This window comes from Aeromonas sp. R7-5 (assembly GCF_040908015.1).
Taxonomy (GTDB): domain Bacteria; phylum Pseudomonadota; class Gammaproteobacteria; order Enterobacterales; family Aeromonadaceae; genus Aeromonas; species Aeromonas caviae.
This window is the reverse complement of sequence record NZ_JBFOCZ010000028.1, coordinates 55670-169910: the sequence shown is the minus strand read 5'-3', so window position 1 is coordinate 169910 and position 114241 is coordinate 55670. Positions and strand designations below refer to the sequence as shown.

Sequence of the window (114241 nt, the reverse complement as noted above, 5' to 3'; positions counted from 1 at the left end):
CTGCCCGCAGGCTGATGGGCTCGGGCGGCAAGTGTACACTGATTTGCTTGGATTCCAGCGCGAGCCGGTACTCTTCGGACAAGTCTGACAACAAGGGCGCCAGGGGCACCTCGGACAGGGTGAACACCTCCTGCTGGCTGAGGCGATTGAAGTCGAGCAGCCGCTCGATCAGGGTCTGCAGACGGCGGCTGTTCTCCTCCAGCATCTGGCAGATCTCCTGCTGATCCCCGTTGAGGGGCCCCACCAGCTGCTCCGAGAGCAGATCAGCCCCCTCCCGCAGCACGGCAAGGGGGGTTTTCAGCTCGTGGGATACGTGGCGCAGGAACTGGTATTTCTGCTGTTCCAGCTCCTTGAGCTTGTCGTGCAGCCAGCTGATCCGCTCCCCCAGCAGCACCAGTTCGGCCGGGCCATCCACCGGGCGCTGATCCGGCTCGACGCCAGCGCCCAGACTCAGGATCCGCGACTCAATCTGACGTACCGGGTGGATGATGAGGTAGGTAAAGAGCAACACCAGCAGCAGGCTGAGCCCGGCCACGAAGCCGCTGACCCACCAGATCTGCTGTTTCAGCTCCACGATAGCGCCCCGCATGCGGGTCACGTGATCATCCACCTGGCTGCGGGTGACCACCTCCAGTTGCTGGTTCAGTTCGTTGAAATCGGTGAAACGGGGGCTGGTCGCCTCCTGCCTGGCCTTGCGCAGATCCTGCAGGCCGTCGAGCCAGACCAGCGCCGCCTCGAGATCTCCGTAGACCTCGGCATCCGGAATGGAGTCCTGATGGGTCGCGAGCAGTTCCCGGTAGCGCACCAGCTGCTGCCGATAACTGGCCAGGATGCGGTCATCACCCAGGACCGCATAGCGGCGCAGGGTGCGCTCGAGATCGATGGCCTGGGTGGAGAGCAGCGTCGCCCGGCGAGTGTCCCGCACCGCACGTTCCATCTCGTCGCTGGTGAGCTGGCCCAGGTGGGAGAGAGCCTGACTGTCGTGCCAGATCATGCCCCCCAGGGGCATCAGCACCAGCACGAAGCCCATCAGTACTACCTGGAGCAGGGAGCGGGGCCGAACCTTGGTCATCTTCTGCGGTCTCGATTCGTCATGGGGGAGCCAGCATATCCGCACTGCCCCAAAAAGCAAAACCGGCCATAAAGCCGGTTTGATTGCTCACCGAGGCCGGATTCACGCCAGGCCGACGGACGCCACACAGATGACAATGATCATGGCAAGGGCCCCTGACGCGGCCAACAGTGCCCATTTCATTTCTACGCTCATGCAAACCTCCTTTCTGCCAATCAGCGTTGGATCACAACAGATAACGACATGTTAATTCATAGTGAATCCCATAACCGTGAGCTGCGTATATATTTCAGACGAGCCCAACCCAAGGAATGGAAAGCATGTTTTACCTCTGTAGCATTGGATCCAATCTCGACCCCGCCCTGCACGTCAGTCAGGCCGTCGCCGAATTGCTGGCCCGCTTTGGTCGCCTTCACCTGAGTTCCGTCATCCAGACCAAGCCCGTGGGCATGCATTCGCGCCACGACTTCCTCAACTGCCTGTTCGTCGTCCAGAGCGACCTCTCCCCCGTCCAGCTCAAGGCCGAGTTTGTCACCATGGAGCTGGCTCATGGCCGGGATCGCAGCAACCCCCTGTGCAAGGTGGCGGACAGGCCACTGGACATCGACATACTGGTCTGCGGCGAACGGGATGACTTCGCCGAGGCCGGGGTGGATGCCTACCTGGGGGATCTGCTGGCGGAGATGTACCAGGGCGGCAGTGTGGACTCCGGCAAGGTGAGCCTTGGCCTGCCGGGCAGCAAGGTGTTTGCGAAGCAGCGCATCGGCCAGGCCCCCATCCATCTCTGCCAGCAAGACGAGGCCCTGCTTCCCGGCAACGGCCACCCCGGCCCCCCTTCCCGGCACGCCGCCATCCGGCACCCTTGAGCCGTTCACACACATGAGGCGCCCAAAGGCGCCTCATGCCATGGCGGTCCGCCTTGCCCTAGATGACGGCGAGGGCGCGCCCCCCGTCCACCCGGATGCTGGCCCCGGTCATGTAGTCGTTCTTCATCAGCATCTGTACCGCCTGCCAGATGGGCTCCAGACCCCCTTCCCGCGCCAGCGGCGTCTTCGCCAGCACCTGCTGGCGCCAGTCATCCCCGTGCTCGTCGAGAAACAGGATGGGGCCCGGCTCTATGGTGTTGACCCGCACGGCGGGTGCCAGTTCGCGGGCAAAGCTCATGGCCAGGGAATGGGCTCCCGCCTTGGTGGCCACATAGGCGGCAAACTGGGGCGCCGGGGCATGGATGTAGATATCGGTGATGTGGATGATGCCCCCGTTGGGCTGGCGGGCAAGGGCGGGGGCCAGCGCCCGGTTGAGCTGGAAGGGAGCCGCCATGTGTACCCGGTAGAACTGATCAAACTGGGCCAGCTGCACCGCAGGATCCGCCGCCTGGGGCTCGAAGGCGGAGGCATTGTGGATGATCAGGGCAAGATCCTCATGGGCCGCCAGCGCCGTCACCACCCTGCCTACCTCCTCTTCCCGGGTGAAGTCCGCCTGTACCAGCTCGACGCCCACGTCTCGCAGACGATCCAGCTCGGGCCGTTCGCTGCGATAGCTGCCCGTCACCTGCCAGCCAGCGGCCACCAGCTGCTCGCACAGATAGAATCCCAGGCGACGGCCACAGCCCGTTACCAATGCACGCATACCCTCTCCTTGTGGTTGTCGCCCTCCCCGATCCATGCAGGATCGCACGGAGGGCCCATTCATCGGCCATGACCTATCGATGTCCGAGGCAAAACCCATTGGCCCCCTGTCACGGCCACCGGGCATAGTGGCCCCATCGACCCCCATGGAGCCACCATCATGCTACAAATTCGCGATCATATGCAGCCATTGACCCACTCACTGCACCCCGGCCTCGGTCTGGCCGAGGCGCTGGACAGACTCCATCGGGCAAACCTGGGGGGCCTGCCGGTACTGGATGACCATCAGCACCTCGTCGGATTTCTCTCCGAGCAGGATTGCATTCCCGCCCTGCTCACGGGCAGCTATCACTGCGACACCCGTACTCTGGTCGAAGATCTGATGAGCCGGACCCCGCTGTTCGTCTCTCCTGATGACAACATCGTGGATCTCGCCCGCCAGATGGCCGGGGCCAGACCCAAGGTCTATCCAGTGATGGAGGGAGGCAAGGTGACGGGCATCATCAGCCGTCGTCAGGTGATGCAGGCCCTCAACACCCAGATGAAACAGTGTCAGGCAACCTGAGGCAGGCCACCTCGCACACGTTTCATGCCGACCACCCTCCCGCCCACAGCCGGCGAGTGGCTGGTCCATCCCGCCCGACTCTGCCACGGGGCGGCCTGTCGAGGCAGCCCGCCCTCCTCCCACCTGCACCGTTCGTTTGTCCCCTCCCCATTTCAGGGTTTGCCATCCGTGGTCGTCTCTAGTTAGATAGGTGCCGGTCACAGTCCCTGCCGGATGCGACCCCGTCCCGAGTGCTCAGGAGATGTAACGTGCGACGCTTGCTCGTATTCTGCTTGCTGCTGCCCTGCTGGCTGTCAGCCAGGGAGCTGGTCATTGGTGGCATCCTGGAGCCCCCTCTCAAGTGGCTGGATGCACAGGGACACCCTCGCGGGTTGGATGTGGATCTCGTCACCGCCATCTTCGGCACGCTCCATACCCCCATCAGGATTGAGCTCATCGATTCGGGAGCCAGGCTCACCCGCAATGCCGAAAGCGGCTTCTATGACCTGCTGCTGACCCACTCCTACAAACCGGAGCGGGAAGCCTATCTGCTCTACCCCAAACAGGCCCATATGCTCCATAGCTGGCACTTCTTCATACGCAAGGAGTCCGCAGGCCGGATCCATTATGACCATCTGACGGATCTCAAACCCTGGCGTATCGGTGTCACCCGGGATTTCTCCTATACCTCCGAGCTCGCGGCGGCCATGACAGACCCGAGCTATCACTTCCAGGAGATCCCCATCAACCAGCTGCAACTGCGCAAACTCATCGCCGGTCGCATCGACGTGGTACCCATGTCCCTGGTCACCGCCTTCACCCAGATAAGAGAGGAGGGACTGGAAGGCAAGCTCGACTACCTGCCAAAACCCCTCAAGACCAGCCCCTACTTCAATGTCTGGACCCGTTCCCGGGCCGATGCCGACACCCCGGCCCTGATGGCCGCCTATGATGCCGAACTGCTGCACATGAAGCGGGACGGCCGGCTCAAGGCCCTCTACGACAAATACGGCATCCCCTATATCGAACCCTGATCCACCGTTCAGGGTGTCATCTCCCGCAGGGTCGAATTCTGCTGCGCGAACAGGGGCTATCACGGGAGAGGGATCTCTACGCCCCCCTCAGACCACCCGACTCAAGGCTTCACATCCCGCAGGATCGGGTTTTGCAGCGAAATCAGCGTCTCGGTGGACTGGATCTCGTCGATGGTCTGGATCTTGTGGATCAGTACCGTCTGCAACTCGTCGATGGAGCGGGTCATCACCTTCATGAAGATGCTGTAGTGGCCGGTGGTGTAGTAGGCCTCCACCACCTCGTCCAGCGCCTGCAGTTTGGCCAGGGCCGACGGGTAATCCTTGGCGCTCTTGAGGTTGATCCCGATGAAGCAGCAGACGTCGTAGCCCAGCTTCTTGGGGTTCACCTGCACCCGCGTTCCCTCGATGATGCCCGCCTGCTTCATCTTCTCAACCCGCACGTGGATGGTGCCCGGGCTCACCAGCAGTTGTTTGGCCAGCTCGGCGTAAGGCAGGCGCGCATTCTCCATCAGGGCGGTGAGGATGGCCTGATCGAGATTATCGATCCGATAATTTTCTGACACTTTTTTGCTCTCCTTTTAATGATTCATCATTAATTGATGGCTTATTTTGAAGAAAAAAACACACAAAGCCTATTTCAATTATCGAATATTGAATTTAGTTGGCATTCTGTTGAAGAATCACCGCATTCAACGGATTCACGACAGGTAATTCAGCATGAAACAGCACTACATCCGCAGCCAACAGCAGATCAGCTTCGTCAAAGAGATGTTCTCCCGCCAACTCGCACTGCAACTCGGCCTGATGGAGGTACAAGCCCCCATTCTGAGCCGGGTCGGTGACGGCACCCAGGACAACCTCTCCGGCTGCGAGCATGCAGTGCAGGTCAAGGTGAAAACCCTGCCGGAGCACAGCTATGAAGTGGTCCACTCCCTGGCCAAGTGGAAGCGCCAGACTCTGGGTCGCTTCGGTTTCGGCCCGGGTGAAGGCATCTACACCCACATGAAGGCACTGCGTCCGGACGAGGAACGTCTCAGCCCCATTCACTCCGTCTACGTCGACCAGTGGGACTGGGAGAAGGTGATGCCGGGCGAGCGCCGGGATCTGGCCTATCTGCAGGAGACGGTGCGCGGCATCTGGGCCGCCATCAAGGCCACCGAGCGCGCGGTCTGTGCCGAGCACGACCTGACCCCCTTCCTGCCGGCGGATATTCAGTTCCTGCACAGTGAAGAGCTGCTGACCCGCTACCCGGACCTCGATGCCAAGGGACGCGAGCGCGCCATCGCCAAAGAGCTGGGGGCGGTCTTCCTCATCGGCATCGGTGGCGCCCTCTCCCACGGCGAACGCCACGACGTCCGTGCCCCGGACTACGACGACTGGAGCAGCGAGAGTGAGCTGGGGCTGGCGGGTCTGAACGGTGACATCCTGGTGTGGAACCCGGTGCTGGAAGACAGCTTCGAGATCTCCTCCATGGGGATCCGGGTGGACGCAGAGGCCCTGCGCCGCCAGCTCGCCATTACTGGCGATGAGGATCGCCTGCAGTACGACTGGCACCAGGATCTGCTGGCAGCACGCATGCCGCAAACCATCGGCGGCGGCATCGGCCAATCCCGTCTGGCCATGCTGCTGCTGCAAAAAGAGCACATCGGTCAGGTCCAGGTCGGCGTCTGGCCATCTGAAATGAAGGCTGCCATCCCAGGCATGCTGTAACGAATTGATTTGATTGCATCTGTCCTCCTATCGCGGCAACACGGCGCGGGACAGACGCGATAGCGAAGCTGGTCAGCCGGGGTGGAGAGCGTATCCCGACTGACTGTAAGGCGGGCATGGTCGCTGACTGTGCCTGCCTACCCTGGGGCTTGCCCCTGCGATCCGCTCAACCCACGTCAGATCGCATCGAATACATTCCTCCCGGCAATCTTCGGATTGCCGTTTTTTTTACGCCGAAAAACTGTGCTCAAAACCCGCCACGATCTGGTGCTGGCGCGGCAGTCCCGCCTTTCTGCTGCCGGTGCAGTGGCAGGCAAACAACCGCTCCACCGCCTCTTCCTGCAGATAGGCTCCGAGCGTCACCGCCCGCTCTGGGCCGGAAAACTTCAGGTGCAGGCCGCCGATGACGGCGTGGATCCGCTCGTCGCCACACACCTCCTTGGCCCACTCGATGATGTTCTCGGCCCCGGCGTGACCGCAGCCGATAAAGACGATGAGCCCCTGCTCGCTCTTGTAGGCCAGCGCCGAGTCGTCGCTGATGAGGTCTTTCTCCACCCGCCCGCCCCGCACTATGTAGCCGAGCAGCGAAGGCGCAGCCCGGTCGCGCCGCACAATGCTGCCGAGGAACACCAGACGATCCGAGAGCCACACCGGCTCGGACGAGCAGTGGGGAAGCAAGCCTCTGGCCGACAGCGACTCCCGAGCCAGCGCCCCCGACAGGCGATAGAGGTTGCGCCGCCAGAAGGGCAGCGACAGGAAGTATCCCCGCTCGCAGAACACGTCTGGACAGGCTATGAGCGGGATGGGTCTTGGATAGGCGGGCAGCGAGCCGACCCCGCCCACATGGTCGTAATGACCGTGAGAGAGCACCACATGGGTGAGAGAGGCGAGATCGATCCCCATCACGGCGGCGTTGTGGCACAGCGCCCGGCCACGGCCGCTGTCGAACAGCACCCTGAGGCCGTCACACTCCAGCAGCAGCGCCAACCCTCGCTCGGGCAGACAGCCAGGCAGATGAACGTCGTCATCCACCAGCACGGAAAACTTCAGCATCTCAATCCCTCAGAAAACAAAACGCAGGCACGAGGCCTGCGTTTTTCATCGACAATCCCATTACTGGGTCATGGTGAGGCCGTTGCTGTCGGCCCCCAGCCGCAGTGTCTTGCCCGGGATGACCCGACCGCTGAGCAGGGCCTGGGCCAGCGGGTTCTCCACCTTCTGCTGGATCGCCCGCTTGAGGGGACGCGCCCCGTAGACGGGATCGAACCCGGCATGAACCAGCTTGGTCAGCAGCTCCTCGCTCACCTCCACCTCGAAGCCCTGGGACTCCAGACGGCTCATCAGGCTCTTGAGCTGGATGCGGGCGATGGACTTGATGTGCTCCTCACCGAGGGGGTGGAACACCACGGTCTCGTCGATCCGGTTGATGAATTCCGGCCGGAAACTGCGGGTAAGCACCTCCATCAGCATGGCCTTCATCTCGTCGTAATCCTTCTCGGAGTGGTGCTCCTGGATGAGATCAGACCCGAGGTTGGAGGTCATGATCACTACGGTGTTGCGGAAGTCCACGGTACGCCCCTGACCGTCGGTCAGGCGGCCATCGTCCAGCACCTGCAGCAGGATGTTGAAGACATCGGGATGCGCCTTCTCCACCTCGTCCAGCAGGATCACCGAGTAGGGGCGACGGCGCACCGCCTCGGTGAGATACCCCCCTTCCTCGTAACCCACGTATCCCGGAGGCGCCCCCACCAGACGGGCCACGCTGTGTTTCTCCATGAACTCGGACATGTCGATCCGCACCATGGCGTCCTGGGTATCGAACAGGAACTCCGCCAGCGCCTTGCACAGCTCGGTCTTGCCCACCCCGGTGGGGCCGAGGAAGAGGAAGGAGCCGATGGGGCGGTTCGGGTCGGACAGCCCGGCACGAGAGCGGCGAATGGCGTTGGAGACGGCGTCCACCGCCTCTTCCTGGCCGATCACCCGACTGTGCAGCTGATCCTCCATCCGCAGCAACTTCTCCCGTTCCCCTTCCAGCATGCGGGCCACCGGAATGCCGGTCCAGCGGGCCAGGACGTCGGCGATCTCCACGTCGGTGACCCGGTTGCGCAGCAGGCTGGTCTCCTGCATCTCGGCCTGGGTGGCGAGATCCAGCTGTTTCTCCAGTTCAGGGATGCGGCCGTACTGCAGCTCGGACATGCGGCCCAAGTCCCCTGCGCGGCGCGCCACCTCGAGATCCTGACGGGCCTGCTCCAGCGCCGCCTTGATGTGCTGAGTCCCGGCGAGGGCAGCCTTCTCGGCCTTCCACACCTCTTCCAGCTCGTTGTATTCCCGCTCTTTTTCCGTCAGCTCCTGATTGAGCAGATCGAGGCGCTTGCGGCTGGCGTCATCGTCCTCCTTCATCAGCGCCTGCTGCTCCAGCTTGAGCTGGATGATGCGCCGCTCGAGCCGGTCCAGGGATTCCGGCTTGGAGTCGATCTGGAGCCGGATGCTGGCCGCCGCCTCGTCGATAAGGTCGATGGCCTTGTCAGGCAGCTGGCGATCCGCGATGTAGCGGTGGGAGAGCTGGGCCGCCGCGACGATGGCGGGGTCGGTGATCTGCACATGGTGGTGCAGCTCGTAGCGCTCCTTCAGGCCACGCAGGATGGCGATGGTGTCCTCCACCGAGGGCTCCTCCACCAGCACCTTCTGGAAACGGCGCTCCAGCGCGGCATCCTTCTCCACGTACTGCCTGTACTCATCGAGGGTGGTGGCCCCGACGCAGTGCAATTCGCCGCGGGCCAGGGCGGGCTTGAGCATGTTGCCCGCATCCATGGCACCCTCGCCCTTGCCGGCACCGACCATGGTGTGCAGCTCGTCCACGAAGAGGATGACGCTGCCCTCCTCCTTGGCCAGATCGTTCAGTACCGCCTTGAGCCGCTCCTCGAACTCGCCGCGATACTTGGCTCCGGCCACCAGGGCCCCCATGTCCAGGGAGAGCACCCGCTTGTTCTTGAGCCCTTCCGGCACTTCGCCATTGATGATGCGCTGGGCCAACCCCTCGACGATGGCGGTCTTGCCGACGCCAGGGGCACCGATCAGCACCGGGTTGTTCTTGGTGCGGCGTTGCAGCACCTGGATGGTGCGGCGAATTTCGTCATCCCGGCCGATCACCGGGTCGAGCTTGCCGAGTTCGGCCCGCTCGGTGAGATCGATGGTGTACTTCTCCAGTGCCTGGCGATTCTCCTCGGCGTTGGCATCCTCCACCTTCTTGCCGCCACGGACCTTGTCGATGGCTGCCTCGAGTTTTTCCTTGGTCAGCCCCTGGGCACGCAGCAGCTCGCCCAGCGTCCCCTTCTCGTCCAGGGCCGCCAGCACGAACAGCTCGGACGAGATGAACTGATCCTTGCGCTGCTGGGCCAGCTTGTCGCAGACGTTGAGCAGGCGGCCGAGGCCGTTGGAGAGCTGTACATCCCCTTCCACCCCGCTGACGCGGGGCAGGCGATCCAGCTCCTCGCCGAGGCGCGAGCGCAGGGTATTGATGTCGAGCCCGGTCAAGGTGAGCAGCGGACGAATGGATCCGCCGTCCTGATTGAGCAAGGCGCTCATCAGATGGACGGGTTCGATGAATTGGTGGTCACGACCCAGTGCAAGAGACTGGGCATCGGAAATGGCAATCTGGAATTTGCTGGTCAGGCGATCGAGGCGCATTGCACTCCCCCTTCAAGACAGACGCCGCATGCGCGGCAACAACATCGCTTTCTGACAAGGAAGATGTGGTCTTGAAGGGCAATTTCAAGGGGTGGCTGTTTATTTTTTCCTCAATAGCGGTGACCGAGGGAAAACGACCTCGCAATGGCAGCCTGCACCCTGAGCCTGCTCGGCAGCAAGACATAGCCACCGGAGGGCCATCACCAGGGAGTGAAGAGGCGCTTGCGGCCACTCGCGAGCGCCTCGTCGACTATTTTTCCAGCCATACAAGGGAGGCCATGCGACCCGTCTGCCCGTCGCGGCGATAGGAGTAGAAGCGCTCGCTGTCGCTGAAAGTGCAGTATTCGCCGCCATAGATGGCGGTGACGCCGGCGCGGGCGAGGCGCAGTCGGGCCAGCTGGTAGATATCCGCCAACCATTTCCCTTCGTTAAGGGATGGCACGAATGCAGTCGCCGCTTCAGCCTGCTCCGCCATGAAGGCCTCGCGCACTTCGCCACCCACTTCGAACGCAGCGGGACCGATGGCCGGGCCCAGCCAGGCCAGGATCTCGCCAGGCGCGCAGCCCATGGCGGCGATGCTTGCCTCCAATACGCCCCCCTGCAGTCCGCGCCAACCGGCATGGGCCGCCGCCACTACGGTGCCTGCCCGATCGCAGAACAGCACCGGCAGGCAGTCGGCGGTCATCACGATGCAGGCCTGCCCCGCCTCATGAGCACAGGCGGCATCGGCATCCGGTGCGCGCTCATAACGGTCGCTCACCGGATGGACGGCGATACCATGTACCTGGTTGAGCCAGTTGAGAGTGCCGGGGATCCCCGCCACCTGCTGCAGCCGGGCGCGGTTGGCCTCGACCCTGGCCGGTTCATCGCCCACATGGGCCCCGAGGTTCAGGCCGGCAAAGACCCCTTCGCTGATACCGCCGTCACGGGTGGTCGAGAGAGCCCTGACATTGCCCGGTGCGGGCCAGTCGGGTGCGATCCAGTTCATCTGTGGCTCCTTTCGTTCATATGAAAACGGGGCCCCTTGGCTGCAACCAGTCAAGGGGCCCCGCATCAGATCATGGAGGGCAGGTTACGGCAGGAATCGTCGCAAGGCCGCCCTCGGGATCAGTTCCAGACCAGATCGTCCGGATTGGCCAGGGTATCCGCCCGCAGCACTTCCATCAGCGCCACCATATCCTGCGGCGTGGGGGAGTGCCACTCCATCACTTCACCCGTGATGGGGTGCGCCAGCTTCAGCATGGTGGCGTGCAGCGCCTGACGGTGGAAACCGCGCAGGGCCTCCGTCAGTTCGGGGGTGGCGTTGCGCAGCAGACGCAGACGACCGCCGTAGGCGGGATCCCCCACCAGCGGATGCTTGATGTGGGCCATGTGGACACGGATCTGGTGCGTACGACCGGTCTCCAGCCGCAACCGCAGACGGGTGTGCCCACGGAACTTCTCGTGCACCCGGTAGTGGGTGACGGACTCGCGCCCGTTGGGCACCACGGCCATGTGGGTACGCTGGGTCGGGTGACGACCGATGGGGGCATCGACGGTGCCGCCGGCGGTCATGTGACCGATGGCAATCGCCTCGTACTCACGGGTGATCTGGCGTGCCTGCAGGGCTTCCACCAGGTGGGTCTGGGCGGGAATGGTCTTGGCCACCACCATCAACCCCGTGGTGTCTTTGTCCAGACGGTGCACGATACCGGCGCGGGGGACCTCGGCGATGCCGGGGTAGCGGTGCAGCAGGGCGTTGAGCACGGTGCCGTCCGGCGTACCGGCGCCCGGGTGAACCACCAGGCCGGCCGGCTTGTCGATCACCAGGATGTGTTCATCTTCATAAACGATGTTCAGCTCGATGTTCTGGGCATCCCAGCGGGTGTCGTCTGCCAGTTCCACATTCACATGTACCTGCTGCCCGGCCACCACTTTCTCGCGCGGGGTATTGGCAACCTGACCGTCCAGGGTCACTCTGCCCTGTAAAATCCACTCCTTGATGCGGGTCCGGGAGTAGTCGGGAAACAATTCGGCCAGGGCCTGGTCGAGTCGTTGCCCGAATTGGTGATCCTGAAATTCGCCTGTCAGTTCAATATGCTGGCTCATGTATGGTCTCTTGAGCGGGGGTATCAATTCGAAATAATCCGGGTATTCTAGCTTTTCTTTTAGCCAAGCATAACGGATACTTTGCCAATTTCGTGGAAATGGACCGGATGTTGTTGATGGGAAAGAAGTCTCACCTGCTGATGTCGCTCGCCTTGGTCGCTACTCTGATCACTGGCTGTTCCAGCACCAAACCCAAGGTTCCCGACGAACCGCCGGAAGTTCTGTACCAGAAAGCCCGCATCAAACTGGATACCGGCAACTACCTCAATGCCATCGAACTGCTGGAAGCGCTGGACTCTCGTTACCCGTTCGGTGCCTACTCCAACCAGGTTCAGCTCGATCTGATCTATGCCTACTACAAGCAGGATGATACCGCCCAGGCGATCGCCAACATCGACCGTTTTATCCGCCTGAACCCGGCGCACAAGAACATCGATTACGTCTTCTATATGCGCGGCCTGACCAACATGGCGGCGGATTACAACTTCTTCCAGGATTTCCTCGGCATCAATCGGGATGACAAGGACCCCTCCTACGCCCGTCAGGCCTTCCAGGACTTCAAGACCCTGCTGCAGAACTACCCCAACAGCAGCTATGCAGCCGATGCCCGTGCCCGCATGATCGGCCTGAAGAACCGTCTTGCCCGCTATGACCTGGGGGTAGCCGAGTACTACGTCAAGCGTGACGCCCTGATCGCCGCCGCCAACCGCGCCAAGCTGATCGTCGAGACCTATCCCGACACGGTGGAAACCGAGAAGGCACTGGAAATCATGGTCAACGCCTATGACACCCTGAAGATGCCGACCCTGGCCCAGCATGCCCGCGAAGTGTTGGCCAAGAACTACCCGGACAACCGTCTCGGTCGCGGCTGAGTCGCGAACGGACAATGAAAAACCGGAGCCACTGGCTCCGGTTTTTTTATGGCCGACGGCGGCACTCCGGGGTCACTGGTGCTTACCCTGCTGCTTGGCCCGCATGATGTTGATGATCTCGATGTCGGTATCCAGCATCCCCTCCCTGGAGAGGCGACCCAGGTTGGCGATGGTCTGGTCCACATCGTCCGAGACGATCCCCTCGCTCTGGGGCACGCGCAGGTTGTTGATGGCCATCAGCGAGGATTTCACCGCCGCCGAGGTGGAGGTGGAGACCTTCATGGAGCAGGCGCTGCCGGCGCCGTCGCAGATGATGCCGGAAACATCCCCAATCATGTTGTTGATGCAGTGGCTGATCTGCTCGAACTGGCCCCCCAGCAGCCAGGTGATGGCGGCCCCCGATCCCATGGCGGCGGTACTGGCGGCACACAGGGCGGAGAGCTTGTTCTGGTAGGCCTTGATGTAGATGGCCACCAGGTGGCTCATCACCAGGGCACGGGCCAGCTGCTCGTCATCGGCCTTGAGGAAGCGGGCGGCGGCGACCACCGGCATGGTGGCGGCAATGCCCTGGTTGCCGGAACCGGAGTTGGACATGGCGGGCAGCATGGCGCCATCCATCCGCGCATCGGAGGCGGCAGACGACAGGCGCATGGCCAGGGTCATCAGATCGTCGGAAAGCAGCTTGCGTTCCACCTGGTCGGTGAGGATCTTGCCGATACGCAGGCCATAGCCCTGCAGCCCTTCGTCCGCCAGCGCCTGGTTCATGGTGGCCGCCTCGCGGATGAAGTCGATCTCGGCCAGCGGCACCTCCAGGGCGAAGGCCACGATCTCCTTCAGGGTCATGGCGGGCTTGTCGGCCTTGGCTGGCTGGATCTGCACTCCGGGGGCGCTGTCCTGCACCATCAACACCTCGCCATCCTTCTCCATCAGCACGATGCGGGTGTGGTCGGTACAGATCACCACCCGGGCGCTGTGCCCCTCCACTTCGGCCAGCACCTCGGCGTAGAGCACGTCGGGCACATCCTTCACATCCACCTCTATGGTGGGCAGCAGCCCCTTGGCCGCCTCGACCTGATCCGGCGTGAGGCTCTTGAGCACCTCCAGCCCGGCATCCGGGTTGCCACCGGTGATGCCGACGGCGGCGGCCACCGGCAGGCCGATCATGCCGGTGCCGGGCACGCCGACCCCCATGCCGTTCTTGAACAGATTGCCGCTGACCCAGACGCGGGTGCGAGTCGGTACCTGCCCCAGCAGCTTGCGGCAGTTGGCCGCCGCCAGGGCGACCGACATGGGCTCGGTGCAGCCGAGGGCTGGCACCACTTCACGCTTGAGCAGGGTAATAAAGTCGGTCCATTGTGCGTTCATTGCGATGTGTCTCATGTTCATGACGCCCGCGTGCGGGCTCGTCATTGTTGTTCGGCCAGTTCCGCCTTGTGATTGCGGATATGCAGGTAAACGGTATGGCGGGAGATGCCGAGCAGCTCGGCCACCAGTTGGGCGGCATCCTTGATCTCGAAGATGCCCATGTCGTAGAGCCGGTGCACGATCGCCTTGTTGCGCACGCTGCTGCCCAGCCCGGGATCCCTGTCCACCTTGGCGATCACCTGCGCCACCAGATCATCCACCGAGCTGGCGAAGGTCTCGGTGCCGTGGGCAGGGGGCACTGCGGGCGGAGCAAAGGTGTCGAGCAGGCTGCCAAGGGGCGTGTCCAGGCTGAAATTCACGCACAGCATGCCGATGGGTTTGCCCTCGCGGTTGCTGATGGTGATGGACGAGGACTTCATCAGGGAGCCCTCCCGGGTGCGGGAGAAATAACTGCTCCACTGGCTGCCGGCGGCACTGTGCAACTTGTCGAGCGCGAAGTCGGTGACCGGCGCTCCCTCCTGGCGGCCGGTGATGTGGCCGTTGGCAATCTTGATAACGGAGGCGTGCAGGCTGTCAAAGGCGTGCAGCACCACCTCGCAGCCCGGGCCAAACAGGGCGGACAGCGCCGCCACCGCAGGCTCGAAGCTGGCGATCAGATGGCGCTCTTCATCGGTCAGTGTGCTGGCGTCGCGCAAGGGAGCTACCTCGGTCATGGGGTCATCCGGTCAACGTTGGGTAAGGATATTCGAAGCGGACTCAAATAAAATTGAGCAAATCCGCTTTTTGCGCGGGCATTATGCCCGACTGGTGAGACAACACCACAAAATGTGAGCAAAATCACGACTGAAATGACAAAAAGGCCCCATGAGAGGCCTTCAAGGTGGTTTTTTGGTGCTTTTGCTCAACTTTAATTGAGCCAGGGCTCGTCAGTCAGTCCGGACAGGCAGGCACCACCGTCTGTCTGTTCCCTGCCACGGTCATCCACTCTGGTCATAAAAAAAGGGGGCCGAAGCCCCCTTTTTGTCTCATCCGGTCAACGCTTACAGCGCCTTCAGGATGGCCTCGACGCTGGCCTTGGCATCGCCAAACAGCATCTGGGTGTTCTCCTTGAAGAACAGCGGGTTCTGGACACCGGCGTAGCCAGTGTTCATGGAGCGCTTGAAGCCGATGACGTTCTGCGCCTTCCACACTTCCAGCACCGGCATGCCGGCGATGGGGCTGCCCGGATCTTCCATGGCGGCCGGGTTGACGGTGTCGTTGGCACCGATCACCAGCACCACGTCGGTGTCGGCGAAGTCATCGTTGATCTCGTCCATTTCCAGCACGATGTCATAGGGGACTTTCGCTTCCGCCAGCAGCACGTTCATGTGACCAGGCAGACGACCGGCCACCGGGTGGATGCCGAAGCGCACCTTGACGCCGCGATCACGCAGCTTCTGGGTGATCTCGGCCACCGGGTACTGGGCCTGCGCCACCGCCATGCCGTAGCCCGGGGTGATGATGACGGAGCTGGCGTTCTTCAGCATGTCGGCCACGTCTTCGGCGTTGGTCTCGCGGTATTCGCCCAGCTCCTGCTCGGCGGTGGAGGCCACGCCGTCGGAGCCAAAGCCTCCTGCGATCACGGAGATGAAGGAGCGGTTCATCGCCTTGCACATGATGTAGGAGAGGATGGCACCGGAGGAACCCACCAGGGCACCGGTGACGATCAGCAGGTCATTGGAGAGCATGAAGCCCGCCGCCGCTGCCGCCCAACCGGAGTAGGAGTTCAGCATGGAGACCACCACCGGCATGTCCGCACCACCGATGGAGGCGACCAGGTGCCAGCCGAAGGCGAAGGCGATCAGGGTCATCACCAGCAGGGCGAAGGTGGAGCCACCGGCGTTGACGAAGTGGATCATCAGCGCGATGGAGACCACCACGGCCAGCAGGTTCAGCTTGTGGCGGTGCGGCAGCATCAGCGGCTTGGAAGAGATGAGGCCACGCAGCTTGCCGAACGCCACCACGGAACCGGTGAAGGTCACGGCACCGATGAAGACGCCCAGGAACACTTCCACCAGGTGGATGTTCAGCATGGCGCCGGAGAGGTGCTCGACCTGGGCGACGCTTGCCGCCTGCTCGAAAGCCGCCCGGGCGGCTGCCAGGGTCGCATCCAGGTTGGAACCGACGGAGACCACCACTTCAGCGGGGGCGGAGGGGTGCAGATCGATGAAGCTGTTGAAGCCCACCAGCACCGCTGCCATGCCCACGAAGCTGTGCAGCACGGCCACCAGCTCGGGCATCTCGGTCATCTCGACCTTGAGGGCCAGACGCACGCCGATGGCGCCACCGATGGCCATGGCCAGGATGATCCAGTGGACGCCACTGGTTTCCGGGTTGAAGACGGTGGCGAGCAGGGCGATGGCCATCCCCGCGATACCGAACAGGTTGCCATGCTTGGCCGTTTCTTGCTTCGACAGTCCCGCGAGACTGAGGATGAAGAGCACGGCGGCAACGATATAGGATGCTGTTACCAGTCCTTGAGACACGTTAAACCCCCTTAATCCTTACGGAACATCTTCAGCATGCGCTGAGTGACGGTGAAGCCACCGAAGATGTTGATACTGGCAATCAGCACGGCGACAAAGGCCAGCACGGTGACCAGGGTCGACCCTTGTCCAATCTGCAACAGCGCACCGACCACGATGATGCCGGAGATGGCATTGGTGACCGACATCAGCGGCGTGTGCAGGGCGTGAGAGACGTTCCACACCACGTAGTAACCGACCACGCAGGCCAGGATGAAGACGGTGAAGTGGGAGAGGAAGGCGGCAGGCGCCACGGCGGCCACCCAACCGAAGGCGGCGATGCCGAGGGCACCGAACACGAACTTCTTGTTGGAGGGCTTGGCCTCTTCCTTCTTGGCGGCCGGTTTGGCGGCAGCGGGTTTCTGCGGGGCGGCAGAGACGGAGATGGCGGGGGGCGGGAAGGTCACTTCACCGGCCTGGACCACCGTCATGTTGCGCTGTACCACGTCTTCGAAGTCGATGGCGACGTTGCCGTCCTTTTCCTTGCACATCAGCTTCATCAGGTTCACCAGGTTGGTGCCGTAGAGCTGGGAGGATTGGGCAGGCAGGCGGCCCGGCAGATCGGTGTAACCAATCACCTTGACGCCGTTGTCGGTGACATGCAGTTCACCCGGTACCGTGTATTCGCAGTTGCCGCCGGCCTGGGCCGCCATGTCCACGATGACGGAGCCCGGCTTCATGCTGTCCACCATTTCCTTGGTGATGAGCTTGGGTGCCGGCTTGCCCGGGATCAGGGCGGTAGTGATGATGATGTCCACTTCCTTGGCCTGCTGGGCGAACAGCTCCATCTCGGCCTTGATGAACTCTTCGCTCATCACCTTGGCGTAGCCGTCGCTGGAAGCGCCATCTTCGCCGCCGAAGTCCAGCTTGAGGAATTCCCCACCCATGGACTCGATCTGCTCGGCCACTTCCAGACGGGTATCGAAGGCACGCACGATGGCACCGAGGGAACCGGCGGTCCCGATGGCGGCCAGACCGGCCACACCGGCACCGATGACCAGCACCTTGGCGGGCGGTACTTTACCGGCGGCGGTGATCTGGCCGGTGAAGAAGCGACCGAACTGGTGCGCGGCTTCCACGACGGCGCGATAGCCACCGATGTTGGCCATGGAAGAGAGGGCGTCGAGGGACTGGGCACGGGAGATCCGCGGCACCATGTCCATCGCCATCACATTGATGTTGCGCTCGGAAAGCTTCTTGACCAGCTCGGGGTTCTGGGCGGGCCAGATGAAGCTCACCAGGGTGGCACCATCCTTAATTTGTGCGATTTCGGCCTCGGTCGGCGCGTTGACCTTGAAGACAAGGTCGGCTTGCCAGACGTTCGGTACCACGCTGGCACCGGCAGCCTCGAAGGCGGCATCATCGAAGCTGGCTCGCAGGCCGGCACCGGCCTCGATGGCAACCTCGAAGCCGAGCTTTTTCAGCTGCTCGACAGTGGCCGGGGTCGCTGCGACCCGGGTCTCACCGGCGAGACTCTCTCTCGGTATTCCAATCTGCATGACTATTCCCTGATGGTTAATAAACAATCATCGCCAAGTCTCTCATGTCTGAGGGGACAAGGCATGATCAAAGTGCAGGTCACGGGCCCTTTGTTATGAAAATCAGCAGGCTTCACCTCGACCTCCTGTCACGGTCAGGCCCCCGCTTTTCAGGCGCGAGGGTGATTAGTATCAAATTTTGGAGTTTTATTACAACCACGGCCCCGGGCGGGCGGGTACAGAATTCAGCCCATCCCGGACCATGATTAAAAAAAACAAACCAAATTAGGGGCTTATACCAGCAAAAAGCGCTAAAAAAAGTGATCCAACCAGTCAAAAAAAATGTTTAACCCGGCCTCTACCTTAGCGTTTTTTGTTCTTACGAAATCTGCCGTTGGCTCATCTGATGAGATGAAAAGGGAAAAAGTAACCATTTTGCAACGATCAGGGGGCCGCGTCCCCGCCTGCTGGCGGGTTCGGGCCCCCCTGGTGCAACCGGGCCTTGGGCCCGGTTCAGGCGCGCTCTGCTTACCAGGCCGCCTCATAAATATGCCGGCTCTGGGCCAGGTCGATGTCGCCGTGCTCACCCAGGGCGGTCATGCCGTGCTCTTCGAGCTTGGCCAGCAGGGCGTCGATCCGGGCGTCGGCCACGTAATCCCGCAGCCGGGTCTTGATCCCCATCCGCTCGAAGAAATCGCGGGTGGCGGCGATGGCACCGTCGATACGCGCCTCGTCACTGCCGCTGCGCAGATCCCAGACCCGCTCGGCGTATTGCAGCAGCTTGGCGCGCTTCTGCTCGCGCTTGGCCTGCAGCAGGGCGGGCAGCACCACCGCCAGGGTCTGGGCGTGGTCCAGACCGTGCAGGGCGGTGATCTCGTGGCCCAGCATGTGGGTGGCCCAGTCTTGGGGCACGCCGGCTCCGATCAGGCCGTTCAGCGCCAGGGTGGCACTCCACATGATGTTGGCACGCACGTCGTAGTTTTCCGGCTCCACCAGCGCCTTGGGCCCCTCTTCCGCCAGGGTCAGCAGCAGCCCTTCTGCGAAGCGATCCTGCACCTTGGCATCCACCGGGTAGGTGAGGTACTGCTCCAGGGTGTGGATGAAGGCATCCACCACCCCATTGGCCACCTGACGGGCGGGCAGGGTGTAGGTGAGCACGGGGTCGAGCACGGCGAAGCGCGGCATCACGAAGGGCGAGAAGAAGTGCTGCTTGTCCCCTGTGCTCTTGCGGGTGATGACGGCGCCCATGTTCATCTCGGAACCGGTGGCCGGCAGGGTCAGCACGCTGCCCAGAGGAATGGCGGAGGCCACCTCGCCCCCGACGGTCTCGAGGATGTGCCAGGGATCCCTGGCCGGATCGTAGTGAGCGGCCGCGGCGATGAACTTGGAGCCGTCCAGCACGGAGCCGCCACCCACCGCGAGCAGGAAGTCGACCTTCTCGGCGCGGGCCAGTTCGACGGCACCCATCAGGGTCTCGTAGGTGGGGTTGGGCTCGATGCCGCCAAATTCAAAGAGGGTCAGGCCGGCCAGCTCGCTGCGGATCTGGTCCAGCAGGCCGCTGCGCACCACGCTGCCACCGCCGTAGGTGACGAGGATGCGGGCGTCGCTGGGGATCTGGCCGCGCAGCTGGGCCACCTGGCCCTTGCCGAACAGCACCTTGGTGGGGGTGTGCAGGATGAAGTTGTTCATGGGATCTCCCGGGGTGGTCGTAGTCGGTAAGGTATGGGTTGCATTTTTCTCTTATAACCACCTACCATCAAGGGAGCTTTCTGCCGATTTCTTGCCTATTTCTACTGAGTCTGGATAAATGAGTACAAATCAGCCCATCGCGGCGACCCACCAGTCCGCCCTCGCCAGCCGACTCGCCGCCCTGGCACCCCACCCGGGGATCACCGCCGCCCCCGTGCCCGGCGTGCACCTCATCTACACCACGGAGCATCATGACCGCATCCCGGTGCTCTACCGCCCGCGCATGATCATCATCCTGCAGGGGCACAAGGTGGGCTATCTCTCGGACTTCACCTTCCGCTACGACCCCGAGCACTACCTGATGATGACCCTGCCGCTGCCCTGCGAGTGCGAGTGCTTCGCCTCCCCCGAATCCCCTCTGGTGGGGCTCTCGGTGGAGATCGACGTGGCGGCGCTGCAGGCCCTGCTGCTGGAGATGGGGGACGCGGCCCCCGCCCCGGCGGAGCCGGGTCGCGGCGTGGTCTCCGTGCCCCTCTCCGAGACCATGCTCTGCGCGGTGGAGCGCCTCATCGACGTGATGGACAAGCCGCTCCACGCCCGGGTGCTGGGGCCCCAGATCGTGCGCGAGATCCTGTTCCACGCCCTGCACGAAGGGGGAGCCCCCGCCCTGCTGGCCATGGCCAGTCGTCACAGCCAGGTGAGCCAGATAGCCCGGGTGCTGCGTATCATGGAGCAGCGCTTTACCGAGAACCTGACGGTGGAGGAGCTGGCCCGGGAGGCGAACATGAGCATCTCGGCCTTCCACCACCACTTCAAGGCGGCCACCGCCACCTCGCCCCTGCAGTACATCAAGACCCTGCGCCTGCACCGGGCGCGGCTGATGATGCTGCACGACGGCCTCAAGGCCGGGGTGGCGGCGGACAAGGTAGGCTACGAGAGCGGCTCCCAGTTCAGCCGCGAATACAAACGCTTCTTTGGCAACACCCCGAGCGAACACGCGGCACGCTTCCGCTCGGGACAACTGCGTATCGTGGAGGGATGACATGCGCACACTGATCCTGCTCGTTCTGACCCTGCTGGCCACCGCCTGCACCGGCATTCCACCGGGACACCAGGTGGTCAAGCCCTTCCAGCTCGACCGCTACCTGGGCACCTGGTACGAGGTGGCCCGCCTCGATCACGGTTTCGAGCGCGGCCTGAACCGGGTCACCGCCACCTACAGCCTGCGGGATGACGGCGGTGTCAGGGTGATCAACCGGGGGCAGGACGAACAGGGGGAATGGCGCGAGGCCGAGGGGCGCGCCTACTTCGTGGGCGACAGCGACGAGGGGCGCCTCAAGGTGAGCTTCTTCGGCCCCTTCTACGGCAGCTACAACGTGCTGGCGACGGACTATGACCTCTCCCTGGTGAGCAGTTACAACCTCCAGTACCTCTGGATCCTCTCCCGCACGCCCCATCCCCCCAAAGAGAAGGTAGAGGCCCTGGTCGAGCGGGCCCGGGGGCTCGGCTTTGCCACCGACCGGCTGATCTGGGTCAGCCAGGATCCGGCGGGGAACGCCCCATGAGGATCTTCCAGGCCACCCCCGGGGACATTCCCCAGGTCACCCCCCTGTTCGTGGAATACCGGGCGTTCTACCGGCTGCCTGCCCGGCCCGAGGCCGCCGAAGCCTTCCTGCTGGAGCGCTGCACCGCCGGGGAGTCGGTGCTCTTCGTGGCCCAGAGCGAGGCGGGAGAGGTGCTGGGATTTGCCCACCTCTATCCCCTGTTCTGCTCCCTCGCCCTGAAGCCCATCTGGCTGCTGTACGATCTGTTCGTGGCGCCGGCGGCCCGCCAGCAGGGGGTGGCCCAGGCGCTGCTGGCGCGGGCCGATCGCCACGGCCAGGAGACGGGCGCCGCCTTCCTGATGCTGAGCACCGCCACCGACAACCGGCAGGCTCAGGCCCTCTACGAAGGACACGGCTACCAGCGGGACAACGAGTTCTACAGCTACATCAAGCCTCTCTGAGCCTATGCCTGCGCCCGTTGCAGGGCCAGGACCCGGCATTATTCAGCGGGTGCATGGCGAAATAATATCCATACACAGAATGAATAAAGGCGACCCCGGGGTCGCCTTTGTCACATCCGGGTCCCAGCCTAGAGCCGGAAGCGCCCGATCTCCTGCTCCAGCCGCTCGGTGAGAGACTTGAGCTGGGCCGCCTGGGCGGCCTCTTCGCCAGCCTGGGCCGCCAGCGCCTGGGAGACGTGGCGGATATTCTCGGTGTTGCGGCTGATCTCGCCGGTCACCGAGGTCTGCTCCTCGGCCGCCGCCGCGATCTGGGTCGCCATGTCGCTGATGGCGCCGATGGCCTCGTTGATCCTGCCCAGGCTGAGATTCGCCGCTTCGGCGTCCTCCACGCTGGTGCCCGCCAGCTGGCGGCTGGTCTCCATGCCACCCACCGCCTTGCGCGTGGTCTGCTGCAACGCCTCGATCATCTGCTGGATCTCGGCGGTGGAGTCGTGGGTGCGGCGCGACAGCACCCGCACCTCGTCCGCCACCACGGCAAAGCCGCGCCCCTGCTCCCCGGCCCGGGCCGCCTCGATGGCGGCGTTCAGGGCCAGCAGATTGGTCTGCTCGGCGATGCCGCTGATGGTGGCCAGAATGCCGCTGATCTGCTGGGCGTGGCCATCCAGCTCGTGGATGGTCTGGCTGGCGTCGGAGACCTCCCCCGCCAGCCCCGTGATGCTGCGCTGGCTCTGGCCGACCTGGGACTGGCCGGCCACCGCGAGGCGCACCGCATCGCCGGCGGTGTTGGCAGCAAACTCGGCGTTGCCGGCGATCTCCTGGGTTGCGGAGGCCATCTCGGTCACCGCGGTCGCCACCATGACGATCTCGTCCTGCTGCTGGCTCACCCGCTGGCTGCGGGCCTCGGCCCCCGCCGCCTGGGTGCGGGACTGGGCCGCCAGCTCGACGGTGGCGTCCCGCAACCGGCTGACGATGCCGTGCAGCCTGGCCACGAACTGGTTGAAGTTCTGGGCCAGCTGCCCCACCTCATCCTGGCTGCGGGTGGCGATCTGCACCGTGAGATCCCCCTCCCCGTGGGCAATGTCGGCGAGCGCCCTGGAGACCCGCCCCAGATCCGCGAACAGGTAGTTGAACATGGCGATGAGCAGGGCACCGAACACCAGCAGCAGCACCAGGGTCAGCCCCACCAGTTGCCACAGCAGGGAGGCGAGCGGCGCCTCAAGCACCTCCTTGTACATCACCATGGCGAGCAGCCAGTCGGTGCCGGGCACTCCCTGCACCGAGAGCAGCACCTCGCGCCCGTTCAGGTTGGCGCCGTGCAGCTCGCCGTCGCGGCTCCACGCATCCAGCGCCGCCCCGGTGAGGCCGGGATCCAGCTCCGCCACCTGCTTGAGCGCCAGCTCCTTGTTCGGGTGGCCGACGATGAGGCCGGTGCGGTCGAGCAGCATGGCGTAGCCCTCTCCCTGCACCTTCATGGCCAGCACCTCGTCGATGAGGGCGTCGAGGGAGAGATCCGCCCCGGCCACCCCGATCACCCGGCCCTGGTGGCTCACCGGCTCGGCCAGGGTCACCACCATCTGCTGCATGGTCACGCTGACATAGGGCGGCGTGACGATGAGCTTGCCCGCCTTGTCGGCGTTCTGGTACCAGGGGCGGGCCCTGGGGTCATAGTTGGCGGTGTTGAGGGCGGGATCGTGGCGGGTCATCTCCCCCTGCGCCGAACCAAAATAGGTGAGGCCGAAACCGCCGGAGGTGCGGGTCTGCAACAGGTGGGGCACCAGGGCCGTGTCGGGGTCGCGCGCAATGACAGCGGCCAGGGCGTCGACCGCGTGCTTGCGATCCTCAAGCCAGTTGCCGATGGCCACCGAGTGGGCGTGGCCGTAGTTGACCGCCTCGCTCTGGATGGCGTCAAGGGTGCGGGATTTGAGGGTGTGGAAGGCGACAATACCGAGCAGGGCTGCCATCAGCAGCACTACCCCCAGGCTGGCCGCGAGCAGCTTGCCGCGCAACGAGAGAGTCATGACAACGAATCCTTGTGGTAGCAGGGGCCGAAAATACCCCCATCTTGGTAGGTGATATCGGCGCAGCCGAGGTGGGACTTTAGTGAATCACCTCAATTTTCTTATTTTTGGCAACAGGAGCTGCTGTGAGTCACGAAAATCACGAGATCCTCGCCTATTTTCTCCCCCTTCAGGCTCCCCCCGCCGCCCACTGGTGATGGTGACTGGGAGCGGACGACTGTCCGGCCAGCTCGGTCAGCAACAAGTCCAGCAGCGCGGGGGGACGCTCCCTGTGCCAGGCCAGTGCCGTGGTCACCACCTGCACCTCCCCCGCCAACGGTCGAATGACCACGTTGGCGGGTGCGCTCTTGTACAGTGTCTCCGGCACCAGGGCCACCCCTTGTCCACAACCGACGAAGGCCACCTGGGAGGCCACGGTGCGCGCCTCGTGCAGCACTCTGGGAGCAAATCCCGCCTCATGGCAGCAGGCCATCAGGGTATCGAAGTAGGTCGGGTTGAGGGCACGGGGGAACAGCACGAAGGGCTCCTCCGCCAGGGCTGCAAGGGGCACAGACGCTTCCCCTGCCAGCGCGTGGGTGGCTGGCAGGGCCACTGCCAGCCGATCCTGCTTGAGGGGGTGCACCCGGATACTTCCTTCATCCCGTCCGGCCAACCTCACCAGGGCCAGGTCCAGCTCACCGCTTTCCAGCGTAGGAATGGCGTCGGCACTGTCTATCTCCCGCACCGAGACGGTGATCCCTGGGTGGCTCACCTTGAGGCGCTCGATCACCCTGGGCAACTCGTCGAGCATGGCGGAGGTGATGGCCCCTATGGTCAGCAGCCCCACCTGACCCGATGCCGCCTCCCGCACCGCCGCCCCAGAGGAGATGTTCTGCGCCGCCGAGCGACTCATCGAGCAGCGCTACGTGGACACCCTGACCATGGAGGAGCGGAGGAGCACTCCGTGGCGTAACAGATTGCGGATATCAAGTAAAGCGGGGCGAGCATCAAAATGGTTGCCTGTGTCTTGCATATCAGTGGGAAGGAGCCTCAGTGCTTCTTGGTCATGCCTATCTGCGACATAGCATTTTACCATGTTGATTTTATTGAACTCTTTTAAATGCTCTGCATTTTTTCTCATGACCCAGCCCAGTGACAGAGCCGCCTTGCTCATGTTATTCTCAACTACTTATTTTGTTTTTTTCGGTGAAATATCATGAACGAGACAGTATTGAGCCCCAAAGATTTTCACAATGCATTTTTGGATACCGCATTTCGTGACAAAAATGTGGCAACCTATTATGTAAATCGTTCTCCTGATGCAGCCCACGATATCGTTGCCGAAATAAAACAAGCTATAGATTGGGAAGACTCACCGGGCTGTTATTTATTTTCCGGTCTCAGGGGTGCAGGTAAAACCACCGAGCTAAAAAAACTTATGCTCGAACTCGAACAAGAAAATATTCCGGTATTTTATTGTGATGCGGGTGATTACCTCGATTTAAATGAGCCAGAGATCACCCAAACCGAACTGGTTTTTACCGCCTTGGCCGGGCTATCCCATGGGATTGAAATAAAATTTGGCAAAAACTTCCTCACAGAAAGCATCTGGGAACGCACCAAGCGCGCCCTGACCAGTGATGTCGAGCTTAAGCCAACCTTGAAGATGGCCAATATCGAAGCTGCCTTTTCACTGCGGGATAATCCGTCCTTCAAAAAAGAGCTAATCCAGTTTGCTCGCGCCTCCAGTCAGTTTTTTATAGATGCCAATGCCTTTGCCAAGGAAGTCGCCGACCAGGTGAAAGTCGAGACGGGACAGAATAAATTGGTACTTATCGTTGACTCTCTGGAGCGTTTGTCAGCCCCATCTGGTCGCGAACAGGTTCTTTATGACTCACTGAAGGATCTCTTCTTTAACTTCCCTGATCGTTTATCGTTCCCTGATATTACCGTCATCTACACCACACCTCCCTATCTGCATGCCGTGTTGCCTAATATTGATCAATTCTATTCTGGTACCTACTCACTATCTAACTTCAAGGTGATGAACAAGCCGGAGCAAGGTCATATGCCAGAAAAAAACCAGCCCGGCATAGATAAGATACTGGAAGTGGTGAATAAGCGACGTCCTGACTGGGAGCGCTATATCACATTAGAAATCATGAGCGAACTGGCCTGGCTATCCGGTGGCAACCTCAGGCGTATGTTTTCTCTCATCAGGCTCTGTATCAGAAAAGCGGAGCTGATAAAGTCAGGTTATCCACTCGCGGATATGCAGAGCGAACCCATCACTCAGGCCATAGTGGAGGAAACCAAACATCTGCATTGGCTAAATGCCGAAGACCGGAAATGGCTTGAGCACTGTAAGAGAGAGAGTGGTAATTTGGCACAGCATATGACCGCACTGGAAAAAGATCTGCCGCCCATTATTCGCCTGTTCGATCATTCATTGGTATTGAACTATCAAAATGGCAGTATCTGGTATCAGGTTCCCCCGATCATTTACCAACATGTCTGATCATTATCTCGAACGGCTTTGGGCCGAAATTAAGCTGCTGCTGGATTGGCATCAGGACTTCTCCCTCTTCTTTGTACTGGTAGAAGACAGTCGTGCCGCTATCACCCTGCGCGAGCACGTCAACGACCTGATGCGATCCCACTGCAAGCCGCTAAGATGGCTTCGCTCAACGGATGCAAGAGAGGCCGAAACCACCCTGATCGCCGAGCTGTTTGACGAGACGCGCACTCAAGGCGCCCCGGTGTGGCTTGAGTTATCAGCCGTGGATACCGTTGCCGATGCCTCACCAGAATCAAGCCAAACAGAGCAACCCTGGGATCGCGCGCGAAAGACCATCCTCTCCATTCTCAATAAACGCCGCTCAGAACTGGAAAAGCGTCTCAATAGCCCCTTGTTTATCCAGTTGCCCCTCTCTTTTGCTCAGCACATCGTGACCATGGCGCCGGACCTATGGAGCATCCGCCAGCAACTGATCGAATTACCCCGGACGCTCGCTCAACCAGATATTTCTCACGAGCCCCCTATCCCACCGCTCCCGGAGGATCGGACCAGCCTCGATCAACAGGTGAGCAGTCGGCGAGAGGCGCTCAGGCGCGCCGAAAACGCATGTCAGAAAAAACCGTCTGCAAAAAATATGCGACACCTTGCCGTAGCCCAATCTCAGCTGGCGAAAATGCTGTGTCGCATTCATCTATTTGAGGAGGCGTTCGAGCTTGAACAGAAAGCGAACGCGACGTTTCGCACTCTTGTAAGCAAATGGGGACAGCAGCCCCAGATGCTCAGAGATCTTTCAGTCTCCCTTAATAACCTCGCTGATATCGCTCGGGCTCAGGGACGGCTTGAGGCCGCCCAGACCGCCTGTGAAGAGAGCCTGACCCTTCGCCGCAGCCTGCGAGCCAGCCATGGCGATAGCCCACAAATGCTGCGAGATCTATCCATCTCACTCGAACGACTTGGTGATGTTGCCTGCGCCCAGGGGCGGCTTGAAGCCGCGCAGGCAGCCTTTGAGGAGAGCCTGACCCTTCGCCACAACCTGCGGGCCAGCCTCGGCGATAGCCCGCAGGTGCTACGGGATCTCTCCGTGGGGTTAAATAAGCTGGGAGATATCGCTCTCCAACAAGGCCGACTTGAAACCGCCCAAGCCGCCGTTGAGGAGAGCCTGGCCCTTCGCAACAACCTGCGAGCCAGCCTCGGCGATAGCCCGCAGGTGCTGCGGGATCTCTCCATTGCGTTAAGTAAGCTAGGCGATATTGCCCACGACCAAGGGCGACTTGAAGTAGCGCAGACAGCCTTCGAAGAGAGCTTGACCCTTTGCCGCAGCCTGCGAGCCAGCCTAGGCGATAGCCCGCAGGTGCTGCGTGATCTCTTCGTCGCGTTAAACAGGCTAGGTGATATTGCCCACGCCCAGGGGCGGCTTGAAGCCGCCCAGGCCGCCTTTGAAGAGAGCCTGACCCTTTGCCGCAGTCTGCGAGCCAGCCTCGGCGATAGCCCGCAGATGCTGCGGGATCTCTCCGTCTCACTCGAACGACTTGGTGATGTTGCCCACGCCCAGGGGCGGCTTGAAGCCGCCCAGGCTCCCTTTGAGGAGAGCCTGACCCTTTGCCGCAGCCTGCGAGCCAGCCTCGGCGACAGTCCGCAAGTATTGCGGGATCTATCCATTGTGTTAAACAAGCTGGGAAATATCGCCAATGACCAAGGGCGATTGGAGGCCTCGCAGGCCGCCTTCGAGGAGAGTGAGGCCCTTGGTCAGCCGCACTAGCACCCCGCCATGGCACGATGCATCAACAGGATGTGCTTGAGTCGCCACGCTCAAGCACTCCTTAACAAACACCTAAGCAGGTGGCTACGACGAGGGGAATATTCAGAATTTCATCAGATGATAGAAATGCGAAAGGCCAGCTCAATGAGCTGGCCTTTCTGAAAAATGGCAGGGGCGGCAGGACTCGAACCCGCAACCATCGGTTTTGGAGACCGCTGTTCTACCAATTGGAACTACGCCCCTGCAACAAACGAGGCGTAGTATACAAAGCGGAGGTCAAAGGTAAAGGCTTTTTTTCTCACTTTCGATGCGATCGAACAAATGACGAGCAGATCCCCGCAATTCCAACAAGGAGCGGGGGTAAGCTGCTGTATTTGCAGCCCCGACGGGGTAGGAATGGGACACAAATGGGGGTAGGGTGAAACCAGGCTCAGGGAGGCTGCCCATGCTCAATTACCGACTGCTGCAACAGCTTGCGCCCCTCAACTTCCGGGATGAGCGCAAGACGGAGACCCTGGCCGACTATCTGGACAGAGTCTCTCCCCTGGTGCCCTCCATTCCCTCCAATGTGCTCGCCCAGTGGATTTACCGTCATTGGCGCGGTTTTGAATCCAACTGGAGCTTTATCGATCTCTCCAGCCACCAGTTCGAGTGCGAGCACTGGCCCACCGCGCAGATTATCGAGCAGATAGACTCCCGCCACATGGAGGTGATCGATCGCTGGGGCGAGATGCTGCGCAGCAACCGCTACGTGCGCCGCTCCTGGCTCGGCGATGACATGCTGCGCCGGGGCACCTGGTCCGAGCCTGTCATCGTCCTCGCCACCGCCCCGGGAACCTGCTACCCGGACGGTCATCCCCTGCCCCATCCCTACTGCCTGCTGGAGGGGCACCACAGGCTCGGCTACCTGCGCAGCATGGCCGCCGATGGCGCCCCCTTGCAGGCGCAGCACGCACTCTGGATTTGTCGACCCGTTCGCGACACTTAAACGTTTTTCTAGGCAAATCCTGCCTATGAAATAAATTTTTGACAATTCAAAAACCAGCCCTATAATCGGTGCGGTTTTGAAAAAGGTCGGGACAGGACAATGCCGTTTTTGATGAAAAAAGCAGCCTTGCAGACGGGTGGAGCGCACCAGAGCGGCCCCGTTGTTTCCGGTTCCCGTCCCACAGATCCCCCGTTTTTTTTGAAAAGAGCCCCTGTTTCAGGGGCTTTTTTTTGTGCCGGAAAAACCTTCATTGATGCCAAAGGGAATGCAGACGATGACCAATCCACTCTATAACAAACACGTCATCTCCATCTCGGATCTGACCCGGTCCGACATGGAACTGGTGGTCGCCACCGCACAGCGGTTGAAGGCCGAACCCGACAGCCGCCTGCTGAAAGACAAGCTGGTCGCCAGTTGCTTCTTCGAAGCCTCCACCCGCACCCGTCTCTCCTTCGAGACCGCGGTCCAGCGCCTGGGCGGCAACATCATCGGCTTCGCCGACGGCGGCAACACCAGCGCCAAGAAGGGCGAGACTCTGGCCGACTCCATCAAGATCATCAGCTCCTACACCGATGCGGTGGTGATGCGCCACCCCAAGGAAGGGGCAGCCCGTCTGGCCTCCGAGTTCTCCCGGGTGCCGGTCATCAACGGCGGTGACGGCTCCAACCAGCATCCCACCCAGACCCTGCTCGACCTCTTCTCCATCCACGAGACCCAAGGCAAGCTGGACGGCCTCAACGTCGCCTTCGTCGGTGACCTGAAGTACGGCCGCACCGTCCACTCCCTGGCCCAGGCCCTGAGCCTGTTCAACTGCCGCTTCTTCTTCATCTCCCCTGAGGCGCTGGCCATGCCGGACTACCTCTGCGAGGAGCTGGAAGAGAAGGGCATCCGCTTCAGCGTGCACGAGACCATGGAAGAGGTGATGCCGGAGCTCGACATCCTCTACATGACCCGCGTCCAGAAGGAGCGCTTCGACGAGACCGAGTACAAGCACATGGCCGCCAAGTTCGTGCTGGAGCTGGCGACCCTGGAAGGGGCCAAGCCCACCATGAAGATCCTCCATCCCCTGCCCCGGGTTGACGAGATCGAGGTCGCCGTCGACAAGACCCCCCACGCCTACTACTTCCAGCAGGCGGAGAACGGGGTCTATGCCCGCCAGGCACTGCTGGCACTGGTACTGAACGAAACCGTCTAAGGGAAAGGGGAACATCATGTCCGAGAAGAACCAACTGCAAGTCGAAGCCATCCGCCACGGCTCCGTCATCGACCACGTCCCCGCCGGCCAGGGCATCAAGATCCTCAAGCTGTTCCAGCTGATCGAGACCCAGGAGCGGATCACCGTCGGCTTCAACCTCAAATCCGGCGCCCTCGGCAAGAAGGATCTCATCAAGATCGAGAACACCCGTCTGACCGAGCAGCAGGCCAACCAGCTCGCCCTGTTCGCCCCCAAGGCGACCGTCAACATCATCGAAGACTTCGTGGTGGTGAAGAAGCACCAACTGGCGCTGCCGGAGTTCATCGAAGGGGTCTTCCACTGCCCCAACTCCAACTGCATCTCCCACAACGAACCGGTGGAGAGCTACTTCCGGGTGCGCGAGGTGAAAGGGGCGGTGCGGATGAAGTGCAAATACTGCGAGAAGTCCTTCACCCAGGACATCGTCAGCGAACGCTACTGATTTCCTGCCGACAAAAGATATCCATGTGGGCCCCATTGGGCCCATTTTTGAACCCTGTCACATCACTTATTCCCCCTTTGGTTATAATTTGCCATCCCGTAATGGATATACCTCGCTCATCCCCTGCTTGAGTGCTCCTCATTAGTGTTTTTCGCTATGAAAAGCCGGAACGACAGACTGGGCGAGACCGCCATCGCTCATCGCCAAAGGAAGCCGCCATGGTCAACACCCTCAGCCGCCCAGCAGAACCAGAGTCCGACCTGGCCCAGCTCGACGCCTGCCGCCAGATCATCGGCCAGCACTGTTACAGCACCCAGGAGGAGATCCGCCGCGAGCTCTCCGCCCGCGGTTTTGCGGACATCAGCCAGTCCACCATCTCCCGCCTGCTGCGCCGTCTCGGGGTCGCCAAGGCCCAGAACGCCAACGGCAAGAAGGTCTACACCCTGGTGGACGAGCAGCTGGAGCCCGCCGGCAGCACCCGCTCCATCCATGACATGGTGCGCGCCGTGGTCCACAACCAGCAGATGGTGCTGGTGCATACCACCCCGGGGGCCGCTACCGTGGTGGCTCGCCTGCTGGATCGCAACGCCAATCCCGAGATCCTGGGGGCCGTGGCCGGCAACGACGTGGTACTGATCGCCCCGCGCCACATCAGCCGAACCCGCCAGGCTCACGCCGCCGTGGTGCGCACCCTGGAAAACGCCCGCTGACCCCTGCTGGATGCCAGAAGGCGACCCTGGGGTCGCCTTTTTGTTGCCCGCGCGGCAAGGAGTCAGGCCACGGGAGAGGCCGGGCGCCCCGCCTTGCCTGCCATAAAAAACGGGAGCCCCAGGCTCCCGTTGTTATCCCTATCTCTGTCGGCATTCATGCCAGCACAGCGCCCAGGCTCAGGCAGAGCACGATCAGCACGGTCAGCATGCCGAGCAGCGGGGCCACCCACTTCAGCCAGCGCACATAGGGCACCTTGGCAATGGCCAGCCCCCCCATGACCACGGCGGAGGTCGGGGTCACCAGGTTCACTAGGCCGGAGGCGGACTGGTAGGCGGTGACCACCAGCTCGCGGCCCACGTTGGCGAAGTCGGCAAGCGGCGCCATGATCGGCATGGTCAGCACCGCCAGACCGGAGGAAGAGGGCACCAGGAAGGAGAGCACCACTTCCAGCACGAACATCACGTTGATGAAGACGATGGTGGAGAGGCCGGTCACTATCCCCTCTGCGCTGTGCAAAATGGTGTGGGTGATCATGCCGTTGTCCATCACTACCACGATACCGCGGGCGATACCGATGATGAGGGCCACGCCGAGCAGGTCACGAGCGCCGTCGATGAAGTTGGAGGTCAGCTCCTCCTCGCTCATGCGGGAGATGACACCGACGATGATGGCGGCAGCCAGGAACACGCCGGAGATCTGCGCCATCCACCAGCCCAGCACGGCCACCCCGTAGATCATCACGGCAAAGGCGGCGACGAAGATACCCAGCACGATCTTGCGGGTGGTGGTGAACTCCAGCATCTGGTCGCTCTTGTTGCCGAGGAAGTGGGCACGGTTCTCTTCCCACTTGTCGGCCACCAGGGACTTGCTGGGATCGCTTCGCACCATCTTGGCGTAACGCATCACATAGGCCACGCAGATCAGCCAGCCGGCCACCAGCATGGCGACCCGCAACCAGATGCCGTCGGTGAAGGAGATGCCGGCCGCGTTGGCGGCGATCACGGTGGCGAACGGGTTGATGGTGGAGCCCAGGGTACCGATACCGGCCCCCAGCAGCACGGTCGCGGCAGCGACCACGGGGTCGAAGCGGGCGGCCATCATCACCGGCACCAGCAGGGTGTAGAACGGCAGAGACTCTTCCGCCATGCCGTAGATGGTGCCCCCTGCGGCGAACAGCGCCATCAGGATCGGGATCATCCACTCTTCACGGCCACGCAGGCGATCGGTGACGCGCTCGATACCAGCATCGATGGCACCTGTCTTGGTCACGATGCCAAGGAAGCCACCGATGATCAGGATGAAGAGGGAGACGTCGATGGCGCCAGCCTCATAGGTGTCGTGGTTGTAGAGACCGTCGATGGGTGCCAGCAGCACGTCGACAATCCCCTGGGGATTGGCATCCACCAGTTTGTAGGTACCGGCCACCGGCACTTCCTTGCCGAGGGCCTCGTTCATGGTCATCTCGTATTTGCCGGCCGGCACTATCCAGCTCAGGGCGGCCACCAGGGCGATCAGCACAAACAGTATCGTGTAGGCTGACGGGAACTTGAATTTGGTCATGGTCCAGCTTCCTTCTGTGGGTGTGGTATCCATGCAGGCTGCGGGTCGTAGGGTTGGAGGTATTATGCCGCTGTCACATGGTTGAAAAGCCGGGGGTCACCCCCCGGCACCACTGACGACGTCAGTCGCCCAGCGTAGCCACCATCACTGCCTTGATGGTGTGCATCCGGTTTTCCGCCTCGTCGAACACGATGCTGTGCTCGGATTCGAACACGTCCTCGGTCACTTCCAGGCCCTTCATGCCATATTTGTCGGCCACTTCCTTGCCCATGGTGGTCTCGTCGTTGTGGAACGCCGGCAGGCAGTGCATGAACTTCACATCCGGGTTCTTGGTGGCGTTGATGACGTCCATGTTGACCTGATACGGGGTCATCAGTTTCACCCGTTGATCCCAGGCTTCCTTCGCTTCACCCATGGAGACCCAGACATCGGTGTAGAGGAAGTCGGCACCCAGCACACCCTCTTTCACGTCTTCGGTCAGGTGGATGCGCGCACCGGTCTCTTCGGCGATGAGGCGGCAGGTGGCAACCAGCTCCTCTTCCGGCCAGAAGGCTTTCGGCGCCACCAAGCGGATGTCCATGCCCATCTTGGCGGCACCCACCATCAGGGAGTTGCCCATGTTGTTGCGGGCGTCACCCAGGTAGGCGAACTTGATCTGATCCAGACGTTTGCCCTTGCCGTGCTCCAGCATGGTCATGAAGTCCGCTAGGATCTGGGTCGGGTGGAATTCGTTGGTCAGGCCGTTCCAGACCGGCACACCGGCGTGGGCCCCCAGCTCTTCGACGATCTCCTGGCCGTAGCCGCGGTATTCGATGCCGTCATACATGCGGCCCAGCACCCGGGCGGTGTCCTTCATGGACTCCTTGTGACCGATTTGGGAACCGCTCGGGCCGAGGTAGGAGACCTGGGCGCCCTGGTCGAAGGCCGCCACTTCGAACGCACAGCGGGTGCGGGTGGAGGTCTTCTCGAAGATCAGGGCAATGTTCTTGCCGACCAGATGCTTGCGCTCATAGCCACCGTATTTGGCTTTCTTCAGGTCGATGGCCAGATCGATCATGTATTGGATTTCGCGAGGGGTGAAGTCCAGCAGTTTCAGGAAGTTACGGTTACGCAGATTAAAAGCCATGATGAGTTCTCTCTATATTTGTTCAGACCAATTTGGCAGTGTCATTGACTACGCAGTTGTTCAGACCAGAGCCTTGGCTCAGGCATTGACGGTATTGGTGGCGACGATGTTGGTGCCGGCTTCCCCCTTGAGGATGGCGAGGCCATCTTCCAGGGAGCCGATGCCGACCATGCCGCCGGTCGCCTTGACGAATTCACAGGAGGCTTCGACCTTGGGCCCCATGGAGCCGGCATCGAACTTGACGCCAGCCAGCTCGTCCGGGCTGGTGACCCGCAGCGGACGCTGGGTCGGCTTGCCCCAATCCAGATAGACGGCATCGGCGTCGGTCAGGATCAGCAGCGCGTCGGCCTTGATCTGCTTGGCCAGGTAGGCGGCAGACATGTCCTTGTCGATCACGGCCTCGATGCCGGTCAGGCTCTGGCCATCCCAGGTCACCGGGATGCCACCACCACCGGTACAGATGATGAGGTGACCCTGGGCAATCAGGGTTTCGATGGCGTCGCCTTCGACGATGCGTTGGGGCAGCGGGGACGGCACCACGCGGCGGAAAAACTTGCCGTCTGCCTTGACCACCCAGTGCTTCTCGGCAGCCAGGGTGCGGGCTTCCGCCTCTTCGTAGACGGGGCCGATGAACTTGGTCGGGTTGGCAAACGCCGGATCCTTGGGATCGACCTGCACCTGGGTCAGCAGCGCGGTGACGTTGCGGCTCGGCATCAGGTTCTTCAACTCCTGGATCAGCATGTAGCCGATCATGCCCTGGGACTCGGCACCCAGCACATCCAGGGGATAGGGGGAGACCTTGGTGTAGGCGCTGTTCTGCAAGGCCAGCAGGCCGACTTGCGGGCCGTTGCCGTGCACCAGCACCACGTTGTAATCCTCGGCGATGCGGGCGATGGTCTTGGCGGCGGTGGCGATGTTCTTGCGCTGGATGTCGGCTTCCAGAGGTTCACCGCGGCGGAGCAGGGCATTGCCCCCCAGGGCGACGACGACAGTTGGTTTTTTCATGGGTGTTACTCTCGAATTCGGGTGTGTGTGGCGCCAGCCTCTGCCGGCGCCACGCCGTCTTGTTAGATGCCGTCACGTTCCATCGGGCAGCTCATGCAGCGGGCGCCGCCGCGGCCACGTCCCAGCTCTTCACCCGGGATGGGCAGCACAGTGATGCCGGCCTTGTCGTACTTCTCGTTGGTGTAGGTGTTGCGCTCGTAACCCACCACCACGCCGGGGCGCACGGTCAGCACGTTGTTGGCGTCGTTCCACTGCTCCCGCTCGGCCTCGAAGCTGTCGCCGCCGGTGGTGATGAGCCTGAGCTGATCCACCCCCAGCGCCTTCTCGATGGCGGTCACGAAGTAACCCTCTTCCTTGATGTTCATCCCGGTGGCACCGCCCGGGGTCAGGCTCCAGCAGTTCACATCCTTGCGGATGACTTCCGGATAGACGGAGAAGGTGTCGACATCCATGTGGGTCATGACGGTGTCGAGGTGCATGCAGCTGCGGTGTTTCGGCAGCTCCATGGCGATGACCTGTTTCGCCTGACCGTGCTTGAACAGGCTGCGGGCCAGGTGCTCCACCCCTTGTGGCGTGGTGCGCTCGGACATGCCGATGAGCACGGCGCCACGGCCGATGACCAGGACGTCGCCCCCTTCGATGGTGGAGTTGTCGTAGTCGCGCTCCTCGTCACCGAAGTACTTGATGAACTCCTGACCGGCAAACTGCGGGTGCCAGCGGTAGATGGCCTTCACGTGGTTGGTCTCGCGACGACGGGCGGCCTTGGCCATGGGGTTGATGGAGACGCCGCCATAGACCCAGCAGGAGGTGTCGCGGGTGAAGAGGTGGTTGGGCAGCGGTTCGATGATGAAATCGGTCGGGGCATGCATGCCGACCACCATGTTGACGCCGCTGTAGGGCATCTCGGAGTAGGTGAGGCCGCCGGAGAGGATGCGGGCCAGCTCGCGGTGAGGCATGTCCGCCAGGAAGCAGCGCACGTCGTTGGCCAGGGCAGTGCCGAGGCGATAGTCGGAGACCTGGTGTTGCAGCAGCCAGGCTTTGGCTTCCGGCACGTCCAGGGTTTCCGCCAGCAGATTGGTCAGGAGGAAGACTTCGACATTCTGATCGCGCAGTACCTGAGCGAATTTGTCGTGCTCCTGACCGGCACGTTCCACGGACAGGACGTCGTCAAACAGCAGATCCTGGCAGTTGGAAGGGGTCAGACGCTTCAGACTGAGGTTGGGGCGGTGCAACATGACACGGCGCAACTGGCCAACTTCAGAACCTACATAAAATTTGCTCATGATGATATTCCGTCTAGCAGTGGTCCCTGCGAGTGATTGAATAGATTCCTTCTATTCAGGCTCGTGGCTAAGGCGGGATATTCTTTATGTAGGGTACTCGGCTTGTGTTCTATCCTGCCCTTGCCTTTCGACGCAGAGATTAGGTCTGGCAACTCCACCAAACTTGGACATTGATCACATTCACCCTAGACTGCATAAATTCAGAAGTTAATTTATGATGGAGTTTACATATCTGACATTTCCCTCACCCTCCATCCGGCATAAATACGCAATAAAGCCCCAATATATTCCACAAAGAACGCAATTCCATTCACCCATGATATCCAAAAATGGATAGCCACCAATAAAAAACATCAAATAAATCAATACATTAAAATCAAAACGCTCATTTTTTGAATAAACTTCACCCACCTTTGAATTTATCCTCGCTTGTCATCCCGTTTGCTCTCACATAAATAATCACCTGCTCCTTTATCGCTGAATAATCCATCTCTTGTCCCAGATCATGGCGGCCTGCCCGGGCCAGATGGCGAGCCTCATTGCCAAGTCGTGTGCACTATCTCTTTTATATGGATATGCATTTTGCACGCATCCTGATGGCGGCTTTTTCACCGACCGGAGTGCAACCGGGATTCAAAGTTTTTTCATTAGTTGAATTTTTTCAGTCACCTTGCGCCGATTTCGGGTTCGCCTTAACTCAAAAAGTGATGCTTGTCACATTCGTTCCCGTCACCAAGGAGATAACCATGAAGATCCCGTCGCTGTTTCTGTTCGTCGCCCTGGTCCTGCCCATGACACCGGCCTTGGTGCATGCCCAGGGAGCCCCCGCCATGCCGCTGGTGGTCTGTCACGTTGACCAGGCACCCCAGATGCTGGTCCCCGCCTACCTATGCCAATGGCACGGTGGCAGCCTGCATCCCTGACCCTCTCGCCCAAGGGGAGGCGATCTCCTCTTGGGTCATCCCCGCTTTCCCTCCTTTATCTCCTGAATGGGATCCGGACCACGCCACCTGCATCATGCCCGTTGCCCTCCTCCACCCTCATCTGCGATCGACACTGACCGGCCTCCCCGGATTCTGAACCGCAGTTAAACGCCTTGTGAGATATTCGCCATCGACTGCGTAAGCAAAGCACCAATAAAATTCTCGCCATAGTCGGAAGATGCGCGTGAAAAAACAGCACGATAGATCATTAAGGCCATGATTTTAAAAAAGATAACTTCATTATCCTTTCTCGGGAAACCAGTTTGAAAAAAACGTTTTTCAGCATGTCATTGTCGCCCTGCGCGAAATCCTTATAGTTACTCCTGCACGGACGCAATGAAGTCGGTCAGGAAGACTGGCTGCCAGGGTTGGGCAAATGGACTCACCACAGGATGTGGTAAAGGACACCTCCCAGGACGGAGAAAGTGCGACGGGAACGGATGACTCGTCAGGCCATGATGGCTAAAGGACACCCCAAAGGATTGGGAAGGGGAAACCTAAAGGAAGAGGTATAGTCAGGGATTGCAGGGAGCAACTTCGTTCAAGGATATGAGCGATAAGACTATCGGGGGCGACGCAAGTCGCCCCCATCTTTTTTGGGTATTTTTCACGTCTGCCCGCTGATGGGTCACCCCGGCCACGGTACTGCTGGCCAGGGTACCCGGGACTCGCCCAGCCGGCGCTATTCCAGCCGGAAGTGCCCCACTATCTCCCGCAGCCTGTCATAGGTGCGCTGCATGGCGTTCGAGCTGTCCACGGTGCGCTCGCCATTCCCCTTGAGCTGGGTGATCACCTCGGCGATGGCACTCATGTTGCGATTGATCTCCTCGGCAACGGCACTCTGCTCCTCCGCGGCCGTGGCGATATGGCTGATGAGATCGTTGATCTCCACCACTTCTCCCGCCATCAGATCCAGTGACGCATTCACCTTGCTGGTGTTTTCCGCCGCATCCTGGCAGCTCTGCCGGGTGTTGCCCATGGCGGCCACCACGGTCTGGGTGCCCCGTTGCAGCCGGGTCAGCATGGTCTGGATCTCGGCAGTGCTTTTCTGGGTGCGTCCCGCCAGAGAGCGCACTTCATCCGCCACCACCGCAAACCCCCGCCCCTGCTCCCCGGCCCGGGCCGCCTCGATGGCGGCGTTGAGGGCCAGCAGGTTGGTCTGCTCTGCGATGCCACCGATGACCCCGAGAATCGAGCCTATCTGCTGCACATCCTGCTGCATGGCTTCGATGGAGTGTGCCGTGGCCTCCACCTCCGTCACCAGCGCAGTGACGCTGGCCATGGCCTGATCCACCACCTGACGCGACTGGTTGGCCAGTTGCTGGCTCTGGCCAGTCAGCTGGGCAGTATTGGCCGCGCTCTCCGATACCGAGACGGCAGTACGGCTCATCTCGTTGATGGCGGTGACCACCTGTTCGGTCTCCCGCACATGCTCCGCCAGCAGGCCCTGGGCTGACCCCGTCTGCCTCGCCAATGCCGATATCCCTTCATTGAGCTGGCCACTCGCTTGTCTCACCTCCCCCATCATGCCCTGCAACTGCTCGATGAAACGGTTGATGCCCGCCGAGATCTGGCCGAGATCATCCTTGCTGGTCACCGTGAGCCGGCGGGTCAGATCCCCATTGCCCTGGGAGAGCTCCTGCACCAGGTCGCGCAAGGAGAGGATGGGTCTATAGGCCAGGTTGAGGGCCACCATGGAGAGGGCCAGTACCAGCGCCGCCACTCCGAGCAGGGCCAGGGTGATCTTGCCGTTGAGCGCCTGGGTCATGGCCCGGATATAGTCGAGATCCACATAACCGGTCAGGGTCCACTCGCTGCCGCGAATATCCAGCTTGTTGGGGCGGCTCTCGCTCTCTCCCTGGGGCTTGCTGCTGTAGAGCACCTGTCCCTGACTGTCGGTGAGGGAGAAGTAACGCCCTTCCCCGCTTACCTTGGTCAGCAGCGTCTTGAACTCGCTCATGTCGAGGTAGTAGAGGTAGGCGGAGTCGGCACCGCGCGGCACTAGGATGGAGATGACGGGTTTGCCGTCGAGCTGCTCCAGCGGGCTGACGGTGATCTGGTTGTTGGCGGCGGGGATCAGCTTGCGCAGGGCGTCAACCCTGGCCTTGTCGTCGATGACCCCGTTCGCGTCGAATGCCATGTCGCCAATGAGCTTGACAATGTTGTGAAAGCCGGTCTCCTGCAGCGCCTTCTTGACGCTGGTCACCCCGAGGTTGAGGTTGGCGGCCAGCAGCACCTTCTGGTTGATGTCACCCGCCAGCTTCTCCCTGACCAGGGTGATCTGCTCGTTGATGTTCTGGGTGGCCTGGGTGCGGATGTAGCCGCTGATGAAATGGTTGACGCTGAACCAGGCGGTACCGATGGTGACCAGAATGGCGAGCAGCAACAGCACGTTGATTTTGACTTTGAATGCCATGGTATGGGTCCCTCCAAAGAGAAAGGGCCGGGATGACCCGGCCCTCCCTGCCAATGCTTACTTCTTCTTGGCGTACTTCATGGAGTCCAGGGCTACCGCCAGGATGATGATGCCGCCCTTGATGATGAACTGCCAGTAAGGGCTGACACCGATGTAGGTCAAACCATAGTTGATCAGCGTGAAGATAAGTACGCCGGTGATCACACCCGCGACAGTTCCCACACCGCCGGCAAACGAAACCCCCCCCACCACGCAGGCCGCGATGGCATCCAGCTCGTACATGAAGCCGAGGTTGTTGGTGGCACTGCCGATCCGCCCCGCTTCCAGCATGCCGCCGAAGGCGTAGAAGACACCGGCCAGGGCATAGATGACCACCAGGTTGACGGCGACGTTGACGCCGGACACCTTGGCCGCTTCCGGGTTGCCGCCGATGGCGAAGATGTTCTTGCCAAAGCGGGTCTTGTTCCACAGCACCCAGACGAAGATGCTGGCGATGGCCGCATAGAAGGTCAGGTACGAGAGCTTGAACCCGCCAATCCGGATGAAGCCCTGCGCAAAGTTGGAAAAGCGAGGATCAAACCCGGCTACCGGAGAAGCCCCCACGGAGTCGAAATAGAGGGAGTTGATGCCGTAGACGATGATCATGGTGCCCAGGGTGGTGATGAAGGGCGTCACGTTCAGGTAGGCGACGATCAGGCCGTTGACCAGACCAATCAGGGCGCCCACCACGCACACCAGCAGGATCACCGCCGGAATGGGTACCTCCCCCAGGGTGGGGAAGACCTTGTTGACGTTGGTCAGGGCCTGCAGCATGGTGGCCGCGATCAGCGCCGCCAGACCGACCTGACGACCGGCCGACAGGTCAGTACCCTGGGTGATGATGATGCCCGCCACCCCGAGGGCGATGATGACCCGCACCGAGGACTGGGTCAGGATGTTGCTGAGGTTGGTGAGGCTGAGGAAGGAGGGCTCCTTGATCACGATGATCATGAGCAACACCAGCAACACCACATAGATGCCGTTCTCTTTGAGCGCCTGCATCAGATTGAAATTTTTAGCCGACTCCATAATGTCTTCCTGTCTTTATAGGTACAGAGATGCCAGGCGCAGGATCTCGCTCTGGTCAGTTTCTTTGGTGTTGACGATCCCCGCGACCCGGCCATTGCTCATGACCATGATGCGGTCCGTGATGCCGAGCAGTTCCGGCATTTCGGAGGAGATGATGACGATGCCCTTGTCCTTCTTCGCCAGCTCCAGGATGAGCTGGTAGATCTCGAACTTGGCGCCGACGTCGATACCCCGGGTCGGTTCATCCAGCATCAGGATCTCGGGCTGGGTCAGCAGCCAGCGACCGATGATCACCTTCTGCTGGTTGCCACCGGAGAGCGAGCCGATCTGGGTCTGCTGGGTCGGTGTCTTGACGCGCATGGAGTCGATGACCCACTGGGTATCGCTCTTCATCTTGTTGTCGCTGAGCAGCCCCATGGATCCCTTGTAGTTGTCCATGTTGGCGATCAGGGAGTTGAATGCGATGTCGAGGCGTGAATAGATCCCGGTGGAGCGGCGCTCCTCGGTCACCAGGGCGAAGCCGTTCTGGATCGCCTCGTGGGCGTTGTGGTTCGCCACCTCTTTGCCGTGCAGCTTGATGGTCCCTTCGCTGCGATCACGGATGCCGAACAGGGTCTCCACGATGTCGGTGCGCTTGGCCCCCACCAGACCGGCGATGCCGAGGATCTCCCCCTTGTGCAGGTTGAAGGTCACGTCCTTGATGGAAGGCTGGTTCTTGGCCGTCAGGTGCTCGACCTCGAGGATCACCTCTTTGGGCTGGTTGGTTTTTTCCGGGAAGCGCTGGGTGAGCTCGCGGCCGACCATCATGCCGATGATCTGATCCATGGTCATGCCCTTGAGGGGCTGGGTCGCCACCCACTGGCCATCCCGCAATATGGTGATCTCGTCACAGAGCTGGAAGATCTCTTCCATCTTGTGGGAGATGTAGACGATGCCGCACCCCTTCTCCTTGAGCTTGTTGATGATCTTGAAGAGGTGGTTGACCTCTTTCTCGGTCAGGGAGGAGGTGGGTTCGTCCATGATGACGATCTTGGCGTCATAGGAGAATGCCTTGGCAATCTCGATCATCTGCATCTGGGAAACCGACAGGGTGCCGACCTTGACCCTGGGGTCGATGTCGATGTCCAGCTCCTCGAAGATATGCTTGGTGTCCTGATACATCTTGCCGTGGTCGACAAACAGTCCCTTGGTGGGATAGCGGCCGAGCCACATGTTGTCCATCACGGTGCGTTGCAGTACCAGGTTCAGCTCCTGGTGCACCATGGAAACGCCATTCTCCAGCGCCTCTTTGGACGAGGTGAAGTTGATCTCCTGTCCCTTGAAGAAGATCTTGCCCTGATCCTTCTCGTAGATGCCGAACAGGCACTTGAGCAGCGTGGACTTCCCTGCACCATTCTCGCCCATCAACGCATGCACAGAATGAGGACGGACCCGTAAATTGACATTATCGAGTGCCTTGACGCCAGGAAAGCTCTTACTGACGTCAATCATCTCCAACAGCCATTCTGATTGTTGCCGTGTTGTCATATCAGCCATCACATCTGGTTGAAAAGAGGGCAAGGGGATCTCCCTTGCCCTGAGGGGAGGAATTACTCGAATTGGGACAGGTTGTCTTTGTCTACGCCCACGTAGGCAACGCGGACGACCTTGTTGTCGATCTTCCAGTTGGTGCCTTCACCAGCCGGCTTGCCTTCGGCCAGGTTCTTGGTCAGCTCGAAGGTGGCCTTGGCCTGGTTGGCCGCATCGTTCAGCACGGTACCAGCCATGGCACCGCTCTTGACCATGGCCAGGGCTTCCGGCAGGGCGTCAACACCGAACACCGGGATGGCGGTCTTGCCCTGGGCCTTCAGGGATTCCACGGCGCCCATCGCCATGCCGTCGTTGTTCGCGATGACCACTTCGATCTTGTTGGCGTTCGGACCGGAGATCCAGGCGTCCATCTTGTCCTTGGCCATGGCGGTATCCCACATACCGGTATCCATGTGCAGTTGCTCGGTCTTGATGCCGCCATCGTTCAGGGTCTTGACGACGTAGGTGGTGCGTGCTTCCGCATCCGGGTGGCCAGGCTCACCCTTGAGCAGCACGAACTGGATGACGCCATCCTTGTTCAGATCCCACTCGGGGTGCGCTTTCCAGTGCTTGGCGATCAGCTGGCCCTGGATGATGCCGGACTCCTTGGAGTCGGTGCCAACGTAGTAGGCCTTGTCATAGCTGGCCAGGTCGGCCGCGCTCGGTTCCTTGTTGTAGAAGACCACGGGGATCTCGTCCGCACGGGCTTTCTCAATCACGACAGGGGCCGCCGCCGGGTCAACCAGGTTGATGGCCAGGGCCTTCACGCCCTTGGCCAGCAGTACATCGATCTGGTCGTTCTGCTTGGACTGGTCGTTCTGGGAGTCGTTCATCAGCAGTTCCACACCCGGGGTGGCCGCCGCTTCTTTCTCGATGGCCTTGCGCACCACGGCCATGAAGTTGTCGTCGTACTTGTAGACGGTGACCCCGATACGGGTATCGGCCTGGGCTTGGGCTCCCGCCATCAGTCCCATCAGCAAGGTGGCAACTGTCGTGAGTTTTTTCATTGTTATGCTCCGATCTCTATCTGTTTTTTGTAGGGAATGCTGTACACCGTTTGAGCTGGCGCCAGCCTAATGTAATCAGTTTGTTGTGAGGCGGTCTGTGATCCTGGCAACAAAATGAAAACGTTTACACTCTGTTACATAGCCGTAATATTGTTAAAAATTAAATAGTTACGTGAGAAACTGCCTTTGGGTCTCGCCATCTCCCGACGGCGGGTCCGGCTAGCTCAGACGGCAGTGCCACTGATAACGCCCCGGCAACAGCCAGAACTCGGGCCGCACGCTCTGGCTCCAGGAGTCGTCGCCTCCCACCCCCATGTGGAAGCCATCGAGGCAAAGGTGTGTGCCCCCCAGGGCCACCAGATCGGTCTGGTGACGGGCTTCTGCCAGCTGCTGCTGACTGTAGCGGCTGACGCTGAAGTGGAAGCGCCCCTCCACCGCCAGATCCCCCAGTTGCAGTGCGCGGGTATCGCAGCGCAGTCCGTTGTCGGTGGGGAAGACATAAGGGGTGTGCAACGCCTCGATGGGCAATTGCCAGCGACCGAGATCAGCGGCGAGCCGGCGATCCGGGTAATTCTCGTGGGGGCCAAGCCCCAGCCAGCTCACCGGGGCACCTTCGGCCGGTTCATCGGTCAGCCAGAGCCGGGCACCGATGCGCGGCAAGGAGGGCATGTCGGCGGCCACCTCCACCTCGATGGCGAGGTGCATGGCGCCCTCCCCGTCCATCCTGTGATGCCAGCGGGTCAGGATCTTCGGCTCGTCACCCACGAAGTAGGCGTGGTGCGCCGTGATGAGACCCTGCTCCGGACTCGCCTCCAGGCCGAGACAGCGGTGCTGCAGATCATTGAGTCCGGCCTCCTGCCAGCGGGCAATCCAGGCGTTGGGATCGGCGTGATCCGCCTCGCTGGTGCCGATATCGTTGTCGAGCGGCGCCCGATAGAAGTGATCGGCGATGGCGTCGCGCAGCCGCTCGCGGCCCTGCTTCTGCCAGCTGACGATGCGACCACTGGCCTTGTCGAGCTGCCACAGGGACTCTGCGGCGCCAAGCACCCAGTGATCGCGCTGCTCGGTCAGGCTGACCGCCGGGCAGGCCGACGGCAGCGCCAGGGGCGCGGGCAACAGGCATTGCTGGCGAGCCACCTCGTGACCCGCTCCGGCCCAGGCCGTGGCGGTGGGCTGCACGATGGCGAGATCCAGCCAGGCGATCGCCCCCGGCGCAAAGGCCGGCAGTTGCTCCAGCAGGGTCAGCGTCACGCTCCCCCGGGGGGCCAGCTCGAGCGGGCATTCACCCTGGCTCACCACCACACCGTCTTCACACAGACGCCACAGCAGGCGTTCGTTGTCCGTCTCCCGGAACAGGTATTCGCTGCGGATCTCCACCGTCAGCGGCTGGCGACCCTGCAGGGTCAGAACAAAGGGCTGCTGGGCACGCCGGGCTTCAAACAGGGATGGATGGGGGGTGCGATCGGGGAACAGCAGGCCGTTGCAGCAGAACTGGCGATCGTTCGGAGTGTCGCCGAAATCGCCACCATAGGCCCAGAAATGACGGCCATCGTCGGTCTGCTTGTCCAGCCCCTGATCGACCCAATCCCAGACAAACCCACCCTGCAGCCGCGGATGATCGCGAAATGCCTGCCAGTAATGGGCATAGCCCCCCAGGCTGTTGCCCATGGCGTGGGCGTATTCGCACAGGATCAGCGGCCGGGTCTCTTCCGGCAGGCCGATCCACTTGGCCAGCGCCCACTTGGGCACCGCCGGGAAGGGTTGATCCTGGTGGGTACGGGCATACATGGGGCAGATGATGTCGGTGGCCGGGGTGTCGGCCCCGCCCCCTTCGTACTGCACCGGGCGGCTGGGGTCCGCCCCCTTCACCCAGCGATACATGGCGTCGTGGGCCGGGCCATAACCGGATTCGTTCCCCAGGGACCAGATGATGATGCAGGGGTGGTTGAAGTCCCGGGCCACCATGCGGGTAACCCGCTCCAGGAAGGCGTTGCTCCAGGCGGGATCCCGCGCCAGCCGCCCCATGGGGGTCATGCCGTGGGTCTCCAGGTTCGCCTCGTCCACCACATAGAGGCCGAGCCGGTCGCACAGGCGATAGAGCTCGGGGTGATTGGGATAGTGGGAGCAGCGCACCGCGTTGAAGTTGTGCCGCTTCATCAGCAGCAGATCCTGCTCCATGTCGGCCGGGGTCACCACGTGACCCGTGGCGGGATGGTGTTCATGGCGATTGGCACCACGAATCAGCAGGGGCTGACCGTTGACCCGCAGCAGGCCGCCACGGATTTCCACCGCCCGAAAGCCCACGTCATGGGCCTCGCTCTCGAGAGCGCTTCCCTGCTCGTCCAGCAGGGTCAGGGTCAGGCGATAGAGGTGCGGGGTCTCGGCGCTCCACTTGTGTGGCGCCGTTACCGTCAGCCACAGCTCGGCGCGATCGTCATACACCCCTTTCTCGTCGATGGCCTGGGTGCCGATCCGCTGGTGCAGGGTCGCGACCCGCTCGTCGCCATCATAGAGGTTGGCCTCCACCGACAGACCGGCCCCGTTGGCCGCCTGCAATTCAACCTTGAGGCGGGCATCCCGGTAGCAGGCGTCGAGCTCGGGCGTCACCCGGATATCCATCAGATGACGGACCGGTTTGTGCAGCAGGCTGACGGAGCGGAAGATGCCGCTCATGCGCCACATGTCCTGATCTTCCAGATAGGAGCCGTCAGACCAGCGCAGCACCAGGACGGCAAGGCGGTTGACCCCGGCCTGAAGGAAGGGGGTCAGATCGAATTCCGCCGGCAGCCGGCTGTCCTGGGAGTAGCCGACCCAGCGGCCGTTGCAGAAGAGGTGAAACGCGCTGTCCACCCCGTCGAAGATGATCCGGGTCTGCCCCTCGGCCAGCCAGTCCGCAGCAACCGTGAACTCGCGGGAGTAGCAACCGGTGGGATTCTCGGCAGGCACCCGGGGCGGGTCGCAGGGAAAGGGGTATTTGATGTTGGTGTAGATGGGCACATCCGTGACGGGCCGCGCCCCCGGATAGGCCGCAGCCAGTTGCCAGTTGCCCGGCACCTTGATGGGGCAGGCATCCGGCAGATCCTCCACCAGCCACTGCTCCGGCACCCGCTCCGGGGCCTCGAACCAGGAGAACTGCCACTCGCCGTCCAGCAGCAGGCGGGAAGGTGACAACCCCCCCATCCTGGCTTCCCCTTCACTGCGCCAACTGGACAAGGGGGTATGGGCTGGCAACCGGTTCACGGCGGTGATCCCCTGGGTCTGCCAATCCTGACGGGCCACTATCTCCCTGAGCATGCTTCACTTCTCCCTGCATTCACGCTGAAAACCACTGCAGTGTAGGAGAGTTTTGCCCGGTGATCGGCGATCCCGCTCACACAGATGTAAACGATTACACTCATTTTGTTAAGTAAAACGGAGTAAAAATCGGATAAATCCGGGTAAATGACCCCACGGGGGAAAAAGCGGACCTTCGGAAGGGCAAAAGATGCCCGGGAGTGTGAAACCGGGAGGCAATGGCCGAGCCAGCGGAGCAAGCCATGGCAAAGACCCGACATCGCGCCCCCCTCGCCTCATCAGGTGCTGGAGCGCCTCAACCCGGTTCCGGGCACGCAGCCCGGCCTCTCGAAGGAGCGCGCAGAGGCCACGATCGCCCCTGCCCGGCGCAGAGAAAAGCCATGACGGGCGTCTGGCAGGATCTGGCCGGAAGTGAGGCTCGGCAGGCCGGGGGAGAGGGGCTCGTGACAGACGAGCGGGAAGAGCTGCCGAGTTCGGCAGGCAGGGAGCGTGAGGGGACCGTTGTCACTCCTCAGACAGTCCTTTATGGTCTGCGCTCGCCATGCTCTGAGCTACCTATCGTCTGAGCTATGGGGCGCTTTATGGGCTGCAGTCCGGGTTCGCCAGGCGCAGCGCTTGCGCCGACGGGGGCGCAAGCGCTGCGATCAGGACCTGACGGGAGCGACCGAATGGCGGTTGATCAGGGTGGGGGTATAGATGCGGCTCTGCACCGATTCGCTCTCCCCTGCGGCGAGTTGCAGCGCCAGCTTGGCCGCCTGGGCCGCCATCAGCTCGATGGGATAGCGCATGGTGGAGAGCTTGGGTCTCAGGTATCTGGCGTAGATGATGTCATCGAAGCCCACCACAGACACCTCTTCCGGCACCTTGAGGCCATTGTCCGCCAGCACGGAGATGGCCCCTGCCGCCATGGCGTCGTTGTAGGCCACCACCGCCGTGATGGGCAACCCCTTGGCCAGCAGGTTGAGCATGGCGCGCTCGCCCCCCTCTTCATTGGGCATGCCGCTCTCCACCAGCTCGGGATCGGCGAAGACCTCCGCCTCCGCCAGGGCATCCTGATAGCCCTGGTGGCGCAACAGCGCATCCTCGATGGCGTGATCCGAGCTCAGGAAGGCGATATGGCGGTGGCCGAGATCCAGCAGATGACGGGTGGCTGTCGCCGCACCCTGGCGGTTGTTGAGAGCGATGCAGCGCCCCCTCAGACTCGGAATGTCGCGGTTGATCAGCACCATGCCGGGGGCGCGCAGGGCGTAGTCGACCAGCTCCTCGTCGCCGAGCGCCTTGCTGTGCACCACCAGTGCCTCGCAGCGTTTGCCGATGAGCAGCTCGATGGCCTCCCGCTCCTGCTGGGCGCGGTGAAAACCATTACCCATCAACAGGTGCAAGCCCTGCTCCACTGCCACCGCAGCGACCCCTTTGACCAGGGCGCCGAAGAAAGGATCCGCCACGTCGCCCACCACCACTCCCATGGTGTCACAGGTCTGGCTGACCAGGGCCCGCGCGTTGGCGTTGGGGGTATAGCCCAGCTCGGCCATGGCCTTCAGCACCACCTCGCGGGAGGCGGCACTGGCCTTGGGTGAGTTGTTCATCACCCGTGAAACCGTTGCCACTGACACATTGGCCAAACGGGCGACATCCTTGATGGTGCTCATGCTGTTTTCACTTATTTCACGCTGCAACTGGCCGCATTATACCGTTCAATGTCACTGATAACAGGGGGAAAAATCAGAACTTGCCACATTGGTCGATGAAAACAAGTGTAATCGTTTACACATATTTGTTAAGCAGCTCACAGTTTGCCCGTCAGCCCCTCGGCTAGACTCCTGCTCAGGCTTTCCTGATGCGAGGAGTTGAGGGTGGAACAACGGATGAAAGTACTGGTCACCGGCGGTTGCGGCTACATCGGCAGCCACACCTGTCTGGCCTTGCAGGCCGCAGGCATGGAGCCCGTGGTGGTAGACAACCTCTGCAACAGCAAGGCGGGCGTCCTGACCCGTGTCGCCGCCATCAGCGGGCGCCAGCCCCGCTTCTACGAAGGGGACATCCGTGACCCGGCCCTGCTGGATCGCATCTTCAGCGAGCAGCACATCGACGCCGTGATCCACTTCGCCGCCCTCAAGGCGGTCGGCGAGTCGACCCGCATCCCGCTGGACTACTACGAGAACAACCTGAGCGGCACCCTGGTATTGCTGCAGGCGATGAAACGGGCCGGGGTACGCAATCTGGTGTTCAGCTCGTCGGCCACCGTCTACGGCGATCCCGCCAGCACCCCGATCCGGGAGGATTTCCCCCGCAGCGCCACCAACCCCTATGGCCGATCCAAGCTGATCATCGAGGAGATCCTCGAGGATCTGCAGCGGGCCGAGCCCCACTGGAGCATGACCCTGCTGCGCTATTTCAACCCCGTCGGCGCCCACGAGTCCGGCACTCTGGGGGAGGATCCCCAGGGCATCCCCAACAATCTGATGCCGTTTTTGACCCAGGTCGCCATCGGCCGGCGCGACTGCCTCTCGGTCTTTGGTAACGATTACCCAACCATCGACGGCACCGGGGTGCGCGACTACATCCATGTGATGGATCTCGCCGAAGGGCACGTCAAGGCTCTGGAACACTGCGCCGGACGGGGCGGTGTCCACGCCTACAACCTGGGCACGGGCCAGGGCCAGAGCGTGTTGCAGATGGTCGCGGCGTTCGAGGCCGCCTGCGGTCGGCCCCTTCCCTACCGGATCGAGCCACGGCGCCCCGGCGACATCGCCGAGTGCTGGGCCGATCCCGCCAAGGCCGCTCGGGAACTGGACTGGCACGCCAGCCGGGATCTCGCCGCCATGTGCGCCGACAGCTGGCGCTGGCAGTCCGCCAACCCCAATGGTTACGAGGCGTAGGCCCTGGCCTGCGCCTTCGGATGTATTCAACTCACAGACTGGAGTGATGATGTTCAACCCCGTTGATCACCCCCACCGCCGCTTCAACCCGCTCACCGGCCAGTACGTGCTGGTCTCCCCTCACAGGGCCAAGCGCCCCTGGCAAGGCCAGGTCGAGAAGGTGAGCCTGGCGCCGAGCCAGGCCCATGATCCCGACTGCTTCCTCTGTGCGGGCAACACCCGGGTGACCGGCGATATCAACCCCGACTATCAGGACACCTTCGTCTTTACCAACGACTTCGCCGCCCTGATGCAGGACACCCCGGCCGCCGACGCGGCGCCGGATCCCCTGCTGAAGCTGGAAGCCGCCCGGGGCACCAGCCGGGTCATCTGCTTCTCGCCGGATCACGGCAAGACCCTGCCCGAGCTGCCCCTGCCCGCCATCGAAGGGGTGATCACCACCTGGATGGACCAGGTGGCCGAGCTCTCTGACCAGTGGGAATGGGTGCAAGTCTTTGAAAACAAGGGCGCCGTCATGGGCTGCTCCAACCCGCACCCTCATGGCCAGCTCTGGGGCAGCGACTTCCTGCCCAACGAGATTGCCCGAGAAGAGGCGCACCAGCGCGCCTGGCTGGCCGAACACGGCCGCCCCCTGCTGCTGGACTATGTGGAACGGGAGCTGGCGGATCGCTCCCGCATCGTGGTGGAGACGGCCCACTGGCTGGCGGTGGTGCCCTTCTGGGCGGCCTGGCCGTTCGAGACCCTGCTGCTGCCCAAGGCCCATGTCCCCTCCATGCTGGATCTCACCCGGGAACAGCAACAGGACCTGGCCATCGCGCTCAAGGAGCTCACCAGCCGCTACGACAACCTGTTCCAGTGCAGCTTCCCCTACTCCATGGGCTGGCACTTCGCCCCGCCCCGTTCCGACTGCCCCGAGGCGTGGCAACTGCACGCCCACTTCTATCCGCCCCTGCTGCGCTCCGCCACGGTGCGCAAATTCATGGTGGGCTTCGAGATGCTGGCCGAAACCCAGCGCGATCTCACCCCGGAACAGGCGGCGGAACGGCTGCGCGCCCTCAGTCCCATCCACTACAACGACCAGAACCAGGCCAACGAGGAGGCCCTATGACCCCGAGCCAGCGCGTCAGCGCCGTGTTTGCCGAGCAGTTTGAGCAACAACCCGACCTGCTGGTACGGGCTCCAGGCCGCGTCAACCTCATCGGCGAGCACACCGACTACAACGACGGCTTCGTGCTGCCCTGCGCCATCGACTACGAGACCTGCGTCGCCATCGGCCTGCGCGGCGACAACCTGGTCGAAGTGATCGCCGCCGACTACGACAACCAGCGCGACCGGTTCAGTCTCGATCAACCCATCGAGCACCACCCCAGCCAGCGCTGGAGCGACTATATCCGCGGCGTGGTGAAACACCTGCAGGCACGGGGCCACGCCCTGCGCGGCCTCAATCTGGTGGTCTCCGGCAACGTGCCCCAGGGGACGGGTCTCTCCTCCTCCGCTTCCCTGGAGGTGGCCATCGGCCAGGCCTTCAAGGAGGCCCAGGGGCTGGCCATCAGCCAGGCGGAAATCGCCCTCAACGGCCAGCAGGCGGAGAACCAGTTCGTCGGCTGCAACTGCGGCATCATGGATCAGATGATCTCCGCGAGCGGCAAGCAGGATCACGCCCTGCTGCTCGATTGCCGCTCCCTGGAGACCCGGCTCATCCCCATGCCCACCGATCTGGCGGTGCTCATCGTCAACTCCAACGTGCGCCGCGGCCTGGTGGACAGCGAATACAACACCCGTCGCCAGCAGTGCGAAACCGCCGCCCGTCACTACGGGGTCAAGGCCCTGCGCGACCTGGATCTGGCGACCCTGGAAGCGGGCAAGGCCGGGCTGGACGAGACCTGCTATCGCCGTGCCCGCCACGTGGTCGGCGAGAACGCCCGCACTCTGGCGGCGGCCGATGCGCTGGCACAGGGCGATCTGGTGCGCCTCGGCGAGCTGATGGGCCAGTCCCACGCCGCCATGCGCGATGACTTCGAGATCACCGTGCCTCCCATCGACGGCCTGGTGGAGATCATCAAGGCCCGGCTCGGCAGCGAAGGCGGTGTGCGCATGACCGGTGGCGGTTTTGGTGGCTGCGTGGTCGCCCTGCTGCGCCCCGAGAAGGTGGCCGAGGTGATCGCCGTGGTGGAGGCGGAATACCCGGCCCGTTTCGGCCTCAAGGCGGACTGTTACGTCTGCCGTGCCAGCGCAGGGGCCGGCAGACTGTAACGCACGCCTGACAACGGGTGACGCCCCCTGCCCGGCACTCGCGACGCCGGCAGGGGGCGACGGGATCACGACGGGGAACCGCAAACAATGATGAGATTCGAACTGGAAAACGAGGAGGGACTGCGGCTGCGCGGTCTCGCATACGGGGCCACCCTCACCTCCCTCACCCTGCCGGTGGCGGGAGAGCGGCGGGAGGTGCTGCTGGGCTGCGCCGACGAGGCCTACCTCACCCAGCAGGTATGGCTGGGGGCCGTGGCGGGGCGCTTTGCCAACCGCATCGGCGGCGCCCGCCTTGAGCGGGAAGGCCAGTGCTGGACGCTGGACGCCAACCAGGGGGCCAACTGCCTGCACGGCGGGCGCGACGGGTTCCATCGCCGCACCTGGCAGATCAAGGAGCAGGAGGCGGACAGGGTCAAGCTGGCGCTCCTCTCCCGTGCGGGGGATCAGGGCTTTCCCGGCAATCTGAGGGTGAGCCTGGAGTATCGGCTGGAGCAGTGCGATCTGGTGGTCGACTTCTGCGCCAGCACGGACGCCCCCAGCCCGGTCAGCCTCACCAGCCACGCCTACTTCAACCTGGATGGCGGTGGCGACATCCGCCACCACACCATCAGCCTAGACGCCGACCGCTACCTGCCCACGGATGACCAGAGCCTGCCGCTGGCCATCGCCCCGGTGGAAGGCCCCTTCGATCTGCGCGCCCCCCGCCCCATCGGCCAGGCGTGGCTGGACCACCCCCAGCAGCAGTTGGCCAAGGGGTACGATCACGCATTTCTGCTCAACAACAGCGATTTTGAGCCTGTTGATGAGCCGTTTGGTGGGTCCGGCCAGCCATGGGCCGCCCGGGTGATCTCGGGGGATGGCAAGCTGACCATGGCGGTCTACACCAACCAGCCCTCCCTGCAGTTCTACAGCGGCAACTGGCTGACCGGCACACCGGATCGTCAGGGCCGACCCTATCGGGATTACGACGGCTTCTGCCTGGAGGCCCAGCAATTGCCCGACAGCCCGAACCGGCCCGCCCTCGGCGATCCCTGGTTGCTGCCGGGGCAGCGTTATCGCCACCAGACCCGTTATCGCTTTATTCCTGCCCCCTGACAGCCCTGCTCGGGCAGACGAAGGGGCCCGGGCGCGCCGCCACGTCATGGCGGCCCCGGCCCCGATGGCAACGCCGAATCAGCCGGGGTGAGGCCCGCCGCAGGGCCCGTCGCTCCTCATTGCACACCAGCCCAAGGAACCGCACCGTGATGGATGACAACTACCTCGCCGCCCCCGACCGCTACCAGCGCCAGTCCTACCGACCGGCGGGCCACCACGGCCTGCGCCTGCCCGGCATCGGTCTGGGTCTGTGGCACAACTTCGGCGCCGGGAGCGATCCCGCCACCGCGAAGGCCATGGTGCACCAGGCGTTCGATCTGGGGATCACCCACTTCGATCTCGCCAACAACTACGGGCCGCCGCCGGGATCTGCCGAACTGACCTTCGGCACGCTGCTCAAGAGGAGCCTGGCTCCCTATCGGGACGAACTCATCATCGCCAGCAAGGCGGGCTACGTGATGTGGGACGGCCCCTACGGCGATGGCGGCAGCGCCAAGTACCTCTTCGCCAGCCTGCACCAGAGCCTGCGCCGTCTGGGCCTCGACTACGTGGACATCTTCTATCACCACAGGCCGGATCCCCGCACCCCGCTCGAGGAGACCTGCCAGGCCCTGGCCCTGATGGTGCGCCAGGGCAAGGCGCTCTACATCGGCCTCTCCAACTACCCGGCCCCGCTCGCGGCCAAGGCTGCCACCCGGCTGGCGGAGCTCGGCACCCCCTGCCTGGTCAACCAGCTCAAATACTCCCTGTTCCAGCGCGATGTTGAGCCCGACACCCTGCCGGCCTGCCGGGAGCACGGCATGGGGGTGGTCGCCTTCTCGCCCCTGGCGGGGGGGCTGCTGAGCGATCGCTACCTGGCGGGCATTCCCGCGGATTCCCGTGCCGCCAGTGCCAGCCCCTTCCTCACGGCGGACCAGATCACCGAGGAGAAGCTCGCCACCGTCCGCGCCCTGCATGCACTGGCCCTGCAACGGGGTCAGTCCCTGTCGCAACTCGCACTGCAATGGGTGCTGCGCGACCCCGTGGTGAGCTGCGCCCTGATCGGCGCCAGCCATCCCCAACAGATAACGAGCGCCGTCGACGCCCTGGGGCAGCCCCCCCTGGACGATGATCTTCAACAGAAAATCCTGTCAATATTGTCCTGACAGCACAAAAAGATCATAAAACCGAGGACATCTGGCGTGACTGACCTGTCAGAACGTGACGGGGCAGTCATGGCTTCTGACAACATGCTGCAAGCCGCGCCCTGCATGGTCCGCCAGCGCCCTTTCCCGGCCGGAACAGGGCGCTGAAATCCCCAATATTCACTGGTTGCCCGCGTGATTTTCCGCCATCATTGGCCGCCCCGACCCGTTCGGGGTTGATTTTATCCAGACCCCATAACCAAGAGATCTGCACCATGACCGAATCCTACGCCCTGTTCGTTGCCTTTGTGCTGGGCATAGTGGAAGGCCTGACCGAGTTCCTCCCCGTCTCCTCCACCGGCCACATGATCATCGTCGGCCACCTCCTCGGGTTTGAAGGACCCAAGGCCGCCACCTTCGAGGTGGTGATCCAGCTCGGCTCCATCCTGGCAGTGGTCGTCATGTTCTGGCGCCGCCTGTTCGGACTCATCGGCATTCACTTCGGTCAGAAACCGGCCCCGGGCCACGCGACCCTCTCCCTGGTGCACGTCATCCTCGGCATGCTGCCCGCCGTGGTCGTCGGGCTGGCCATCCACAGCTGGATCAAGGCCAATCTGTTCGGGCCGGAAACCGTGATGTATGCCCTGGTGGCCGGTGGCATCCTGCTCATCATCGCCGAAAAGTTCCGCCCCACCGTGACTGCGGAGACCCTGGACGACATCAGCTACAAGCAGGCCTTCGGCATCGGCCTGTTCCAGTGCCTGGCACTCTGGCCCGGTTTCTCCCGCTCCGGCGCCACCATCAGCGGCGGCATGCTGATGGGCATCAGCCGCCACGCGGCAGCGGAATTCTCCTTCATCATGGCGGTACCCATGATGATCGCGGCCAGCGGCCTGGATCTCTACAAGAGCCGCGACTTCCTCTCCATGGCGGACTTCCCCATGTTTGCGGTGGGCTTCGTCACCGCCTTCGTGGTGGCCATGGTCGCCATCAAGACCTTCCTGGCGCTGATCCGTCGTCTCGACTTCATCCCGTTCGCCATCTACCGCTTCCTGCTGGCCTTCGTCGTCTACCTGGTCTTCGTGGCCTGATGGGCTTCGCCGCCAAGCAACACAAAAGGGACCCGAGGGTCCCTTTTTTCATGCCGTGATACCGCCTCAGTCGCGCGGCAGCCCGCTATCGCCGAGCAGCCGTGACCCAACTCAATAGAGGTGCTGGCTGATGCCGTTGAGCAGCCGTGACAGCCCCTTGGTGAACTGCACGGGGGCATCCTGCACCGTGTAACAGAGGCAGCCGTCCGGGGTACGGGGACTGTGGGCGTGGCTGGCGTCACGCCAGATGAAATCCCCCGCCTGATAGCGGGTGTCGCCATCCTCGATGGTGCCCGCCAGCAGCAGGGTCAGCTCATATCCCTTGTGGGTGTGCTCGGGGATCCGCCCCCCCGCCTCGATGTGGAGCAGGTTGGCCCGCGCCCCCATCTCGTCCAGGGGCAGGCTGACCTGACGGATGGCCCCGAGATGACGCCACCTGGGGGCATGATGCCGTGCCAATGCCCGCGGCAGCCGGTAACTGTGACCCGCCACCCTGAGCTCTGGCCTCGGGCTCTCGGGAAGGGCGAGCGCCGCCTCCGTCGCCACCGGCTGTTGCAGTATGCCCGCCAGCATGGCATCGAATCCGGCGGGCAGTGCCTCGTCCGGCGCGTCAGGGGCGAGATGCTGGCACGCCAGCGCCTCTTCAAATTCCTTCACCCGGGCGGCGCACTCGGGGCAGAACTCGCAATGGGCGGAGACACCGACGGCCAGCGGCAGGGGCAGCTCGTCGGCGGCGAAGGCGCGCAGCATGGGTTCAGTCGGATGGGTCTTAATCATGGCCTTGCTCCACTTGTTCCTTCAGTTTCTGTAGTGCCAGCCGCAGCCGGGACTTGATGGTGCCAAGGGGCACGCCGAGCCGGTCGGCCAGCTCCTGCTGGGAGAGCTCCTGCAGGTAGATGCCGCGCACCACCTGCTGCTGCGGCTCCGGCAGCGTGGCGACATAGTGGGCCATCTGGCGGGTCAGCACCGCGTCTTCACCGCCGCTCAGGTGCTCCTCTTCGGCCCGGAACTCCAGCAACGGCCAGATCTCCTCGGCGCAGAGCTCCTCCTTGCTGGCGCGGCGGCGGCGCAGCATGTCAAAGCTCTGGTTGCGCATCACTGTGTAGATCCAGGTGGTGGCGGCACCCTTGTCGGGGTGATAGAGCCGTGCCTTCTGCCAGACCAGCAACATGGTCTCCTGCACCAGTTCCATGGCGTTGGCTTCGCTGCCGAGGTGGCGCAGCCCGTAGCTGCGGATGCGCGGCGCGAAGTGGTGGAACAGGGTGGCGAAGGCAGCCTTGTCGGCACGCTCGGCCACCCGGACCAGCAAAGATGTGAGGTCGCCGTCTGGGTTGTCCATGGGGGGCGATGTCCTGCGTGGAGCCGATTGTGGTTGGCCAGTATATGCCATTGCGCCATCCCTCGCGTGTGGTGTTCACCCCCAATACGGTGAGCGAGGAAAAAGGATCACCGGGAAGGGGAATTCAATGGCTCGCGACCAGCAGACCGCTCAGCAGGGAGAGGGTGGGCTGGTTGTCCTTGGCCGCCACCAGCCACTGTTTTTGCTCCACCGGGATGGGCAGCACCTCCAGCCAGCGCTGGGCGACCCAGCTCGCATCCTCCCAGTCCGGCTCCGGATAGAGTGCCGCGTACTCCGGATAGTCGTTGAACACATCCTGCAACGCCTTGGCCAGGGAGTGCTGATCCGCCTGGAGCCTGCCGCTCTGCCAGGGGGGCAGGGGCTCCACCTCGCCGACCCGCAGACCGTCCTCTTCCTGCCAGAGATCCGTGATACGCACCCGCTCCACCCCGAGCACCGTGATGCCGAGCAAACCATCGGGCAGCAGATCGAAATCGATGATGCGCACCCGGGTGGCGATGGGGTACATGTTGCGCAGCGCGTCGGGCTGGCGGGGGTCCAGCATGCAGAGCGCGAACTCCCGCTCCCGGGACTCGGCGATCATGCGCTGGTATCTGGGCTCGAAGATGCGCAGCGGCATGATGCCGCCCGGCAGCAGGTGAGCGGAGAGTGGAAACAGTACCAGTGTCATGGGAATCATCCTCCAACGGCTTCCTCAAAGGATACGACCGCCACGGGAAGCGGGATCATTCAGATCGAATCGGTATAAATAACCCTGTCATAATCAGGGGGAAATAGCCTGGACAAGCCGTTTCGTTATGCAGTAGAAATGGATAACCACCACTTACCCAAATCAATATCCTGCAATGTGGTGGAAAACGCAGTGAAATATCCGCCACGCCCACGGGTGCGGGCCGTTCCTATAGTTTTCTCGGCCCGATGCGGGTAAAATTCACGCCCTTATCCAGTCAGTCACTTTTCGACGCGCAACCTCGGTGGTCAGTTATGAAAGAGCATATTCATCATCTACTTGAACAAACGGTAGCCAATCTCAAGTCCGCAGGCGTCCTGCCCGCCGACCTGGAAGCCCGGGTGCAAGTAGACCGATGCAAGGAGAAGGCTCACGGCGACCTGGCCACCAACCTGGCCATGCTGCTGGCCAAACCGTCCCGCAAGAATCCCCGCGAGCTGGCCGCTGCCATCATCGAGCACCTGCCTGCCTCCGATCTGATCGCCAAGGTCGAGATCGCCGGCCCCGGCTTCATCAACTTCTTCTTCGACCCGAGCTGGCTGGCCGGTCAGGTGGAAGCCATGGTGACCTCCGACAACGCCAACGTGAAGCTGCCGGCGCCGCAGACCGTGGTGGTGGACTACTCCGCCCCCAACGTGGCCAAGGAGATGGCGGTGCACCACATCCGCTCCACCGTGCTCGGTGACGTGGCCGCCCGCGCCCTCGAATTCCTGGGCCACAGGGTGGTGCGTGCCAACCACATCGGCGACTGGGGCACCCAGTTCGGCATGCTGATCGCCTATCTGGAGAAGATGGCCAACGAGCACGCCTCCGACATGGAGCTCAAGGACCTGGAAGCCTTCTACACCCAGGCCAAGCGTCACTACGACGAAGACGAAGCCTTCGCCGAGCGCGCCCGCAACTACGTGGTGAAACTGCAAGGTGGCGATGAGTACTGCCGCACCATGTGGAAGAAGCTGGTCGACATGACCATGGAGCAGAACCAGCGCAACTACGACCGTCTGAACATCTCCCTGTCCAACAAGGACATCATGGGCGAGTCCATGTACAACGACATGCTGCCGCAGATCGTTGCCGACCTGAAAGCCAAGGGGCTGGCAGTCGAGAGCGAAGGGGCCACCGTGGTCTTCCTGGACGAGTTCAAAAACAAGGATGGCGAGCCCATGGGCGTCATCATCCAGAAGAGCGACGGCGGTTTCCTCTACACCACCACCGACATCGCCTGCGCCAAATACCGTTACGAAAACCTGGGCGCCGACCGGGTCATGTACTTCATCGACTCCCGTCAGCACCAGCACCTGATGCAGGCCTGGACCATCACCCGCAAGGCGGGCTATGTGCCGGAATCCGTGCCCCTCGAGCACCACGCCTTCGGCATGATGCTGGGCAAGGACGGCCGTCCCTACAAGACCCGCTCCGGCGGCACCGTCAAGCTGGTCGACCTGCTGAACGAAGCGGAAGAGCGCGCCAGCGCCCTGCTGGAGAGCCGCAACAGCGACCTCTCTGCCGAAGAGAAGGCCCAGGTGGTGCACGCCATCGCCATGGGCGCGGTCAAGTATGCGGATCTCTCCAAGAACCGCACCACCGACTACATCTTCGACTGGGATCTGATGCTCTCCTTTGAAGGCAACACCGCCCCCTACCTGCAATACGCCTACACCCGTATCCAGTCCATCTTCCGCAAGGCCGGCGTCGATGCCGATACCCTGAGCGGCAAGGTGGTCCTGAGCGAAGACGCCGAAGAGACCCTGGCCCAGAAGCTGATCCAGTTCTCCGACGCGGTCAACGGCGTGGCGGACAAGGGGATGCCGCACCTGCTCTGTACCTATCTGTACGAGCTCTCCGGCAACTTCATGACCTTCTACGAAGCCTGCCCGATCAACAAGGACGGCGTGGACGAAGCGACCCGCCAGAGCCGTCTGCTGCTGTGCGCCGCCACCGCCAAGGTGCTCAAGCTGGGCCTGGGCGTGCTGGGCATCCACACCCTGGAGCGCATGTAATAGATGGCGACCCGGGATTACGTCGGCAACAGCCCGAGACGACGGGCGGGTGGCCGTAACATCAAGAAAGCGGCCCCTCGCCGCTTTCCTGTTATCCCGGCACTGCTGGCCGGGGCCCTGGTCGTCGGTTTCGGCGCCTTCCTCTACCTCATCAACGGCAAGGGCGCCGATGCCCCCACCATCGAAGAGCAGGTGAAGGCCAACAAACCCAAGGCACAGGGCAATACCCTGCCCCAGGAGAAGTGGAGCTACATCGAGCGGCTGGAGAACAAGCAGGTGGACATCATAGAGCCGCCGCCCCAGCCGGGCGTGCTGCCGCCCCCGCCCGCCGAGACCATGACCCTGCAACCGGAGGCACTGCCCAAGCCGGTCGCGACTGACATTCCCCAGCCGGGGACCCCCATCGGTCAGGTGAAGCCCTATCAGCCGCAACCGGTGCAACCGGCCAAGCCGACCACCGGCGCCCCGGTCGCCAGCGCCCGGGAGCAGGTGATCGACCAGAAGGCCGAGCGTGAGCGGATGGAACGGGAGATCCGCGCCGAACTGGAGCGGGAGCGTGCCGAGGCTGCCAGGGCCAAGGCGGCGACCCAGACTGCACAGACCGCAGCCGCCGACGGCGGTCGCTACATGATGCAGTGTGCCGCCCTGCGCTCCCAGGATTCCGCGGAATCCCTCAAGGCGCGCATCGCCTTCACCGCCGGGCTATCCTCCAGTCTGCAGGTGGTCAACGGGGCCGGTGGCGCCGTCTACAAGGTGATGGTGGGCCCCTTCAACGGCAAGGCGGCGGCCGATGCGGCCAACCGCAAGCTGCAGGGCTCGGGCATCAGCGGCTGCATCCCCAAGAAGGGGTGATCGCCGCGTCCATGCACAGGGCCGGGTGGCAACACCCGGCCCTGTTTCTTTTGGCGCCATCCCGCGCCCACCCGATCCCTCCCCCGCGATCCGTGCTCGGCACAGGCTTGAAAAGCCGTTTTGCCATCCCCATCTTTTCCTCCATGCACAGTCAGGCCGTCATTCGGCTCAAGCGAGGTAAGTAAAGTGACTACCATAGTTTCAGTTCGCCGCAACGGTCAGGTCGTCATCGGTGGCGATGGCCAGGTTTCTCTTGGCAACACCGTCATGAAGGGCAACGCCCGCAAGGTTCATCGCCTCTACAACGGCAAAGTACTGGCTGGTTTCGCCGGCGGCACCGCCGACGCCTTCACCCTGCTCGAGCGCTTCGAAGCCAAACTGCAGGCCCATCAGGGCAACCTGGAGCGCGCCGCCGTGGCGCTGGCCAAGGACTGGCGCACCGATCGCGCCCTGCGCCGCCTCGAAGCGCTGCTGGCCGTCGCCGACGAGCACAAATCCTTCATCATCACCGGCAACGGTGACGTGGTGCAGCCGGAGCACGATCTCATCGCCATCGGCAGCGGCGGCAACTTTGCCCAATCCGCCGCCATCGCCCTGCTGGAGAACACCGAGCTCGACGCCAAGAGCATTGTCGAGAAGTCCCTCAAGATTGCGGGCGACATCTGTGTGTTCACCAACGGCAACCACACCATCGAAGTGCTGGATTATTCAGCTAAATAAGTCGGCGAAATAGGGCCGCCAAATAAGGCCGCCAGCCAAACCCCATTTTCCAAGGGGTGGGCCCTGCCCGCCCCGGATACAGGAACGCCATCATGTCCGAGATGACCCCGAGAGAAATCGTCCACGAGCTGGACAGACACATCATTGGTCAGGCCGACGCCAAGCGCGCGGTCGCCGTCGCCCTGCGCAACCGCTGGCGCCGGATGCAGCTCTCCGAGGAGATGCGCCACGAGGTGACCCCGAAGAACATCCTGATGATCGGCCCGACCGGCGTCGGCAAGACCGAGATCGCCCGTCGCCTGGCCAAGCTGGCCAACGCCCCCTTCATCAAGGTGGAAGCGACCAAGTTCACCGAAGTGGGCTATGTGGGCAAGGAAGTGGACAGCATCATCCGCGATCTGACCGATGTCGCCATCAAGCTGGTGCGCGAGACCGAGATGGAGAAGATGAAATACCGCGCCGAGGAAGCCGCCGAAGAGCGCATCCTCGACGCCCTGCTGCCCAACCCGCGCAACAGCTGGGGTGAGGAAGAGAAAGCCGACAACTCCAACACCCGCCAGATTTTCCGCAAGAAACTGCGGGAAGGTCAGCTGGATGACAAGGAGATCGAGCTGGATCTGGCCGCCTCCCCCATGGGTGTCGAAATCATGACCCCGCCGGGCATGGAAGAGATGGCCAACCAGCTGCAGGGGCTGTTCCAGAACCTGGGCCAGAATCAGAAGAAGAAGCGCAAGATCAAGGTCAAAGAGGCCATGAAGGCGCTGATCGAAGAGGAAGCGGCCCGCCTGGTCAACCCGGAAGAGCTGAAGCAGAAGGCCATCGCCTCCGTCGAGAACAACGGCATCGTCTTCCTCGACGAGATCGACAAGATCTGCAAGCGCGGCGAGAGCTCGGGCCCGGACGTTTCCCGTGAAGGGGTTCAGCGCGACCTGCTGCCGCTGGTCGAGGGCTGCACCGTCAACACCAAGCACGGCATGGTCAAGACCGATCACATCCTGTTTGTCGCCTCCGGCGCCTTCCAGATCGCCAAGCCGTCTGACCTCATCCCCGAGCTGCAGGGCCGTCTGCCGATCCGGGTCGAGCTGACCGCCCTGACCACCGAAGACTTCGAGCGCATCCTGACCGAGCCGAACGCCTCCCTGACCGATCAGTACAAGGCGCTGATGGCCACCGAAGGGGTCAACATCGAGTTCACCCAGGATGGCATCCGCCGTCTGGCCGAAGCCGCCTGGCAGGTCAACGAGCGCACCGAGAACATCGGTGCCCGTCGTCTGCACACCGTGATGGAGCGGCTGATGGAAGACATCTCCTACGACGCTTCCGAGAAGTCCGGCGAGACCTTCGTCATCGACACCGACTACGTCAACGCCCACCTCGGCAAGCTGATTGAAGACGAGGATCTGAGCCGCTTCATTCTGTAACAGGTTGATCGATAACGAGGAGCTGAGCGGTTTACTATCCTGCTCAATCCCATAACAAGACGCCTCCCCTGTGGAGGCGTCTTCGTTTTCAGCGTTCTCCCGACTCGCAGCCGTCCCGGGCCACATCACCCTGCACGGCACGCTCCTCCCTTCCCGCCAGCCAGAGCGCACTCATCAGCAGCAAGGCTGTCAGGGCGAAGGTGGCCCGGGTGGCAAACGCCAGCTCGTCCGCCGTCGCGAGGGCGAGATCGGGCCGCCCCGCCAGGGCGGCGAACAGGCCCCCCAGCCCCGCCGCCCCCGTCAGCTGGCCCAGGTTGCGCGACAGGGTCAGCAGCCCGGCCACGGCGCCACGGCTCGCCCCCTCCGCCTCCCCCACCACGGCGCTGTTGTTGGCGGTCTGGAACAGGGCATAACCGGCGGTGAGCAGCAGGATGGGCAGCAGGTAGCCGAGGGGCCCGAGCGCCCTGTCCAGCAAGGCCAGCAAGACGGCGGCCACCACCATGAGTCCCAGGCCGAGGCGCACCACAAGGGTCGCCCCCACCCTGTCCACCAGCCAGCCGGCGGGCATGCCGGACAGCGCCGCCAGCAGGGGGCCCATGGAGATCATCAGCCCCACCGTCCCCATGTCGAGGGCAAAGGCACCGTGCAGGTAGAAAGGACCGATCAGCAGCGTCGCCACCATGACGCTGGCCACCAGCGCACTGGCGATGATCCCGCCTCTTCGCCTGGACGCCCCCAGCAGCGCCAGGGGCAGCAGGGGGCGACGGGCGCCCGAGTCGGCACGCACGAAGAGCACCATGGCGACGAGCGCCCCTATCCCCGGCCAGGCCCCGAGCGGGCTGCCCCGGGTCAGTGCCAGCCCGTAGCAGAGCAGCGCCGTCACCAGCAGCAACAGACTGGTGAGCGGGAGACCTCCCTCGGCAGAGCCCGCCTCATCCCGGGGCAGATCCCGCCAGGCACACCCCAGCGCCAGCAACGTCAGGGGGAGCAGCAGCAGGAAGGGAGCCTGCCAGCCAAATCCGCCGATCAACAGGCCGCCAAAGGAGGGGCCGAGCGCCGTGCCGCAGGCCGACAGGGTGCCGAGCAATCCCATGCTCCAGCCCCGTCGGGCTGGCGGCACCAGCTCTCCTGCCATGGCCAGCGAGAGCACCAGCATGCAGGCCGCACCCGCCCCTTGCAGGGTGCGAGCGGCAATGAGCCAGCCAATGGAAGGGGCCAGGGCGCACAACAGGGAAGCCAGCGCAAAGACCCCGGTCCCCCAGAGCAGCACGCGACGCCGCCCCAGACGATCGCCGAGCCGACCCGCCACCACCGTCAGACTGGTGATCCCAAGCAGGTAGGCCACCAGCACCCATTGCAGGCTGGCGAAGGGCACGCCGAAGTCCTGCCCCAGGGCAGGCAGCACCAGGTTGGCCATGCTGCCCGCCAGCATAGGTAGCAGGGTGGCGAGCCCGAGCCCCGCGAGACCAAGACGGCGCGTCACGGGAGGGGAAACAAGAAGTGGTGTGGACATGGCAGTCTCTCCGGAAAGTGATGATGCACTCAGGCTAGCGGGGGGGATGACAAGGCGGAAGACGCACGGATTGCAGCTTATAGCTGCATCAGACGCCATATGAAGAGACGGCAACTCGGGTATCATGAAGGGGTCGGCCCGTCAGGCGCCGCCTGCGAGGAGACGACCATGACCCCGGATTTCAACCTGCTGATCACCCTGGATGCCCTGCTGGAAGAGGGCAGTGTGGCGGGCGCCGCCAGACGGCTAGGCCTGAGTGCTTCCGCCATGAGCCGGGCCCTGGCAAGGCTGCGGGAGACCACAGGGGATCCGCTGCTGGTGCGGGCGGGACGCGGCCTGATACCCACACCCCGGGCGCAGATCCTGCGGGATGAGGTCGCCCGCCTGGTTCAGGAGACCCGGGCCGTGCTGCGCCCCCAGCAGGAAGTAGACCCGGCGAGCCTGGAGCGCACCTTCCGCCTGCGATCCAGCGACGGCTTCGTGGAGGCGGTAGGCCCCGCCCTGCTGGCGCGCCTCGCCGTCGAGGCCCCCGGGGTGCGGCTGCACTTTCTGGCCAAACCCGACAAGGAGAGCGGCCCCCTGCGCCGTGGCGAGCTGGACTTCGAGACCGGGGTCATCGGCGCCACCACGGCCCCCGAGCTGCGCACCCAGGCCCTGTTCCAGGACCACTTCGTCGCCGTGGTGCACCCGGACCACCCCCTCTGCGACGGCACCCTGACCGTGGCGCGCTATGCCGCCGCCCGCCACGTGCTGGTCTCCCGCCGGGGCCAGCCACACAGCCTCATCGACGAGATCCTCGCAGGCCAGGGGAAGCGGCGCACCATCACCACCCTGGTTCCCGGGTTTGCGACGGCGCTGGCCCTGGTCAGGGAGAGCAATCTGGTGGCGACGGTGCCGCACCTGCACTGCGCCAGCCTGCTCGGCGATCTGGTCACCCTGCCCCTGCCCTTCGCTCTGCCAGGGATCCGGGTCGCCCTGCTCTGGCACCCCAGTCAGGATGCCGATCCGGGCCACCGCTGGCTGCGCGCCCTGATACGGGACACCTGTGCCCGGCCCCCCTATCACACCGGGGCCACCGACACCCCCTGATCCGGGTCAGGCAGCGCCCGGCTCCATCACAGGCCCCTTGTGGCCCGAGCGCCCAGAAGCGCCTTTCACCACCCCATCACACCGACATGCCCGTGGCTTGGGCACAATCGGTGGATCCTTCCCCCTGCCGGACGGGGATCACGGCCCCTCAGAGCGGGGCGGATCACATTGCGGGCAAAAAGATCCTGTCGCCCGCTTCCGCATTTTTTATACGGTCGTATAATTGCGTACAAAATGCATACACCAGGAGCACCAGCCAGATGCACCCCACCCGTCAGAAACTGCTCGATACCGGCCTCGCCATCGCCACCGAGAAGGGGCTGCGCGGCCTCACGGTGCGCGAACTGGCGGCGGCGGCAGAGGTGAACCTCGGCTCCTTCGTCTACCACTTCGGCAACCGCGACGCCTTTATCGACGAGCTGGTCGAGCTCTGGTACGCCCCCCTCTATGCCGAGCTCAAGGCGGTGGCAGCCAAGGGCTCCTACCCCTCTGCCATCGCCATGTTCGAGGCCACCATGGAGGCGCTGATCGGGCTGGTGGCGCGCCAGCGCGGCTTTATCAACCACCTGTTTGGCGATGCGCTGGCAGGTGAAGGGGCGGCCCAGCGCTTTCTGCTCAGCCTGCCGCGCCGTCATCCCCTGCTGCTGATCGAGCAGGTACGGATGGCACAGGCGGAAGGGTCGCTGGTCGCGGGCCACCCGCTCCAGCTGATGATCTTCATCATGGGGTCGGTCGGCCTGCCGCTGGTCATCGCCGGCAGCGGTCGCCAGCTCGGCTGGCTGCCCGAACAGGCCGCCCCCTTTCTCAGCCAGATAGACAACCCCGAGGCCGCCAGACAGCGGCTGGTATGGGCCCTGCGCGGCCTGCGCCCCACCGACATCAAGGAAGGAGAAACGGCATGAAACAACCCATCGCCATCATCCCTATGGCAGCTCTGCTGCTGGCCGTTTTCGGTGGTGACCTCTGGTTGCAGAGCCATCCTCAAGGAGAAGCAGCATGAAACAACGCATTGCAATCGTGGCCCTGCTGCTAACCGTTATCGGCGGCTACCTCTGGTGGCAGGGGCGCCCGGCCGACGGCTCCATCCTCTACGGCAACGTCGATATTCGCGACGTCAATCTGGCCTTTCGGGTCGGCGGCCGCGTCGATCAGGTGCTGGTCGATGAGGGGAATAGGGTAAAAGCCGGTCAACTGCTGGCCCGCCTCGATCCAGTTCCCCTCACCCACAGCCGCGACAGCGCCCGCGCCAATCTGGCCGCGCTCACTGCCGCCAACACCTTGATCCACAAAGGCTATCGTAGCGAAGAGACCGACCGCGCCCGGGCCGCACTGGCCGCCGCCGAAGCCGCTGCACTGGAAGCCGACCAGCAGTGGCGCCGCCAGAGCGCATTGGCCGCCACCGGCGCCATCTCCCGCGGTCAGCTCGATACCGCCCGCTCCCAGCGGGATCAGACCCAGGCGCAGGTACGCTCGGCACGCGAACAGCTCGCCCAGCTCGAAACCGGCTACCGCCCGGAGGAAATCGCCCAGTCCGATGCCCAGCTGGAAGGGGCCAAAGCGGCGCTCGCCAGTGCCGAGCTGGCGCTGGCGGATGCCAGCCTGACCGCCCCCAGCGATGGCATCATCATCAGCCGCGCCGTCGAGAATGGCAGCATGGTGCAGAGCGGAGCGACCGCCTTCAACCTCTCCCTGACCGCGCCGGTCTGGGTGCGCGCCTATGTGGAGGAGCCCTGGCTCGGCCACTTCCCGAGCGGCGCCAGGGTGATCCTCACCACCGACTCGCGGCCGGATCAGCCCTATCACGGGGTGGTGGGTTTTGTCTCGCCCACCGCCGAGTTCACCCCGAAATCGGTGGAGACGCCGGATCTTCGCACCCACCTCGTCTACCGGCTGCGCATCGTGGTGCAGGATCCCGACCCGGCCCTGCGCCAGGGGATGCCGGTCACCGTCAGGCTGGCCCCATGAGCAGCGCCATCTCCCTCGAGGGGCTCACCAAATGCTTTGGCGAGCGGGTCGCCCTCAACGCCATCTCGGCCACCATTCCGGCCGGTGGCATTACCGGACTGGTGGGCCCCGACGGCGCGGGCAAGAGCACTTTGCTGCGCCTGCTGGCCGGTCTGCTGATCCCCGAAGCGGGCACCATCCGGGTGCTGGGGCTGGATCCGGTGAGCGAGGGAGACCTGCTGCGTCAGCGCCTCGGCTACATGCCCCAGCAGTTCGGCCTCTACGAGGATCTCAGCGTGCTGGAGAACCTCACCCTCTACGCTGACTTGCGCGGCGTACTGGAGCCCGAACGCACGCCCACCTTCGCGCGGCTGCTCGCCTTCACCGATCTCGCCCGCTTCACCGCAAGGCCGGCAGGCAAGCTCTCTGGCGGGATGAAGCAGAAACTCGGGCTGGCCTGCGCCCTGCTCGGCACCCCGGATGTGCTGCTGCTCGACGAACCGGGGGTCGGGGTCGATCCCATCTCTCGCCGCGCCCTCTGGCAGATGGTGCGCGAGCTGGCCAAGGGGGGGATGACGGTGCTCTGGAGTACCGCCTATCTCGATGAGGCGGAGCTGTGCGACCACGTGCTGCTGATGGCGGATGGCGAGGTGCGCACCAGCGGCACCCCGGCCGATCTGATGGGAGCCATGGCCAGCCGCTGCTGGCTGCTGGAGGCGGGGCAACTGGATGGCCGCGAGCGGCGCGCCCTGCTGCGCCGGGCACTGGCTCACCCGGCGGTGATGGATGGTGCGGTGGCGGGGGAGCGGGTTCGCTTGCTGCTGCACCCGGGCATGACGCCCCCACCGCTCCCGGAGCTGCATCTCGCCAACGGCGCCTTTCAACCGGCCCAGCCCCGGCTGGAGGATGCCTTTATCGACCTGCTCGGCGGCGGCCCCGGCGGGGAGTCGAGTCTGGCAGCCGGGATGCGGGAAGCCGAACTGCCGCAGGGGGTCTCCCCCGAGGCGGTGATCGAGGCGCGCCACCTCACCAAGCGGTTCGGCGATTTTGCCGCCACCGATGACGTCAGCTTTGCGGTGCGCCGCGGCGAGATCTTCGGCCTGCTCGGCCCCAACGGGGCGGGCAAGTCCACCACCTTCAAGATGGAGTGCGGCCTGCTGCGCCCGAGCGAGGGACAGGCGCTGGTGACCGGCATCGATCTGGCCCACAGCCCCTCGGCGGCGCGCCAGCGCCTCGGCTACATGGCGCAGAAGTTCTCCCTCTACAAGCAGCTCACCGTGGCCCAGAACCTCTCCTTCTTCGCCGGTATCTACGGCCTGTTCGGCCGCCACCAGCAGAAGCGGATCGATGCCATGGTGACTGCCTTTGCCCTCGCCCCCTGGCTCGATCAGAAGGCGGAATCCCTGCCCCTCGGCCTGCGCCAGCGCTTATCGCTGGCCTGCGCCCTGCTGCACGAGCCGCCGCTGCTGTTCCTCGACGAGCCCACCTCCGGGGTCGATCCGGTGACCCGGCGCGAGTTCTGGTCTCACATCAACGCGCTGGCCGACCACGGCGTCACCGTGCTGGTCACCACCCACTTTATGGACGAGGCGGAGTATTGCGACCGCATCGCCCTCATCTATCGCGGCAAGCTGCTGGCCCTCGGCACCCCGGACGATCTCAAGGGGCTGGCCGCCAAAGAGGCGGCGACCTCTTTGCCAACCGGTTCCTTGCCGACCTGTTCTTTGCCAACAATGGAAGAGGCCTTTATCACCCTGGTCGAGCGGGCCAGCGAGGAGGACTCATGAGCATCAACCGTCGGCGACTGCTGGCCCTCTGCCGCAAGGAGACGCTGCAAATCGTCCGCGATCCGAGCAGCATCCTCATCGCCTTCATCATGCCGGTGGTGCTGCTGGTGGTGATGGGTTACGCCATCAATCTCGATGTGGACCATCTGCGCCTCGGCATCTGGCGTACCGATAGCGGCGCCCCGGCGGTGCGGCTGGAGCAGGCCCTGCGCGGCTCTACCGCGCTGGAAATCCACAGCGGCCCGAGCAAGGAGTCCCTGCTCGCCAGTCTGGCCCGTGGCGAGATCCGCGGCCTGCTGGTGATCGATGACGGCTTCTCCCGCGCGCTGGCCGGTCAGGGCAATGGCACGCCGCAGGCACTGCTGCTGACCGACGGCTCCGAGCCCAACACCGCCAACTTCGTCACCAACTATGTGCAGGGGATCTGGCAGGGGTGGCTCGCTGGCGAGGGGGTCGCCATGCCGGTGTCGATAGAGAGCCGCGCCTGGTTCAACCCGGCTCTGGTGAGCCGCAACTTTCTGGTGCCGGGCTCCATTGCGGTGGTGATGACCATCATAGGCGCCCTGCTCACCTCGCTGGTGGTGGCGCGGGAGTGGGAGCGCGGCACCATGGAGGCGCTGCTCGCCACCCCGGTCACCAAGGGGGAGCTGCTGCTCTCCAAGCTGCTGCCCTACTATGGCCTTGGCATCATCGCCATGCTGCTCTGCCTGCTCTTCTCGGTGGCGGTGATGGGCGTGCCATGGCGCGGCTCCCTGCTGCTGCTCTTTCTGGTCACCAGCGTCTTTCTCGGTAGCGCCCTCGGGCTCGGGCTGTTCCTCTCCACCGTGATGCGCAGCCAGTTCAATGCCGCGCAGGCGGCGCTGATCGCCGCCTTTCTGCCCGCCGTGATGCTGTCGGGCTTCGTGTTCGAGATCGCCAGCATGCCGCCTTGGCTTCGGGCCATCACCCACCTCATTCCGGCCCGCTACTTCGCGAGCTCCCTGCAGACCCTCTATCAGGCGGGCAGCGTCTTCTCGATCCTGCTGGTCAACGGTTTCTGTCTGCTGCTGCTGGCCGGTTTCTGGCTCATCCTCACCGCCCGCAAGACGCGGCGCACTCTGGAGTAACCCATGCTGATCCGACTCTGGTGGCTGATCCGAAAAGAGCTGCAGGCCCTGATGGGCAATACTCAGGGGCGCTTTCTGCTCATCATGCCGGTGCTGCTGCAGACCGCCCTCTTTCCGTTCGCCGCCACTCTGGAGGTGACCGGCAACACGCTGGCCATCTACAACCAGGATGGCGGAGCCCAGAGCCGCGAGCTGCTGGAGCGCCTCACTCATATGCCCGCCTTCACCACCATCATCCCGGTGCAGGGCGAGGCGGGCATGACCGAGGCCATCACCGGGCAACAGGCACTGCTCGGGCTGATTATTCCGGGGGATTTTTCGCGCCGGCTGGCGCGGGGCGAACCGGCCAGGGTGCAGCTGATTATCGACGGCCGCCGCTCCAACGGGGGTCAGGTGGCGGCGGGCTACATCAGTCAGGTGATCGCCCGCTGGCAAAGTGAGGGCAAGGGGCAACCCGAGCTGGCGGTACGCAACCTCTACAACCCCAACGTCGAGTTCCACTGGCATATCCTGCCGGCCCTGGTGGCCATCATCACCACCACAGGTTGTCTTATCGTCACCGCCCTATCGGTCGCGCGGGAGCGGGAAGAGGGCACCTTCGATCAGCTGCTGGTCTCCCCCCTCACCGCAGGCTGGATCATGGCGGGCAAGGCGGTGCCCGGCATCATGGTGGCGGTGGGGCAAGGGTGCATAGTCGCGCTGGCCGCCCGTTTTGTCTTTCACCTTCCCTTTGCCGGCAGCCTCAGCCTGCTGATGGCGGGCATGGTCTGTTACGGGCTGGCACTGGCCGGGATCGGGCTCTTCATCTCGTCGTTCTGCTCGACCCAGCAGCAGGCCTTTCTCGGGGTCTTCTCCTTCACCGTCCCGGCGGTGATCCTCTCGGGCTACATCTCGCCGGTGGAGAACATGCCGCAGGTGTTCCAGTGGCTGGCGGCCATCGACCCCCTCACCCACTTCATCGTGCTGCTCAAGGGGGTCTTCCTCAAGGGGTTCGACTGGTCGGCCGCCTGGCCCCTGCTCTGGCCGCTGCTCGCCATCGCCGGCGTCACACTGTCGCTGGCGCTCGCCATGTTCCGCCGCCATATCGCCTGACGCGCCAACTTGTTAAGCTGATGCCGGTCTCGCCCAGCGCGAGGCTGGCCTTTTCCGCCAGAAGTTTTCACTCCCCGGCAGTGGGTAAACCGGGCTTTCCCTCCACCATCCCTCACCCCGAGCCAGCCCAGAAATCACTAACTGGTATACCTATTTTTGTATAGTGTTGAATTTTCTAGAATTACCCCTGATGAGATATATAAATAGACACTTGATTTGCATCAATCGCCCACCCCTGCCGACTGGGTAGCCTAGCCCCAGAATGATGTTTTATTACTCCAAACTTGAGGCAACTATGAGCAAAGTCAGACTGGTCGTTGTGGGCAACGGCATGGTGGGGCACCGCTTCATCGAAGAGCTGATCGAGCGGGCCGACCCGGGCCGCTACGAGATCACCGTCTTCGGTGCAGAACCCCGTCCCGCCTACGATCGCGTCCATCTCTCCTCCTACTTCTCCCACCACACCAGCGAAGATCTCTCCCTCGTCAAACCCGGTTTCTACGACAAGCACGGCATCCGGCTGCTGCTCGGCGAAGCGGTGAAAAAAATCGACAGGGCCAACCGCGAAGTGCACTCCAACAAGGGCACTGTGGTCGAGTACGACAAGCTGGTGCTGGCCACCGGCTCCTACCCCTGGGTGCCGCCCATCCAGGGCAGTCAGCACCACGAGTGCTTCGTCTACCGCACCATCGAGGATCTCAAAGCCATCCGCAGCGCCGCCAAGAGCGGCAAGAGCGGGGTGGTGATCGGGGGTGGCCTGCTTGGCCTCGAAGCCGCCGGCGCCCTCAAGGCACTGGGTCTCGAGACCCACGTGGTGGAGTTTGCTCCTGTGCTGATGGCCGAGCAGCTCGACGGTCAGGGCGGCCAGCTGCTGCGCCGCAAGATTGAATCCATGGGCGTTCAGGTACACACCAGCAAGAGCACCAGCGAGATCCTGATGCATGGCGGTGAGCAGGCGAAACACCGCCTCGCCTTTGCCGACGGCAGCCAGCTGGAAGTGGATGTGGTGGTCTTCTCCACCGGCATTCGCCCGCAAGATACCCTGGGCCGTTACGGTGATCTCGCCATCGCCGAGCGCGGCGGCATCGTCATCGACGATCACTGCCTCACCTCAGACCCCGACATCTATGCCATCGGCGAGTGCGCCGCCTGGCAGGGCCGCTTCTTCGGGCTGGTGGCACCGGGCTACAAGATGGCCCAGATCACCGTCGACCATCTGCTCGGCGGCGACAGCCGTTTTGAGGGGGCAGACATGAGCGCCAAGCTGAAACTGCTCGGCGTCTCCGTCGGTTCCATCGGCGATGCCCACGGCCGCACCCCGGGCAGCCACAGCTATGTGTTCCAGGACGACCAGGCCGGCGTCTACAAGAAGATCGTGGTGAGCGAAGACAACAGCCGCCTGCTCGGCGCCGTGCTGGTGGGTGACGTGGAAGATTACGGCAACCTGCTGCAGATGATGCTGGGCGCCCTGCCGCTGCCGAGCCACCCGGACACCCTGATCCTGCCTGCCTACGCCGGTGCCAAGCCGACCCTGGGGGTGGATGCCCTGCCGGAGAGCGCCCAGATCTGCTCCTGCTTCGACGTCTCCAAGGGCGACATCGCCAAGGCGGTGGCCGAGGGTCACACCACCCTGGCCGCCATCAAGCAGCACACCAAGGCCGGTACCGGCTGCGGCGGCTGCGTGCCGCTCATCAGTCAGGTGCTCAACGCCGAACTGGTGAAGCAGGGCATCGAGGTCAACAACCACCTCTGCGCCCACTTCCCCCACTCCCGTCAGGAGCTGTTCCATCTGGTCAAGGTGGAGGGGATCAAGAGCTTCGACGAGCTGCTGGCCAAACACGGTCAGGGCTATGGCTGCGAGGTGTGCAAACCGACCGTCGGCTCCATCCTCGCCTCCTGCTGGAACGGCTATGTGCTGAGCCCGCTCAACACCCAGCTGCAGGACACCAACGACATCTTCCTCGGCAACATGCAGAAGGACGGCAGCTACTCCGTCATCCCGCGCATGGCCGGTGGTGAGGTGACCCCGGAAGGCTTGCTGGCGGTGGCCGAAGTGGCCCGCGACTACAAGCTCTACACCAAGATCACCGGCGCCCAGCGCATCGGCCTGTTCGGTGCCCAGAAGGACGATCTGCCCGCCATCTGGCGCAAATTGCTGGCCGCGGGCTTCGAAACCGGTCAGGCCTACGCCAAGGCGCTGCGCATGGCCAAGACCTGCGTCGGCAGCACCTGGTGCCGCTTCGGCGTGCAGGACAGCGTCGGCCTCGGGGTCTTCCTCGAGAACCGCTACAAGGGCATTCGCACCCCCCACAAGATGAAGTTCGGTGTCTCCGGCTGTACCCGTGAATGTGCGGAAGCCCAGGGCAAGGACGTCGGCATCATCGCCACCGACGCGGGCTGGAACCTCTATGTGGGTGGCAACGGCGGTATGAAGCCGCGCCACGCCGATCTGCTGGCGTCTGACCTCGACCGCGAGACCCTCATCAAGCTTATCGACCGTTTCATGATGTTCTACGTCACCAGCGCCGACAAACTGCAGCGCACCTCGGTCTGGCTCGGCAACCTGGAAGGGGGTGTCGACTACCTGCGCGAAGTGATCGTCGACGACAAGCTGGGGCTGGCCGAGACACTGGAGCGCGATATCCAGACCCTCATCGACAGCTACGAGTGCGAATGGTCGCGCACCCTCAACGAAGAGCAGGCGTTGCAGCGTTTCAGCCACTTCATCAACAGCGACAAGCGCGACCCGGACGTTCAGTTCGTCAGCGAGCGCGACCAGCACCGACCGGCCACCCCGGCCGAGCGCATCCCCGTCTACCAGATCGAGATGGAAACCAAATGATGAAACTTGCCTGCCAACTCAATGACATTTTCCCAGGCACCGGGGTTTGCGCCCTGATCGAAGGTCGCCAGATCGCCCTGTTCCGCCCGAGCGCGGCGGCCGAGGTGTTCGCCATCGACAACCGGGACCCCTTCTTCGCCGCCAACGTGCTGTCGCGGGGCCTGATCTGCGAACACGACGGCGAGCTCTGGGTCGCCAGCCCGCTCAAGAAGCAGCGCTTTCGCCTGAGCGATGGCCACTGTTTCGACAACCCCGCCATGTCGGTGCAGAGCTATCCCGTTGAAGTACGCGACCAGCAGGTCTGGGTCGCCGTCTAACACCAGACCCCACCCCGGCCCTCCCCTTCACAGGGGAGGGAGCAAAAAGCTCCTCCCCCTGAGCAAGGGGGAGGCTGGGAGGGGGTTGAAGAAACAGTCAGGGTTGCCTGCGGGCGGCCCTCTTGAAGGAAACAAAGATGTATACCGAAACCATCAACAAGTGCGCCGCCAACGCGGCCCGCATCAACCGCTTCGAGCGCAGCGACAAGCTCGGCTTCTGGCTCAGCTCCGCCATGGCGGGGGCCTATGTGGGCCTCGGCATCATCCTCATCTTCACCCTCGGCAATCTGGTGGATCCGAGCATCCGTCCGCTGGTGATGGGGGCCACCTTCGGTATCGCCCTGACCCTGGTCATCATCGCCGGCTCCGAGCTGTTCACCGGCCACACCATGTTCCTCACCTTCGGGGTGAAGACCGGCAAGATTTCCATGGGGGATCTGCTGCGCATCCTGCCCCAGACCTGGGCCGGCAACCTGATTGGCTCCGTCGTGGTGGCGCTCATCTACTCCTACGGCGGCAGCCTGCTGCCGGACGCGGGCAGTCTGGCCCACAAGGTGGCGCTGGCCAAAACCCAGGCACCTGCCCTGACCCTGTTTATGAAGGGGATCCTCTGCAACTGGCTGGTCTGCCTCGCCATCTGGATGGCGCTGCGCACCGAGGGTGCCGCCAAGTTCATCGCCATCTGGTGGTGTCTGCTGGCCTTTATCGCTTCCGGCTACGAGCACTCCATCGCCAACATGACCCTGTTCGCCCTCTCCTGGTTCGGTGCCCATTCCGAGGCCTACACCCTGGGCGGCATCGGCCACAACCTGCTGTGGGTGACCCTGGGCAACACCGTCTCCGGTGCCCTCTTCATGGGCCTCGGCTACTGGTATGCCACCCCCAAGGCTGAGCGCCCGGTCGCGGTGAGCGACGCCACCACCACTGCCAGCCAGACCCAAACCGCCTGATCAGGAGGCCCCATGGACTACTTGCCCATCTTTTGCCGACTCGACAACAAACCCGTGCTGCTGGTCGGCGGCGGCGAGGTGGCGGAGCGCAAGGCGCGCCTGCTGCTGGATGCCGGTGCCCAGCTCACCGTGGTCGCACCCGATCTCGACCCCGAGCTGGCGGAACTGGCTGCCAACGGTAGCATCGAGTGGCTGGCCGGTGAATTCGCGCCGCAGCAACTGACGGGCAAGTGGCTGGTGGTGGCCGCCACCGATCGGCGCGAGGTGAACGCCCTGGTCTACCAGAGCGCCAATCAGGCGCGGATCTTTGCCAACGTGGTGGACGATCCGAAGCGCTCCAGCTTCATCATGCCGTCGATCATCGATCGCTCGCCGCTGATGGTGGCCATCTCCTCCGGCGGCAAGGCGCCGGTGCTGGCTCGCTTGCTGCGGGAAAAACTCGAAGCCCTGCTGCCGCAGCATCTGGGCGCCGTGGCGACCTTCGCCGGCAGCCTGCGGGAGCGGGTCAAGGCGCGCTTCGCCATCATGGGAGAACGGCGCCGCTTCTGGGAACGGCTGCTCGGAGCGGACCGGCTCGGGCAGGCGCTGGCACGGGGCGATCACGCTTCGGCCAATCAGCTGGCCGACAATCTGTTTGCCGACGAAAGCCAGACCGGTGGCGAGGTGGTGCTGGTCGGTGCCGGCCCTGGCGATCCGGGTCTGCTCACCCTGCACGCCCTGCGCCAGATGCAGCAGGCGGACGTGGTGGTCTATGACCGGCTGGTCTCGGACGAGGTGATGGCGCTGGTGCGCCGCGACGCCAAGCGCATCTTCGTCGGCAAGCAGGCGGGCAACCACTGCGTGCCGCAGGAGGGGATCAACCAGCTCTTGCTGGAAGAGGCCAAGAAGGGGCAGCGGGTAGTGCGGCTGAAGGGGGGCGACCCCTTTATCTTCGGCCGTGGCGGCGAGGAGCTGGAGACACTGGTCGGCACAGGCATCGGCTTTCAGGTGGTGCCGGGGATCACCGCGGCCAGCGGCTGCGCCGCCTACGCCGGCATTCCGCTCACCCACCGCGACCACGCCCAGAGCGTTCGCTTCGTTACCGCGCACGGCAAGGGGGGCGCCCGGGATCTCGACTGGCCGCTGCTGGCCAAAGATCGGCAAACGCTGGTCTTCTACATGGGGCTCTCCTCCTGCGCCACCATCCGTGAGCAGCTGCTGGCCCACGGCAAGGCAGGCGACACCCCGGTGGCGCTGATCGAGCGCGGCACCCAGCCAAGCCAGCGGGTCATTCGCGGCACTCTCGATGAGCTGCCCGCGCTGGCAGTGGGGGTCGAGAGCCCGGCCCTCATCATGGTGGGTTCGGTGGTGACCCTGGCGGACCAGCTTGCCTGGTTCGGGCAAGGATGCACCGCCGACGCGGCCCTGGCCTCGGCCTGATCGCTGCATCCATTCCAACGCCACCCTCGGGTGGCGTTTCTTTTTCTGCATTTACAGTCATAACCTCTTGTTTTGAGTCTGGTATCCTATGGGGACTGTCCGCCGGATCACCGAATTCAGGAATTCTGCTTCATGTCCCTCCCCCCCAAGAACAGCGCCAAACAGCGTGAACACGACAGAGCCCGCATCCTCACGCTGCTGCTGGCCGATGACGCCCTCACCGAGAGCCTGCTCGACCCGCAAGGGGAGCAGGACGCAGCGCTTCGGGACCAGACCAGCGAGCTGACCCGGCTGGTCAACAGCCTGCCCGCCGCCGATATCGCCGATGCGCTGGAGTCCCTGCCGCCGGACGAGCGCCACGTGCTGTGGCAGCAGGTGGATGCAGACAAGCACGGCCAGATCCTGGTGGAAGCGTCGGAGACGGTGTGGGACAGCCTCATCAGCGGCATGAGCGACAAGGAGCTGCTGCACGCCCTGAGCACCCTCGACATCGACGACCAGATCTACCTGGGCCAGCACCTGCCCCGCAACCTGATGGGGCGGCTGCTCACCTCCATGGCGCCGGTGGACAGGGACAAGGTGCGGGAGGTGATCCGCTACGGCAAGCACACGGTCGGCGCCATGATGGACTTCGAGCTCATCACGGTGCGGCCCGACGTGACCCTGGCCACCGTCCAGCGCTATCTGCGCCTACGCGGCCAGATCCCCGAGAACACCGACAAGCTGTTCGTCACCGATCGGCACAACCGGCTGCAGGGGGAGCTACCCCTCACCGCCGTGCTGCTGCACAAGCCCGAAACCCTGGTGAGCGACGCGATGGAGAAGGATCCGGTCACCTTCGATCCGGAAGACAACGACGAGGCCGCCGCCCGCACCTTCGAGCGGGACGACCTGGTCTCCGCCGCCGTGGTGGATGCCAGGGGCAAGCTGATGGGACGGCTCACCGTCGCCGAGGTGGTGGACCTGGTCTATGAGGAGAGCGACACCGACCTGCGCCGCATGGGGGGGATCAGCGAGGAAGAAGACGTGTTCGCCCCCGTCTCCAAGGCGGTCAAGACCCGCTGGGCCTGGCTAGCCATCAACCTCTGCACCGCCTTCGTGGCATCGCGGGTGATCGGTCTGTTCGAGCACACCATCTCCCAGCTGGTGGCGCTGGCCGCGCTGATGCCCATCGTCGCCGGCATCGGTGGCAACACCGGCAACCAGACCATCACCATGATAGTGCGGGCGCTGGCGCTGCAGCATATCCAGACCGGCAACGTCTCCTTCCTGCTGTGGCGCGAACTGGGGGTAGCCCTGATCAACGGCCTGGTGTGGGGCGGCATCATGGGCATCGCCACCTTCCTGCTCTATCAGGATGCGGCGCTGGGGGGCGTGATGACGCTCGCCATGATCCTCAACCTGCTGGTGGCGGCCCTGATGGGGGTCATCATCCCCATGACCATGAGCCGGCTGGGGCGCGACCCGGCGGTGGGGGCCAGCGTGATGATCACCGCCATCACCGACACCGGCGGCTTCTTCATCTTCCTGGGGCTGGCGACCCTGTTCCTGCTCTAGGGCCCGAGGCTGAGCGTCTGCGGCGCCTGCCATGACGCGGGGCCGCTTTCGCGCAAAAACGGCATTTCCCGCCACTGGGCAAGGAATAGTCGTTGAAATGCCAACCCCACTCCTTATACTGGATCCACCTGTTTCCAGCGGTGGATCTGACACAATGGAATACAACACTTCAGAACTGTGCGACATCTATCAGGACATGGTGGATGTGCTCGAACCCATGCTCTGCTCCTTCGGCGGCCGCGCCTCTTTCGGCGGCGTCATCACCACAGTCAAATGCTTCGAATCGAACGGTCTTATCCGTGAACTGGTCAAGGAGAACGGCGTTGGTCGCGTGCTGTTGATCGACGGTGGCGGCTCCATGCGGCGTGCCCTGATCGACAGCGAGATCGCCACCACGGCGGCGGAAAATGAGTGGGAAGGGATCGTCTGCTACGGTTGCGTCCGTGAGGTCGATATCCTGGAAGATCTCGACATCGGCATTCAGGCCCTGGCGGCCATTCCGGTGGGCGCCGACAGCAAGGATATCGGGGAAACCGATCTGCCTGTCAACTTCGGCGGCGTCACCTTCCTGCCGGATGACCACCTCTATGCCGATACCACAGGGGTGATCCTCTCCCCCGATGCCCTCGACATCGAGTAAACAGCGCTGAGTGAAAATGGGAGCCCTGGCTCCCATTTTTTATGTCCGCTGATGGCGGAAAAGACGCAAAAAAAGAGGGCCAGTAAACTACTGGCCCCTTAACTGGAAGCAATGTGAGCAATGTCGTGCCTTCACAAGAAGTCCATCACGTTGGAACAAATGAAGTCTTTCCCGGAAAACAAGTTAACAATAATCATTCTCATTTAACTGTGCAAGCCTTATTTGCGAAGATCGCAAAAAAATTGACCACCCATGGGGGCGGTCAATCTCATCAGGCTTGTCGCGTAGCAGCTTGCAGGCCAGCCAATCCGGCCTCCCCCACCAGCTTGCGGCTGAGATAGCGCAGCAGCACACCGTAAAGCGGCACAAACAACCCCAGACTTATCAGCAACTTGAATACGTAATCTACGGTCGCGATCTCGACCCAGTGCTCGGCCATGAAGGGATCTGTGCTGCGCCAGAAGGCGATGCTGAAGAAGGCGATGGTATCCACCAGATTGCCGAACAGGGTGGAGGCCGCCGGTGCCACCCACCAGGCTTTCAGCAGGCGCAGGCGGTTGAACACCACCACATCCATGAACTGGCCCACCAGATAGGCCATAAAGCTGGCTAACGCGATCCGGGCAACAAAGAGATTGAACTCTGCCAGATTGCCCACCCCCTGGAAGCTCCCTTCGAAGAAGAGCACCGAGAGCACGTAGGACACGGTCAATGCCGGCAGCATCACGGTCTGGATGATCTTGCGCGCCAGGCCTGCGCCGAAGATCCGCACCGTCAGATCGGTGGCCAGGAAAATGAACGGGAAGCTGAATGCACCCCAGGTGGTGTGGAAGCCAAAGATGGTGATCGGCAGCTGCACCAGGTAGTTGCTGCTGGCAATGATCAGGATGTGGAACAACGAGAGACGCATCAGTGCCGTCTGGTACTGAGCCGGAGTCAGGTTCATATTGTGACCTTTTTGGTTAATGGGGTTAGGGAACCCATATCGCCACCATGGCGATAATCAAGGGGCGAGATTATACGCCCCCAAATTGATAGTTCAATCTTTATGCGGTTATCTCAAGGGATTGACTCGCATCGCACGCCAAGCTCACTCCCGGGACTGCCGAGCCAGCCAGAGCAGCGCCTCCGCGTCGTCCGGCTGCACCGCCGCCAGCCAGCAGCCGCTGTAATGTTCGTACTCGAGCCGAAAGCGGCTGCCTTCAAACTCCAGCAGCCAGCTGTGGCGATCCGCCCCCCACTCCCGCTCGAGTGCCGCCAGCTCCCACTCCTGCAACAGGGCCTCTGCCAGAGTCGGGAAGCTGTCCCAGTCAAGGCCCGGGCAGGTCAGCATCACCACCCCGGCTTCCCTGTCTGTCTGCGTGATACGCCAGTTCATCCGTTGCTCCTCAGCTGCTGCACGAGAGCTCGCCCCCGCAATACCATGCGGGGGAGGGAGTGGCGAGATCCTCGTATGCCGGTTGCTCATCATAGGGATGCTGCAGGGCCGCAAACAGCCGCTCGAACGGCGCCATGTCGCCCTGCTCTGCCGCCTCGATCACCTGCTGGGCCAGGGCGTTGCGCAGCACATACTTGGGATTGACGGCGTCCATCTGCCCCTTGCGCACGCCATCCTCGCTCCCTTCCCGGGCGAGGCGTGCCCGATAGGCCTCAAGCCACCCCTGCCAGACGGCAGGATCGGGCAACAGGGCCAGCAGGCTGGCGGGCCACGCTCCCTCTCGCGTCACCTCACCGAGACGTCGCAGGAAGAGGTGGTAATCCACCTTGTGCGCCGCCAGCAGCCGGAACAACTCGCGGAACAGCGCCGGATCCTCCTCTTCCCACACAGCCAACCCCAGCTTGGCGCGCATCAGCTCGGAGTAGTGCAACATCAGCTGGTGCTCGTACTGGGCCAGGGCCGACGCGAGCGCGTCGCCATCCACATGGCCGGCCAGCGCCTGCGCCAGCTTCTGCAGGTTCCAGTATCCGACCGCAGGCTGCTGATCCAGCGCATAGCGACCATCCGGATCCGAGTGGTTGCAGACAAAGTCCGGCACATAGGCGTCGATGAAACCGTAGGGGCCGTAATCCAGGGTCAGCCCGAGCAGGGACATGTTGTCGGTGTTCATCACCCCGTGACAGAACCCCGCCGCCTGCCACTTGGCGATGAGCCGCGCGGTGCGGCGCACTACTTCGGCAAACAGCTCGGCGCCATCGGTCAGCTCGGGGAAGTGGTAACGCCGTGCATAGTCGATGAGGGCCGGGATCTTTTCCCCCTGCCCGCTCCAGGCGAAATACTCGAAGTGACCGAAGCGCAGATGGCTCGGCGCGGTGCGCAGCACGGTCGCCCCGCTCTCCACCTGCTCCCGGTAGACAGGCTCGTCACTGCCCAGCAGCACCAGAGCCCGGGTGGAGGGAATGCCGAGGGCATGCAGCGCCTCGGAAGCCAGGTACTCGCGAATGCTGGATCGCAGCACGGCACGGCCGTCGCCGAAGCGGGAGAATGGCGTCTTGCCCGCCCCTTTGAGGTGCAGGTCCCAGCGGCTGCCATCAGGCGCCAGCTGCTCCCCCAGCAGCACAGCGCGGCCATCCCCGAGGCGCGGGCTGTAACCACCGAACTGGTGGCCCGCATAGACCTGGGCCACCGGCTGCATGCCCGGCAGGGGCTGCCCCTGGCCGCAACAGGCGAGCCACTGCGCCTCGCTCACCTCCCCGAGCCCCAGCTCCCCAAGCAGCGCACGGTTCAGATGCAGCAATCTGGGGCCATGCAGCGGCTGCGGGGCAACAGGCTCGCAAGCCCAGGGGAGTTCGGTGGCAAAAGTGTTGATCAACTTCATGGTGATGGGGGTTGTCCCTGCGTATGCTCGTGTCACTCTTTATACCGCCGTCGGCTCGTCGAGGCTAACAGGCGATCACGATTATTCATTTCAAGGAGAAGACGATGCAAAAGTGGGTCTATACCCTGCCCCTGCTGGCGCTTGCCTGGGGCCATCAGGCCAAGGCGGCCGACATAGACGCAGGCAAGGCCAAATCCGTGGTCTGTGCCGCCTGTCATGGCGCGGATGGCAAGGCGAGCGTCCCGACCTACCCCCACCTCGCGGGCCAGAACCAGGCCTATTTGCTCAAGCAGATGAAAGCGTTCAAGGAGGGTTCCCGTACCGAGCCGCTGATGGTGCCCTTCATGGCGATGCTGACCGAGGCGGACATGGAGAATCTGGCGGCCTATTACGCCAGCCTCAAATAATGCATGGCGCCGACCAACGGGCGCCTTTCCACTGTTTGTTGTGCCAGCCTACCGGCGGCAGTAGTCGATGATCAGGTCCATAAAGGCCTCACCGAAGCGCTCCAGCTTGCGGTGGCCGACACCGTTGACCGCCAGCATTTCCTCCTCGGTCATCGGCATGAGCTGTGCCATCTCCACCAGGGTGGCGTCGTTGAACACCACATAGGGCGGCACCTCTTCATCCTCGGCGATCTGCTTGCGCAGGGCGCGCAGCTCCTTGAACAGCCGCTTGTCGTAGTTGGCGTTGTCGAGCAGCCCGTTGCGCTTCTCCTTGCGGCTGGAGATGGGCTGCAGGCGGGGGACTGCCAGTTCCAGCTTCATCTCGCCGCGCAGCACGGGGCGGGCCGCTTCGGTCAGCTGCAACACCAGATTGCGGGTGATGTTCTGGGTCAGCAACCCCTTGTGGATCAGCTGGCGGATGACGCTCATCCAGTATTCGTGGCTCTGATCCTTGCCGATGCCGTAGGTCGACAGCTTGTCGTGACCGTGATCCTTGATGCGCTGGTTCAGCGATCCGCGCAGCACCTCCACCACATAACCCACCCCGAAATTCTGACCCACCCGCCAGACGCAAGAGAGCGCCTTCTGGGCGTCTTCGGTGCCGTCATAGCTCTTGGGCGGATCGAGGCAGATGTCGCAGTTGCCGCACGGCTTGTCGTTGTATTCGCCGAAGTAGTTGAGCAGCACCTGACGGCGGCAGGTCTGCGCCTCGGCGAAGGCCGCCATCACGTTGAGCTTGTACTGCTCCACCTGCAGCTGCTGGGGGTTTTCGATGTTGTCGAGCAGCCGGCGCACCCGCCCGATGTCGGCGGGATCGTAGAGCAGCAGCGCCTCGGCCGGAGTGCCGTCACGCCCGGCGCGGCCGGTTTCCTGATAGTAGGATTCGATGTTCTTCGGGATGTCGTAGTGCACCACGAAGCGCACGTTGGGCTTGTCGATGCCCATGCCGAACGCCACCGTCGCCACCACGATCTCGATGTCATCCTTGAGGAAAGCCTCCTGGGTCTGCTGACGCAGCTCCAGCGGCAGACCGGCATGATAGGGTGCCGCCTTGCAGCCGTGACGGGAGAGCCGCTCGGCCACCTCCTCCACCCGATTGCGGCTGGAGCAGTAGACGATGCCGCAGTTGCCCTTCTGGCTCTGCACGTAGCGCAGCAGCTGCTCCGCCGCCTTGAACTTCTCCACCAGGCTGTAGCGGATATTGGGCCGATCGAAGCTGGCGGTGTGGATGAAGGGATCGTTCAGTTCCAGCCGGTGCAGCATGTCGCTGCGGGTCGCCTCGTCGGCGGTGGCGGTGAGCGCCACCACGGGCACCTGGGGGAACCACTGCTTGAGCCGTCCCAGCGCCGCGTATTCCGGCCGGAAATCGTGCCCCCACTGGGAGACGCAGTGGGCCTCGTCGATGGCGAACAGGCCGAGGGGCAGCTCCGCCAACCGGTCCATGAACTCGTGCTGCAGCAAACGCTCGGGGGAAACATAAACCAGCTTGATCTCTCCCCGGCGCATGGCGGCAAAGTTCTGGATCATCTCTTCCCGGCTCAGTGCCGAGTTGATGTAGACCGCCGCCACGCCGTTGGCGCGCAGGGTGTCGACCTGATCCTTCATCAGCGAGATGAGGGGGGAGACCACCACCCCGAGCCCGGGCCGCAGCAACGCCGGGATCTGGTAGCAGAGCGACTTGCCGCCGCCGGTGGGCTTGAGCACCAGGGCATCGCGCCCCGCCACGATCTGCTCGATGATTTCGAGCTGGCCCGGCCGAAACTGCTGATAGCCAAACACCGCCTGCAACAGGGCAAGGGGATTCTCTGGCTGAGGGTCAGGCAGGGTTTCGGCAATGACGGTCATGGGCTCTCCTTTGGGGTCGCCATTCTAAAGCAGCCGCCGCCCACAATAAACCTGCCATTGCGAGTGTTAAGGAAGTGTTGCAGACTGGCTGGAGTTTTTACTCGGCTTTGATGACAGGGCGGACTCAAGGAATGAAACAGATGCTCAAGAAGATGGCGCTCAGTGGCATAGCCAACCTGTTCGCCGAAAAGATGCCCTTCAACAAGCTGATCGGCATGCAAGTCACCCACTACGACTTCGATAAAGTGGAGCTGCGCATCAAGATGGAACAGAAGCTCATCGGCAACCCTTTCCACAACATACTGCACGGCGGCGTCACCGCCAGCCTGCTCGACGTGGCGGGCGGCATGATAGTCGCAGCCTCCTGCATCGACGAGCTGGAAGACTTCTCCCCCAGCTATCTCAAGGAGCGCTTCTCGCGGCTTGGCACCATAGATCTGCGGGTGGACTATCTTCGTCCCGGTCGCGGCAACGAGTTCATCGCCACCGCCCACATCATCCGGGCAGGCAGCAAGGTCGCGGTCGCCCGCATGGAGCTGCACAACGAAGAGGGCACTCACATCGCCTTCGGCACGGGGACCTACCTCGTCGGCTAATGGTTTTTATTGCATAAAAAGTGCGCTTCTAAGCTGATTTTAATCATTAGAATTCTTACCCCCTCCTCCGCTCAGGGTCCATACTGAAAGTCGGGATTCTGTGCAGAGGGAGGATTGCAGACGATGAGCGCGATACTGGCTACCCAACCATCCAGAGCCTTGCTGACACGACTTGAGGCCATGCGTGAAGAAGTGCAGACCCCAGAGTGCCGTCACTGGTTGGAACAGGAGCTGGAGGGGTATTCTCTCTGTTCACCCCTGCCCTGGTATCGCATCATTGCCTGTCGGCAACGCGGTCACTTCCTGAATCTGAAGACGGGAAAATATCTGTCTTGCCATATCGGCAGCCAAACGCTAAGCCAACGCGACCTGGCCCAAGTTCAGTTCATCTATGCCCGTGAACCCGCCGCCCACTATTTACTGCGTCACGATTCCCATATCGAGCCCTGGCCGGAATCGCTGCTGGAAGCGTATCGAGAGCAGCTGATCCCTGGTCATCTCTGCCTGCAAGCCTGGCATGAGCCCGTGTCTTCGCTGCGTTCACAACTGATGGAGGGAATAGCACATTTCATTAGTGAGTACCCCAAGCATGCGGCCCTGCAAACCCAACACGGTTTCAAGGCATTGCGGCATCAACACTGGCATATCTGAATGAGCGCCTGGGGCGCAAGGAGGGCACCATCGACAAGACCCATAACGAGATTGTCACAATCTAGAGTGCCGGAGTCAGGATCAGACTCCACCAGTGGGGCCACCGAGCGGTGGCCCTTTTAGTTGGGCAAATGAGGGGGAGCGGAGCAGGAGCAGCAATCGACAATGGAAATGTCAGCTTTTCTTCAACAGACCAAATGCGAAAAGGCCGCTCATTGAGCGGCCTTTTCAAATGTGGTCGGTGTGAGAGGATTCGAACCTCCGACCCCTTCGTCCCGAACGAAGTGCGCTACCAAGCTGCGCTACACACCGATGTCTGCGGGGCGAGAATTTACCGAAAGCCCCGACCCGACACAAGCCTTTTTTTGCATTCACTCTAAAAAAATGGCTTTACGCTCAATAATTCAGCGAGTCGCAGCAAAAATCGCCACAAGGCATCTTTCCGCCTGCCTTCAGCCCTGTCGAGACAACCTGAACTCGGTCGGCCCCAGCAAACGCCGGCTCCAATCCGCCACCACTCCATGTTCCAGCCAATGAGCCGCATGCTGGCGCCAGTTGGGAGAGAGCGCCGGGTTCTCCAGCAGCAGTTGCAGGTCTTCCTCGTTGCGAGCCTGGTTGTACAGGATGTCGGCGGTGCGCTTCACCGTCAGCTCAGGGTAGGGTCTGTCCACCAGTGTCAGCTCCCCCTGCGGCTCCACCCTTCCCTCTTCCAGCACCCGCAGCAGCCAGCCACAGCGGCCACTCAGCTGCATCACCTGGGAGAGCTGGCCATAGCCAAAGCGCTGGTTGAGCTTGAAACAGGGGGATCTGGGCTGGCTTATCTGGATCAGCGCCTCCCCAAGTCGATAGACATCGCCGATGCAGGCCTGCGCCTCCGTCAGCCCCGAACCAGAGAGATTCTCGCCAAAGGCGGCAGGCTGCCAGGGTGTGCGTGGTACAGGCAGTCCCAGCGCGGTTTGCCAGGTTTTCCACCAGGCGTAGTGCTCCGCAGGGTAATGGTGCAGGGCCCGATCCGGGCCGCCATGATGGCGTCTGTCGCTCTGCTCATCCCCGCGAAGGCCGAGGAAATCGCACCACAGAGGGGCGTCGGCAGGCTGCTTGTGGATGGCACTGATGAGGCCGGGGGCCTGCTCTGGGTTCAGTTCGGCGCTCTGGCCGATGAAGAGGGAGATCCGCATTCCATTCTCCTGACGGATGGGGGAATGCGGATCTTATCACGGGGCAGGTCAGGCAACTGCCTGCATCTGGGTGGTCATGGCGATTTCGGCACGGCGGCGTTTCTCCGCCCGGGCCATCAGATACCAGCTACCGAAGGTGAACAGGGATACCGACAGCAGGATCAGACTCGCGATGGCGTTGATCTCGGGCTTCACGCCGAGGCGCACCGCCGAGAACACTTCCATCGGCAGGGTGGTCGAACCCGGGCCGGAGACGAAGCTCGCCAGCACCAGGTCATCCAGCGACAGGGCAAACGACATCATGCCACCCGCCGCCAGCGACGGGGCGATCATCGGGATGGTGATCAGGAAGAACACCTTCCACGGCTTGGCACCCAGGTCCATGGCCGCCTCCTCGATGGAGAGATCCAGCTCCCGCAGCCGCGCCGACACCACGATCGCCACATAGGCGGTACAGAAGGTGGTATGTGCTATCCAGATGGTCAGCATGCCCCGCTCCGCGGGCCAACCCACCAGCTGGGCCATGGCCACGAACAGCAGCAGCAGGGAGAGACCGGTGATCACCTCGGGCATCACCAGCGGCGCCGTCACCATGCCGCCGAACAGGGTCCGGCCACGGAAGTGAGGGATCCGGGTCAGCACGAAGGCCGCCACCGTCCCCAGCGCCACCGCCGCGATGGCGGTGTAGAAGGCGATCTCCAGGGAGCGGAACACGGACCCGATCAACTGTTTGTTGTCGAGCAGGCCGAAGTACCACTTGAGCGACCAGCCTCCCCACACCGTCACCAGCTTGGAGGCGTTGAAGGAGTAGATGACCATGATGATCATGGGCAGGTAGATGAACAGCAGACCCAGCCACAGCATCAGCTTGGCAAAACCGAAACGTCTCATGCCTTGCCCTCCAGCTCTTTGGCCTGGTTGCGGTTGAACAGGATGATGGGAATGATCAGCACCGCCAGCATCACCACCGCCAGGGCGGAGGCCACCGGCCAGTCACGGTTGTTGAAGAACTCCTGCCACAACACCTTGCCGATCATCAGGGTCTCCGGACCACCCAGCATCTCGGGGATGACGAACTCGCCCACCACCGGGATGAAGACCAGCATGCAACCGGCGATGATGCCGTTCTTGGAGAGTGGCACCGTGATCTGCCAGAACCGGGTCAGGTTGCGGGCACCCAGATCGGAGGCCGCCTCCAGCAGGCTCTGGTCGTGCTTGACCAGGTTGGCATAGAGCGGCAGCACCATGAACGGCAGGTAGGAATAAACGATGCCGATATAGACCGCCAGGTTGGTATTGAGGATCTGCAGCGGCTCGTCGATCACCCCGATGCCCAGCAGGACGCTGTTGAGCAGGCCGTTGTTGCTGAGGATCCCCATCCAGGCGTAGACCCGGATCAGGATCGCCGTCCAGGTCGGCATCATGATGAGCAGCAGCAGAACGGTCTGGGTCTCCTTGTTGGCCCGCGAAATGGCGTAAGCCATGGGATAGCCGATCAGCAGGCAGAGCAGGGTGCTGACCAGGGCTATCTTGAGGGACCCCAGATAAGCCGCGATGTAGAGCTCATCCTCCTGCAGCAGCAGGTAGTTGCCCAGGTTGAGCAGTATGGTGAGCTGATTGTCTGCCCAGCTCACCACGTCCGTGTAGGGCGGGATGGCCACGTCCGCTTCGGCGAAGCTGATCTTCACGACGATGATGAAGGGCAGCAGGAAGAAGAGGAACAGCCAGAAGAAGGGGATGCCGATGACCAGCTGCCGCCCTCCCACCTGTTTGAGTCGTCTCAATGCCTTCATGATTGCAGCACCACGCCGCTGTCATCTTCCCAGTAGAGGAACACCTGGTCATCCCAGGTCGGCCGTTTGCCGTGGCGTTCGGCATTGGCGATGAAAGCCTGAACGATTTTGCCCGAGGGCAACTGGATGTGATACACGGAATGGCCGCCCAGATAGGCGATGTCATAAACCTCGCCCTTGGTCCAGTTGAAGTCCGGATGCTCGATCTCTTCCGGCTTTTGCAGGCTCATCAGCAGTTTTTCCGGACGCAGGGCATAGGTGACCTTCTTGTTCTCCGCCCGGGAGCTGATGCCGTGACCCACATAGATGGGCTGCTCCAGATCCGCACAGGCGATGATGGCGTGGTCCTGCTCATCCTCCACCAGCAGGCCGTCAAACAGGTTGACGTTGCCGATGAACTCGCACACCAGCCGGCTGGCCGGGGTTTCGTAGATGTCCATCGGGCTGCCGATCTGCTCGATGCAACCGAGGTGCATGATGGCGATCCGCTCGGCCATGGTCATGGCTTCTTCCTGATCGTGGGTCACCATGACGCAGGTCACGCCGACCCGCTCGATGATCTCGACCAGCTCGAGCTGCATGGTGGAGCGCAGCTTCTTGTCCAGCGCCCCCATGGGCTCGTCCAGCAGCAGCAGCTTGGGACGCTTGGCCAGGGAACGGGCCAGGGCCACCCGCTGACGCTGACCACCGGAGAGCTGGTGCGGCTTGCGGCGGGCGTACTGGGTCATCTGCACCAGCTTGAGCATCTCTTCCACCCGGGCATCGATCTCCGCCTTGGGCAGGGCATCCTGCTTGAGGCCGAAGGCGATGTTCTGGGCCACCGTCATGTGGGGGAACAGGGCATAGGACTGGAACATCATGTTGATGGGGCGTTCATAGGGCGGCATGTCGGTAATGTCGACGCCGTCGAGGAACAGCCGTCCTTCCGTGGGTCGCTCGAACCCGGCCAGCATCCGCAGCAAGGTGGACTTGCCGGAGCCGGACCCACCCAGCAGGGCGAAGATCTCGCCCTTGTGGATGTTGAGAGACACGTTGTCGACCGCCAGCGTTTCGTCGAACTGCTTGCTTACCCTGTCTATTTTGACCAGCACTTCTTTACGCTGCTGGCTGCCCTCGAGGGCTTTCTTGTAGGCACTGGAGGCTATCGCCATTACCAAACTCCCAAAGGTGATTCCGGCCTGGGCCGATCCATCAATACAATCTGGCGCCCCGGGATGGGCGCCAAGGTTAGGTTCCGGATTTGATCTTGGTCCAACTCCGGGTGATCAGGCGCTGCACCGAGCGGGGATGTGCTTCCTGCACATACAGACGCTCAAGCACCGCCTGGGGGGGATAGACTGACTCGTCCTCGCGCACGGCCTTGTCCATGAACTCTCCCGCCTTGATGTTCGGGTTCGCGTAACCCACATAGTCGCTCACCTTGGCGATGACCTGCGGTTCGAGAATGTAGTTGATCAGGGCGTGAGCCTCTTTCACGTTGGTGGCATCGGCCGGGATCGCCATCATGTCGAACCAGAGATTGCCCCCCTCCTTGGGGATGCTGTAGGCAATCTTGATCCCCTTGCCCGCCTCCTCGGCCCGGGACGCCGCCTGCAGGATGTCGCCGGAGAAACCCGCCGCCACGCAGATGTTGCCGTTGGCGAGGTCACCGATGTACTTGGAGGAGTGGAAGTAGGCCACATAGGGGCGCACCTTGAGCAGCTGCTCTTCGGCCCGCTTGATGTCCGCCGGCTCATGGCTGTTGGGGTTGAGCCCCAGGTAGTTGAGGGCCGCCGGGATCATCTCGTCCGCCGAATCGAGGAAGGCCACGCCGCACTGGGAGAGCTTCTTCATGTTTTCCGGCTCGAAGATGGTCGCCCAGGAGTCAATCTTGTCGACACCCAGTACTTCCTTGATCTTGTCGACGTTGTAGCCGATGCCGTTGGTACCCCAGAGGTAGGGCACGGCGTACTGATGGCCCGGATCCACCTTCTCGAGCTGCTTGAGCAGCAAGGGGTCCAGGTTGCTCAGGTTTGGCAGCAGGGTGAGGTCCAGCTTCTGGAAGGCCCCCGCCTTGATCTGCTTGGCCAGGAAATTGTTGGAGGGCACGACCAGATCGTAGCCGGTGCGTCCGGTCAGCAGCTTGCCTTCCAGCGTCTCGTTGGAGTCAAACACGTCGTAGACGGTCTTGATCCCGGTCTTCTGCTGAAAGTCACTGAGGGTGGTCTCGCCGATATAATCGGACCAGTTGTAAAAATGAACCACAGGGGCTGCCTGGGTCAGATTTGCAAACCCCAGGGTCAGGGCCAGCGTTGCCATCTTGGTCATGTGCACTTATCAGTCCTCATTTGTGTGATTTTGCCAGTCGCGCATCCATACGCGCCGTCCAACCTGTCGGGTGGTCACCACCCTCCCGGCCGAACTGCGGACCGGGAGGGGTACTCGTCACTCTTACTTGCCTGACTTGATCTTGGTCCAGCTGCGGGTCATCAGACGCTGCACCTTGGCCGGCAGATCCGGGAAGGTGTAGATCTTCTTGAGGGTATCCGGCGTCGGGTAGATACCCGGGTCGGTACGGATCGCCTCGTCCACCAGCGGCGTGGCCGCCTTGTTGCCGTTCGGGAACTGCACCACGTTGGTGATGTTCGCGATCACGTCCGGCTTCATCAGGTAATTGATGAAGGTGTGGGCCGCCTCGACGTTCTTGGCATCCGCCGGGATGGCGATCATGTCGAAGAAGCTGCCTGCCCCCTCTTTCGGAATGGTGTAAGTCAGGCTGACACCGTTCTTGGCCTCGGCGGCACGCGCCTTGGACTGCTGCAGGTCACCGGAGTAACCGACCGCCACGCACAGGTTGCCGTTGGCCAGATCCGAAATGTACTTGGAGGAGTGGAAATAGGCGGTATAGGGACGGATGGAGAGGAACAGCTCCTCTGCCTTCTTCAGCTCGTCCGGCTTCTGGCTGTCCGGCTTGAAGCCCAGGTATTGCAGGGCGGCCGGCAGCATTTCGGTCGGCGAGTCGAGGAAGGAGACACCGCACTCCTTCAGCTTGGCCATGTTCTCCGGCTTGAACACCAGATCCCAGGAGTCCACCGGGGCATCGGCCCCCAGCACGGCCTTCACCTTCTCGGCGTTGTAGGCATAGCCGATGGTGCCCCACAGGTAAGGGATGGAGTACTGGTTGCCCGGATCGCTCGGTTCGAGCGCCTTGAGCAGGTCGACGTCCAGGTTCTGCCAGTTGGAGAGTTTGGACTTGTCCAGCTTCTGGAAGACACCTGCCTTGATCTGCTTGGCCAGGAAGGGGTTGGACGGTACGACGATGTCATAGCCCGACTTGCCTGCCAGCAACTTGGCTTCCAGCACTTCGTTGCTGTCGAACACGTCGTAGACCACCTTGATGCCCGTCTCCTTCTGGAAGTTTTCCAGCGTATCCGGCGCGATATAGTCGCTCCAGTTGTAGACGTGCAGCACCTTCTCGTCGGCCATCGCCCCGGTACTCATCATGACCAGCGCCACGGAAGCAGCCATCATTCCCATTTTAAAAGACATAGTCCTTGTCTCCTAAGCAAATTGTATGCGTAAGCCAACCTGCCCGGTTCCCGCCTATTCCCGCAGCTTTGCAGCCGTCAGGTCCAGACTGAGCCTGGCCAGTTTGACCAATTCATCCACCTGTTCCTCGGTGATCACCAAGGGGGGCGATATGATCATGGTATCGCCGACAGCCCTCATCACCAAGCCATTGTTAAAACAGAACTCCCGACAGGTCATCCCGGCATGGAGCTCGGCCGGGAAGCGACGTTTCGTCTGCTTGTCCTGCACTATTTCCAGCGCGGCGACCAGGCCTTTTCCACGGGTTTCCCCCACCAGCGGATGGTCCGCCAGCTCAGCCCAGCGGCGCTGCAAATAGGGGCCGATACTATCATGAACTCGCTTAACTATGCTCTCCCTTTGCATAAGCTGGATGTTGGCAATGGCCACGGCGCAGGCGACCGGATGACCGGAATAGGTGAAGCCATGGTTGAACTCCCCCCCCTCTTCCACCAGCACCCTGGCTACCCTGTCCCCCACCATCACGGCGCCCATCGGCAGATAGCCCGAGGTGATGCCCTTGGCCAGGCACATGAGGTCCGGTTTGATGCCAAAACCTTCACTGGCAAACCAGTGGCCGGTGCGGCCAAAGCCGCAGATCACCTCGTCTGCGATGAGCAGGATGCCGTACTGGTCGCAGATGCGCTGGATCTCGGGCCAGTAGCTCTCGGGGGGAATGATGACCCCCCCCGCACCCTGGATAGGCTCGCCGATGAAGGCGGCTACCTTGTCCACCCCCAGTGCCAGGATCTTCTCTTCCAACTGGCGGGCACGGGCCAGACCGAACTCGTGGGCGCTCATGCCCTCTCCCTCACCGAAGTGATAGGGCTGGTCGATGTGTACTATGCCCGGAATGGGCAAGCCGCCCTGGGCGTGCATCCCCTTCATGCCCCCCAGACTGGCCCCCGCCACGGTGGAGCCGTGATAGGCGTTGTGGCGGCTGATGATCACCTGCTTGTCAGGTTGTCCCTTGCTGGCCCAATAGTGGCGCACCATGCGCAGCACGGTGTCGTTGCACTCGGAACCCGAGCCGGTGAAGAAGACGTGGTTGAGGTGGGAAGGCGTGATCTCGGCCAGCAGGGTGGCCAGCTCGGCAGCAGGGGGGTGGCTGGTCTGGAAGAAGAGGTTGTAGTAGGGCAGTTGCTGCATCTGGCGAGTGGCGGCATCCACCAGCTCCTGACGGCCGTAGCCCATGTTGACGCACCACAGACCCGCCATCCCGTCCAGAATGCGCTTGCCTTCGGAGTCTTCCAGATAGACGCCTTCGGCCTTGGTGATGATGCGACTGCCCTTCTTGTTCAGGGCCTGAAAATCGGTAAACGGATGCAGATGATGGCTGGCTTCCAGTTGCTGCCACTCACGGGTGGTGTGCTGCATTGCTTGCTCCTCGGTTCCTTCGATTCGGCGAATCTTGTCGCCATTCATGAGGGCACGGGTGGCCTGCCCGGTCACTGCCATTCACGGGGCTGGCACTCTCTTGCCTGCTCGATGCCTTTCCATGGGGCGAACATCGTCGCCAGTTGATTGCAGGTGACGCCCCTCTCCATTGCGAGAGCGGGCCTCACCTTTACTCGGTGCCTTCCGGGTCGCGGGCGCCCCCGCCAGACGGGCCTTCGGCCCCTTGCTTGCGATATGACGGGGAGAGGCCTCGCCTCCCCAGGGGACAGATCAGACGTTCAGCAGCAGGAATTCCCGTTCCCAGCGGCTGATCACGCCGAAATAGGTCTCGTACTCCTTGCGTTTGACGGCCACAAAGGCGCGGATGAAGCGCTCCCCCAGCATGTCCTTGATAGGTTCACACTGCTCCAGGTGGCTCAGCGATTCCTCCAGCGAGCGGGGCAGGCTGTAGGGCAGGTCATAGGCACTCGCCTTCATCTCCTGCATGGGTTCGAGCTTCTCCAGCATGCCGAGGTAGCCGCAGGCCAGGGTGGCAGCCAGGGCCAGATACGGATTGGCATCGGCCCCGGCGAAGCGGTTCTCGACCCGACGTGCGCTCGGTTCGGAGAAGGGGACCCGCAGGCCGCAGGTGCGGTTTTCCACACCCCACTGCACGTTGCGCGGCGCACTCTCGCCAAAGGTGAGGCGGCGGTAGGAGTTGACGTTCGGCGCCAGCAGAGCGGTCACTGCCGGGGTGTATTTCTGCAGGCCGGCGATGAAATGCATGAACAGATCGGAGTTGCCCCCTTCGCTGGTACCAAACAGGTTGTTGCCATCCATGTCTTCCAGGCTCTGGTGGATGTGCATGGCGGAACCCGGTTCGTTGCTCATGGGCTTGGCCATGAAGGTGGCATAGATGCCGTGGCGATGGGCGGCCTCGCGCATGGTGCGCTTGAACAGAAACACCTGGTCGGCGAGATCGATGGCATCCCCGTGCAGGAAGTTGATCTCCATCTGGGCGGCGCCGGATTCGTGGATCAGGGTGTCCACCTCAAGCTCCTGGGCCTCGCAGTAGTCGTACATGTCCTCGAAGATGGGGTCGAATTCGTTCACCGCATCGATGCTGAACGACTGGCGGGCCGTTTCCGGGCGGCCGTTGCGGCCCACCGGCGGTACCAGCGGATAGTCGGGATCTTCGTTGCGGGTCACCAGGTAGAACTCCAGCTCCGGCGCCACCACCGGCTTCCAGCCCTGCTTCTCGTAGAATGACAGAACCCGGCGCAGCACGGAGCGGGGAGCGATGTCGATGAGCTTGCCGTTGACGTCAAAGCAGTCGTGGATCACCTGGGCGGTGGGCTCCAGCGCCCAGGGTACGAAACGAATGGTGTTGGGATCGGGGTAGAGCTGCATGTCCCGCTCCAGCGGGTCTATCATGCTGTCGTCATCCGGGTACTCGCCGGTCACCGTCTGGGTGAAGATGACCTCGGGCAGCCGCATGCCCCCTTCGCGCAGAAACTTGTTGGCTGGAATGATCTTGCCTCGGGCATTGCCGGTGAAATCCGGAAACAGGCACTCCACTTCCGTGATGCGATTGCTCTCCATCCAGCCCTTGATACTGTCCATGTTAAACCCCGACTTTACGGTTGCCATTGTCAAGGGTGTCTAATATAAGGAACACCCTTGTTAAAAAAATGTAATCGACCACACCATAAAAGCCCGTGATAAAGGCCTTTGTCAAGCAGCGGTGTTTAAAAAACTATAAACAACGGCCTGTATAATGACCATCGCGGCACCAAATACTAAACACTTTGTGTCACGATCAGCCCACTGCAAGCTCGATGCCAACGGCGGCGGGATCTCGTTCGATACTCAGTCAGACCCTGTCGGAGAAGGCCCATTTCTTTGCAAGGGCGCACACTCCTTATCCAATTTCCTTTGCATGTCTGCATTTTTTTGGTACAAGGCCCGCCCTGATTTGCACTCTCCTGCATGGATTTGGTGCAAAACGGGATACAAGGGCTTGGTCTGACGACAGACAGCCCCCATCAATGGGTAACATTGGGAAACTGACTGGTAGCAAACCGTATGTGTGATTTCATGACAGAAGACCAACTGACCTTCTACAAAGGCCAGATCGAGCGACAAATCCTTGAGCTCGAAGAACGTCTCAACTCCCAGGCCAGCCAGGCTATCGCCACCGATACCAACGAGATGGCGGATGAAATTGACCGTGCCAGTGTCGAGGAGGCCCGTCGCCTGGAGCTGAACCGCATCGAGCACGACAAGTTGCACCTGCGCAAGCTGAAAGGAGCGTTGAAGCGGATCAATGAAGGGGATTTCGGCTATTGCGAATCCTGTGGCGACGAGATCTCTCTCAAGCGGCTGCAGGCCCGTCCCGAGTCCCGCTTCTGTGTTGAATGCCAGAGCACCAAGGAATTCAACGACACTCACGTGTTCCGTCGCGTCGCCTGATGCGGCGAACAAGCCCGGCCTCGGTACGAGCCGGGCACAGGGCAGGCCATGCCCGAAGATGACGCGGCCGGGTGATCCCCGGCCCCTTTCACAGCAAGAGCGTGACAACTTCTGTTAGACTCCGGGCAAGTCCCGGATCCTACAGGAGATCAAAGCGTGAAATGGCTCATCAGGCTGTGCTTGTGCCTGCCATTGCTGGCACAGGCACAGACGCTCACCGTCAAGGTCCCCAGTCGACCGATCAACGATCTCGACAACGAATACCAGCTCAAGCTGCTGGAACTGGCGCTCAACCACGCCGGGCAGCCCTACAAGCTGGAGCGGGTCGACCTCAATCTCAACCAGTACAGCCTCCAGCAGGCGCTTGCCAAGGGCAAGGTCATCAATGTGTTCTGGATGGGTACCTCCAGCGCGCTGGAATCCTCCCTCACCGCAGTGCCAATCCCGCTGTTTCGTGGCCTGGAAGGGCTGCGCCTCTCCTTCATCCACGCCGATGCCCAGGAGCGGTTCAACCAGATCAACACCCTGGCAGACCTCAAGAAACTGAAAGCCGCACAGGGGGTGGGCTGGGCCGACAACAAGATCCTGGAACTGGCAGGCATTCCCACCTATGCCGGGCGCTACAGCAACCTGTTTCGCCTGATGAATGACGGCGACAAGCTGGACTTCTTCCCCCGTGGTCTGGTGGAAATCTTCGCCGAACGCAGCGAGCTGGCGGCACAATATCCCAACCTGGTGATCGATCAGCACCTGCTGATCCGCTACCCCTTCGCCGAGTTCTTCTTCGTCAGCCCGGAGTCGCCGAAGCTGGCCAAGGCGATCCAGACCGGCCTCGAGCGTGCCTATGCCGACGGCAGCTTCATGGCGTTCTTTCGGGAGAACCCCAAGATCCGCGAGGCCCTGGCCAGCGCGAATCTGGAGCAGAGAGTCACCATCGCCCTGCCCAATCCCGACATGACCCCCTTGCTCAAAAGCATTCCGGCCCAATATTGGGAATATCCACCGTCGCAGGAGTAAACGGACACGATATCCGGCGTTGAGAATATCCACCGCTGCGAGCATGAACGGACACGGTATCCCGGCATTGGGAATATCCGCCGCCGGGAGCGTGATCAGCCGCGGGTCACCCCATCCGGTGGGCGCAGCCCGCCGCAGACGCACAGGAAATCGAGGCCACCCGGCCTCAATACGCGCACCAGGGAGGTGCCATGAAACGACTGGATGACTGGTTTCGCGACTACGGCCAGAGCCATCAACACCCCGTCAATGTGGCCATCCACAAGGTGGCAGTGCCAGGCATCTACCTCTGCATCCTGGCACTGCTCTGGTGCCTGCCCGCTGGTCCCCTGCCAGCGTCCCTCAACTGGGCGGGGATGATAGCCATCCCGGTGCTGGGCTTCTACCTGCGGCTGTCGTTGACGATCTTTACGGGGATGACGGCGCTGACCGCCCTGGGGCTGGCCTTCTGCCACGTCTGGCAGGGGCCGCTGCTGTGGCCTGCCCTCATCGGGTTCGTGCTGTTCTGGATAGCCCAGTTCGTCGGTCACCATATCGAGGGGAAACGCCCCTCCTTTCTCACCGACCTGCAATTTCTGCTGGTAGGCCCCGCCTGGGTGCTGGCCAGCCTCTATCGTCGTTTGGGCATCCCTTTCTGAGGGAGGCCAACAGGAGAGACCATGAGACATCTTCAGACCCTTGCTCGCACCCTGCCCCTGCTGCTGGGGGCACTGATGGCCGGCCCGGTGCTGGCCGACAAGGCAGATCCCGTCGGCGAGGTGAGCACCGCCTTCAAGCTGCTCGGACCCAACCACAAGATCCTGGTGGAGGCGTTCGACGACCCGAAAATCGCCGGTGTAGCCTGCTATCTGGCGCGCCCCAAGACCGGCGGCGTCAAGGGCGGACTCGGGCTGGCGGAAGATCCCTCCCACGCTTCCCTCTCGTGCCACCAGATCGGCCCCATCACCCTGCCCGCCAAACTGAAGGCGGGGGAAGAGGTGTTCGATGTCAGCACCTCGCTGGTGTTCAAGGAGCAGAAGGTGGTGCGTTTTTACGACGAGAAGCGCAATGCCCTTGTCTATCTGACCTACAGCACCAAGTTGGTGGATGGTTCGTACAAGAGTGCGGTGAGTGCCGTCCCCATCATGCCCTGGGGTTGAAACAGCACCACTTATCCCGTGATGACGGTCACTATTTGTTGTAATTTAACCACATCATTATCTACGGAGAGCGCACCATGAGAGTCGCCGTTTTCAGTACCAAGAGCTACGACAAGGAACATTTCCACCAGGCCAACGCCCAGTACGGTTTCGATCTGGAGTTCTTCGACGTGCGGCTGGAGGCCAAGACGGCCCGTCTCGCCCACGGCTTCCCCGTGGTCTGCCTGTTCGTCAACGATGATGCCGACCGCGAAGTGCTGACCGAGCTGGCGCAGTACGGCACCAGGGTCATCGCCCTGCGCTGCGCCGGTTACAACAACGTGGATCTGGCCGCCGCCAAGGAGCTGGGACTCAAGGTGGTGCGGGTGCCTGCCTACTCCCCCGAGGCCGTTGCCGAACATGCGGTGGGCCTGATGATGACCCTCAACCGCCGCATCCATAAGGCGTATCAGCGCACCCGGGACGCCAACTTCTCCCTGGAGGGGCTGGTGGGCTTCAACATGCATGGCCGCACCGCCGGCATCATAGGCACCGGCAAGATCGGCATCGCCACCTTGCGCATCCTCAAGGGGTTCGGCATGCGCCTGCTGGTGAGCGATCCCTATCCGAACCAGGCGGCCATCGATCTGGGCGCCGAGTACGTGGATCTCGATACTCTGTTCCGTCAGTCCGATGTCATCAGCCTGCACTGCCCCCTGTTCAAGGAGAACTATCACCTGCTGAACAAGGAGGCCTTCGCCAAGATGAAGGACGGGGTGATGATCATCAACACCAGCCGGGGCGGCCTGCTCGACTCCAACGCCGCCATCGAGGCCCTCAAGACCTCCCGCATCGGCGCCCTGGGACTGGACGTCTACGAGGAGGAGGAAGACCTCTTCTTCGAGGACAAGTCCAACGAAGTGATCACCGACGACGTCTTCCGCCGCCTGTCGGCCTGCCACAACGTGCTGTTCACCGGTCACCAGGCCTTCCTGACCCGGGAGGCGCTGCACGCCATCGCCGACACCACCCTCAGCAACATCCAGGCCATCGAGAGCCAGGGCCGCTCTGACAACGAAGTGGAGTGATCCCTGAGGCGTTGTCGCCACGCCATTGATCCCGCCGCCGGGTTGTGAGACCCGGCGGCATCGGGTAGGCTACCAGCCCTTTTTTGTACAGGAGTCTGGCCAGCATGTTCATCGGATTTGATTACGGTACCTCCAACTGTGCCGTCGCCGTGATGGAACAGGGCAGCCCCAGGCTGCTGACCCTCTCCGGTTCCCATTACCTTCCCTCCACCCTGCACGCCCCCCACCGGGACGCCATCGCCGGCCTCCTGGCCGAAGGGCTGGCCCCCGTCCAGCAGAGCGAATACCTCAAGCTGCGCGGTCCCGTGGTGACCCGGGCCCAGGCGGTGCGCCGCCAGATGCGCGAAGAGGGACTCATCGACGAGCTGAGCTTCGGCGGTGCGGCGCTGGCGCGCTATCTCGAAGAGCCGGACGAGGGCTACTACATCAAGTCCCCCAAATCCTTTCTCGGGGCCTATGGCCTCAAGGCTCCCCAGATCGCCCTGTTCGAGGACATCGTCTGCGCCATGATGCTGCACGTGCGCCGGGAGGCGGAGCAGCAGACAGGCGGCACCATCCGCCAGGCGGTGATCGGCCGACCGGTCAACTTCCAGGGACTGGCGGGGGAAGAGAGCAACCGCCAGGCAATCGCCATCCTGAGCGAGGCGGCACGCCTCGCCGGGTTCGAGCGGGTGGAGTTCCTCTATGAGCCGGTGGCCGCCGGCTTCGAGTTCGAAGCGCGCCTCACCGAGGATGCGGTTGTGCTGGTGGTGGACATCGGGGGCGGGACCACCGACTGCTCCGTGCTGCGCATGGGCCCGAGCCACCGTGACCAGCTGGATCGCAGCGGCGACCTGCTCGGTCACAGCGGCCAGCGCATCGGGGGCAACGACTTCGACATCCGCCTGACCGTGGAGGGCATGATGCCGCTGCTCGGCATGCACGAGACCCTCAAGACCGGCAAGCCACTGCCCCATCCCCTGTTCTGGGACGCCGCCGCCATCAATGACGTCAGTGCTCAGAGCCGTTTCTACAGCCTGGATACCGCCCGCCAGTTGCAGGATCTCCAGCTCGACAGCCAGCCCGGCAGCAAGCTCCCGCGCCTCGCCAGCCTGCGGGCCCACAAGCTGAGCCATCAACTGGTGTGGCGCGCCGAGCAGGGCAAGATCGCCCTCTCCGACCACGAGCACAATCACCAGACCCTGAACGAGCTGGAAAAAGGGCTGGAGGCGGCACTCACCCGCCCCCAGCTGGCCAGTGCTTCCGCCCCCTTGCTGGAGAAGATTGGCGAGCTGATGGACGAGGCTATCCTGGCGGCAGGCGTGCAGCCTGACCGGGTCTTCGTCACCGGCGGCAGTGCCCGCTCCCCCCTCATCAAGGCCTTCATCCAGCAGAAACTGCCCAAGGTACCGCTGGAGGGGGGTGATGACTTCGGTTCGGTGGCCTCGGGCCTCGCCCGCTATGCCGAGCGCCTGTTTGCGGACTGAGACGGCCAGGGGAGCCATGGGAAACCGGTAGACAGGTTCGCTCGGGGCGGGTGTTGCCATTTGCCGACACCCCCTCTTCCCCCGGGGCGACAGAAGCGGTCGGGCTCCTCCCCCCTCACCCTGCCGCCCGGGCCTGGGGACGAGTATGCTTGTCATACCCACCACCGGAGCCCCTTCAATGCCCAGATACCTGCTACTGCTGCTCGCCCTGCTTCTGCTCAGCGCCTGCAGCAGTGCTCCCCGCTTTGCCTCGCAAGATCTGCAACACCATCACTGGGTGCTCGATCGGCTGGATGGCCAGGCCATCGCCAGCCGCCGCAGCAATCCCCCCGACATCGAGATCGGTGAACACTTCACCGTCAACGGCATCGCCGGTTGCAACCGCTACTTCGGCCAGGGTCACCTCAAGGGGAACAAGCTCTGGGTCACCAGCCTCGGCAGCACCGCCATGGCCTGCCCCCCCGAACTCGATCTGATAGAGCAGGCCGTGCTCGCCACCCTGACGGAGGGGGCCACACTGAGCGGTTCCACCCAGACCCTGATCCTTCAGGGAAAACGGCACCGTTTGGAATACAGGCTGCAAGACTGGGTGTACTAGGGCTCACAAAACCGCTCGCCAGCAGGAACAACTGGCCAGGCTGTGGCACAATATGAGGCATTGTTAGCAATGGAGGCTGCCTCAGCCATGTCGATGGATCGCCTGTTTGGCAAGATCAAGCAACTGCCCACAATTCCGAAACTGCTGCACGAGCTGATGCAGAGTTTCAACGACGAGAATGCCCGCATCGACGAGATCGCGGCCAAGATCGCCATGGACCAGGTGATCAGCGTCAAGGTACTGCGGATGGCCAACTCCGCTGCCCTGCGCCGTGGCAATGAAATCACCTCCATCGAACAGGCGGTGATCCGCCTCGGTTTCAACCGCCTGCGCTCCGTGGTGGTCGCCTCCGGCATCATCAGCAGCTTCAAGGCCCCTCCCGGCTTTGACAAGCTCCACTTCTGGACCCAGACCTTCCAGGTCGCCACCATTGCCCGCACCCTGGCACAGCAGACCACCTCGGTGGATCCCGAGACCGCCTTCACCTGCGCCCTCATTCACAACATTGGCGAGCTGCTGATCCAGAGCACCCTGCCGGAAGAGGCGGGGCTCATCAATCTGGCCATCGAGAAAGGCAGCAGCCGGGTCGATGCCCAGCGGGAGATGCTGGGTTACGACTATGCCCAGCTCGGCGCAGAGCTGGCGCGGCGCTGGAACCTGTCGCCCGCCTTCGTGGATGCCATCGCCCAGCAGCTCGACCCCCTCTCCCACGATCCGGTCAGCAAGGAGGCCGTGCTCATCCGGCTCGCCGTCTTCGTCTCCTTCGCCTGGCAGGCCGGCGTACCGGCCCAGGCCATCATCGCCCGTTTCCCCAGAACCCTGGCTGACCAGCTGGGGCTGGATCCCGCCAGCCTGGCGGATCAGCTGGAGCAGCTCCACGAGCAGGGCAACGCCCTGGCCGATTTGCTGACCCAGTAGATGTACGACGGCCGATCAGCAGGAGCCGGATCCCCGTCTCATTCTGGCGGATCAGCTCGAACAGCTGCACGAGCAGGGCAACACCCTTGCCGATTTGCTGACCCAATAGCGTCACGGCAGACCGCCCAGCCAAGCCGGAAGCACCGTCTCATTCTGGCCGGTCGTCACATACACACGCCCATGGACGGGATAAGATGGCCTGCGCCCATCCCCCACTCCTGAGCCTCTCTGACACAGTAGATACCATGACCCATCCCTTCCTGTTTCACCCCCAGGCGGCACCCTGGTTCAAAGAGAGTGCCGACACCCTGCAGCTCACCCTGTTCAGCGAGCTGAACGCCCCCATCCGCGAGGTGTGGCTGCGCCACGAGCCGGACAACGAGGAGTATCTGGTCGCCATGACGCCGGTCGCCACCCGGGACAGGCTTCAGGTCTGGCAGGTCGAACTGCCGCTGGCCAGAGGGCAGGAGATCCACCTCTACTGCTTCAAGTGCCTCACCGACGAGGAGCAGTGGTGGCTGCACGGGGCAGGCGTCAGCGCCGCCATGCCGCCGCGGGAGCAGCATTTCCGCTTCAACAGCCATCACCAGCCCCCGGCCTGGGTGCAGGATCAGGTGTTCTACCAGATCTTCCCCGACCGCTTCTGCAACGGCGACCCGTCGCTGAGCGTCAAGCATCACGAGTACGAGTACAGGGGCAAGGCGGTCATCAGCAAGGCCTGGGGCGAGCCGGTCAGCCGCCACGAAGAGGGGCACGGCGCCTGTGAATTCTACGGCGGGGATCTGGCGGGCATCGACGCCAAGCTGCATTACCTGCAATCCCTGGGGGTGACGGCGCTCTACCTCAACCCCATCTTCGATTCGCCGAGCAACCACAAGTACGACACCCAGGACTACTTCAAGGTGGATGCGCACCTCGGTACCAATGCCCAGTTTGCCGAGCTGACCCGCAACCTGCACCAGCGCGGCATGAGGATCATCCTGGATGCGGTGGTCAACCACACCTCCACCGAGCACCCCTGGTTCTGCCCGCCGCTGGGCGCCCAGAGCAACCCGGACTCCCCCTGGCGCAGCTTCTACACCTTCGATCAGGAAGGGGATTATGTTAGCTGGAAAGGGATCCGCAGCCTGCCCAAGCTGGATTTCTCAAGTGAACAGGTGCAGGACGCCATTTATCGGGCAGACAACGCCATTCTGCGCTACTGGATGCGCGCCCCCTACCAGATCGATGGCTGGCGCTTTGACGTCATCCACATGCTGGGGGAGCGGGGCACTGCCGAGGGCAATCGCGGCCATGTGCGCGCCATTCGCGGCGCGGTGAAGCAGGAGAATCCGGACGCCTACGTCCTCGGCGAGCACTTCTTCGAGGCGAGCCAGTGGCTGCAGGGGGATCAGGAGGACGGCGCCATGAACTACTACGGCTTCGCCCACCCCATCCGCGCCTTCCTGGCGGGGCAGGACATCGCCTATCACCCCATCAAGATCAGCGCCACCGAACTGGATCACTGGCTCAAGCTGGCGCGGGCCCATATTCCGTTCAAGAACCAGCTGGCCCAGTTCAACCTGCTGGACAGCCACGACACCGCCCGCTTCCTGCACCTGCTGGGGGAAGACAAGCAGCGGATGCGACTCGCCGCCACCCTGCTCATCACCTACATCGGCGTGCCCTCCATCTACTACGGCGACGAGGTGGGGCTCTCCGGCGGCAACGACCCGGACTGCCGCCGCTGTTTCCCCTGGGATACCACCGACTGGGATCACGTGCTGCACGACCACTATCGCCGCCTGATCCAGCTGCGCCGCCAGCGCCCTGCCCTGCGTCGGGGAGACATCCAGACCCTCTACGCCGGCCCTCACAGCTATGTGTTCGCCCGTACCCTGCAAAGCGATCAGGTGGTGGTCGCCTGCAACCGCCACCCCACGGAGCCGCGCACCATCAGCCTGCCCCTGTGGCAGACCGCCAGCCCCGCCAGCCGCTTCACCGACGCCTTCAACGGCGACAAGTTCGAGGTAGTGCAGGGGGAGGTGCAGCTCACCATCCCGGCCAACTCCGCCAGGGTACTGCTGTCGAGCTGACCTGAGAGAGGATCAAGTAGATGGCGGGCTCTGTCCCGCCATTACTCCCGGTCGTTATCAATTTCCGACCAGTAAAATTATTTACTACACGTCATTCTGACGTTCCTTCTCCTTATGCCTTTAATCAGGCATCACTAAATACCTCGACATGTTCATAGGTGACACCATGAATTTTCATTGTTTCAAATATTTCCTTATAGAAACTTGAAGCAATTACCAGATTGCTGACATGCTGATTACGGATCTTCTCAAAATAACTCACTTTGAGATTCACACCAGGCAATATGCGATCGGCTTTATTCTTGTCACCATCAACGACAATGATATTCGTACTGTCCAAAATCTCTTTATCAACCCCATTCAGAAGAATCACTGATGCAGAACCAGCGCCCCACCAGACGACGCTGTCTGCCTTTCTAAGAAAATCATTTACTCTGTCGCGAGATGCATCGCACCGCTGCTTGAATATTGAGAGATTATCGATATAAAAGACTTTATCAAAGGCCACTTCAATTTCGTTGTAACGGGTATTTTCAGTCTTGACAAAAACGACCCTTAAACTGTCATTCTCAACACGGTGATATATTATTTTAAGTTTGTTGTCACGGGCCAAAACTTGCATGAAGTAGATATTATAGTAGAAGAGGTGCTGTACATGAAAACCACCAAAATCAGGAACTTCAATGACGATTCTTCCGGCATCATTCAACGTTTCCGTCATCAATTTAAAGATTGAGAAGGGGTCTTCAAAATGCTCAAATACATGCATAAGATAGTAACCATCTACCTTGTCCGGAACATGGCTAGCATTAAAATAACCCTTTATAACGTTAAGCCCCAAGCCCTTCGCAATATCGGCTTGGGGGCCGGGCTCAATTCCTGTTACATTGGAGAATCCGCTCTCGTTCAGTTTTTTCAGCAAGTATCCTTCTGAACAGCCAATCTCCAGTATATTTTCATCTTTGCCAAAATGACTTGTTATGGTATCAATCATACCGTCATATTTAGAGGCGCCGATATTATTCAGCGGAGAAATATATAAATAGTTGTCATATATTTCCGTTAGTTCTTCCGATGATAATTTCTTGGATGCAAACCCCACCAGACAATCTTTGCAGGCACTGACCTGCAATTCCGACACCTTTACCGGAAAATCACCTGAGTATGCAGATAAAACGGCTGGCATCTTGCGTTCAAGGAAAACCAATGTGTTATCACTGTGACAATATGGACATCTCATGATCCTCTCCTAACGATGTGATCAGGATTGATGAAACAAAGTTGAACGATCGCAATATCTATGGATTCTCATCCATCACATCATGCAACGAAATACCTATTCTCAAAGACGACTACGCCTGCGCAGAACCCCTGCATCCATAAGCTTTCTAGCCAAGGGCTCGACTCGCCAAAACGGTACTTCGATAATCTCGGCAATCTCAAAAAGGCTCAGATGACCATCGCTGTAAGCCAGCAGGTTCATCATGTCCTTTACCTGTGCACCGGACTCACGTGTTGATAGATTCGGATAGAGGCCACGCCGCCCCAACTGGGGCTCACCCAATACGGTAGCCTCACAGTATTCATCCAACTCCAGACACTCGATCGCACGCCGCAACGCTAGGAAACTATCCGCCAGCCCCCGCGGCGTGACCAGAGTAAGATCGTCCAAAGAGGTGTGGTATTCGGAATAACAACCGTACTTGCTGCGCATCATGGTGGTGACTGGCAAGTCTATGCCAGGAGCACATAGCTGACGTTCGTTGGAGCCCCGATCAAGATAGCTATACGCCATATAATCAGGTGCGATATGGCCCAACACATGGCGTCCTATGCGATCAGCTATAGAATTCCCCTGTCTGGATGGTAAGAATGAGTAACACCTTTCATCCCCCATACATGTCAGATTAAAACCAGCCAACGTATGAGACTTGAGGTGCTCCAGATGGCGAGAGAGATAAACGATAGCCCCGATTGTCTCAGGAACAAGCATCAATCGATAGCTGTAGCGTCGCTTAGGCAAGGAGGCCAGCCAGGCCATCAAAAACACTCCGACACCTGGGCCGGACAACTCGTTGTTGGCCATGGAGGGGTGGCAAACATAGCTGGATAACAAGATTTCCTGCTCACTCTCCCCCGGTAGCACCCACTCGGCATAAGTCAGTGAGCCCGGTTGCAAGCTGGTATCGATCACAACCTCATAATTTCCTTCGGGTAACGCTTCCCGCACATTGTGGGGTAAACAAAAGCCCCAACGGCGCTGATAATAAGACGTGACATAGGGGATGGCATCCGGTAACTCAGGCAAGGAGTGCAAGTGAGGTTGTAATTCTGCTAAAGGGAGAGTACAGCGTACCGGTTCTGAGTAACCCACCAAATGCAAGTTACTATCATTGAAATCAACCACCTTGTGCCCATCAGGTCCCAAGATGTAAGCCTCTCTGACATTCCACTCATCCGGCACTGTCCAATCAAAAAATGTGCTTCCGCTGGCAACTTCATGGATCTGCAATTCAGGTAAACAATGTTCGCGAAACAGGGCCAATGTTTTTCTTACACCATCGCCTGTCAAGCTGCGATTGAGCGGAAACAGCAAGGAAAGCAAACGATGCAGCTGTTCGCCAAGCTGATCCTGGTCAGCCCAGTCTGTAGGCAAATAACAACTGTCATGATTCGGCATCATTCAACCCCCTCAATTAGCTCAACAATATGTCCCAAGGGACTGAGAAAAAACTGGACATGAGAGCCCCCAAAAGCGATCGCTGGCTGGCTGGGCCCAAGGGGCAGGTGGCGCTGTGTGCGTAGCCGTTCGGCGCTCTCCTGCAGGTTGCTCACCCGATAGGCAAGGTGGTTGATGACGTTGCGCCGGGTCTTGAGCACCTGGGCGACCGGGCTCTCCTCGCTGGCCGGGGCGACCAGCTCGTAGCAGAGGCCATGGTCGTCATGCACGAACTGCACCCAGACCCGTTGCAGCGGATCTTCCACCGCAACCGAGAAGCGGCTCAACCCCAGCACGTCGCGGCAATAGGCCACACCGCTCGCCAGGTCCGGCACCACCAGTCCGATGTGATCAAACTGCATGGGGTTCTCCTCCCGCCCGGATCAGGGCGTATGGGGCTGCCGCCAGCAACTCGCTGGCAGCCAGGATGAAGTCGCGGCACGACACCGCCCAGACCGGCACCCGCTGGCACAGCGTCTGGCGCCAGGCACCCCGCTCCTGCAGCAGGGCCACCAGCCGGGAGAGGTCGATTTCGCTGGCCAGCGACAGGTCGCGCACATAGTAATCCACCTGCCACTCCCGCACGCGGCCATCGACGCGCACCTGACCCGCAAACATCTTGTGATAGCGGTAGGAGACCGCCAGCAGCTGCTCCACGTAGTGGGTGAAGGTGATGCGGTCGGGGTGGCAACCCAACCCCAGTAGCCAGCCATCCTGCTCCGCCAGCCAGCCGAACGGGCTCTCCTGACCGAAACAGTCGTGGCACTCCCGGGCCACCAGCGCAGGCCCCTGCGGGCCGCTGATCGCCATGCTGAAGACGGGATCACGCGTGCGGACCACCCCTTCGCGCTGACGGAACAGCTCCGTCATCAAGCCCACCTTGCTCGGGGTCTGCGCAGGGTCGAAGCACTCGTCCGCCATCGGGCTGTAACTGAAGGTCGGCACCAGCAGGTGCCCGCCCAGCCACTGCTCCAGGCATGTCCAGAAGACCGCGATGCCTGCGGCGTTGCCCATGCCGGCAAACTGGGCCACCACCATGGCATCCGAGTGCACCATCAGGGCGCCGCCTCTGGGGATCCCCAGCTCGGTCAGCGCCTGCTCGAGTGCCTGTTTCACACGGCAACCCCTTTGCGCAGCAGGGCTTGCTGGATGTCGGCCAGACTCTTCAACTCGGCCAGTTCGTGCGGCTCGAACCGCACAGCATAGTGCTGCTCGACCAGCAGCAGCAGGTTGAAGTGACCCAGAGAATCCCACTCGGGAAAGCTGCCGAGGGCAGATTCTGCGTTGATGCTGGCCTGGGGGAACTGCTGGTGTGCCAGCGCGATAAGGTCATTCATTGGCATAGAACTCCAAAAACGGGAGAGAAAGAGAACAGAGATCAAGCGTGAGGAACAGCTCGTCCGCCAGCGGCAGCAACCCCGCTGGAGTGGTTATCGGCCGGGTTGGCAGACTCGCCAGAAAATCCCGCGCCGGCTGGTTGCGGGTGGTGGCAACCAGGCTGATGACCAGCTCGGTCACGCCTTGCGCCCGCAGATGGTTTGCCAGTTGCGCCAGCAGCCAGTATTCAAAGCCGCGACCCAGCACCCGGCAGCTGATGGCCAAGGTATCCAGCAGCGCCCTGCCCTCCTCGAGCGGGCGCACCACCAGCAGGGCCGTCATGCCGTGATCGGCGAATCGGTCTCGCAGACTGGCCAGCCAGACGTCGCCTCCCTCGCTGGCCAGCCGGGCCAGCTCCGCCGCCTGATAGCGGCGGCCGGAGAGGTTGAACTGATTGGTCTTCTGGCTGAGCTGTTCGGCTCGCAACTGGTTACCCGGGGAGAGCATCTGCCAGTCGGCCTGCAGCGCCAATTGCCGCAGAAAGGCGTGCTCGTCGCCCAATTGCCGACGCACAGCCTCGGCCTCGGCCTGGGCCTGATAGGAGTGCTGCCGCAGGCCGTCATCCCGGCTCTGGTGGCGACTGCACAGGGCCGGCAGCGTCAGCAGGGCATCCGGCCAGCTCCAGAGATCGGCCGGCGGGGTCATCACCATCACCTCGGGGCAGTTGGCTTGCACCTCGGCCCGCTCCAGCTCGCTGTCATCCCAGAAGACCAGGCTGTCCAGCCCGACATTGAGGCGCGTGGCCAGCCGCCGCAACCCCTGGGACTTTGGCTCCCAGCTGATCTCGGCAGCGGCGATCTGCCCCCGTGTCAGCACCATGCCGGGATGCTCGTCAAACAGCCGCCACACATCGTCCGCCAGATTCTTGGAGCAGAGCGCCAGCACTATGCCCTGTCCGTGCCAGTGGCTGGCCGCCTGCTGGAAGGCCTGGTAGAGCCGGCCCATTCCGTCCTGACCCAGCAGAACGCCACCGACACCGTCTTCACCGACCACACCGCCCCACAGGGTATTGTCGCAGTCGAGCACCAGCACCTTGTGGGCGGGTTGCTGCAACCGCTGCAGCAAGGGAATAATCCACTGCGCCAGGCTGGCCAGACCGGCCATGGAGAAGGGACAGGACATCAGATAGAGGTTGCGCCGATCGAAGCAGTACTGGCGGCCATGCTGTTGCAGCCAGAGCGGCAGGTGCAGGTCGTCCAAGCCGGGTTGCTGCAGGCGCAGGCGGGCCATCTGCTGCTCGAACGCACCGGCCAGCGCAGCGAGCACGGCAGGGGCCGGGCCATAGACACAGAGCGGGGCATGGCTGCAGGCCCCTACCAGCAGGTGATCCTGCGGGCGGCGCTGCAGATGCTGCAACAGAGGCTGGCAGAGCGCGTCGACGAAGGCGGCAACCGCCAGTTGCTGAGCATCCTGCGCCAGACGGCCCCACTCCTGCAGGGTCCGGGCGGGCACCAGATCTTCCCACAGCCAGATGATGATGTGGGTCCCGGCCGCGGCATCGGCGCTCTGGTGCATCAGGGTCTGCAACCACTGGCCATGGGGGGCCACCTGCACTTCGCCGTATTCAGCCAGGGGGCGCCAGGCGAGGTTGCCCGGCATCAAGAACGAACTGCCACTGAGATGAATCGATGTCATGGCTTCTCCCACTCCGCTGTCGGCACCATCCAAGTTTTAATAACTTTGCTTGATCGTCTTTGATCTTCTAGAAAAATAAAAGCCTTTTCAGTCATTTATATCAGTAGTTGATGCTGACATAGGGGACTTCAGTCACATCCCACGCCTGCTTGAGGTAGACGGTGAGCACGAAGAAGAAGTTGGCCAGCAGATTGGCGAAGCGATAGAGGATGGGATCGAAGCGCACGCCGCTCTCTTCCAGGCGTACCAGCAGACGCACCACCTTCTTGCTGCCACAGCGGCACAGGTGCAGGGTGGGAATGGGCTGGGGCCCCTGGGGCAGCACGAAGCCGGTCACCCGGCCGCGACTCGCCTCGTTGTAGTGATCGTACCGTCCCTTCAGCCAGTCCAGATCCTCCTCGAAGATGCCGAGCCGTCCCCGCACCGAGCCGTTGAGGTTGTAGATGAGCCGCTGCAGGGTCGCCAGATCCGCCATCACGGGCCGGGTATCCTCATCCGGCATCAGATGAGAGAGCACGGCCCCCACCTGGCAGCAGAGCTCGTCGGTGGCGATCTCGTAATCGCACTGGAACTGGGTTTCGAAGATGAAGGGGTAGCAGAGCTCGCGCTTGTCTCTTGGCTTCTTGGGGTTCATGGCATCGCCGGGCTGGGGAAAAGGGCAGTGTGCCAGCCCGGGGACGGGCTGGCAAACACCCCGCCCCCGTCGGCATCACGGGGGCGTCGCCAGACTAGCCGGTCGCCATCTGCTGGCCAAGCAGCCTCATGGCTTCCAGCATCCGCTGGTTGAAGCCCATGAAGCCTGCCCCCTGGGTCGCCCCGTCCTGACCCCGCGCCGCCAGCACGGTGGGCGTCAGCGCCTCCTGCTGGGAAGGGGGCAGCAGGGCGTCGGCCTGCTGCTGCAACCGGCTGAGCCTCGGCAGGTAGTCCGCCAGGGGCTTGAGGCTCTCCTGCAGGGAACTGGCCCCCTGGTAGGTCTGACTCAACTTGGCCGATTGCTTGAGCTTGAGGGAGTAGGAGACCAGCTGGCTGTCATCCAGTTGCAGCCCGCTCAGCCCGTCCGCCAGGGTCTTGCCGTCGCCCCCCTTGAAGAACTGCCCGGCCAGCTCGTCCAGCCCCTTGACCAGGGTGCCGATGGCATCCATCTCGGCACTGTCGAGATCCCCCTCCAGGGAGAAGTCGAAGCTCTGGCTCGACTTGAGGCTGAACTGGCTGCCACCCCCGTCGCTCTGGGACTTGAACTGCCAGCTGTCGCTGAAGCGCAGCATCACCTTGTCCCCGTCCCGGGTCTCGATCTCGAGGAGGGCCTGCTGGCGGCTGGCCATCCTGGCATCCCCCAGATCCGTGGTCGACACCTTGCCGAAGAACTCCTTCTCGAACTCGTCGAGCCCCTTCTGGATCAGCTTGTAGCTCTGATCCATGCCGGTCTTGATGTCCTCGTTGTCCGCCCAGTCACCGAGCTGCTTCCTGGCGTCACCGAAGCCCTTGTCCACCCCCTTGCGGGCCTGCTCCATCATCTTGGTCAGGTCGTCGTCGGACTTGCCGTCCGCACGGGCCGCGCCTATCCGCCCGGTGACGAACTGCAACACGTTGTCCGCCACCGACTGGAAATCGAACAGGGTCTCCGGGGTGATCTCCTGGGGTTCCTGCACCTTGGGTGCCTTGTAGCCCTGGCCATTGATCTCCAGCGCAAATTGCAGCGCCTGCTGGATCAGCACCTGGGCCCATTTCGGGGGCTTGTTCAGGGAGACCTCATCCCCCTTGTCCGCCGTTTTCGACTCCGTCTGTTGAGGCGATTTGGGAGCAATGCCCACTCCCTTGGGTTGGGCTGCGCCCATGCCATCAATTTGCATCATTACTCTCCCGCCTATAGTGGTGGATCGGTTATCGGCCCGACTGGCCACTTCTTGACCACAAAAAACTTGGACAATCCGCAACGGCCTTTTAAAATCCCCACCCTTTGGTTGGCTGCGGCCTTCCCCCGGTCTTTCCCCGGCTCAGCCCGGTGCATGCGAGGTATCCATGACTCAATCCCAGCCATCTTCCGCCGACGCCCAGGGCAGACGGACTCCTGCCGACTACCAGGCCCAGCTCGACGAGAAGCGCGATCGCCTCACCCAGCTGTTCGCCCCCTTCAATCCGCCTGCGCTGGAGCTGCACGCCTCTCCCGCCGAGCACTACCGGATGCGCGCCGAGTTCCGGATCTGGCATGAGGGGGACGACCTCTTCCACTGCATGTATGCACCGGCCACCAAGGAGATTATCCGGGTCGACAGCTTCCCCACCGCCAGCCTGCTCATCAACCGACTGATGCCGGTGCTGCTGGCCGGGCTGCGCCCGCACCCCGTGCTGCGCAAGAAGCTGTTCCAGATAGACTACCTCTCCACCCAGTCCGGCCAGATCTGCGTCAGCCTGCTCTACCACCGCAAGCTGGAAGCCGAGTGGCAGCAGGCCGCCGAGGCCCTGCAGACCGACCTGCAGGCCAAGGGGTTCGAGCTGCAACTGATTGGCCGCGCCCACAAGCAGAAGATCTGTCTCGGGGATGACTTCGTCATCGAACGCCTGACCGTGCAGGGGCGCGAGCTGGTCTACAAGCAGGTGGAAAACAGCTTCACCCAGCCCAACGCCGCCATCAACGAACAGATGCTGGGCTGGGCCCTGGACGTGACCAAAGAGAGCGAGGGCGACCTGCTGGAGCTCTACTGCGGCAACGGCAACTTCTCCATCGCCCTGGCGCAGAACTTTCGCAAAGTGCTGGCCACCGAGATCGCCAAGCCGAGCGTGGACTCCGCCCAGTTCAACATCGCCGCCAACGGTGTCGACAACCTGATCATCCTGCGTATGTCGGCGGAGGAGTTCACCATGGCGATGCGCGGTGAGCGGGAGTTCAACCGCCTCAAGGGGGTCGATCTTCGCGCCTACCAGTGCAACACCATCTTCGTCGACCCGCCCCGGGCCGGTCTGGACGACGCCACCGTCAAGCTGGTGCAGGATTACGACAACATCCTCTACATCTCCTGCAACCCCGAGACCCTGCAGGCCAACATGCAGGTGCTCGGCGAAACCCACGAGATCGCCCGCTTCGCCCTGTTCGACCAGTTCCCCTGGACCCACCACATGGAAGCCGGGGTGTACCTGAAGCGCAAGGGCGGCTGATCCGGGCGGTTCCCCGGCTGCCCCATGGCAGCCGGGGCCGCTATGGCCGCTTTGGCAACTAAAGGGCGCGGACCCTGCCTCATCGGGCGCCCCGACCCGCCACGGGACAAGTGGGGGCGGCCCGATACCAACCGATTCATCCTGTCCCCCCTTCTCCCCCGGGAGAAGGGGCAAAAACCCCCGCATTGATTAGTTATCCCGGTGCAGAGCGCGGACGCAGCCGTTATGCTGGCGACACGCCCACTCACGCCATGACCGGGGAACCACGCCACCATGCCACGCGTTCTGTTTGTTGAAGACGATCCCGAGATAGGCCAGCTCATCAGCAGCTGGCTCGGTCGCCACGACATCGAGGTGCTGCTGGAGACCCGGGGTGACCGGGCCCTCGACAGGGCCCTGGCCGAGCAGCCTGATCTGGTGCTGCTTGACATCATGCTGCCGGGGCAGGATGGCCTCTCCCTGTGCCGGGATCTGCGCCCGCGCTTTGCCGGCCCCATCGTCATGCTCACTTCGCTCGACAGCGACATGAACCAGATCCTGAGCCTGGAGCTGGGGGCCAACGACTACATCCTCAAGACCACGCCCCCCCCGGTGCTGCTGGCCCGGCTGCGAGTCCAGTTTCGCCAGCAGGGGCAGAGCCAGCAGGCCGTGGTCCCCGCCGCCCCGCCCCAGCGCCTGCAGTTCGGCCGCCTCCAGATAGACGGCCCGGGTCGGGACGTGCGCCTTGATGGAGAGAGCATTCCCCTCTCCACCGCCGATTTCGACCTCCTGTGGGAGCTGGCCTGCCACGCGGGCCAGATCCTGGGGCGGGAGGCGCTGTTTCGCAGCCTGCGGGGGCGCGACTACGACGGCCAGGATCGCAGCATGGACGTGGCCATCTCCCGTCTGCGCCGCCGGCTCGGGGATGACAGCAACAACCCGACCCGTATCAAGACGGTGCGCCAGAAAGGTTACCTGCTAGTACCCCAGGCCTGGGAATAAGCCCCGCCGAATGACCTTGATGCTCTCAGCGCCCTTCTCCCCTTGCGGGAGAAGGGTTGGGGATGAGGGGCAACAAGGCAATGTCCAGACGCAATCCAGGCAAGAGGAGAGCCCCGATGCGACGCCTGTTTATCCAGTTCTATCTGCTGCTGATAGGCTGCTTCACCCTCGCCATTCTGCTCATCGGGCTGGTCTATCAGGTCAGTGCAGAGCGGGCGGGGGACCGTTATCTGGAGCGGATGATGCAAGGCTCCCTCGGCCTGCTCACTGGCGAGCTGGCCCGGCTGCCGCCGGAACACTGGGCCACCCGCACCGGCGAGCAGAGCCGCCAGCTCAATCTGCCGCTGCAGATCGGTGTCCTCGCCAACCAGCCCCTGGCCAGCGAGGATCAGGCCTTCCTCGAGGCGGGCAACATCGTCATCGTCGAAGAGGATGACACCTTCCTGCAGCGCATCCCGAACACCGACAAGGTGCTGATCGTCGGTCCCGTCCCCTACCTCTCCTACCTGCACGAGCTGCACTGGGTGGACGTGGGGCTGCTGCTGCTCATCGGCCTTTCCCTCGGCCTGCCCATCCTGCTCTGGCTGCGCCCCCACTGGCGCGGCCTGCAACAGCTCGAACAGACCGCCCGCCGGGTCGGCGACGGGGATCTCTCTTGTCGCACCGGTTTGCCGCCCGGCAGCAGCCTGGGCCGGGTCGGCCGCACCTTCGACCAGATGGCGGAGCAGTTGCAGGCCATGCTGGCCAGTCGCAAGCAGTTGACCGACGCCATCGCCCACGAGTTGCGCTCCCCCCTGGTGCGGCTGCGCTATCGCCTCGCCATGCTGGCCGAGCCTCCCTCACCCGAGGAGCAGCAGGGATTGGAGCGGGACCTCGGC

Annotated in this window: 101 protein-coding genes and 2 tRNA genes (2 of these 103 cut by a window edge); 52 read left to right on the top strand and 51 right to left on the bottom strand. The window is 62.5% G+C overall.

Annotation, left to right across the window (positions count from 1 at the left end; all coding sequences use genetic code 11):
* Both AB5Y53_RS12495 and AB5Y53_RS12490 read right to left on the bottom strand, forming a co-directional pair.
* Positions 1 to 1072, bottom strand: partial view of an ATP-binding protein gene (locus tag AB5Y53_RS12495; RefSeq protein ID WP_039039616.1) — the 5' portion only. The gene continues 341 nt to the left of window position 1, outside the view; 1072 of the gene's 1413 nt are visible here — the first part of the coding sequence; the start codon lies at positions 1070 to 1072; its stop codon lies beyond the left edge, outside the window.
* Positions 1073 to 1174: 102 nt separating this feature from the next.
* Positions 1175 to 1255, bottom strand: coding sequence for a YnhF family membrane protein (locus tag AB5Y53_RS12490; RefSeq protein ID WP_223302605.1), 81 nt, complete (start codon positions 1253 to 1255; stop codon positions 1175 to 1177).
* 137 nt (positions 1256 to 1392) lie between these two features.
* Between AB5Y53_RS12490 and folK the strand changes: the two genes are divergently transcribed.
* Positions 1393 to 1938, top strand: coding sequence for a 2-amino-4-hydroxy-6-hydroxymethyldihydropteridine diphosphokinase (gene folK, locus AB5Y53_RS12485; protein WP_368182188.1), 546 nt, complete (start codon positions 1393 to 1395; stop codon positions 1936 to 1938).
* 58 nt (positions 1939 to 1996) lie between these two features.
* Here folK and AB5Y53_RS12480 read toward each other — a convergent pair whose 3' ends face one another.
* On the bottom strand, positions 1997 to 2701 hold the full coding sequence (locus AB5Y53_RS12480) for an SDR family oxidoreductase (RefSeq protein ID WP_139736496.1): 705 nt from the start codon (positions 2699 to 2701) through the stop codon (positions 1997 to 1999).
* 159 nt (positions 2702 to 2860) lie between these two features.
* Between AB5Y53_RS12480 and AB5Y53_RS12475 the strand changes: the two genes are divergently transcribed.
* Positions 2861 to 3265 (top strand): CBS domain-containing protein, encoded by a 405-nt coding sequence (locus AB5Y53_RS12475; RefSeq protein ID WP_029314862.1) that lies wholly within the window; start codon positions 2861 to 2863, stop codon positions 3263 to 3265.
* A gap of 248 nt (positions 3266 to 3513) precedes the next feature.
* Positions 3514 to 4278, top strand: a complete 765-nt coding sequence (locus AB5Y53_RS12470; protein ID WP_368182187.1) for a substrate-binding periplasmic protein — start codon at positions 3514 to 3516, stop codon at positions 4276 to 4278.
* A 101-nt stretch (positions 4279 to 4379) separates the two neighbouring features.
* Here AB5Y53_RS12470 and asnC read toward each other — a convergent pair whose 3' ends face one another.
* Positions 4380 to 4841: a transcriptional regulator AsnC gene (asnC, locus tag AB5Y53_RS12465; protein ID WP_010675986.1), complete on the bottom strand. Its 462-nt coding sequence runs from the start codon at positions 4839 to 4841 to the stop codon at positions 4380 to 4382.
* Positions 4842 to 4995: 154 nt separating this feature from the next.
* On the opposite strand from asnC, the gene asnA reads away from it, so the two are divergent.
* Positions 4996 to 5988, top strand: a complete 993-nt coding sequence (gene asnA / locus AB5Y53_RS12460; RefSeq protein ID WP_182956349.1) for an aspartate--ammonia ligase — start codon at positions 4996 to 4998, stop codon at positions 5986 to 5988.
* Between the two features lie 228 nt (positions 5989 to 6216).
* Here the strand turns inward: asnA and AB5Y53_RS12455 are convergent, their stop codons facing one another.
* The 4 genes from AB5Y53_RS12455 to rluD form a co-directional block, all read right to left on the bottom strand.
* Positions 6217 to 7041, bottom strand: a complete 825-nt coding sequence (locus AB5Y53_RS12455) for an MBL fold metallo-hydrolase (protein WP_368182185.1) — start codon at positions 7039 to 7041, stop codon at positions 6217 to 6219.
* A 60-nt stretch (positions 7042 to 7101) separates the two neighbouring features.
* Positions 7102 to 9675, bottom strand: a complete 2574-nt coding sequence (gene clpB, locus AB5Y53_RS12450) for an ATP-dependent chaperone ClpB (protein WP_039039623.1) — start codon at positions 9673 to 9675, stop codon at positions 7102 to 7104.
* A 250-nt stretch (positions 9676 to 9925) separates the two neighbouring features.
* Positions 9926 to 10663, bottom strand: coding sequence for a peptidoglycan editing factor PgeF (pgeF, locus tag AB5Y53_RS12445; protein ID WP_368182184.1), 738 nt, complete (start codon positions 10661 to 10663; stop codon positions 9926 to 9928).
* A 119-nt stretch (positions 10664 to 10782) separates the two neighbouring features.
* Positions 10783 to 11763 (bottom strand): 23S rRNA pseudouridine(1911/1915/1917) synthase RluD, encoded by a 981-nt coding sequence (gene rluD, locus AB5Y53_RS12440; protein WP_368182182.1) that lies wholly within the window; start codon positions 11761 to 11763, stop codon positions 10783 to 10785.
* 116 nt (positions 11764 to 11879) lie between these two features.
* Between rluD and AB5Y53_RS12435 the strand changes: the two genes are divergently transcribed.
* Positions 11880 to 12635, top strand: a complete 756-nt coding sequence (locus AB5Y53_RS12435) for an outer membrane protein assembly factor BamD (RefSeq protein WP_039039695.1) — start codon at positions 11880 to 11882, stop codon at positions 12633 to 12635.
* A 72-nt stretch (positions 12636 to 12707) separates the two neighbouring features.
* Here AB5Y53_RS12435 and AB5Y53_RS12430 read toward each other — a convergent pair whose 3' ends face one another.
* From AB5Y53_RS12430 to yqhD, 5 genes are all read right to left on the bottom strand, one after another.
* Positions 12708 to 14015, bottom strand: coding sequence for a serine dehydratase subunit alpha family protein (locus AB5Y53_RS12430; RefSeq protein WP_041215805.1), 1308 nt, complete (start codon positions 14013 to 14015; stop codon positions 12708 to 12710).
* A gap of 26 nt (positions 14016 to 14041) precedes the next feature.
* Positions 14042 to 14713, bottom strand: coding sequence for a transcriptional regulator (locus AB5Y53_RS12425; protein WP_124245163.1), 672 nt, complete (start codon positions 14711 to 14713; stop codon positions 14042 to 14044).
* Positions 14714 to 15040: 327 nt separating this feature from the next.
* On the bottom strand, positions 15041 to 16525 hold the full coding sequence (gene pntB, locus AB5Y53_RS12420; protein ID WP_010675995.1) for a Re/Si-specific NAD(P)(+) transhydrogenase subunit beta: 1485 nt from the start codon (positions 16523 to 16525) through the stop codon (positions 15041 to 15043).
* An 11-nt stretch (positions 16526 to 16536) separates the two neighbouring features.
* Entirely contained in the window at positions 16537 to 18063 is a 1527-nt protein-coding gene (locus AB5Y53_RS12415; RefSeq protein ID WP_010675996.1) for a Re/Si-specific NAD(P)(+) transhydrogenase subunit alpha, read from the bottom strand.
* A 507-nt stretch (positions 18064 to 18570) separates the two neighbouring features.
* The gene (gene yqhD, locus AB5Y53_RS12410; RefSeq protein ID WP_025202522.1) at positions 18571 to 19731 is read right to left on the bottom strand and encodes an alcohol dehydrogenase; all 1161 of its coding nucleotides are present in this window, start codon (positions 19729 to 19731) and stop codon (positions 18571 to 18573) included.
* 118 nt (positions 19732 to 19849) lie between these two features.
* Between yqhD and AB5Y53_RS12405 the strand changes: the two genes are divergently transcribed.
* From AB5Y53_RS12405 to AB5Y53_RS12395, 3 genes are read left to right on the top strand one after another with little or no spacing between them, the layout of a single operon-like run.
* A complete protein-coding gene (locus AB5Y53_RS12405) occupies positions 19850 to 20773 on the top strand; it encodes an AraC family transcriptional regulator (RefSeq protein ID WP_104454932.1) in 924 nt (307 codons plus the stop codon).
* A gap of 1 nt (position 20774) precedes the next feature.
* Positions 20775 to 21296: a lipocalin family protein gene (locus tag AB5Y53_RS12400; RefSeq protein WP_039039627.1), complete on the top strand. Its 522-nt coding sequence runs from the start codon at positions 20775 to 20777 to the stop codon at positions 21294 to 21296.
* Positions 21293 to 21736 (top strand): N-acetyltransferase family protein, encoded by a 444-nt coding sequence (locus AB5Y53_RS12395; RefSeq protein WP_368182179.1) that lies wholly within the window; start codon positions 21293 to 21295, stop codon positions 21734 to 21736. The genes AB5Y53_RS12400 and AB5Y53_RS12395 overlap by 4 nt, the downstream gene beginning before the upstream one ends.
* Before the next feature lie 128 nt (positions 21737 to 21864).
* Here the strand turns inward: AB5Y53_RS12395 and AB5Y53_RS12390 are convergent, their stop codons facing one another.
* Both AB5Y53_RS12390 and AB5Y53_RS12385 read right to left on the bottom strand, forming a co-directional pair.
* Complete coding sequence (locus AB5Y53_RS12390; protein ID WP_368182177.1) at positions 21865 to 23754, bottom strand: methyl-accepting chemotaxis protein; 1890 nt, start codon at positions 23752 to 23754, stop codon at positions 21865 to 21867.
* 169 nt (positions 23755 to 23923) lie between these two features.
* Positions 23924 to 24646, bottom strand: a complete 723-nt coding sequence (locus AB5Y53_RS12385; RefSeq protein ID WP_368182175.1) for a LysR family substrate-binding domain-containing protein — start codon at positions 24644 to 24646, stop codon at positions 23924 to 23926.
* Positions 24647 to 24949: 303 nt separating this feature from the next.
* Between AB5Y53_RS12385 and AB5Y53_RS12380 the strand changes: the two genes are divergently transcribed.
* Positions 24950 to 26251, top strand: coding sequence for an ATP-binding protein (locus AB5Y53_RS12380; protein WP_368182173.1), 1302 nt, complete (start codon positions 24950 to 24952; stop codon positions 26249 to 26251).
* Positions 26244 to 28010: a tetratricopeptide repeat protein gene (locus tag AB5Y53_RS12375; protein WP_368182171.1), complete on the top strand. Its 1767-nt coding sequence runs from the start codon at positions 26244 to 26246 to the stop codon at positions 28008 to 28010. The genes AB5Y53_RS12380 and AB5Y53_RS12375 overlap by 8 nt, the downstream gene beginning before the upstream one ends.
* Before the next feature lie 166 nt (positions 28011 to 28176).
* Here the strand turns inward: AB5Y53_RS12375 and AB5Y53_RS12370 are convergent.
* Positions 28177 to 28253, bottom strand: a tRNA-Trp gene (locus tag AB5Y53_RS12370).
* A gap of 202 nt (positions 28254 to 28455) precedes the next feature.
* Here AB5Y53_RS12370 and AB5Y53_RS12365 point away from each other — a divergent pair.
* The 4 genes from AB5Y53_RS12365 to AB5Y53_RS12350 all read left to right on the top strand — a co-directional run bounded on the left by AB5Y53_RS12365 (position 28456) and on the right by AB5Y53_RS12350 (position 31384).
* The gene (locus AB5Y53_RS12365) at positions 28456 to 28998 is read left to right on the top strand and encodes a hypothetical protein (RefSeq protein ID WP_368182169.1); all 543 of its coding nucleotides are present in this window, start codon (positions 28456 to 28458) and stop codon (positions 28996 to 28998) included.
* 274 nt (positions 28999 to 29272) lie between these two features.
* Complete coding sequence (pyrB, locus tag AB5Y53_RS12360) at positions 29273 to 30193, top strand: aspartate carbamoyltransferase (protein ID WP_010676005.1); 921 nt, start codon at positions 29273 to 29275, stop codon at positions 30191 to 30193.
* A gap of 16 nt (positions 30194 to 30209) precedes the next feature.
* The gene (gene pyrI, locus AB5Y53_RS12355) at positions 30210 to 30674 is read left to right on the top strand and encodes an aspartate carbamoyltransferase regulatory subunit (RefSeq protein WP_010676006.1); all 465 of its coding nucleotides are present in this window, start codon (positions 30210 to 30212) and stop codon (positions 30672 to 30674) included.
* 218 nt (positions 30675 to 30892) lie between these two features.
* A complete protein-coding gene (locus AB5Y53_RS12350; RefSeq protein WP_039039633.1) occupies positions 30893 to 31384 on the top strand; it encodes an arginine repressor in 492 nt (163 codons plus the stop codon).
* A gap of 154 nt (positions 31385 to 31538) precedes the next feature.
* Here AB5Y53_RS12350 and AB5Y53_RS12345 read toward each other — a convergent pair whose 3' ends face one another.
* The 4 genes from AB5Y53_RS12345 to arcA all read right to left on the bottom strand — a co-directional run bounded on the left by AB5Y53_RS12345 (position 31539) and on the right by arcA (position 36359).
* Positions 31539 to 32945, bottom strand: a complete 1407-nt coding sequence (locus tag AB5Y53_RS12345) for a YfcC family protein (protein WP_010676008.1) — start codon at positions 32943 to 32945, stop codon at positions 31539 to 31541.
* A 121-nt stretch (positions 32946 to 33066) separates the two neighbouring features.
* The gene (gene argF, locus AB5Y53_RS12340; RefSeq protein ID WP_010676009.1) at positions 33067 to 34071 is read right to left on the bottom strand and encodes an ornithine carbamoyltransferase; all 1005 of its coding nucleotides are present in this window, start codon (positions 34069 to 34071) and stop codon (positions 33067 to 33069) included.
* Positions 34072 to 34149: 78 nt separating this feature from the next.
* Positions 34150 to 35076 (bottom strand): carbamate kinase, encoded by a 927-nt coding sequence (gene arcC, locus AB5Y53_RS12335; protein WP_201872883.1) that lies wholly within the window; start codon positions 35074 to 35076, stop codon positions 34150 to 34152.
* Positions 35077 to 35138: 62 nt separating this feature from the next.
* Complete coding sequence (gene arcA / locus AB5Y53_RS12330; protein ID WP_010676011.1) at positions 35139 to 36359, bottom strand: arginine deiminase; 1221 nt, start codon at positions 36357 to 36359, stop codon at positions 35139 to 35141.
* Positions 36360 to 37105: 746 nt separating this feature from the next.
* Here arcA and AB5Y53_RS12325 point away from each other — a divergent pair.
* Positions 37106 to 37282, top strand: a complete 177-nt coding sequence (locus AB5Y53_RS12325) for a hypothetical protein (protein WP_368182167.1) — start codon at positions 37106 to 37108, stop codon at positions 37280 to 37282.
* A gap of 742 nt (positions 37283 to 38024) precedes the next feature.
* On the opposite strand, the gene AB5Y53_RS12320 is transcribed toward AB5Y53_RS12325, so the two are convergent.
* The 6 genes from AB5Y53_RS12320 to AB5Y53_RS12295 form a co-directional block, all read right to left on the bottom strand.
* On the bottom strand, positions 38025 to 39758 hold the full coding sequence (locus AB5Y53_RS12320) for a methyl-accepting chemotaxis protein (protein WP_039039635.1): 1734 nt from the start codon (positions 39756 to 39758) through the stop codon (positions 38025 to 38027).
* Between the two features lie 57 nt (positions 39759 to 39815).
* Positions 39816 to 40826 carry a galactose/methyl galactoside ABC transporter permease MglC gene (gene mglC / locus AB5Y53_RS12315; RefSeq protein ID WP_323919598.1) on the bottom strand — a complete coding sequence of 337 codons (1011 nt, stop codon included), beginning with the start codon at positions 40824 to 40826 and terminating at the stop codon, positions 39816 to 39818.
* 15 nt (positions 40827 to 40841) lie between these two features.
* Positions 40842 to 42362 (bottom strand): galactose/methyl galactoside ABC transporter ATP-binding protein MglA, encoded by a 1521-nt coding sequence (gene mglA / locus AB5Y53_RS12310; RefSeq protein ID WP_010676015.1) that lies wholly within the window; start codon positions 42360 to 42362, stop codon positions 40842 to 40844.
* Between the two features lie 53 nt (positions 42363 to 42415).
* A complete protein-coding gene (mglB, locus tag AB5Y53_RS12305) occupies positions 42416 to 43402 on the bottom strand; it encodes a galactose/glucose ABC transporter substrate-binding protein MglB (RefSeq protein WP_010676016.1) in 987 nt (328 codons plus the stop codon).
* Between the two features lie 219 nt (positions 43403 to 43621).
* Positions 43622 to 46696, bottom strand: coding sequence for a beta-galactosidase (locus AB5Y53_RS12300; RefSeq protein WP_368182165.1), 3075 nt, complete (start codon positions 46694 to 46696; stop codon positions 43622 to 43624).
* Positions 46697 to 47340: 644 nt separating this feature from the next.
* Positions 47341 to 48345, bottom strand: a complete 1005-nt coding sequence (locus tag AB5Y53_RS12295) for a substrate-binding domain-containing protein (protein ID WP_010676018.1) — start codon at positions 48343 to 48345, stop codon at positions 47341 to 47343.
* Positions 48346 to 48561: 216 nt separating this feature from the next.
* On the opposite strand from AB5Y53_RS12295, the gene galE reads away from it, so the two are divergent.
* The 6 genes from galE (at position 48562) to bacA (ending at position 55138) form a co-directional block, all read left to right on the top strand.
* Positions 48562 to 49575, top strand: a complete 1014-nt coding sequence (gene galE, locus AB5Y53_RS12290; protein ID WP_368182163.1) for a UDP-glucose 4-epimerase GalE — start codon at positions 48562 to 48564, stop codon at positions 49573 to 49575.
* 49 nt (positions 49576 to 49624) lie between these two features.
* On the top strand, positions 49625 to 50683 hold the full coding sequence (locus AB5Y53_RS12285) for a UDP-glucose--hexose-1-phosphate uridylyltransferase (RefSeq protein WP_323955847.1): 1059 nt from the start codon (positions 49625 to 49627) through the stop codon (positions 50681 to 50683).
* Positions 50680 to 51828 (top strand): galactokinase, encoded by a 1149-nt coding sequence (galK, locus tag AB5Y53_RS12280; RefSeq protein ID WP_368182161.1) that lies wholly within the window; start codon positions 50680 to 50682, stop codon positions 51826 to 51828. The genes AB5Y53_RS12285 and galK overlap by 4 nt, the downstream gene beginning before the upstream one ends.
* Before the next feature lie 27 nt (positions 51829 to 51855).
* Positions 51856 to 52923, top strand: coding sequence for a galactose-1-epimerase (locus AB5Y53_RS12275; RefSeq protein ID WP_368182199.1), 1068 nt, complete (start codon positions 51856 to 51858; stop codon positions 52921 to 52923).
* Between the two features lie 149 nt (positions 52924 to 53072).
* On the top strand, positions 53073 to 54068 hold the full coding sequence (locus AB5Y53_RS12270; protein ID WP_368182160.1) for an aldo/keto reductase: 996 nt from the start codon (positions 53073 to 53075) through the stop codon (positions 54066 to 54068).
* Between the two features lie 254 nt (positions 54069 to 54322).
* Positions 54323 to 55138 carry an undecaprenyl-diphosphate phosphatase gene (gene bacA, locus AB5Y53_RS12265; RefSeq protein WP_368182159.1) on the top strand — a complete coding sequence of 272 codons (816 nt, stop codon included), beginning with the start codon at positions 54323 to 54325 and terminating at the stop codon, positions 55136 to 55138.
* Positions 55139 to 55249: 111 nt separating this feature from the next.
* Here bacA and AB5Y53_RS12260 read toward each other — a convergent pair whose 3' ends face one another.
* The 3 genes from AB5Y53_RS12260 to AB5Y53_RS12250 form a co-directional block, all read right to left on the bottom strand.
* Positions 55250 to 55915, bottom strand: a complete 666-nt coding sequence (locus AB5Y53_RS12260) for a ChrR family anti-sigma-E factor (RefSeq protein WP_010676025.1) — start codon at positions 55913 to 55915, stop codon at positions 55250 to 55252.
* Complete coding sequence (locus AB5Y53_RS12255; protein ID WP_010676026.1) at positions 55908 to 56477, bottom strand: sigma-70 family RNA polymerase sigma factor; 570 nt, start codon at positions 56475 to 56477, stop codon at positions 55908 to 55910. Before AB5Y53_RS12255 ends, AB5Y53_RS12260 begins: the two co-directional genes overlap by 8 nt.
* Before the next feature lie 124 nt (positions 56478 to 56601).
* A complete protein-coding gene (locus AB5Y53_RS12250) occupies positions 56602 to 57168 on the bottom strand; it encodes an LON peptidase substrate-binding domain-containing protein (RefSeq protein ID WP_010676027.1) in 567 nt (188 codons plus the stop codon).
* Positions 57169 to 57482: 314 nt separating this feature from the next.
* On the opposite strand from AB5Y53_RS12250, the gene argS reads away from it, so the two are divergent.
* The 4 genes from argS to hslU all read left to right on the top strand — a co-directional run bounded on the left by argS (position 57483) and on the right by hslU (position 62221).
* A complete protein-coding gene (gene argS / locus AB5Y53_RS12245; protein WP_368182158.1) occupies positions 57483 to 59228 on the top strand; it encodes an arginine--tRNA ligase in 1746 nt (581 codons plus the stop codon).
* A gap of 3 nt (positions 59229 to 59231) precedes the next feature.
* Positions 59232 to 60080: an SPOR domain-containing protein gene (locus tag AB5Y53_RS12240; protein WP_368182156.1), complete on the top strand. Its 849-nt coding sequence runs from the start codon at positions 59232 to 59234 to the stop codon at positions 60078 to 60080.
* A gap of 186 nt (positions 60081 to 60266) precedes the next feature.
* The gene (hslV, locus tag AB5Y53_RS12235) at positions 60267 to 60800 is read left to right on the top strand and encodes an ATP-dependent protease subunit HslV (RefSeq protein WP_005306539.1); all 534 of its coding nucleotides are present in this window, start codon (positions 60267 to 60269) and stop codon (positions 60798 to 60800) included.
* Between the two features lie 92 nt (positions 60801 to 60892).
* On the top strand, positions 60893 to 62221 hold the full coding sequence (hslU, locus tag AB5Y53_RS12230; RefSeq protein WP_069652381.1) for an HslU--HslV peptidase ATPase subunit: 1329 nt from the start codon (positions 60893 to 60895) through the stop codon (positions 62219 to 62221).
* 88 nt (positions 62222 to 62309) lie between these two features.
* On the opposite strand, the gene AB5Y53_RS12225 is transcribed toward hslU, so the two are convergent.
* On the bottom strand, positions 62310 to 63734 hold the full coding sequence (locus tag AB5Y53_RS12225; protein WP_368182155.1) for an MFS transporter: 1425 nt from the start codon (positions 63732 to 63734) through the stop codon (positions 62310 to 62312).
* A 168-nt stretch (positions 63735 to 63902) separates the two neighbouring features.
* Here AB5Y53_RS12225 and AB5Y53_RS12220 point away from each other — a divergent pair, with 168 nt between their 5' ends.
* From AB5Y53_RS12220 to rraA, 12 genes are all read left to right on the top strand, one after another.
* On the top strand, positions 63903 to 64823 hold the full coding sequence (locus AB5Y53_RS12220) for a LysR family transcriptional regulator (RefSeq protein WP_113069169.1): 921 nt from the start codon (positions 63903 to 63905) through the stop codon (positions 64821 to 64823).
* A 260-nt stretch (positions 64824 to 65083) separates the two neighbouring features.
* Positions 65084 to 65725, top strand: coding sequence for a TetR/AcrR family transcriptional regulator (locus AB5Y53_RS12215; protein WP_368182154.1), 642 nt, complete (start codon positions 65084 to 65086; stop codon positions 65723 to 65725).
* A 94-nt stretch (positions 65726 to 65819) separates the two neighbouring features.
* On the top strand, positions 65820 to 66788 hold the full coding sequence (gene hlyD / locus AB5Y53_RS12210; RefSeq protein WP_368182153.1) for a secretion protein HlyD: 969 nt from the start codon (positions 65820 to 65822) through the stop codon (positions 66786 to 66788).
* Positions 66785 to 68554 (top strand): ATP-binding cassette domain-containing protein, encoded by a 1770-nt coding sequence (locus tag AB5Y53_RS12205; RefSeq protein ID WP_368182152.1) that lies wholly within the window; start codon positions 66785 to 66787, stop codon positions 68552 to 68554. Before hlyD ends, AB5Y53_RS12205 begins: the two co-directional genes overlap by 4 nt.
* On the top strand, positions 68551 to 69660 hold the full coding sequence (locus AB5Y53_RS12200) for an ABC transporter permease (RefSeq protein WP_368182151.1): 1110 nt from the start codon (positions 68551 to 68553) through the stop codon (positions 69658 to 69660). Before AB5Y53_RS12205 ends, AB5Y53_RS12200 begins: the two co-directional genes overlap by 4 nt.
* Positions 69661 to 69663: 3 nt before the next feature.
* Positions 69664 to 70752 carry an ABC transporter permease gene (locus tag AB5Y53_RS12195; RefSeq protein ID WP_102948952.1) on the top strand — a complete coding sequence of 363 codons (1089 nt, stop codon included), beginning with the start codon at positions 69664 to 69666 and terminating at the stop codon, positions 70750 to 70752.
* Positions 70753 to 71047: 295 nt separating this feature from the next.
* Entirely contained in the window at positions 71048 to 73594 is a 2547-nt protein-coding gene (nirB, locus tag AB5Y53_RS12190; RefSeq protein WP_368182150.1) for a nitrite reductase large subunit NirB, read from the top strand.
* A complete protein-coding gene (gene nirD / locus AB5Y53_RS12185; protein WP_336592699.1) occupies positions 73594 to 73911 on the top strand; it encodes a nitrite reductase small subunit NirD in 318 nt (105 codons plus the stop codon). The genes nirB and nirD overlap by 1 nt, the downstream gene beginning before the upstream one ends.
* Positions 73912 to 74048: 137 nt before the next feature.
* Complete coding sequence (gene nirC, locus AB5Y53_RS12180; RefSeq protein WP_368182149.1) at positions 74049 to 74861, top strand: nitrite transporter NirC; 813 nt, start codon at positions 74049 to 74051, stop codon at positions 74859 to 74861.
* Between the two features lie 12 nt (positions 74862 to 74873).
* Complete coding sequence (gene cysG / locus AB5Y53_RS12175; RefSeq protein ID WP_368182148.1) at positions 74874 to 76280, top strand: siroheme synthase CysG; 1407 nt, start codon at positions 74874 to 74876, stop codon at positions 76278 to 76280.
* Positions 76281 to 76412: 132 nt separating this feature from the next.
* Complete coding sequence (mgtE, locus tag AB5Y53_RS12170; RefSeq protein WP_368182147.1) at positions 76413 to 77837, top strand: magnesium transporter; 1425 nt, start codon at positions 76413 to 76415, stop codon at positions 77835 to 77837.
* 154 nt (positions 77838 to 77991) lie between these two features.
* Complete coding sequence (rraA, locus tag AB5Y53_RS12165) at positions 77992 to 78477, top strand: ribonuclease E activity regulator RraA (RefSeq protein ID WP_010676045.1); 486 nt, start codon at positions 77992 to 77994, stop codon at positions 78475 to 78477.
* Between the two features lie 271 nt (positions 78478 to 78748).
* Here rraA and AB5Y53_RS12160 read toward each other — a convergent pair whose 3' ends face one another.
* The 3 genes from AB5Y53_RS12160 to AB5Y53_RS12150 form a co-directional block, all read right to left on the bottom strand.
* A complete protein-coding gene (locus AB5Y53_RS12160) occupies positions 78749 to 79423 on the bottom strand; it encodes a 7-cyano-7-deazaguanine/7-aminomethyl-7-deazaguanine transporter (RefSeq protein ID WP_010676046.1) in 675 nt (224 codons plus the stop codon).
* Between the two features lie 144 nt (positions 79424 to 79567).
* Positions 79568 to 79855, bottom strand: coding sequence for a DUF3630 family protein (locus AB5Y53_RS12155; protein ID WP_041211964.1), 288 nt, complete (start codon positions 79853 to 79855; stop codon positions 79568 to 79570).
* Between the two features lie 10 nt (positions 79856 to 79865).
* On the bottom strand, positions 79866 to 81293 hold the full coding sequence (locus AB5Y53_RS12150) for a YdiU family protein (protein ID WP_368182146.1): 1428 nt from the start codon (positions 81291 to 81293) through the stop codon (positions 79866 to 79868).
* A 104-nt stretch (positions 81294 to 81397) separates the two neighbouring features.
* Here AB5Y53_RS12150 and AB5Y53_RS12145 point away from each other — a divergent pair, with 104 nt between their 5' ends.
* Entirely contained in the window at positions 81398 to 81700 is a 303-nt protein-coding gene (locus tag AB5Y53_RS12145) for a cytochrome c (RefSeq protein WP_128272669.1), read from the top strand.
* A 48-nt stretch (positions 81701 to 81748) separates the two neighbouring features.
* Here AB5Y53_RS12145 and recQ read toward each other — a convergent pair whose 3' ends face one another.
* Entirely contained in the window at positions 81749 to 83584 is a 1836-nt protein-coding gene (recQ, locus tag AB5Y53_RS12140) for an ATP-dependent DNA helicase RecQ (RefSeq protein ID WP_010676050.1), read from the bottom strand.
* A gap of 131 nt (positions 83585 to 83715) precedes the next feature.
* Between recQ and AB5Y53_RS12135 the strand changes: the two genes are divergently transcribed.
* On the top strand, positions 83716 to 84180 hold the full coding sequence (locus AB5Y53_RS12135) for a thioesterase family protein (protein ID WP_039039661.1): 465 nt from the start codon (positions 83716 to 83718) through the stop codon (positions 84178 to 84180).
* A 123-nt stretch (positions 84181 to 84303) separates the two neighbouring features.
* Complete coding sequence (locus AB5Y53_RS12130; RefSeq protein WP_368182145.1) at positions 84304 to 84831, top strand: hypothetical protein; 528 nt, start codon at positions 84304 to 84306, stop codon at positions 84829 to 84831.
* 235 nt (positions 84832 to 85066) lie between these two features.
* Here the strand turns inward: AB5Y53_RS12130 and AB5Y53_RS12125 are convergent.
* The 9 genes from AB5Y53_RS12125 to AB5Y53_RS12085 form a co-directional block, all read right to left on the bottom strand.
* Positions 85067 to 85143, bottom strand: a tRNA-Pro gene (locus AB5Y53_RS12125).
* A 140-nt stretch (positions 85144 to 85283) separates the two neighbouring features.
* The gene (locus AB5Y53_RS12120; protein ID WP_210538315.1) at positions 85284 to 86009 is read right to left on the bottom strand and encodes an MOSC domain-containing protein; all 726 of its coding nucleotides are present in this window, start codon (positions 86007 to 86009) and stop codon (positions 85284 to 85286) included.
* A gap of 48 nt (positions 86010 to 86057) precedes the next feature.
* On the bottom strand, positions 86058 to 86900 hold the full coding sequence (locus AB5Y53_RS12115) for an ABC transporter permease subunit (protein ID WP_010676054.1): 843 nt from the start codon (positions 86898 to 86900) through the stop codon (positions 86058 to 86060).
* Positions 86897 to 87802: an ABC transporter permease subunit gene (locus AB5Y53_RS12110; protein WP_010676055.1), complete on the bottom strand. Its 906-nt coding sequence runs from the start codon at positions 87800 to 87802 to the stop codon at positions 86897 to 86899. Before AB5Y53_RS12110 ends, AB5Y53_RS12115 begins: the two co-directional genes overlap by 4 nt.
* Positions 87799 to 88953 carry a polyamine ABC transporter ATP-binding protein gene (potA, locus tag AB5Y53_RS12105; RefSeq protein ID WP_368182144.1) on the bottom strand — a complete coding sequence of 385 codons (1155 nt, stop codon included), beginning with the start codon at positions 88951 to 88953 and terminating at the stop codon, positions 87799 to 87801. Before potA ends, AB5Y53_RS12110 begins: the two co-directional genes overlap by 4 nt.
* Before the next feature lie 76 nt (positions 88954 to 89029).
* Positions 89030 to 90115, bottom strand: coding sequence for a polyamine ABC transporter substrate-binding protein (locus AB5Y53_RS12100; protein ID WP_050498258.1), 1086 nt, complete (start codon positions 90113 to 90115; stop codon positions 89030 to 89032).
* 117 nt (positions 90116 to 90232) lie between these two features.
* Positions 90233 to 91330 carry a polyamine ABC transporter substrate-binding protein gene (locus AB5Y53_RS12095; RefSeq protein ID WP_368182142.1) on the bottom strand — a complete coding sequence of 366 codons (1098 nt, stop codon included), beginning with the start codon at positions 91328 to 91330 and terminating at the stop codon, positions 90233 to 90235.
* Between the two features lie 54 nt (positions 91331 to 91384).
* Positions 91385 to 92746 carry an aspartate aminotransferase family protein gene (locus AB5Y53_RS12090; RefSeq protein WP_010676059.1) on the bottom strand — a complete coding sequence of 454 codons (1362 nt, stop codon included), beginning with the start codon at positions 92744 to 92746 and terminating at the stop codon, positions 91385 to 91387.
* Between the two features lie 291 nt (positions 92747 to 93037).
* Positions 93038 to 94369, bottom strand: coding sequence for a glutamine synthetase family protein (locus AB5Y53_RS12085; RefSeq protein ID WP_010676060.1), 1332 nt, complete (start codon positions 94367 to 94369; stop codon positions 93038 to 93040).
* Positions 94370 to 94831: 462 nt separating this feature from the next.
* On the opposite strand from AB5Y53_RS12085, the gene AB5Y53_RS12080 reads away from it, so the two are divergent.
* The 9 genes from AB5Y53_RS12080 (at position 94832) to malZ (ending at position 103498) form a co-directional block, all read left to right on the top strand.
* A complete protein-coding gene (locus AB5Y53_RS12080; protein ID WP_010676061.1) occupies positions 94832 to 95218 on the top strand; it encodes a TraR/DksA C4-type zinc finger protein in 387 nt (128 codons plus the stop codon).
* Positions 95219 to 95374: 156 nt separating this feature from the next.
* Complete coding sequence (locus AB5Y53_RS12075) at positions 95375 to 96235, top strand: hypothetical protein (RefSeq protein ID WP_010676062.1); 861 nt, start codon at positions 95375 to 95377, stop codon at positions 96233 to 96235.
* A gap of 191 nt (positions 96236 to 96426) precedes the next feature.
* Positions 96427 to 96873 (top strand): DUF962 domain-containing protein, encoded by a 447-nt coding sequence (locus AB5Y53_RS12070; protein WP_368182140.1) that lies wholly within the window; start codon positions 96427 to 96429, stop codon positions 96871 to 96873.
* Positions 96874 to 96894: 21 nt separating this feature from the next.
* A complete protein-coding gene (locus AB5Y53_RS12065) occupies positions 96895 to 97374 on the top strand; it encodes a CreA family protein (RefSeq protein ID WP_041214236.1) in 480 nt (159 codons plus the stop codon).
* Between the two features lie 77 nt (positions 97375 to 97451).
* Positions 97452 to 98441 (top strand): 2-hydroxyacid dehydrogenase, encoded by a 990-nt coding sequence (locus AB5Y53_RS12060; RefSeq protein ID WP_042878605.1) that lies wholly within the window; start codon positions 97452 to 97454, stop codon positions 98439 to 98441.
* A gap of 104 nt (positions 98442 to 98545) precedes the next feature.
* Positions 98546 to 99907: a molecular chaperone gene (yegD, locus tag AB5Y53_RS12055; protein WP_368182138.1), complete on the top strand. Its 1362-nt coding sequence runs from the start codon at positions 98546 to 98548 to the stop codon at positions 99905 to 99907.
* 178 nt (positions 99908 to 100085) lie between these two features.
* Positions 100086 to 100505 carry an META domain-containing protein gene (locus AB5Y53_RS12050; RefSeq protein WP_010676067.1) on the top strand — a complete coding sequence of 140 codons (420 nt, stop codon included), beginning with the start codon at positions 100086 to 100088 and terminating at the stop codon, positions 100503 to 100505.
* 69 nt (positions 100506 to 100574) lie between these two features.
* The gene (locus AB5Y53_RS12045) at positions 100575 to 101423 is read left to right on the top strand and encodes an HDOD domain-containing protein (RefSeq protein ID WP_039039670.1); all 849 of its coding nucleotides are present in this window, start codon (positions 100575 to 100577) and stop codon (positions 101421 to 101423) included.
* 245 nt (positions 101424 to 101668) lie between these two features.
* Positions 101669 to 103498, top strand: a complete 1830-nt coding sequence (malZ, locus tag AB5Y53_RS12040) for a maltodextrin glucosidase (RefSeq protein WP_368182136.1) — start codon at positions 101669 to 101671, stop codon at positions 103496 to 103498.
* Positions 103499 to 103622: 124 nt separating this feature from the next.
* Here malZ and AB5Y53_RS12035 read toward each other — a convergent pair whose 3' ends face one another.
* The 8 genes from AB5Y53_RS12035 to AB5Y53_RS12000 form a co-directional block, all read right to left on the bottom strand.
* Positions 103623 to 104738, bottom strand: coding sequence for a class I SAM-dependent methyltransferase (locus tag AB5Y53_RS12035; protein WP_368182134.1), 1116 nt, complete (start codon positions 104736 to 104738; stop codon positions 103623 to 103625).
* A 102-nt stretch (positions 104739 to 104840) separates the two neighbouring features.
* Positions 104841 to 106181 (bottom strand): DUF4910 domain-containing protein, encoded by a 1341-nt coding sequence (locus AB5Y53_RS12030; RefSeq protein ID WP_041211975.1) that lies wholly within the window; start codon positions 106179 to 106181, stop codon positions 104841 to 104843.
* Positions 106178 to 106579, bottom strand: coding sequence for a VOC family protein (locus tag AB5Y53_RS12025; RefSeq protein ID WP_368182132.1), 402 nt, complete (start codon positions 106577 to 106579; stop codon positions 106178 to 106180). The genes AB5Y53_RS12030 and AB5Y53_RS12025 overlap by 4 nt, the downstream gene beginning before the upstream one ends.
* Positions 106569 to 107333 carry an AAC(3) family N-acetyltransferase gene (locus tag AB5Y53_RS12020; protein ID WP_368182130.1) on the bottom strand — a complete coding sequence of 255 codons (765 nt, stop codon included), beginning with the start codon at positions 107331 to 107333 and terminating at the stop codon, positions 106569 to 106571. The genes AB5Y53_RS12025 and AB5Y53_RS12020 overlap by 11 nt, the downstream gene beginning before the upstream one ends.
* Positions 107330 to 107554 (bottom strand): acyl carrier protein, encoded by a 225-nt coding sequence (locus tag AB5Y53_RS12015; RefSeq protein ID WP_214005711.1) that lies wholly within the window; start codon positions 107552 to 107554, stop codon positions 107330 to 107332. Before AB5Y53_RS12015 ends, AB5Y53_RS12020 begins: the two co-directional genes overlap by 4 nt.
* Positions 107547 to 109229, bottom strand: coding sequence for an HAD-IIIC family phosphatase (locus AB5Y53_RS12010; RefSeq protein WP_368182128.1), 1683 nt, complete (start codon positions 109227 to 109229; stop codon positions 107547 to 107549). Before AB5Y53_RS12010 ends, AB5Y53_RS12015 begins: the two co-directional genes overlap by 8 nt.
* Before the next feature lie 100 nt (positions 109230 to 109329).
* Positions 109330 to 109863, bottom strand: coding sequence for an ATP--cob(I)alamin adenosyltransferase (locus AB5Y53_RS12005; protein ID WP_042016441.1), 534 nt, complete (start codon positions 109861 to 109863; stop codon positions 109330 to 109332).
* Positions 109864 to 109957: 94 nt separating this feature from the next.
* Entirely contained in the window at positions 109958 to 111079 is a 1122-nt protein-coding gene (locus AB5Y53_RS12000) for a DUF5610 domain-containing protein (protein ID WP_319890748.1), read from the bottom strand.
* A gap of 169 nt (positions 111080 to 111248) precedes the next feature.
* On the opposite strand from AB5Y53_RS12000, the gene trmA reads away from it, so the two are divergent.
* The 3 genes from trmA to rstB form a co-directional block, all read left to right on the top strand.
* A complete protein-coding gene (gene trmA / locus AB5Y53_RS11995) occupies positions 111249 to 112382 on the top strand; it encodes a tRNA (uridine(54)-C5)-methyltransferase TrmA (protein ID WP_368182126.1) in 1134 nt (377 codons plus the stop codon).
* 273 nt (positions 112383 to 112655) lie between these two features.
* Positions 112656 to 113363, top strand: coding sequence for a two-component system response regulator RstA (gene rstA / locus AB5Y53_RS11990; RefSeq protein WP_010676073.1), 708 nt, complete (start codon positions 112656 to 112658; stop codon positions 113361 to 113363).
* Between the two features lie 116 nt (positions 113364 to 113479).
* Positions 113480 to 114241: the 5' portion of a two-component system sensor histidine kinase RstB gene (rstB, locus tag AB5Y53_RS11985; protein WP_368182124.1), read on the top strand. 564 nt of this gene lie beyond the right edge of the window; the window shows 762 of its 1326 coding nt (coding positions 1-762); it begins with the start codon at positions 113480 to 113482; its stop codon lies beyond the right edge, outside the window.

What these genes read in the sequence shown, in the direction of transcription:
- AB5Y53_RS12200 (WP_368182151.1), top strand. Translation starts at nt 68,551, where the DNA reads ATGAGCATCAACCGTCGGCGACTGCTGGCCCTCTGCCGCAAGGAGACG.
- AB5Y53_RS12045 (WP_039039670.1), top strand. Translation starts at nt 100,575, where the DNA reads ATGGAGGCTGCCTCAGCCATGTCGATGGATCGCCTGTTTGGCAAGATC.
- AB5Y53_RS12490 (WP_223302605.1), bottom strand. Translation starts at nt 1,255, where the DNA reads ATGAAATGGGCACTGTTGGCCGCGTCAGGGGCCCTTGCCATGATCATT.
- AB5Y53_RS12285 (WP_323955847.1), top strand. Translation starts at nt 49,625, where the DNA reads ATGTTCAACCCCGTTGATCACCCCCACCGCCGCTTCAACCCGCTCACC.
- AB5Y53_RS12065 (WP_041214236.1), top strand. Translation starts at nt 96,895, where the DNA reads ATGAGACATCTTCAGACCCTTGCTCGCACCCTGCCCCTGCTGCTGGGG.
- AB5Y53_RS12025 (WP_368182132.1), bottom strand. Translation starts at nt 106,579, where the DNA reads ATGCAGTTTGATCACATCGGACTGGTGGTGCCGGACCTGGCGAGCGGT.
- AB5Y53_RS12005 (WP_042016441.1), bottom strand. Translation starts at nt 109,863, where the DNA reads ATGAACCCCAAGAAGCCAAGAGACAAGCGCGAGCTCTGCTACCCCTTC.
- AB5Y53_RS12255 (WP_010676026.1), bottom strand. Translation starts at nt 56,477, where the DNA reads ATGGACAACCCAGACGGCGACCTCACATCTTTGCTGGTCCGGGTGGCC.
- AB5Y53_RS12095 (WP_368182142.1), bottom strand. Translation starts at nt 91,330, where the DNA reads ATGTCTTTTAAAATGGGAATGATGGCTGCTTCCGTGGCGCTGGTCATG.
- AB5Y53_RS12215 (WP_368182154.1), top strand. Translation starts at nt 65,084, where the DNA reads ATGCACCCCACCCGTCAGAAACTGCTCGATACCGGCCTCGCCATCGCC.
- AB5Y53_RS12110 (WP_010676055.1), bottom strand. Translation starts at nt 87,802, where the DNA reads ATGAAGGCATTGAGACGACTCAAACAGGTGGGAGGGCGGCAGCTGGTC.
- folK (WP_368182188.1), top strand. Translation starts at nt 1,393, where the DNA reads ATGTTTTACCTCTGTAGCATTGGATCCAATCTCGACCCCGCCCTGCAC.
- cysG (WP_368182148.1), top strand. Translation starts at nt 74,874, where the DNA reads ATGGACTACTTGCCCATCTTTTGCCGACTCGACAACAAACCCGTGCTG.
- AB5Y53_RS12220 (WP_113069169.1), top strand. Translation starts at nt 63,903, where the DNA reads ATGACCCCGGATTTCAACCTGCTGATCACCCTGGATGCCCTGCTGGAA.
- mgtE (WP_368182147.1), top strand. Translation starts at nt 76,413, where the DNA reads ATGTCCCTCCCCCCCAAGAACAGCGCCAAACAGCGTGAACACGACAGA.
- hslU (WP_069652381.1), top strand. Translation starts at nt 60,893, where the DNA reads ATGTCCGAGATGACCCCGAGAGAAATCGTCCACGAGCTGGACAGACAC.
- asnA (WP_182956349.1), top strand. Translation starts at nt 4,996, where the DNA reads ATGAAACAGCACTACATCCGCAGCCAACAGCAGATCAGCTTCGTCAAA.
- AB5Y53_RS12060 (WP_042878605.1), top strand. Translation starts at nt 97,452, where the DNA reads ATGAGAGTCGCCGTTTTCAGTACCAAGAGCTACGACAAGGAACATTTC.
- AB5Y53_RS12000 (WP_319890748.1), bottom strand. Translation starts at nt 111,079, where the DNA reads ATGCAAATTGATGGCATGGGCGCAGCCCAACCCAAGGGAGTGGGCATT.
- AB5Y53_RS12035 (WP_368182134.1), bottom strand. Translation starts at nt 104,738, where the DNA reads ATGAGATGTCCATATTGTCACAGTGATAACACATTGGTTTTCCTTGAA.
- AB5Y53_RS12400 (WP_039039627.1), top strand. Translation starts at nt 20,775, where the DNA reads ATGCGCACACTGATCCTGCTCGTTCTGACCCTGCTGGCCACCGCCTGC.
- AB5Y53_RS12435 (WP_039039695.1), top strand. Translation starts at nt 11,880, where the DNA reads ATGGGAAAGAAGTCTCACCTGCTGATGTCGCTCGCCTTGGTCGCTACT.
- pyrB (WP_010676005.1), top strand. Translation starts at nt 29,273, where the DNA reads ATGACCAATCCACTCTATAACAAACACGTCATCTCCATCTCGGATCTG.
- clpB (WP_039039623.1), bottom strand. Translation starts at nt 9,675, where the DNA reads ATGCGCCTCGATCGCCTGACCAGCAAATTCCAGATTGCCATTTCCGAT.
- AB5Y53_RS12365 (WP_368182169.1), top strand. Translation starts at nt 28,456, where the DNA reads ATGCTCAATTACCGACTGCTGCAACAGCTTGCGCCCCTCAACTTCCGG.
- AB5Y53_RS12320 (WP_039039635.1), bottom strand. Translation starts at nt 39,758, where the DNA reads ATGGCATTCAAAGTCAAAATCAACGTGCTGTTGCTGCTCGCCATTCTG.
- AB5Y53_RS12145 (WP_128272669.1), top strand. Translation starts at nt 81,398, where the DNA reads ATGCAAAAGTGGGTCTATACCCTGCCCCTGCTGGCGCTTGCCTGGGGC.
- potA (WP_368182144.1), bottom strand. Translation starts at nt 88,953, where the DNA reads ATGGCGATAGCCTCCAGTGCCTACAAGAAAGCCCTCGAGGGCAGCCAG.
- AB5Y53_RS12050 (WP_010676067.1), top strand. Translation starts at nt 100,086, where the DNA reads ATGCCCAGATACCTGCTACTGCTGCTCGCCCTGCTTCTGCTCAGCGCC.
- AB5Y53_RS12375 (WP_368182171.1), top strand. Translation starts at nt 26,244, where the DNA reads ATGTCTGATCATTATCTCGAACGGCTTTGGGCCGAAATTAAGCTGCTG.
- yqhD (WP_025202522.1), bottom strand. Translation starts at nt 19,731, where the DNA reads ATGAACAACTTCATCCTGCACACCCCCACCAAGGTGCTGTTCGGCAAG.
- mglC (WP_323919598.1), bottom strand. Translation starts at nt 40,826, where the DNA reads ATGGAGTCGGCTAAAAATTTCAATCTGATGCAGGCGCTCAAAGAGAAC.
- nirB (WP_368182150.1), top strand. Translation starts at nt 71,048, where the DNA reads ATGAGCAAAGTCAGACTGGTCGTTGTGGGCAACGGCATGGTGGGGCAC.
- AB5Y53_RS12250 (WP_010676027.1), bottom strand. Translation starts at nt 57,168, where the DNA reads ATGACACTGGTACTGTTTCCACTCTCCGCTCACCTGCTGCCGGGCGGC.
- AB5Y53_RS12350 (WP_039039633.1), top strand. Translation starts at nt 30,893, where the DNA reads ATGGTCAACACCCTCAGCCGCCCAGCAGAACCAGAGTCCGACCTGGCC.
- AB5Y53_RS12415 (WP_010675996.1), bottom strand. Translation starts at nt 18,063, where the DNA reads ATGCAGATTGGAATACCGAGAGAGAGTCTCGCCGGTGAGACCCGGGTC.
- AB5Y53_RS12085 (WP_010676060.1), bottom strand. Translation starts at nt 94,369, where the DNA reads ATGGACAGTATCAAGGGCTGGATGGAGAGCAATCGCATCACGGAAGTG.
- AB5Y53_RS12380 (WP_368182173.1), top strand. Translation starts at nt 24,950, where the DNA reads ATGAACGAGACAGTATTGAGCCCCAAAGATTTTCACAATGCATTTTTG.
- AB5Y53_RS12395 (WP_368182179.1), top strand. Translation starts at nt 21,293, where the DNA reads ATGAGGATCTTCCAGGCCACCCCCGGGGACATTCCCCAGGTCACCCCC.
- malZ (WP_368182136.1), top strand. Translation starts at nt 101,669, where the DNA reads ATGACCCATCCCTTCCTGTTTCACCCCCAGGCGGCACCCTGGTTCAAA.
- arcA (WP_010676011.1), bottom strand. Translation starts at nt 36,359, where the DNA reads ATGAGCAAATTTTATGTAGGTTCTGAAGTTGGCCAGTTGCGCCGTGTC.
- rluD (WP_368182182.1), bottom strand. Translation starts at nt 11,763, where the DNA reads ATGAGCCAGCATATTGAACTGACAGGCGAATTTCAGGATCACCAATTC.
- AB5Y53_RS12150 (WP_368182146.1), bottom strand. Translation starts at nt 81,293, where the DNA reads ATGAAGTTGATCAACACTTTTGCCACCGAACTCCCCTGGGCTTGCGAG.
- AB5Y53_RS12270 (WP_368182160.1), top strand. Translation starts at nt 53,073, where the DNA reads ATGGATGACAACTACCTCGCCGCCCCCGACCGCTACCAGCGCCAGTCC.
- AB5Y53_RS12385 (WP_368182175.1), bottom strand. Translation starts at nt 24,646, where the DNA reads ATGAGTCGCTCGGCGGCGCAGAACATCTCCTCTGGGGCGGCGGTGCGG.
- AB5Y53_RS12195 (WP_102948952.1), top strand. Translation starts at nt 69,664, where the DNA reads ATGCTGATCCGACTCTGGTGGCTGATCCGAAAAGAGCTGCAGGCCCTG.
- bacA (WP_368182159.1), top strand. Translation starts at nt 54,323, where the DNA reads ATGACCGAATCCTACGCCCTGTTCGTTGCCTTTGTGCTGGGCATAGTG.
- yegD (WP_368182138.1), top strand. Translation starts at nt 98,546, where the DNA reads ATGTTCATCGGATTTGATTACGGTACCTCCAACTGTGCCGTCGCCGTG.
- galE (WP_368182163.1), top strand. Translation starts at nt 48,562, where the DNA reads ATGAAAGTACTGGTCACCGGCGGTTGCGGCTACATCGGCAGCCACACC.
- AB5Y53_RS12070 (WP_368182140.1), top strand. Translation starts at nt 96,427, where the DNA reads ATGAAACGACTGGATGACTGGTTTCGCGACTACGGCCAGAGCCATCAA.
- AB5Y53_RS12205 (WP_368182152.1), top strand. Translation starts at nt 66,785, where the DNA reads ATGAGCAGCGCCATCTCCCTCGAGGGGCTCACCAAATGCTTTGGCGAG.
- trmA (WP_368182126.1), top strand. Translation starts at nt 111,249, where the DNA reads ATGACTCAATCCCAGCCATCTTCCGCCGACGCCCAGGGCAGACGGACT.
- mglA (WP_010676015.1), bottom strand. Translation starts at nt 42,362, where the DNA reads ATGGCTGATATGACAACACGGCAACAATCAGAATGGCTGTTGGAGATG.
- hlyD (WP_368182153.1), top strand. Translation starts at nt 65,820, where the DNA reads ATGAAACAACGCATTGCAATCGTGGCCCTGCTGCTAACCGTTATCGGC.
- AB5Y53_RS12015 (WP_214005711.1), bottom strand. Translation starts at nt 107,554, where the DNA reads ATGAATGACCTTATCGCGCTGGCACACCAGCAGTTCCCCCAGGCCAGC.
- AB5Y53_RS12300 (WP_368182165.1), bottom strand. Translation starts at nt 46,696, where the DNA reads ATGCTCAGGGAGATAGTGGCCCGTCAGGATTGGCAGACCCAGGGGATC.
- AB5Y53_RS12120 (WP_210538315.1), bottom strand. Translation starts at nt 86,009, where the DNA reads ATGCGGATCTCCCTCTTCATCGGCCAGAGCGCCGAACTGAACCCAGAG.
- AB5Y53_RS12455 (WP_368182185.1), bottom strand. Translation starts at nt 7,041, where the DNA reads ATGCTGAAGTTTTCCGTGCTGGTGGATGACGACGTTCATCTGCCTGGC.
- AB5Y53_RS12155 (WP_041211964.1), bottom strand. Translation starts at nt 79,855, where the DNA reads ATGAACTGGCGTATCACGCAGACAGACAGGGAAGCCGGGGTGGTGATG.
- AB5Y53_RS12390 (WP_368182177.1), bottom strand. Translation starts at nt 23,754, where the DNA reads ATGACTCTCTCGTTGCGCGGCAAGCTGCTCGCGGCCAGCCTGGGGGTA.
- AB5Y53_RS12260 (WP_010676025.1), bottom strand. Translation starts at nt 55,915, where the DNA reads ATGATTAAGACCCATCCGACTGAACCCATGCTGCGCGCCTTCGCCGCC.
- AB5Y53_RS12295 (WP_010676018.1), bottom strand. Translation starts at nt 48,345, where the DNA reads ATGAGCACCATCAAGGATGTCGCCCGTTTGGCCAATGTGTCAGTGGCA.
- AB5Y53_RS12225 (WP_368182155.1), bottom strand. Translation starts at nt 63,734, where the DNA reads ATGTCCACACCACTTCTTGTTTCCCCTCCCGTGACGCGCCGTCTTGGT.
- mglB (WP_010676016.1), bottom strand. Translation starts at nt 43,402, where the DNA reads ATGAAAAAACTCACGACAGTTGCCACCTTGCTGATGGGACTGATGGCG.
- nirC (WP_368182149.1), top strand. Translation starts at nt 74,049, where the DNA reads ATGTATACCGAAACCATCAACAAGTGCGCCGCCAACGCGGCCCGCATC.
- AB5Y53_RS12115 (WP_010676054.1), bottom strand. Translation starts at nt 86,900, where the DNA reads ATGAGACGTTTCGGTTTTGCCAAGCTGATGCTGTGGCTGGGTCTGCTG.
- rraA (WP_010676045.1), top strand. Translation starts at nt 77,992, where the DNA reads ATGGAATACAACACTTCAGAACTGTGCGACATCTATCAGGACATGGTG.
- AB5Y53_RS12030 (WP_041211975.1), bottom strand. Translation starts at nt 106,181, where the DNA reads ATGATGCCGAATCATGACAGTTGTTATTTGCCTACAGACTGGGCTGAC.
- argS (WP_368182158.1), top strand. Translation starts at nt 57,483, where the DNA reads ATGAAAGAGCATATTCATCATCTACTTGAACAAACGGTAGCCAATCTC.
- AB5Y53_RS12325 (WP_368182167.1), top strand. Translation starts at nt 37,106, where the DNA reads ATGAAGATCCCGTCGCTGTTTCTGTTCGTCGCCCTGGTCCTGCCCATG.
- AB5Y53_RS12010 (WP_368182128.1), bottom strand. Translation starts at nt 109,229, where the DNA reads ATGACATCGATTCATCTCAGTGGCAGTTCGTTCTTGATGCCGGGCAAC.
- galK (WP_368182161.1), top strand. Translation starts at nt 50,680, where the DNA reads ATGACCCCGAGCCAGCGCGTCAGCGCCGTGTTTGCCGAGCAGTTTGAG.
- pyrI (WP_010676006.1), top strand. Translation starts at nt 30,210, where the DNA reads ATGTCCGAGAAGAACCAACTGCAAGTCGAAGCCATCCGCCACGGCTCC.
- rstA (WP_010676073.1), top strand. Translation starts at nt 112,656, where the DNA reads ATGCCACGCGTTCTGTTTGTTGAAGACGATCCCGAGATAGGCCAGCTC.
- AB5Y53_RS12160 (WP_010676046.1), bottom strand. Translation starts at nt 79,423, where the DNA reads ATGAACCTGACTCCGGCTCAGTACCAGACGGCACTGATGCGTCTCTCG.
- AB5Y53_RS12475 (WP_029314862.1), top strand. Translation starts at nt 2,861, where the DNA reads ATGCTACAAATTCGCGATCATATGCAGCCATTGACCCACTCACTGCAC.
- AB5Y53_RS12090 (WP_010676059.1), bottom strand. Translation starts at nt 92,746, where the DNA reads ATGCAGCACACCACCCGTGAGTGGCAGCAACTGGAAGCCAGCCATCAT.
- AB5Y53_RS12405 (WP_104454932.1), top strand. Translation starts at nt 19,850, where the DNA reads ATGAGTACAAATCAGCCCATCGCGGCGACCCACCAGTCCGCCCTCGCC.
- AB5Y53_RS12345 (WP_010676008.1), bottom strand. Translation starts at nt 32,945, where the DNA reads ATGACCAAATTCAAGTTCCCGTCAGCCTACACGATACTGTTTGTGCTG.
- argF (WP_010676009.1), bottom strand. Translation starts at nt 34,071, where the DNA reads ATGGCTTTTAATCTGCGTAACCGTAACTTCCTGAAACTGCTGGACTTC.
- pgeF (WP_368182184.1), bottom strand. Translation starts at nt 10,663, where the DNA reads ATGAACTGGATCGCACCCGACTGGCCCGCACCGGGCAATGTCAGGGCT.
- recQ (WP_010676050.1), bottom strand. Translation starts at nt 83,584, where the DNA reads ATGACCGTCATTGCCGAAACCCTGCCTGACCCTCAGCCAGAGAATCCC.
- nirD (WP_336592699.1), top strand. Translation starts at nt 73,594, where the DNA reads ATGAAACTTGCCTGCCAACTCAATGACATTTTCCCAGGCACCGGGGTT.
- AB5Y53_RS12240 (WP_368182156.1), top strand. Translation starts at nt 59,232, where the DNA reads ATGGCGACCCGGGATTACGTCGGCAACAGCCCGAGACGACGGGCGGGT.
- AB5Y53_RS12080 (WP_010676061.1), top strand. Translation starts at nt 94,832, where the DNA reads ATGTGTGATTTCATGACAGAAGACCAACTGACCTTCTACAAAGGCCAG.
- AB5Y53_RS12130 (WP_368182145.1), top strand. Translation starts at nt 84,304, where the DNA reads ATGAGCGCGATACTGGCTACCCAACCATCCAGAGCCTTGCTGACACGA.
- AB5Y53_RS12480 (WP_139736496.1), bottom strand. Translation starts at nt 2,701, where the DNA reads ATGCGTGCATTGGTAACGGGCTGTGGCCGTCGCCTGGGATTCTATCTG.
- AB5Y53_RS12425 (WP_124245163.1), bottom strand. Translation starts at nt 14,713, where the DNA reads ATGACCGAGGTAGCTCCCTTGCGCGACGCCAGCACACTGACCGATGAA.
- AB5Y53_RS12430 (WP_041215805.1), bottom strand. Translation starts at nt 14,015, where the DNA reads ATGAGACACATCGCAATGAACGCACAATGGACCGACTTTATTACCCTG.
- arcC (WP_201872883.1), bottom strand. Translation starts at nt 35,076, where the DNA reads ATGAAAAAACCAACTGTCGTCGTCGCCCTGGGGGGCAATGCCCTGCTC.
- AB5Y53_RS12135 (WP_039039661.1), top strand. Translation starts at nt 83,716, where the DNA reads ATGAAACAGATGCTCAAGAAGATGGCGCTCAGTGGCATAGCCAACCTG.